This is a genomic window from Bradyrhizobium sp. USDA 3262 (assembly GCF_054060035.1).
In genome coordinates this window covers 296,119-407,927 of sequence record NZ_JBSSCT010000001.1, presented here as the reverse complement: position 1 = coordinate 407,927, position 111,809 = coordinate 296,119, and the positions used below count along the sequence as shown (strand labels likewise).

At 64.9% G+C, this 111,809-nt stretch carries 100 protein-coding genes, 1 tRNA gene, 1 pseudogene and 1 riboswitch (2 of these 103 only partly in view); of the genes and pseudogenes, 51 read left to right on the top strand and 51 right to left on the bottom strand.

The genetic code is table 11. From position 1 onward, the window contains the following. On the top strand, positions 1-904 hold the 3' portion of the coding sequence (locus tag ACVWYP_RS01920; protein ID WP_304497538.1) for a saccharopine dehydrogenase family protein. 266 nt of this gene lie to the left of the window's left edge; the window shows 904 of its 1,170 coding nt (coding positions 267-1,170); the start codon falls outside the window, past its left edge; it ends in the stop codon at positions 902-904. 150 nt (positions 905-1,054) lie between these two features. Here ACVWYP_RS01920 and ACVWYP_RS01915 read toward each other — a convergent pair whose 3' ends face one another. Beyond that, complete coding sequence (locus ACVWYP_RS01915) at positions 1,055-1,780, bottom strand: phosphorylase family protein (RefSeq protein ID WP_304497537.1); 726 nt, start codon at positions 1,778-1,780, stop codon at positions 1,055-1,057. Positions 1,781-1,994: 214 nt separating this feature from the next. On the opposite strand from ACVWYP_RS01915, the gene ACVWYP_RS01910 reads away from it, so the two are divergent. Further along, the gene (locus ACVWYP_RS01910) at positions 1,995-3,224 is read left to right on the top strand and encodes a GNAT family N-acetyltransferase (protein WP_439711229.1); all 1,230 of its coding nucleotides are present in this window, start codon (positions 1,995-1,997) and stop codon (positions 3,222-3,224) included. On the opposite strand, the gene ACVWYP_RS01905 is transcribed toward ACVWYP_RS01910, so the two are convergent. From ACVWYP_RS01905 to ACVWYP_RS01855, 11 genes are all read right to left on the bottom strand, one after another. Next, on the bottom strand, positions 3,221-4,504 hold the full coding sequence (locus ACVWYP_RS01905) for a glycerate kinase type-2 family protein (protein WP_304497535.1): 1,284 nt from the start codon (positions 4,502-4,504) through the stop codon (positions 3,221-3,223). The genes ACVWYP_RS01910 and ACVWYP_RS01905 overlap by 4 nt on opposite strands. Positions 4,505-4,713: 209 nt before the next feature. After that, positions 4,714-5,946: an ABC transporter substrate-binding protein gene (locus ACVWYP_RS01900; protein WP_304497534.1), complete on the bottom strand. Its 1,233-nt coding sequence runs from the start codon at positions 5,944-5,946 to the stop codon at positions 4,714-4,716. A gap of 266 nt (positions 5,947-6,212) precedes the next feature. Continuing rightward, on the bottom strand, positions 6,213-7,439 hold the full coding sequence (locus ACVWYP_RS01895) for an ABC transporter substrate-binding protein (protein ID WP_304497533.1): 1,227 nt from the start codon (positions 7,437-7,439) through the stop codon (positions 6,213-6,215). Between the two features lie 161 nt (positions 7,440-7,600). Beyond that, on the bottom strand, positions 7,601-8,827 hold the full coding sequence (locus ACVWYP_RS01890) for an ABC transporter substrate-binding protein (protein WP_304497532.1): 1,227 nt from the start codon (positions 8,825-8,827) through the stop codon (positions 7,601-7,603). A 280-nt stretch (positions 8,828-9,107) separates the two neighbouring features. After that, positions 9,108-10,334, bottom strand: coding sequence for an ABC transporter substrate-binding protein (locus tag ACVWYP_RS01885; protein ID WP_304497531.1), 1,227 nt, complete (start codon positions 10,332-10,334; stop codon positions 9,108-9,110). Between the two features lie 118 nt (positions 10,335-10,452). After that, positions 10,453-11,682, bottom strand: coding sequence for an ABC transporter substrate-binding protein (locus ACVWYP_RS01880; RefSeq protein ID WP_028339073.1), 1,230 nt, complete (start codon positions 11,680-11,682; stop codon positions 10,453-10,455). 29 nt (positions 11,683-11,711) lie between these two features. After that, entirely contained in the window at positions 11,712-12,734 is a 1,023-nt protein-coding gene (locus ACVWYP_RS01875) for a branched-chain amino acid ABC transporter permease (RefSeq protein WP_028339072.1), read from the bottom strand. Between the two features lie 2 nt (positions 12,735-12,736). Continuing rightward, positions 12,737-13,615 (bottom strand): branched-chain amino acid ABC transporter permease, encoded by an 879-nt coding sequence (locus ACVWYP_RS01870; protein WP_028339071.1) that lies wholly within the window; start codon positions 13,613-13,615, stop codon positions 12,737-12,739. Between the two features lie 13 nt (positions 13,616-13,628). Then, the gene (locus ACVWYP_RS01865; protein ID WP_028339070.1) at positions 13,629-14,342 is read right to left on the bottom strand and encodes an ABC transporter ATP-binding protein; all 714 of its coding nucleotides are present in this window, start codon (positions 14,340-14,342) and stop codon (positions 13,629-13,631) included. Then, positions 14,339-15,136, bottom strand: a complete 798-nt coding sequence (locus ACVWYP_RS01860; protein WP_016847575.1) for an ABC transporter ATP-binding protein — start codon at positions 15,134-15,136, stop codon at positions 14,339-14,341. Before ACVWYP_RS01860 ends, ACVWYP_RS01865 begins: the two co-directional genes overlap by 4 nt. 69 nt (positions 15,137-15,205) lie before the next feature. Continuing rightward, on the bottom strand, positions 15,206-16,072 hold the full coding sequence (locus tag ACVWYP_RS01855) for an IclR family transcriptional regulator (protein WP_018269093.1): 867 nt from the start codon (positions 16,070-16,072) through the stop codon (positions 15,206-15,208). Positions 16,073-16,252: 180 nt separating this feature from the next. On the opposite strand from ACVWYP_RS01855, the gene ACVWYP_RS01850 reads away from it, so the two are divergent. From ACVWYP_RS01850 to ACVWYP_RS01825, 6 genes are all read left to right on the top strand, one after another. After that, entirely contained in the window at positions 16,253-18,349 is a 2,097-nt protein-coding gene (locus ACVWYP_RS01850) for a 3-hydroxyacyl-CoA dehydrogenase NAD-binding domain-containing protein (RefSeq protein ID WP_304497530.1), read from the top strand. A 142-nt stretch (positions 18,350-18,491) separates the two neighbouring features. Then, the gene (gene pimA / locus ACVWYP_RS01845; protein WP_304497529.1) at positions 18,492-20,210 is read left to right on the top strand and encodes a dicarboxylate--CoA ligase PimA; all 1,719 of its coding nucleotides are present in this window, start codon (positions 18,492-18,494) and stop codon (positions 20,208-20,210) included. Next, positions 20,207-21,394: an acetyl-CoA C-acyltransferase gene (locus ACVWYP_RS01840; protein ID WP_304497528.1), complete on the top strand. Its 1,188-nt coding sequence runs from the start codon at positions 20,207-20,209 to the stop codon at positions 21,392-21,394. Before pimA ends, ACVWYP_RS01840 begins: the two co-directional genes overlap by 4 nt. A 167-nt stretch (positions 21,395-21,561) precedes the next feature. Next, complete coding sequence (gene pimC / locus ACVWYP_RS01835) at positions 21,562-22,752, top strand: pimeloyl-CoA dehydrogenase large subunit (protein WP_057016017.1); 1,191 nt, start codon at positions 21,562-21,564, stop codon at positions 22,750-22,752. A gap of 160 nt (positions 22,753-22,912) precedes the next feature. Beyond that, positions 22,913-24,058 (top strand): pimeloyl-CoA dehydrogenase small subunit, encoded by a 1,146-nt coding sequence (pimD, locus tag ACVWYP_RS01830; protein WP_304497527.1) that lies wholly within the window; start codon positions 22,913-22,915, stop codon positions 24,056-24,058. Between the two features lie 128 nt (positions 24,059-24,186). Beyond that, complete coding sequence (locus tag ACVWYP_RS01825) at positions 24,187-24,960, top strand: SDR family NAD(P)-dependent oxidoreductase (protein ID WP_304497526.1); 774 nt, start codon at positions 24,187-24,189, stop codon at positions 24,958-24,960. Between the two features lie 446 nt (positions 24,961-25,406). Here the strand turns inward: ACVWYP_RS01825 and ACVWYP_RS01820 are convergent, their stop codons facing one another. Next, entirely contained in the window at positions 25,407-26,600 is a 1,194-nt protein-coding gene (locus ACVWYP_RS01820) for an O-succinylhomoserine sulfhydrylase (RefSeq protein ID WP_304497525.1), read from the bottom strand. 77 nt (positions 26,601-26,677) lie between these two features. Then, positions 26,678-26,757: riboswitch (SAM riboswitch) on the bottom strand. A 133-nt stretch (positions 26,758-26,890) separates the two neighbouring features. Here ACVWYP_RS01820 and ACVWYP_RS01815 point away from each other — a divergent pair. The 3 genes from ACVWYP_RS01815 to ACVWYP_RS01805 all read left to right on the top strand — a co-directional run bounded on the left by ACVWYP_RS01815 (position 26,891) and on the right by ACVWYP_RS01805 (position 30,906). Continuing rightward, complete coding sequence (locus tag ACVWYP_RS01815; RefSeq protein WP_304497524.1) at positions 26,891-27,997, top strand: 2'-deoxycytidine 5'-triphosphate deaminase; 1,107 nt, start codon at positions 26,891-26,893, stop codon at positions 27,995-27,997. 287 nt (positions 27,998-28,284) lie between these two features. Continuing rightward, positions 28,285-29,334, top strand: coding sequence for a hypothetical protein (locus ACVWYP_RS01810; RefSeq protein WP_304497523.1), 1,050 nt, complete (start codon positions 28,285-28,287; stop codon positions 29,332-29,334). Between the two features lie 129 nt (positions 29,335-29,463). Next, positions 29,464-30,906 carry an MATE family efflux transporter gene (locus ACVWYP_RS01805; RefSeq protein ID WP_028339059.1) on the top strand — a complete coding sequence of 481 codons (1,443 nt, stop codon included), beginning with the start codon at positions 29,464-29,466 and terminating at the stop codon, positions 30,904-30,906. Positions 30,907-31,097: 191 nt separating this feature from the next. On the opposite strand, the gene ACVWYP_RS01800 is transcribed toward ACVWYP_RS01805, so the two are convergent. From ACVWYP_RS01800 to ACVWYP_RS01785, 4 genes are all read right to left on the bottom strand, one after another. Then, positions 31,098-31,508 carry an SRPBCC family protein gene (locus ACVWYP_RS01800; RefSeq protein ID WP_304497522.1) on the bottom strand — a complete coding sequence of 137 codons (411 nt, stop codon included), beginning with the start codon at positions 31,506-31,508 and terminating at the stop codon, positions 31,098-31,100. Positions 31,509-31,641: 133 nt separating this feature from the next. Next, complete coding sequence (locus tag ACVWYP_RS01795) at positions 31,642-32,001, bottom strand: VOC family protein (RefSeq protein ID WP_016843721.1); 360 nt, start codon at positions 31,999-32,001, stop codon at positions 31,642-31,644. A 58-nt stretch (positions 32,002-32,059) separates the two neighbouring features. After that, a complete protein-coding gene (locus tag ACVWYP_RS01790; protein WP_304497521.1) occupies positions 32,060-32,899 on the bottom strand; it encodes a helix-turn-helix domain-containing protein in 840 nt (279 codons plus the stop codon). A 9-nt stretch (positions 32,900-32,908) separates the two neighbouring features. Next, complete coding sequence (locus ACVWYP_RS01785) at positions 32,909-33,487, bottom strand: methylated-DNA--[protein]-cysteine S-methyltransferase (RefSeq protein WP_304497520.1); 579 nt, start codon at positions 33,485-33,487, stop codon at positions 32,909-32,911. A 158-nt stretch (positions 33,488-33,645) separates the two neighbouring features. On the opposite strand from ACVWYP_RS01785, the gene ACVWYP_RS01780 reads away from it, so the two are divergent. From ACVWYP_RS01780 to ACVWYP_RS01765, 4 genes are all read left to right on the top strand, one after another. Continuing rightward, on the top strand, positions 33,646-35,193 hold the full coding sequence (locus tag ACVWYP_RS01780; RefSeq protein WP_304497519.1) for a glycosyltransferase family protein: 1,548 nt from the start codon (positions 33,646-33,648) through the stop codon (positions 35,191-35,193). Between the two features lie 109 nt (positions 35,194-35,302). Then, positions 35,303-35,376: transfer RNA gene (locus ACVWYP_RS01775), tRNA-Gly, on the top strand. A gap of 115 nt (positions 35,377-35,491) precedes the next feature. After that, entirely contained in the window at positions 35,492-35,698 is a 207-nt protein-coding gene (locus tag ACVWYP_RS01770; RefSeq protein WP_304500415.1) for a DUF3551 domain-containing protein, read from the top strand. 41 nt (positions 35,699-35,739) lie between these two features. Further along, on the top strand, positions 35,740-35,913 hold the full coding sequence (locus ACVWYP_RS01765; protein ID WP_304497518.1) for a hypothetical protein: 174 nt from the start codon (positions 35,740-35,742) through the stop codon (positions 35,911-35,913). Positions 35,914-36,266: 353 nt separating this feature from the next. Here the strand turns inward: ACVWYP_RS01765 and ACVWYP_RS01760 are convergent, their stop codons facing one another. Next, on the bottom strand, positions 36,267-37,286 hold the full coding sequence (locus ACVWYP_RS01760; protein WP_304497517.1) for an LLM class flavin-dependent oxidoreductase: 1,020 nt from the start codon (positions 37,284-37,286) through the stop codon (positions 36,267-36,269). Positions 37,287-37,533: 247 nt separating this feature from the next. Between ACVWYP_RS01760 and ACVWYP_RS01755 the strand changes: the two genes are divergently transcribed. Then, positions 37,534-38,700: an NADH:flavin oxidoreductase/NADH oxidase gene (locus tag ACVWYP_RS01755; RefSeq protein ID WP_304497516.1), complete on the top strand. Its 1,167-nt coding sequence runs from the start codon at positions 37,534-37,536 to the stop codon at positions 38,698-38,700. Between the two features lie 36 nt (positions 38,701-38,736). Then, positions 38,737-39,666 (top strand): dihydrodipicolinate synthase family protein, encoded by a 930-nt coding sequence (locus ACVWYP_RS01750; RefSeq protein WP_304497515.1) that lies wholly within the window; start codon positions 38,737-38,739, stop codon positions 39,664-39,666. A 220-nt stretch (positions 39,667-39,886) separates the two neighbouring features. Here ACVWYP_RS01750 and ACVWYP_RS01745 read toward each other — a convergent pair whose 3' ends face one another. The 7 genes from ACVWYP_RS01745 to ACVWYP_RS01715 all read right to left on the bottom strand — a co-directional run bounded on the left by ACVWYP_RS01745 (position 39,887) and on the right by ACVWYP_RS01715 (position 45,446). Continuing rightward, complete coding sequence (locus ACVWYP_RS01745; protein ID WP_304497514.1) at positions 39,887-41,056, bottom strand: cytochrome P450; 1,170 nt, start codon at positions 41,054-41,056, stop codon at positions 39,887-39,889. Between the two features lie 329 nt (positions 41,057-41,385). Further along, positions 41,386-42,183: a helix-turn-helix transcriptional regulator gene (locus ACVWYP_RS01740; RefSeq protein WP_304497513.1), complete on the bottom strand. Its 798-nt coding sequence runs from the start codon at positions 42,181-42,183 to the stop codon at positions 41,386-41,388. A 163-nt stretch (positions 42,184-42,346) separates the two neighbouring features. Then, positions 42,347-42,709: a nuclear transport factor 2 family protein gene (locus ACVWYP_RS01735; RefSeq protein ID WP_028339048.1), complete on the bottom strand. Its 363-nt coding sequence runs from the start codon at positions 42,707-42,709 to the stop codon at positions 42,347-42,349. 94 nt (positions 42,710-42,803) lie between these two features. After that, positions 42,804-43,124 carry a cupredoxin domain-containing protein gene (locus tag ACVWYP_RS01730; RefSeq protein ID WP_304497512.1) on the bottom strand — a complete coding sequence of 107 codons (321 nt, stop codon included), beginning with the start codon at positions 43,122-43,124 and terminating at the stop codon, positions 42,804-42,806. Between the two features lie 11 nt (positions 43,125-43,135). After that, positions 43,136-43,657, bottom strand: a complete 522-nt coding sequence (locus ACVWYP_RS01725; RefSeq protein WP_304497511.1) for a DUF4142 domain-containing protein — start codon at positions 43,655-43,657, stop codon at positions 43,136-43,138. A gap of 96 nt (positions 43,658-43,753) precedes the next feature. After that, positions 43,754-44,443, bottom strand: a complete 690-nt coding sequence (locus ACVWYP_RS01720; RefSeq protein WP_028339045.1) for an RNA polymerase sigma factor — start codon at positions 44,441-44,443, stop codon at positions 43,754-43,756. A gap of 94 nt (positions 44,444-44,537) precedes the next feature. Then, positions 44,538-45,446, bottom strand: a complete 909-nt coding sequence (locus tag ACVWYP_RS01715) for a LysR family transcriptional regulator (protein WP_304497510.1) — start codon at positions 45,444-45,446, stop codon at positions 44,538-44,540. 106 nt (positions 45,447-45,552) lie between these two features. Here ACVWYP_RS01715 and ACVWYP_RS01710 point away from each other — a divergent pair, with 106 nt between their 5' ends. Together ACVWYP_RS01710 and ACVWYP_RS01705 are read left to right on the top strand one after the other, a co-directional pair. Beyond that, the gene (locus tag ACVWYP_RS01710) at positions 45,553-46,617 is read left to right on the top strand and encodes an aromatic ring-hydroxylating dioxygenase subunit alpha (protein ID WP_304497509.1); all 1,065 of its coding nucleotides are present in this window, start codon (positions 45,553-45,555) and stop codon (positions 46,615-46,617) included. A gap of 451 nt (positions 46,618-47,068) precedes the next feature. Then, complete coding sequence (locus ACVWYP_RS01705) at positions 47,069-48,064, top strand: alpha/beta fold hydrolase (RefSeq protein ID WP_304500414.1); 996 nt, start codon at positions 47,069-47,071, stop codon at positions 48,062-48,064. 88 nt (positions 48,065-48,152) lie between these two features. On the opposite strand, the gene ACVWYP_RS01700 is transcribed toward ACVWYP_RS01705, so the two are convergent. After that, on the bottom strand, positions 48,153-48,503 hold the full coding sequence (locus ACVWYP_RS01700; RefSeq protein WP_028339041.1) for a RidA family protein: 351 nt from the start codon (positions 48,501-48,503) through the stop codon (positions 48,153-48,155). A 447-nt stretch (positions 48,504-48,950) separates the two neighbouring features. On the opposite strand from ACVWYP_RS01700, the gene ACVWYP_RS01695 reads away from it, so the two are divergent. The 4 genes from ACVWYP_RS01695 (at position 48,951) to ACVWYP_RS01680 (ending at position 53,192) form a co-directional block, all read left to right on the top strand. Beyond that, positions 48,951-49,829, top strand: a complete 879-nt coding sequence (locus ACVWYP_RS01695; RefSeq protein WP_304497508.1) for a DUF427 domain-containing protein — start codon at positions 48,951-48,953, stop codon at positions 49,827-49,829. Between the two features lie 36 nt (positions 49,830-49,865). Then, positions 49,866-51,629 (top strand): MOSC and FAD-binding oxidoreductase domain-containing protein, encoded by a 1,764-nt coding sequence (locus tag ACVWYP_RS01690; RefSeq protein WP_304497507.1) that lies wholly within the window; start codon positions 49,866-49,868, stop codon positions 51,627-51,629. A 117-nt stretch (positions 51,630-51,746) separates the two neighbouring features. Beyond that, positions 51,747-52,202, top strand: coding sequence for a VOC family protein (locus tag ACVWYP_RS01685; protein WP_304497506.1), 456 nt, complete (start codon positions 51,747-51,749; stop codon positions 52,200-52,202). Between the two features lie 135 nt (positions 52,203-52,337). Continuing rightward, a complete protein-coding gene (locus tag ACVWYP_RS01680) occupies positions 52,338-53,192 on the top strand; it encodes an alpha/beta fold hydrolase (protein WP_304497505.1) in 855 nt (284 codons plus the stop codon). 188 nt (positions 53,193-53,380) lie between these two features. On the opposite strand, the gene ACVWYP_RS01675 is transcribed toward ACVWYP_RS01680, so the two are convergent. Together ACVWYP_RS01675 and ACVWYP_RS01670 are read right to left on the bottom strand one after the other, a co-directional pair. Beyond that, positions 53,381-53,950 carry a TMEM175 family protein gene (locus ACVWYP_RS01675; RefSeq protein WP_304497504.1) on the bottom strand — a complete coding sequence of 190 codons (570 nt, stop codon included), beginning with the start codon at positions 53,948-53,950 and terminating at the stop codon, positions 53,381-53,383. Positions 53,951-54,482: 532 nt separating this feature from the next. Continuing rightward, positions 54,483-55,934, bottom strand: a complete 1,452-nt coding sequence (locus ACVWYP_RS01670; RefSeq protein WP_304497503.1) for a CDGSH iron-sulfur domain-containing protein — start codon at positions 55,932-55,934, stop codon at positions 54,483-54,485. Positions 55,935-56,039: 105 nt separating this feature from the next. Between ACVWYP_RS01670 and ACVWYP_RS01665 the strand changes: the two genes are divergently transcribed. Together ACVWYP_RS01665 and ACVWYP_RS01660 are read left to right on the top strand one after the other, a co-directional pair. Further along, positions 56,040-56,387, top strand: a complete 348-nt coding sequence (locus tag ACVWYP_RS01665; RefSeq protein WP_194458128.1) for a winged helix-turn-helix transcriptional regulator — start codon at positions 56,040-56,042, stop codon at positions 56,385-56,387. A 241-nt stretch (positions 56,388-56,628) separates the two neighbouring features. After that, entirely contained in the window at positions 56,629-56,988 is a 360-nt protein-coding gene (locus tag ACVWYP_RS01660) for a hypothetical protein (RefSeq protein WP_038384505.1), read from the top strand. 79 nt (positions 56,989-57,067) lie between these two features. On the opposite strand, the pseudogene ACVWYP_RS01655 reads toward ACVWYP_RS01660, so the two are convergent. Continuing rightward, a pseudogene (locus ACVWYP_RS01655) lies at positions 57,068-58,727 on the bottom strand (FAD-binding dehydrogenase). A 279-nt stretch (positions 58,728-59,006) separates the two neighbouring features. Between ACVWYP_RS01655 and ACVWYP_RS01650 the strand changes: the two are divergent. The 4 genes from ACVWYP_RS01650 to ACVWYP_RS01635 all read left to right on the top strand — a co-directional run bounded on the left by ACVWYP_RS01650 (position 59,007) and on the right by ACVWYP_RS01635 (position 63,366). Then, positions 59,007-59,474 (top strand): hypothetical protein, encoded by a 468-nt coding sequence (locus tag ACVWYP_RS01650; RefSeq protein WP_028339032.1) that lies wholly within the window; start codon positions 59,007-59,009, stop codon positions 59,472-59,474. A gap of 362 nt (positions 59,475-59,836) precedes the next feature. Beyond that, a complete protein-coding gene (locus ACVWYP_RS01645) occupies positions 59,837-60,427 on the top strand; it encodes an SCO family protein (RefSeq protein WP_304497501.1) in 591 nt (196 codons plus the stop codon). A 91-nt stretch (positions 60,428-60,518) separates the two neighbouring features. Continuing rightward, a complete protein-coding gene (locus ACVWYP_RS01640; protein WP_304497500.1) occupies positions 60,519-61,544 on the top strand; it encodes a transporter substrate-binding domain-containing protein in 1,026 nt (341 codons plus the stop codon). A 181-nt stretch (positions 61,545-61,725) separates the two neighbouring features. After that, positions 61,726-63,366, top strand: coding sequence for a lysine--tRNA ligase (locus tag ACVWYP_RS01635; protein WP_304497499.1), 1,641 nt, complete (start codon positions 61,726-61,728; stop codon positions 63,364-63,366). Positions 63,367-63,378: 12 nt separating this feature from the next. Here ACVWYP_RS01635 and ACVWYP_RS01630 read toward each other — a convergent pair whose 3' ends face one another. Continuing rightward, positions 63,379-64,311: a 2-dehydropantoate 2-reductase gene (locus ACVWYP_RS01630; RefSeq protein WP_304497498.1), complete on the bottom strand. Its 933-nt coding sequence runs from the start codon at positions 64,309-64,311 to the stop codon at positions 63,379-63,381. Positions 64,312-64,565: 254 nt separating this feature from the next. On the opposite strand from ACVWYP_RS01630, the gene ACVWYP_RS01625 reads away from it, so the two are divergent. After that, entirely contained in the window at positions 64,566-65,351 is a 786-nt protein-coding gene (locus tag ACVWYP_RS01625) for a class II aldolase/adducin family protein (RefSeq protein ID WP_225642150.1), read from the top strand. Positions 65,352-65,520: 169 nt separating this feature from the next. On the opposite strand, the gene ACVWYP_RS01620 is transcribed toward ACVWYP_RS01625, so the two are convergent. Beyond that, on the bottom strand, positions 65,521-66,174 hold the full coding sequence (locus ACVWYP_RS01620; RefSeq protein WP_304497497.1) for a S24 family peptidase: 654 nt from the start codon (positions 66,172-66,174) through the stop codon (positions 65,521-65,523). A 200-nt stretch (positions 66,175-66,374) separates the two neighbouring features. Here ACVWYP_RS01620 and ACVWYP_RS01615 point away from each other — a divergent pair, with 200 nt between their 5' ends. Continuing rightward, positions 66,375-66,719 carry a DUF952 domain-containing protein gene (locus ACVWYP_RS01615; RefSeq protein ID WP_304497496.1) on the top strand — a complete coding sequence of 115 codons (345 nt, stop codon included), beginning with the start codon at positions 66,375-66,377 and terminating at the stop codon, positions 66,717-66,719. Further along, complete coding sequence (locus ACVWYP_RS01610) at positions 66,716-67,813, top strand: quinone-dependent dihydroorotate dehydrogenase (protein WP_304497495.1); 1,098 nt, start codon at positions 66,716-66,718, stop codon at positions 67,811-67,813. The genes ACVWYP_RS01615 and ACVWYP_RS01610 overlap by 4 nt, the downstream gene beginning before the upstream one ends. A gap of 171 nt (positions 67,814-67,984) precedes the next feature. Here ACVWYP_RS01610 and ACVWYP_RS01605 read toward each other — a convergent pair whose 3' ends face one another. The 5 genes from ACVWYP_RS01605 to ACVWYP_RS01585 all read right to left on the bottom strand — a co-directional run bounded on the left by ACVWYP_RS01605 (position 67,985) and on the right by ACVWYP_RS01585 (position 73,590). Further along, positions 67,985-69,304 (bottom strand): MATE family efflux transporter, encoded by a 1,320-nt coding sequence (locus tag ACVWYP_RS01605; RefSeq protein WP_304497494.1) that lies wholly within the window; start codon positions 69,302-69,304, stop codon positions 67,985-67,987. Between the two features lie 114 nt (positions 69,305-69,418). Further along, positions 69,419-70,153: an MBL fold metallo-hydrolase gene (locus ACVWYP_RS01600; protein WP_304497493.1), complete on the bottom strand. Its 735-nt coding sequence runs from the start codon at positions 70,151-70,153 to the stop codon at positions 69,419-69,421. Between the two features lie 22 nt (positions 70,154-70,175). Beyond that, entirely contained in the window at positions 70,176-70,481 is a 306-nt protein-coding gene (locus ACVWYP_RS01595) for a DUF6460 domain-containing protein (RefSeq protein ID WP_038384491.1), read from the bottom strand. A gap of 194 nt (positions 70,482-70,675) precedes the next feature. Further along, positions 70,676-72,532, bottom strand: a complete 1,857-nt coding sequence (locus tag ACVWYP_RS01590) for a cisplatin damage response ATP-dependent DNA ligase (RefSeq protein ID WP_304497492.1) — start codon at positions 72,530-72,532, stop codon at positions 70,676-70,678. After that, the gene (locus ACVWYP_RS01585) at positions 72,529-73,590 is read right to left on the bottom strand and encodes a ligase-associated DNA damage response exonuclease (protein WP_304497491.1); all 1,062 of its coding nucleotides are present in this window, start codon (positions 73,588-73,590) and stop codon (positions 72,529-72,531) included. Before ACVWYP_RS01585 ends, ACVWYP_RS01590 begins: the two co-directional genes overlap by 4 nt. Positions 73,591-73,720: 130 nt before the next feature. Between ACVWYP_RS01585 and ACVWYP_RS01580 the strand changes: the two genes are divergently transcribed. The 4 genes from ACVWYP_RS01580 (at position 73,721) to pdeM (ending at position 79,952) form a co-directional block, all read left to right on the top strand. Beyond that, complete coding sequence (locus ACVWYP_RS01580; protein ID WP_304497490.1) at positions 73,721-74,647, top strand: class I SAM-dependent DNA methyltransferase; 927 nt, start codon at positions 73,721-73,723, stop codon at positions 74,645-74,647. A 278-nt stretch (positions 74,648-74,925) separates the two neighbouring features. After that, positions 74,926-76,152, top strand: coding sequence for an ABC transporter substrate-binding protein (locus ACVWYP_RS01575; RefSeq protein WP_028339017.1), 1,227 nt, complete (start codon positions 74,926-74,928; stop codon positions 76,150-76,152). 303 nt (positions 76,153-76,455) lie between these two features. Continuing rightward, positions 76,456-79,218 carry a ligase-associated DNA damage response DEXH box helicase gene (locus ACVWYP_RS01570; protein WP_439711228.1) on the top strand — a complete coding sequence of 921 codons (2,763 nt, stop codon included), beginning with the start codon at positions 76,456-76,458 and terminating at the stop codon, positions 79,216-79,218. 62 nt (positions 79,219-79,280) lie between these two features. Then, positions 79,281-79,952, top strand: coding sequence for a ligase-associated DNA damage response endonuclease PdeM (pdeM, locus tag ACVWYP_RS01565; protein ID WP_304497489.1), 672 nt, complete (start codon positions 79,281-79,283; stop codon positions 79,950-79,952). Positions 79,953-80,512: 560 nt separating this feature from the next. Here the strand turns inward: pdeM and ACVWYP_RS01560 are convergent. Further along, a complete protein-coding gene (locus tag ACVWYP_RS01560; RefSeq protein WP_304497488.1) occupies positions 80,513-81,376 on the bottom strand; it encodes a LysR family transcriptional regulator in 864 nt (287 codons plus the stop codon). A gap of 98 nt (positions 81,377-81,474) precedes the next feature. Here ACVWYP_RS01560 and ACVWYP_RS01555 point away from each other — a divergent pair, with 98 nt between their 5' ends. The 3 genes from ACVWYP_RS01555 to ACVWYP_RS01545 are packed head-to-tail and all read left to right on the top strand — an operon-like array spanning position 81,475 to position 84,552. Then, positions 81,475-82,401, top strand: a complete 927-nt coding sequence (locus ACVWYP_RS01555) for a DMT family transporter (RefSeq protein WP_304497487.1) — start codon at positions 81,475-81,477, stop codon at positions 82,399-82,401. Beyond that, a complete protein-coding gene (locus ACVWYP_RS01550; protein ID WP_304497486.1) occupies positions 82,398-83,162 on the top strand; it encodes an MBL fold metallo-hydrolase in 765 nt (254 codons plus the stop codon). The genes ACVWYP_RS01555 and ACVWYP_RS01550 overlap by 4 nt, the downstream gene beginning before the upstream one ends. A gap of 58 nt (positions 83,163-83,220) precedes the next feature. After that, positions 83,221-84,552, top strand: coding sequence for an NRAMP family divalent metal transporter (locus ACVWYP_RS01545; protein ID WP_304497485.1), 1,332 nt, complete (start codon positions 83,221-83,223; stop codon positions 84,550-84,552). Between the two features lie 14 nt (positions 84,553-84,566). On the opposite strand, the gene ACVWYP_RS01540 is transcribed toward ACVWYP_RS01545, so the two are convergent. Next, positions 84,567-85,058 carry an Lrp/AsnC family transcriptional regulator gene (locus ACVWYP_RS01540; RefSeq protein ID WP_304497484.1) on the bottom strand — a complete coding sequence of 164 codons (492 nt, stop codon included), beginning with the start codon at positions 85,056-85,058 and terminating at the stop codon, positions 84,567-84,569. Between the two features lie 145 nt (positions 85,059-85,203). Here ACVWYP_RS01540 and ACVWYP_RS01535 point away from each other — a divergent pair, with 145 nt between their 5' ends. Further along, entirely contained in the window at positions 85,204-86,514 is a 1,311-nt protein-coding gene (locus ACVWYP_RS01535; RefSeq protein WP_304497483.1) for an aspartate aminotransferase family protein, read from the top strand. Position 86,515: 1 nt separating this feature from the next. Here the strand turns inward: ACVWYP_RS01535 and ACVWYP_RS01530 are convergent, their stop codons facing one another. The 5 genes from ACVWYP_RS01530 to ACVWYP_RS01510 all read right to left on the bottom strand — a co-directional run bounded on the left by ACVWYP_RS01530 (position 86,516) and on the right by ACVWYP_RS01510 (position 93,940). Beyond that, the gene (locus ACVWYP_RS01530; protein WP_304497482.1) at positions 86,516-87,298 is read right to left on the bottom strand and encodes a TIGR02186 family protein; all 783 of its coding nucleotides are present in this window, start codon (positions 87,296-87,298) and stop codon (positions 86,516-86,518) included. Beyond that, the gene (locus ACVWYP_RS01525) at positions 87,295-88,224 is read right to left on the bottom strand and encodes a sulfite exporter TauE/SafE family protein (protein WP_028339007.1); all 930 of its coding nucleotides are present in this window, start codon (positions 88,222-88,224) and stop codon (positions 87,295-87,297) included. The genes ACVWYP_RS01530 and ACVWYP_RS01525 overlap by 4 nt, the downstream gene beginning before the upstream one ends. 265 nt (positions 88,225-88,489) lie before the next feature. Then, a complete protein-coding gene (locus ACVWYP_RS01520; RefSeq protein ID WP_304497481.1) occupies positions 88,490-89,332 on the bottom strand; it encodes a COG3904 family protein in 843 nt (280 codons plus the stop codon). Between the two features lie 115 nt (positions 89,333-89,447). Further along, the gene (locus tag ACVWYP_RS01515; RefSeq protein WP_304497480.1) at positions 89,448-92,984 is read right to left on the bottom strand and encodes a hypothetical protein; all 3,537 of its coding nucleotides are present in this window, start codon (positions 92,982-92,984) and stop codon (positions 89,448-89,450) included. 368 nt (positions 92,985-93,352) lie between these two features. After that, the gene (locus ACVWYP_RS01510; protein ID WP_026191938.1) at positions 93,353-93,940 is read right to left on the bottom strand and encodes a PadR family transcriptional regulator; all 588 of its coding nucleotides are present in this window, start codon (positions 93,938-93,940) and stop codon (positions 93,353-93,355) included. A 164-nt stretch (positions 93,941-94,104) separates the two neighbouring features. On the opposite strand from ACVWYP_RS01510, the gene ACVWYP_RS01505 reads away from it, so the two are divergent. The 4 genes from ACVWYP_RS01505 to ACVWYP_RS01490 all read left to right on the top strand — a co-directional run bounded on the left by ACVWYP_RS01505 (position 94,105) and on the right by ACVWYP_RS01490 (position 100,114). Then, a complete protein-coding gene (locus ACVWYP_RS01505) occupies positions 94,105-94,521 on the top strand; it encodes a nuclear transport factor 2 family protein (RefSeq protein ID WP_229191371.1) in 417 nt (138 codons plus the stop codon). Between the two features lie 108 nt (positions 94,522-94,629). Beyond that, positions 94,630-96,417, top strand: a complete 1,788-nt coding sequence (locus ACVWYP_RS01500; protein ID WP_304497479.1) for an acyl-CoA dehydrogenase C-terminal domain-containing protein — start codon at positions 94,630-94,632, stop codon at positions 96,415-96,417. A gap of 137 nt (positions 96,418-96,554) precedes the next feature. Next, positions 96,555-97,763 carry an acetyl-CoA C-acetyltransferase gene (locus tag ACVWYP_RS01495; protein ID WP_304497478.1) on the top strand — a complete coding sequence of 403 codons (1,209 nt, stop codon included), beginning with the start codon at positions 96,555-96,557 and terminating at the stop codon, positions 97,761-97,763. A gap of 137 nt (positions 97,764-97,900) precedes the next feature. After that, a complete protein-coding gene (locus ACVWYP_RS01490; RefSeq protein WP_304497477.1) occupies positions 97,901-100,114 on the top strand; it encodes a 3-hydroxyacyl-CoA dehydrogenase NAD-binding domain-containing protein in 2,214 nt (737 codons plus the stop codon). A gap of 306 nt (positions 100,115-100,420) precedes the next feature. Here the strand turns inward: ACVWYP_RS01490 and ACVWYP_RS01485 are convergent, their stop codons facing one another. Together ACVWYP_RS01485 and gstA are read right to left on the bottom strand one after the other, a co-directional pair. Then, entirely contained in the window at positions 100,421-100,729 is a 309-nt protein-coding gene (locus ACVWYP_RS01485) for a hypothetical protein (protein WP_304497476.1), read from the bottom strand. Between the two features lie 234 nt (positions 100,730-100,963). Beyond that, entirely contained in the window at positions 100,964-101,581 is a 618-nt protein-coding gene (gene gstA / locus ACVWYP_RS01480; RefSeq protein ID WP_253604765.1) for a glutathione transferase GstA, read from the bottom strand. Positions 101,582-101,711: 130 nt separating this feature from the next. Here gstA and ACVWYP_RS01475 point away from each other — a divergent pair, with 130 nt between their 5' ends. The 3 genes from ACVWYP_RS01475 to ACVWYP_RS01465 all read left to right on the top strand — a co-directional run bounded on the left by ACVWYP_RS01475 (position 101,712) and on the right by ACVWYP_RS01465 (position 104,398). Further along, positions 101,712-102,236, top strand: a complete 525-nt coding sequence (locus ACVWYP_RS01475; protein ID WP_304497475.1) for a MarR family winged helix-turn-helix transcriptional regulator — start codon at positions 101,712-101,714, stop codon at positions 102,234-102,236. Between the two features lie 93 nt (positions 102,237-102,329). After that, the gene (locus tag ACVWYP_RS01470) at positions 102,330-103,700 is read left to right on the top strand and encodes a glutamate--cysteine ligase (protein ID WP_028338997.1); all 1,371 of its coding nucleotides are present in this window, start codon (positions 102,330-102,332) and stop codon (positions 103,698-103,700) included. 143 nt (positions 103,701-103,843) lie between these two features. After that, on the top strand, positions 103,844-104,398 hold the full coding sequence (locus ACVWYP_RS01465) for a PAN domain-containing protein (protein WP_411780090.1): 555 nt from the start codon (positions 103,844-103,846) through the stop codon (positions 104,396-104,398). Positions 104,399-104,450: 52 nt separating this feature from the next. Here ACVWYP_RS01465 and ACVWYP_RS01460 read toward each other — a convergent pair whose 3' ends face one another. The 5 genes from ACVWYP_RS01460 to ACVWYP_RS01440 form a co-directional block, all read right to left on the bottom strand. Further along, entirely contained in the window at positions 104,451-105,017 is a 567-nt protein-coding gene (locus tag ACVWYP_RS01460; RefSeq protein ID WP_304497474.1) for a nucleotidyltransferase family protein, read from the bottom strand. After that, complete coding sequence (locus tag ACVWYP_RS01455; protein WP_304497473.1) at positions 105,014-105,361, bottom strand: MmcQ/YjbR family DNA-binding protein; 348 nt, start codon at positions 105,359-105,361, stop codon at positions 105,014-105,016. The genes ACVWYP_RS01460 and ACVWYP_RS01455 overlap by 4 nt, the downstream gene beginning before the upstream one ends. A 109-nt stretch (positions 105,362-105,470) precedes the next feature. Continuing rightward, on the bottom strand, positions 105,471-106,241 hold the full coding sequence (lepB, locus tag ACVWYP_RS01450; RefSeq protein WP_304497472.1) for a signal peptidase I: 771 nt from the start codon (positions 106,239-106,241) through the stop codon (positions 105,471-105,473). Next, on the bottom strand, positions 106,241-107,665 hold the full coding sequence (gene tldD, locus ACVWYP_RS01445; protein WP_016847098.1) for a metalloprotease TldD: 1,425 nt from the start codon (positions 107,663-107,665) through the stop codon (positions 106,241-106,243). Before tldD ends, lepB begins: the two co-directional genes overlap by 1 nt. Positions 107,666-107,936: 271 nt before the next feature. Further along, positions 107,937-108,386 carry a winged helix-turn-helix transcriptional regulator gene (locus ACVWYP_RS01440; RefSeq protein ID WP_304497471.1) on the bottom strand — a complete coding sequence of 150 codons (450 nt, stop codon included), beginning with the start codon at positions 108,384-108,386 and terminating at the stop codon, positions 107,937-107,939. Between the two features lie 134 nt (positions 108,387-108,520). Between ACVWYP_RS01440 and ACVWYP_RS01435 the strand changes: the two genes are divergently transcribed. The 3 genes from ACVWYP_RS01435 to ACVWYP_RS01425 are packed head-to-tail and all read left to right on the top strand — an operon-like array spanning position 108,521 to position 110,080. Continuing rightward, positions 108,521-108,913, top strand: coding sequence for a DoxX family protein (locus ACVWYP_RS01435; protein WP_304497470.1), 393 nt, complete (start codon positions 108,521-108,523; stop codon positions 108,911-108,913). Between the two features lie 10 nt (positions 108,914-108,923). After that, on the top strand, positions 108,924-109,442 hold the full coding sequence (locus ACVWYP_RS01430; RefSeq protein ID WP_304497469.1) for a DsrE family protein: 519 nt from the start codon (positions 108,924-108,926) through the stop codon (positions 109,440-109,442). Positions 109,443-109,477: 35 nt separating this feature from the next. Next, on the top strand, positions 109,478-110,080 hold the full coding sequence (locus ACVWYP_RS01425) for a TlpA family protein disulfide reductase (protein ID WP_304497468.1): 603 nt from the start codon (positions 109,478-109,480) through the stop codon (positions 110,078-110,080). A gap of 132 nt (positions 110,081-110,212) precedes the next feature. Here ACVWYP_RS01425 and ACVWYP_RS01420 read toward each other — a convergent pair whose 3' ends face one another. Continuing rightward, positions 110,213-110,761 (bottom strand): invasion associated locus B family protein, encoded by a 549-nt coding sequence (locus tag ACVWYP_RS01420; RefSeq protein WP_304497467.1) that lies wholly within the window; start codon positions 110,759-110,761, stop codon positions 110,213-110,215. A gap of 584 nt (positions 110,762-111,345) precedes the next feature. Here ACVWYP_RS01420 and coxB point away from each other — a divergent pair. Next, a protein-coding gene (gene coxB / locus ACVWYP_RS01415) for a cytochrome c oxidase subunit II (protein ID WP_028338988.1) crosses the window boundary here: on the top strand, positions 111,346-111,809 show its 5' portion. It continues 376 nt past the right edge of the window; only the first 464 of its 840 coding nucleotides appear in the window; its start codon is at positions 111,346-111,348; its stop codon lies off the right edge, out of view.

The window sequence follows — 111,809 nt, the reverse complement described above, 5'->3', positions numbered from 1 at the left end:
TCAGCTTCACGGTCCCGAGCTGGTGGCGGCATGCGCGGCCACCGGCACGGCCTATGTTGATCTTTGCGGCGAACCGGGCTGGATGCGGGGTATGATCGACGCCCATCACGAAGAGGCAAAACGGACCGGCGCGCGCATCGTCTTCTCCTGTGGCTTCGATTCCATCCCGTTCGATCTCGGTGTGCTCACGTTGCAGGAGAAGGCGCGCGAGAAATTCGGACGCCCGGCGCGGCGGGTGAAGGCCCGTCTACGCAAGGTGAGGGGTGGCATGTCTGGCGGCACCGCGGCGAGCGCTCAGGCGACGCTGGCCGCCGCGGCGCGCGACCCGGCCCTGATCCGGCTGCTGACCGATCCCTTCGCGTTGACGCCGGGCTTCACTGGGCCATCTCAGCCGTCGGGCCTCGTCCCCGAATATGACACAAGCATGCACGCGTGGCTCGTGCCGTTCCCGATGGCGCCGATCAACACCAAGAACGTGCACCGCACGAACTTCCTGTTGGGCCATCCCTACGGCAGGGACTTCGTTTATGACGAGATGATGGTGGCGCCGGGACTTGGGGACATCGCGAGCGTGACGACGGAGACGTTCGCCACGGTGGTGTCCTTGTTCGGGACCGGCGGTCTCAAACGCGGCGCAGGCCCGACCCGGGAAGCGCGCGAGAGGGGCTTCTACGACATCTTCTTTCTGGGCGAGGTGCCGGATGGTGGACGGGTCGAAGCCGTTGTCACCGGCGACCGCGATCCGGGCTATGGCTCGACCAGCAAGATGATCACCGAAAGCGCTCTCTGCGTCGTGCGCGACGTGCAGGGCGAGGGCGGCATCTGGACGCCGGGCGCGCTGATGGGGCCGGCCTTGCGCAAGCGTCTAAGGGAGCGCGCCGGCCTCACCTTCAGTGCGCGTTGAGGTCACGCAGTCGGCAGGTATAGCAGCCCGTTCGGCTAAAAAAGCGACTAGAGCATTTTCGGTTCTGATTGAATCAGAACCGAAGCTCTAGATTCTTGTTTTGACGCGTTTTCTTCACGCGAACCGGTGCCCACTTCGCTCGAAAGCGCTCTAGAGGGCGATCATACGATCTTCCGCTACGATACTTGAGCTTGGCTCCGACTCATCTGCTTGCAAGGAAGGCAGCCCTAATCCAGGGCCAAGCAATTGACGGCAGCGAAGCAGCGCCGCAAATCCGGACAGTGCGTCGAGACTGGTCCGAAGCAGCATCGGAAACTCGCTCGGCTGTTTCATTGTGGCACGGACCAGCGCGGCGAGATCGATCGTCCCGTTTGCACGCACTGCGGACAGGGCGGCGGCAGGAAGCTGCCGACCGGCCGGATCCATGATCACGCGGACGGCAGCCATAGGGAGGCCGCGCGCTGTAGCGACGCTCGCCGCCACATGGGATTCGTTATCGACCGCCAGCGCGCCTGTACTCATATGCAGCGAGCGCTTCGCTTCTGGATGCATGGCGACGGTGGTCACACCAGCAATAGGGCCATAAATCGAACCGGGGATGAGTCGAAGCAAGGCTTGCGACCAGTCCCGATCAGTGAAGAGCTGAATCGTTTCCGAAACGATCGTCGATGCGACGACGCATGCGCCTGCCGGGAGGTCGGGCGAAAGGCCGCCCGCGACGCCAAAGCTGATGAGACCGCAGCAATCCTCAGCAATTGCCGACGCGAGAGACTCCGCGAGCGTGCTGCCATCGCCACTGCAGATCGCCTGCGTATGCAGGTCTGCAGCGATCCGCGCCTCAAATGCAAGTCCCGTGACTCCAATCACCGCTGCCATGAGTCCGCTCCCCCGATGCCGCGCTGGACGGCTTGTGTCCGCGCATGCGGGTCGTATCAGGAGTGTTCTGCTCCAACGCCAAATCGCAAATGACTAACGAGTTAGTTTCTGACGGATATGTTAGCTGCTTTGTTTTGGTACCGTGATAAATGCTGCCCTAGGGCCCGGGATCCGTGGTGAGCGTGAGATCGTGCCGGAAGCTGCAACAGCGCACTTGACGAGCCAAATCGGCGACCTCACGAGACGCGAGCCGATGCAATGTCCGCCGCATCTCCAAGTCATTGTGCGGAACGATTTGGAGCATTGTCCGCGCTGGCAGTTCGCCTTCGCGAGCGAGCGCAAGGATCATCGATACTATGAGTTGGTCGAGGATACCCTTCATCCCGAGTTCGATTACCGGTATTTCCTCGTCAAGGATGCGGTTGACCAGATTTGTGCTGTACAGCCATTCTTCCTGATGGACCTGGATTTGCTGGCCGGTGCGAGCCCGCGGTTTGGCGTAATCATCGACGCCATTCGCCGGGTGTGGCCAGGTTTGATGCGCGCCCGTGCGCTCATGGTGGGGTGCGTCGCCGGGGAAGGTCATCTTGACGGGGACGAGGCTTGCCATCGAGGCTTCGCGGAACTGCTGGCCTCTACGATTGCAATACATGCTCGCAGGCTCGGGGCGCGGCTGATCGTGCTCAAGGAGTTTCCGGCGCGATACCGACCAACCCTCGACTGCCTGATCGCTCACGGCTTCACCCGCATCCCCAGCCTGCCCATGACCAGGCTTTGCATCGATTACGCCAATTTCGATGACTATATGAATCATGCGCTCAACAGCGCAACCCGTAAGAAACTTCGCAAGAAGTTTGAGGCGACAGCGCGGGCCTCTCCATCCGTCGAGATGAGCGTCGTCAACGACGCGACGCCGGTGATCGCGCAGATCTATCCATTGTATTTCCAAGTCTATCAGCGTTCGAAACTGCACTTCGAGAAGCTGACGGAACAATACTTCTGCGACTTGGGGCGGCGGATGGGGGACAAGGTCCGCTTCTTCCTCTGGCGTCAGAACGAGCGGATCGTCGCGTTTGCCGCATGCATGGTACACGGTGACGCGATTTATGCGGAGTACATAGGTCTCGACTACGATGTCGCCTTAGACCTGCACCTCTATCATTATGTGTTTCGCGACATGGTGAGCTGGGCAATCGCCAACGGGTACAAATGGTTTCGCAGCAGCGGGCTGAACTATGATCCAAAGCTGCACCTGAGGCACTTGCTTGACCCGATCGACTTATACGTTCGGCACACCTCCGCGCCGATCAACTCAGTGTTGAAGCGCATTTTGCCGGTGCTCGAGCCGACGCGATATGACGAGACGCTTGCGAAGTTTCGTAACTATCAGGAGCTTTGGGCGCAGCCCGAGACTGGCCTTGGGTCCGTCGAGGATACGGCCTAATCCACCAAAATCACCCGCACGTCATTGACGTTGGTCAGCGTCGGCCCGGTCAGCAGCAGATCCCCGGTCTGGGCGAAGAACCCGGTCGCATCGTTATTCTCGAGATAGGCCTTCGGATCGAGGCCGATCGATTTCATCTTCGCGAATGTCGCCTGGTCGATCACGGCGCCGGCCGGGTCGGTCGCGCTGCCGGCGCCGCCGTCGGCGCCGTCGGTATCGGCGGCCAGCGCCGAGACGTCGGGCGTATCCTTCAGCAGGGCCGCCAGTGCCAGCGCGTATTCCTGGTTGGGGCCGCCGCGGCCATTGCCGCGCACCGTCACCGTGAGCTCGCCGCCGGAGATGATCGCAACCCGCTTGCCTTCGCTGCGCGCCTTCAGCGCAAGCCGCGCATGCTCGGCCGCGACCTCGCGGGCCTCGCCTTCGAGATCGGCGCCGAGCGCGACGGTCTCGTAGCCGGCGTGCTGCGCGACCTTCACCGCGGCGTCGATCGAGGCCTTCGGCTTTGCCAGCAGTTCGAATGTCGCCCGCGCGAAGGCGGCATCGCCGGGCTTGCAGCTTTCGTTCGCGGGGTCGTCGAGCGCGCGGCGGACCGCGTCGTCGATCGAGAGATTGTATCTGGCGACCAGCGCGCGGGCGTCCGCCAGCGTGGTCGGATCCGGTACCGTCGGCCCCGAGGCGATCGCGGAGGGATCGTCATGCGGCACGTCTGAAATCGCCAGCGTGACGATCTCGGCGGCGTGCTGGCCGGCGCGCGCCAGCCGTCCGCCCTTGATGCGCGAGAGATGCTTGCGCACGGTATTCATTTCGCCGATCGGCGCGCCGGAGCGCAGCAGCGCGCGGTTGACCTGCTGCTTCTGCGCGAAGGTCACGCCCTCGACCGGCGCGATCCAGTTCGCCGAACCGCCGCCGGTCAAAAGCACCAGCAGGAGATCGTCCGGGGTCGCTGTCGCGGCGAGCTGCAGCGTGTCGTCCGCCGCCTTGAGCCCGGCCTCGTCGGGCACGGGATGGCCGGCCTCGACGACCTTGATACGGCGGGTCGGCACGCCATGGCCGTGCCGGGTAGTGGCGATGCCGACCAGCCGCGACGGATCGAGCTCGAGCGCGTCAAGATAATGCCGCTCCGCGGCCGCGGCCATCGCCGCGGCGCCCTTGCCTGCGCAGAGACAGATCACCCGTCCCTTCGGCACCGGCCGCAGCCGCGACGCCAGCACGACATCGGGATGCGCAGCCGCCACCGCGGCATCGAAGATCGAACGCAGGAAAGGACGACGGTCGGTCATGGTTGTGCCTTTGTGCGGGTCGGGACGTAGGTACTGTTCCCTCTCCCGCTTGCGGGGGGGAGGGTCAGGGTGGGGGTGCTGCCACGAGTCGTATTGCGGAAAAAGCCCCCACCCGGATCGCATCTTTGATGCGATCCGACCTCCCCCGCAAGCGGGAGAGATAAGGGAAGATTGCGGCCGTTTCGATCGAAGCAATATCCATTCCGGCTCTAATTGCCGCCGACTTCGCCGCTGATGACGTCGCCGAACAATTGCCAGCGCTCGCCCTTGAACTGCATGAGCTGCAGTTGCTCGATCGGCTGGAAGTCGGCAGGCCCGGTCGACAGCGTCACGCCGGGCAGCAGGCCGCCCTGCGCGAATTGCTTCAGGTTCGCCGCCTGCTTCATCACATTGGCACGGGTGAGGTCGTCGCCGCAGCGGCGCAGCACCTCGACCATCGTGGTCGCCATGTTGTAGCCGGTCATCGCCGAGGCATCGACGCGGTTGGTGTCGGGCATGTATTTGGCGAGCAGGTCGTCGAACGCCTTCATGCCGGCGTCATCCTTCCATTGCGGATCGCTGGCGTCCTTGGCGTAGGCGGCCGAGATCACGCCCTGCGCATTGTCGAGGCCGGCCGGACGCATCACGGTCGCGGTGGAAGCCGAGACGTTGGAGACGATGGTCACCGGCTTCCAGTTCATCTCGCCGAGCTTCTTGATCGCCTGGGCGCCGAATTTCGGCGTGGTGAAGAAGACGATGACGTCGGGATTGGAGGATTTCAGCCGCACCACATGGGAATCGATCGTCGGCTCGGCGACTTCATAGCTCTCCTTGGCGACGACGCGCGCGGGGTCGCTGGCGAAGCCGTCTTCCAGGCCCTTGAGGTAGTCCTTGCCCATGTCGTCGTTCTGGTAGAGCACCGCGACCTTGGCGGCGGGCTTCTCCTTGAGCAGATATTTCGCGTAGATCCGCGACTCGCTCTGGTAGCTGGGCAGCCAGCCCATGGTCCACGGGAAGGCCTTCGGATCGTTCCACTTGGTCGCGCCGGTGGCGACGAACAGCTGCGGCACTTTCTTGGCGTTGAGATATTTCTGGATCGCGGTGTTCGAGGCGGTGCCGAGCGTGCCGAACAGGAACAGCACCTCGTCGCTCTCGACCAGCTTGCGGGCCTGCTCGACGGCCTTCGGCGGCGAGTAGGCGTCGTCATAGGAAACGAAAGTGATCTTGCGCCCGTTGATGCCGCCGTCGTCGTTGACCTTCTTGAACACCGCGGCCATCGCCTTGCCGACCACGCCATAGGCCGACGCCGGGCCGCTATAGGGCACGATGTTGCCGATCTTGATCTCGGTGTCGCTCGCACCGGTATCGTATCTCTTCTGCGCCCATGCGGCATTGCCGGTCGCGGCGGCGACGGCGAGGCCGAGCAGGGCGGTTGCGACACGGTGTCGGATCGGCATCGGCATTTCCCGAAATCTCCTTGTTGTTGCCGCCGCGCAAGGGCGCCGGTTTCTTGTCGGGGTTCTTGCCGGTTTACCTAGCGTATTGCCGGGCAAAGTGTAAGCAGGCATTGCCCGGGCCGGCCTGCGAGCAGGGCCATGGCTTTAAATCCTGGTTTCTGACGCGTTTTCTTCGCACGAACCGCTACCCGCTTCGCCCGAAAACGCGCCAGCAAAAAGCCCCCTGCGACGGTGTCGCAGGGGGCCATTCCCGGTCGAGGGGCGGCGGGGAATCAGCCGCCGACGTCGGCGCTGATGACGTCGCCGAACAGTTCCCATTTCTCGCCCTTGAACTTCATCAGCTGCAGCTGGCTGATCGGTGCGAAATCGTTTGCCGCGGTGTTGATCTTGACGCCGGGCAGCAGCACCTCGGTGCGGAAGTCCTTCAGGCTTGCCGCCTGCTTCATGATGTTCTCGCGGGTGAGGTTGTCGCCGCACTGCTTCAGCACCTGGACCAGCGTCTGCGCCACGCCGAAGCCGACCACGGTGCCGCCGTCGAGCTTGTCGCCTTCGGGGAAGTCCTTGGCCATGAAGGCATAGAACTCCTTCATGCCGGGGTCATTGTCCCATTGCTTGTCGGAAGCGTCCTTCAGGTAGGCGGCGGAGATGATGTCCTGCGCGTTCTCGAAGCCGGCCGGCTTGATCACGCTGCCGACCGAGGCCGACACGTTGTTGAGGAAGTGGGTCGGCTTCCAGCCGATCTCGGCGACCTTCTTGATCGCCTGGGCCGCGAATTTCGGCGTCGCGATGTCGATGAAGACGTCGGCGTTGCTCGCCTTCAGCTTGACGATGTTGCTGTCGATGGTCGGCTGGGACGTCTCGAAGCTTTCTTCGGCGACGATCATGCTGGCGGCCTTCTGGCCGAGCCCGTCCTTCAGACCCTTCAGATAGTCCTTGCCGTAATCGTCATTCTGGTAAAGCACGGCAATCTTGGCGTTCGGCATGTTCTTCAGGATGTACTTGGCGTAGATCTGGGTCTCGCTCTGGTAGTTGGGCTGCCAGCCCATGGTCCAGGGAAAGTCCTTCGGGTCGTTCCACTTGGTGGCGCCGGTGGCGACGAACAGCTGCGGCACCTTCTTGGAGTTCATGTATTTCTGGATCGCCGAGTTCGATGGCGTGCCGAGCGAGTTGAAGATCAGCAGCACCTCGTCGCTCTCGACCAGCTTGCGGGCCTGTTCCACGGCCTTCGGCGGCGAGTAGGCGTCATCGTAGGAGATGAAGTTGATCTTGCGGCCATTGATGCCGCCGGCGTCGTTGACCTTCTTGAAATAGGCGGCCTCGGTGCGGCCGATCACGCCATAGGCGGATGCCGGGCCGCTGTAGGGCATGATGTTGCCGATCTTGATCTCGGTATCGCTGGCGCCGGTGTCGTACTTCTTCTGGGCAAGCGCAGCGCTGCCGGATGTCGCGACGAGCGCGAGCGCGGCCCCGAGGACCGCAAGTTTCTTGGTAGCGGACATCTATGTCTCTCTCCCTGTTTGTCAGACGCATGTGTCTCGGCCCCCTTGCCTGGAGAGCTCTTTATTTGGCTGCAGTGATTATCATTTTAGGCGGTTCGCCTCAATGAGAAGCCCCTGCGGCAAACGCCGCAGGGGCGGTATCTTTGGTCGACCTTCCCGGCCTAGCCGCCGACGTCGGCGCTCAACACCTCGCCAAAGCGCTCCCAGGTCTCGCCCTTGAAGCGGATCAATTGCAGTTGCGAGAGCGGCGCGAAATCGGTCGCCGAGGTGTTGACCTTGACGCCGGGCAGCAGGCCGCCGGGCTCGTAATCGCGAATGCTGGCCGCCTGCTTCATGATGTTCTCGCGGGTCAGATTGTCGCCGCAGGCCTTGAGCACGTGGACCAGGCCCTGCGAGACGATATAGGCGTACATCACAGAGGCATCGGCCCGGTTCGCTTCCGGATAGTACTTATCGAGGAATTCGTTCCAGGCGATCATCGCCTTGTCGGTCTTCCACTGCGCGTCGGTCGGATCCTTGAAATATTGCGACGAGATGATGTCCTGGGCGTTCTCGAAGCCTGCCGGCTTGATCACGCTGCCGATCGATCCGGAGACGTTGTTGAGGAAATGCAGCGGCTTCCAGTTGAGCTCGGCGTTCTTCTTGATCGCCTGCGCCGCGAATTTCGGCGTCGTGATGTTGAAGAACACGTCGGCGCCGGAGGCCTTCAGCCTCACGATGTGGGAATCGATGGTTGGCTCCGTTACCTCGTAGCTGTCCTCGGCGACGATCATTGACGCTGCCTTGGCGCCGAGCCCGTCCTTGAATCCCTTCAGATAGTCCTTGCCGTAGTCGTCGTTCTGGTAGAGCACCGCGATTTTGGCGTCCGGCTTGTTCTTCAGGATGTACTTTGCATAGATGATGGACTCGCTCTGGTAGTTGGGCTGCCAGCCCATCGTCCAGGGGAATTCCTTCGGGTCGTTCCACTTGGTGGCGCCGGTGGCGACGAACAGTTGCGGCACCTTCTTCTGGTTCATGTATTTCTGGATCGCCGAGTTCGGCGGTGTGCCGAGCGAATTGAAGATCAGCAGCACCTCGTCGCTCTCGACGAGCTTGCGCGCCTGCTCGACGGTCTTCGGCGGCGTGTACGCGTCGTCGTAGCTGATGAAGTTGATCTTGCGGCCGTTGATGCCGCCCTCGGCGTTGATCTTGCGGAAATAGGCCTCCTCGGTCTTGCCGATCACGCCATAGGCGGAGGCCGCCCCGCTGTAAGGCATGATGTTGCCGATCTTGATCTCGGTATCGCTGGCGCCGGTGTCGTATTTCTTCTGGGCAAGCGCAGCGCTGCCGGATGCTGCGAGGAGCGCAAGCGCAGCAGCAAATGCCGCCAATTGTCGTATTCCAGACATGCCGTTTCTCTCCCTGATTGCAGATGATGTGTCGCGGCCCCCTGTTTCGAGGGCTCATTATTGGTCTTAAAGACTATCATCTTACCTGGGGTGTCTCAATGAAAAGCCCCTGCGGCATTGCCGCAGGGGCTGCGTCTTTAGTCGATCGCCCTCAAGGCGGGCCGCTGCTCAAAAATCCGCCAACGCGTTGGCTTGTGCGCCGCGCCAACCGCAGAGATTGCTGTCGAGTAAAACGGCTACATTGAGTTGAGCGCGCGTATCGAACAGACCGGCGTGACGATCAGTTGCTCAGATTGCTCGAAATGATGTCCCCGAACAGCTCCCACTTCTCGCCCTTGAACCGCATCAGGCGCAGTTGCTTGATCGGCGCGAAATCGGTGGCTGACGTGTTGATGCTGATGCCCGGCAGCAGCGTATCGGGGACATAATCCTTCAGGCTTGCGGCCTGCTTCATGACATTGGCGCGGGTGAGGTCGTCACCGCACATCTCCAGCACCTTCACCATGGTCTGCGCGGCGGCGTAGCCGAAGGCGGTGGCGCCGTCGAGCTTGTTGGCGTCCGGATAATTCTTCTTGAGGAAGGCGAGGAATTTCTCCATGCCGGGATCCTTGGCCCACTGCGGATCGGCGCCGTCCTTGAGATAGGACGCCGACAGGATACCCTGCGAATTCTCGAAGCCCGCCGGCTGCATCACGCCGCCGACGGAGGCCGAGACATTGGCGACGATCTGCAACGGCGTCCACGCGATCTCGGCGGCCTTCTTGATCGCCTGTGCCGCGAATTTCGGCGTCGCGATGCTGACGAAGGTGTCGGCACCGGCGGCCTTCAGCTTGACGATGTGACTGTCGATCGTGGGCTCCGACGTCTCGTACGCCTCCTCGGCGACGATCATCGATGCCTTGTCGCCGAAGGCGTCCTTCAGGCCCTTGAGGTAGTCCTTGCCGAAATCGTCGTTCTGGTAGAGCACGGCGACCTTGGCGTCGGGCTTGTGCTTCATGATGTATTTCGCGTAGACGCGCGCCTCGTCCTGGTAGGACGGCTGCCAGCCCATGGTCCACGGATAGTCTTTCGGGTCGTTCCACTTCGAGGCGCCGGAAGCGATGAACAGCTGCGGCACTTGCTTCTCGTTCATGTATTTCCGGATCGCCGCGTTGCTTGCGGTGCCGACCGAGCCGAACAGCAGCAGCACTTCGTCGTTCTCGACCAGCTTGCGTGCCTGCTCCACCGTCTTGGGCGGCGAGTAGCCATCGTCGTAGGAGATGAATTTGATCTTGCGGCCGTGGATTCCGCCGGCATCGTTGATCATCCTGAAATAGGCCGCCTCGGTCTTGCCGATCACCCCATAGGCCGACGCGGGACCGCTGTAGGGCATGGTGTTGCCGATCTTGATCTCGGTGTCGCTGGCCCCGGTGTCGTATTTCTTCTGAGCCTGCGCGACATTGCAGCTCGTCAGGACCAGAGCGAATGCGGACAACAGCGCCGTCAGGGACGGACGTGCGGCAGTCATGGTTTCCCCACCTCGGGTTCTTTGTTTGGAGTATTCAATACCATCGGCGCGGGGCGTCAACAAAAAGCCCCCGCGACGGATATCGCGGAGGCTGTTGTTTTATTCCCGCAGTGCAACGTCACTCGGAGGGGACGTCGCCGGAAATGATCTCGCCGAACAGTTCCCACTTCTGGCCCTTGAAGCGCTGCATCTGCAGCTGGGCGATCGGGGCGAAGTCGGTGGCCGAGGTATTGATCTTGACGCCGGGCAGCAGGGTGTCGGGCGTAAAGTCCTTCAGGCTCGCCGCCTGCTTCATGACGTTGGCGCGGGTAAGATCGTCGCCGCACATTTCGAGCACCTTGGCGAGCGTCTGTGCGGCGCCATAGCCGTACACATAGCCGCCGTCGGTCTTGTCGGCGCCCGGCATGTACTTGTCGAGAAACTCGGCCCACTTCTTCATGCCGGGGTCGTTGTTCCACTGTGTGTCGGCACCGTCCTTGGCGTAGGCGGCCGACAACACGCCCTGCGCGTTGTCGAAGCCGGCCGGCTGCATCACGCTGCCGACCGAGGCCGACACGTTGGTGATGATCTGCAGCGGCTTCCAGCCGAGTTCGGCGGTCTTCTTGATGGTCTGCGCGCCGAACTTCGGCGTGGTGTAGATCAGCAGGACGTCGGGATTGGCGGCCTTGATCTTGACGATGTGGCCGTCGATCGACGGCTCCGAAATCTCATAGCTCTCCTCCATGATGATGCTGGAGGCCGCCTTGGCGCCAAAGCCGTCCTTGGTGCCCTTGAGGTAGTCTTTGCCGAAATCGTCGTTCTGATAGAGGATCGCGATCTTGGCGTCGGGCTTCTCCTTCATCAGCCACTTGGCGTAGATCTGCGCTTCGCTCTGGTAGCTCGGCTGCCACCCCATGGTCCACGGGAAGTTCTTCGGGTCGTTCCACTTGGTGGCGCCGGTCGCGACGAACAGCTGCGGGATCTTCTTGGAATTCAGGTATTTCTGGATCGCGGTGTTGGACGGGGTGCCGAGCGGGTTGAAGACGAGCAACACCTCGTCGCTCTCGACCAGCTTGCGCACCTGCTCGACCGCCTTCGGCGGCGAATAGGCGTCGTCATAGCTGACGAAATTGACCTTGCGGCCGTTGATGCCGCCGCGATCGTTGATCATCTTGAAGTAGGCTTCTTCGGTCTTGCCGATCACGCCGTAGGCGGAGGCTGGTCCCGAATAGGGGATGATGTTGCCGACCTTGATCTCGGTATCGCTTGCGCCGGTGTCGTATTTCTTTTGGGCGAATGCGGTCGTGGACGTCGCGGCAACAGCGACGATCGCCGCGGAAATCGCGGCGATCCGAACGGTAGAAAGCATAATATCTCCTGGTTTGCTTCTATAGGCTGTCAGTTTTTCTTGAACTTTGCGGCCAGTTGCTGGGCAACGATCGCAACCTGCCTGGCGCCGTGCGGCACGAGGAAGATGACGAGGAACAGCAGCACGCCGAACACCGCGCCCGAAAGGCCCTTCGAAATACCCTCGGCGATGTTGGGCACGAAGATGATGAAGGCGGAGCCCACGATCGAGCCGGGCAGCCAGCCGACGCCACCGACCACCATGCCGAGGAATAGCGAGATCGCAAGCTGGATGGTGTAGCCGTCGGGTGCCACGAACTGCACCGCGATGGCGCCGAGACCGCCGGCAACGCCGGTGATGCCGGCCGAGACGCCGAACGCCAGCGTCTTGTACAGCGCGACGTCGACGCCCATCGCGGAGGCCGCGATCTCGTTGTCGCGGATCGCCATGAAGGCGCGGCCCGAGCGCGAGCGCAGCAGGTTCACCGAAGCGATATAGATCGCGATCGTGACCACCAGCGTGAAGTAATACAGCCACATGTCCTGCCCCATCGGCAGGCCGAACGGCGCATCCGGCTTGGTGACCACGAGACCCTGCACGCCGCCGGTCCAGTGCTCGAAATAGCCCAGCTTCAGAAGCTGCGGCATCGCGGTTGCTAGCGCAAAGGTGGCGAGCGCCAGATAGACGCCGGAAAGCCGCAGCGCCGGCTGGCCGAACAGGAAGCCGAAGCCGAAGCAGATGATGCCGGCGATCGGCAGCGTGAGAGCATAGTTCATGCCCGCATGCTCCATCAGGATCGCCGAGGTATAGGCGCCGACGGCGTAGAACGCGCTCTGACCGAGCGAGAACTGGCCGGAGCCACCGGTCAGGATGTTGAGCGCCAGCACCGCGATGCCGTAGATCAGAAGCATCGTCATCTGGAAGATGATGAAGTTCTTGACGAACAGCGGGATCAGGATCAACGCGGCGAGCACGACGAGCGAGGTGCCGTAGCCCAGCGTCATGGCGCGCTTGGGAACGGCCTCGACGGCCTGGCCTTCGGTGACGACTTCGACTTCTTCAGCGGCGCTCATGATCAAACTCGCTTCACGATGGCGCGGCCAAAGAGGCCTGCCGGTTTGACGACCAGGACGACGATGATCAGCGCAAGCGCGATCGGAAGTTTCAGCTCATTGCCAACGCCGGGGATGTAGGTGCCGACGAGGTTCTCGAAGACGCCGACCAGGAAGCCGCCCATGACGGCGCCGAACGGGCTCGACAGGCCGCCGAGCACGGCTGCGGCAAATCCATAGATCAGCACGCCGAGCATCATGTTCGGCTCGAGGAACACCACAGGTGCGATCATCATGCCGGCGATCGAGCCGATCGAGGCGGCCATGCCCCAGCCCAGCGCGATCATCCAGGAGGTGTTGATGCCGACCAGCCGGGCCGATTCCGGCAGCGATGCGGCGGCGCGCATCGCTAGACCCACCCGGGTGAAGCGGAAGAAGAAGAACAGCAGGAGCAGCATCAACAGGGTGATGCCGATCATGCCGGCCTGGTGGGTCGAGATCAGCTGGCTGCCGAGGAACGGCGAGGAGCCGAACGGCGTCGGATACTGCTTGATGGTGAAGTCCCAGATCAGGCCGGCGACCGAGTTGATGATCGCGTAGAGCGCGATGAAGCCGGCGACGTTGGTCAGGATCGGCGCCTTGGCCAGCGGCTTGAACAGCAGCCGCTCGATGACGATGCCGGCGGCGAACGAAAAGGCGACAGTGAGCACGAAGGCGCCCCAATACGGCACGCCCCATTGCATCAGCTGCCAGGACACGAAGGTCGAGAACATCGCCATTTCGCCCTGGGCGAAATTCAGATGGTCGATGGCCTGGTAGATCATCACGACCGCGAGCGCCATGCAGGCATAGATCGCGCCCGTGGCGATGCCGGCCAGGACCTGGTTGGCAAAAAGCTCCATTGTGCCAGCTCCCTCAGTAGCCGAGATAGGATTTGCGGACGTCTTCGTTGTTCGCGATGTCCTTGGCATTGCCCGACATCACGATCCGTCCGGTTTCGATCACATAGGCCTGGTCGGCGAGTTCGAGCGCCAGCTGCGCATTCTGCTCGACCACCAGGATGGTCACCTTTTCCTCGCGATTGATCTTGCCGAGGATGCGGAACAGGTCGCGCACGATCAGCGGCGCGAGGCCGAATGACGGCTCGTCGAGCAGCATCAGGCGCGGCCGCAGCATCAGCGCACGCGCCACCGCGAGCATCTGCTGCTCGCCGCCGGACAGCGTGCCGGCCTGCTGGGTGTAGCGCTGCTTCAGCACCGGGAAATGCTCGTACATCCGCTCGATGTCGGAGCCGATCGCCTTCTTGTCCGGACGGCTGATGGCGCCGAGCTGCAGGTTTTCCTCCACCGTCATGTTGGTGAAGGTGCCGCGGCCCTGCGGCACATGGGCGATGCCGAGGCGGACTACGTTTTCGGTCGAGCGCGTGCCGATCGGCTTGCCCTCGAACTCGATCGCACCGGTCGACCGCACCATGTTGCAGATCGCCCGCAGCGTGGTGGTCTTGCCGGCGCCGTTGGCGCCGAGCAGGGTGGTCAGCGAGCCCTCGTTGAGCGAAAAGGAGAGGCCGTGCAGGGCCTGAACCTGGCCGTAATAGGCGCGCAGGTCCTTGACGTTGAGCATCGTGGTCATTGGTCCTTGCTCCCCAGATAGGCCTTGATGACATCAGGGTCGGCCTGGACCTGGGCCGGCGTGCCTTCGGCAAGCTTGCGGCCGAAATTGAGCGCGACGACGTGGTCGGCGATCGACATCACGAGACCCATGTGATGCTCGACCAGCAGCACGGTGATCTTGCGGTCGTCGCGGATTTTGCGGATCAGGTCGCCGAGCACATAGACTTCCTCGTGATTGAGGCCGCCGGCCGGCTCGTCGAGCAGCAGGATCTTCGGGTCAGCGGCCAGGGCGCGCGCCAGTTCGACGCGCTTCTGGGTGCCGAACGGAAGTCCCGAGACCACGGTGTGGGCGACGTCCTCGAGATCGAGATAGCCGAGGATGTCGTGCACCTTCTTGTTCATGTCGGTCTCGCCGCGGCGGACCCAGGCGAGGCGTAGCGAGTCGCTGACGATGTCGCTCGAGGTGCGCGCATGCGCGCCGACGCGCACATTGTCGATCACGGACAGGTTGGGAAACAGCGCGACGTTCTGGAAGGTGCGGCCGATGCCGATCTCGGCGATCCGGTGCGGCGGGCGCGACAGGATGCTCTTGCCTTCCATCAGGATATCGCCGGACGACGGCTGATAGAGCCGCGACAGGCAATTGAACAGCGTCGTCTTGCCGGCGCCATTCGGACCGATCAGCCCGAGGATCTGTCCGTGGCGCATGTCGAACGACACGCCGTTCAGTGCGATGATGCCGCCGAACACGACGCTGACGTCGCGAACCGCGAGCAGGGGATCATTCCCCTGCGCGAGTTGTGCCTGCGTCATCTCGTCTCGCCCGCCGTCTTCGAGCGGTGCGAGCGGCCCTGCGATGCGTTTCGCTGGACGTGATGGAGGCTATCTGATCCCCTCGGCCAAACGTGCAACTTTCCCTCCTACTCTGGTCTTTTTGCGTTCTTCTTTTTTGGATTGCGGCGCCATTCCACCGAGCGCCTGCTCGATGTTCCTTACCATCGCCACAAGACGAGGTCCAATGTCGTTGAGCAATCTGTCTTCCGTGAAGCGGAATGCCGGCGCGCCGCAATTGAAGGCGTAAGGACCGGTTCCGTCGTTCAATCTCAATGCAACGCCGACCGCGGCGACGTCGTTCTGCCAGTCGCCTGCGGACATCGTGAAGCCGTGCTTCGCGACCGTCTCGCCGGAGCGCTCGATGCCGTCGCGCATCTTGGCCCAGCGGCTGCCGTAGTGATCGCGCAGCTCGCGCAGTAAAGCCGCACGCTCGTCGGGCGGCAATGCCCAAATATAGGCACGTCCCATCGCCGTGGTTGCGATCGGCACCCGCGAGCCGACGTCGAGTTGTACGCCGAGCGCCAGGCCGTTCCGGCTCTGGCCGAAATAGATCATGCTGTGGCGGTCGCGGCCGCCGACCGCGACTGCGCCGCCGGTCGCGCGCATCACTTCTTCTCGATAGGGCTCGGACAAATGCCGAACGCCGAGATTGGCGAGCGCGGCGTAGCCGAGTGCCATCGCCGACGGCGCGAGCTGGTACTTCTCGAACTTCGGTACAGGTGTAAGGTATCCCAGCTTGGTGAGCGTGTAGGTCAGCCGGGAAATGGTTGGCTTCGGTAACTTGGTGCGGGCGGCAATCTCCTGATTGCCGAGCAGCCCGTCATTGGGTTGGAATGCGCGCAGGACGTCCAGTCCGCGGGAAAGCGCGACGACGAAATTGCGATCGGTCGCGGCTTTCTTGCTAGCGCGCTTCATCCCTATCCTTGCCCTGCCCTTGTCATGCTCGTTGACAAGGCACGTGCTTCAAAATAACCCTCCATGTCAAGATGTGGAATTAAATTTCGCAGTGCGAAATTGGTCTAATCGTAGCGGCTCGACGCAAGTCGTGCAGCTACTCAACACAAGTCCAAGAACAAACATCCAGGGAGAGTCCCGGTGAGTGAAGTCGTCAAGCTCGAACGTCATGACAATATTGCCGTCGTCACGGTTAACAGTCCGCCCGTGAATGCGCTGAGCGCCGCGGTGCGCGGCGGCATTTTCGAGTGCATCAAGAGCGCGATCGATGACGCGCAGGTTCAGGGCATCGTGCTGACCTGCGCCGGCCGCACCTTCATCGCCGGCGCCGACATCACCGAATTCGGCAAGCCGCCGAAGCCGCCCGGGCTCGCCGAAGTGCTGAGCCTGATGGAGAGTTCGCCGAAGCCGATCGTGGCCGCGATCCACGGCACCGCGCTCGGCGGCGGCCTTGAGGTCGCGCTGGCCTGCCATTACCGTGTCGCCACCAAGGACGCCAAGCTCGGTCTGCCCGAAGTGAAGCTCGGCCTGCTGCCCGGCGCGGGCGGAACCCAGCGCCTGCCGCGCGCGGTCGGTCCCGAGCTCGCGGTCAAGATGATCGTCGGCGGCGATCCGATCGGCGCGGACGCGGCGCTGAAGGCCGGCCTGATCGAGGAGATCGTCGAGGGACCGGCCTCGGGCGGTGAGGCATTTGCGCGCAAGGTGGTCGCCGAGAAGCGTCCGCTGCGCAAGCTGCGCGATGACGACTCTAAGCTCGCCGCGGCCAAGGCCGATCGTTCGATCTTCACCAATGCGGTCGCTGCGCTGACCAAGAAGTCGCGCGGCCTCGAGGCACCGTTCGCCGCGGCGGATGCCGTCGGCGCCGCGATCGACCTGCCGTTCGACGAGGGCCTGAAGAAGGAGCGCGAGGGCTTCCTCAAGCTGATGAACGGCGACCAGTCCAAGGCACAGCGCTACGCGTTCTTCGCCGAGCGCGAAGCCGCCAAGATCTCCGGTGTCCCCGAGGGCACCAAGGGCCGCAACGTGGCGCGCGTCGCCATCCTCGGCGCCGGCACCATGGGCGGCGGCATCGCGATGTCGTTCGCCAATGCCGGCATCCCGGTCACCCTGATCGAGACCGGCGAGGAGCAGCTCAAGCGCGGCATGGGCATCATGCAGAAGAACTACGAGGCGACCGCCGCGCGCGGTGGCATCCCGGCGGACGCGCCCGCCAAGCGCATGGCGCTGATCAACGGTGTCGTCGGCATCGAGAACGTCGGCGACGCCGATCTCGTGATCGAGGCGGTGTTCGAGACCATGGCGGTCAAAAAGGAAGTGTTCGGCAAGCTCGACCAGTATGCCAAGCCGGGCGCGGTGCTGGCCTCCAACACCTCCTATCTCAACATCGACGAGATCGCGCAGTCGACCAAGCGTCCGCAGGACGTGCTCGGCATGCACTTCTTCTCGCCGGCCAACGTCATGAAGCTGTGCGAGATCGTGCGCGCCGACAAGACCGCGCCGGACGCGCTGGTCACCGCCGTCTCGATCGCCCGCAAGATCGCCAAGGTGCCGGCCGTGGTCGGCGTCTGCGACGGCTTCGTCGGCAACCGCATGCTGGCGCAGCGCGGCAAGCAGTCCGAGAAGCTGCTGTTCGAAGGCGCCCTGCCGCAGCAGGTCGACGCCGTGGTGACGAAGTTCGGCATGCCGATGGGCCCGTTCGCGATGGGCGATCTCGCCGGTCTCGATATCGGCTGGCGCTCGCGCAAGGACCGCGGCATCAAGTCGGAGATCGCCGACGCGCTCTGCGAGGCCGGCCGCTTCGGCCAGAAGACCGGCAAGGGCTACTACAAGTACGAGCAGGGCTCGCGCGCGGCGCTGCCCGATCCGGAGGTCGAGAAGCTGATCGACGAGACGCTGGCGCGCCTCGGCCGCAAGAAGCGCGTCGTCAGCGACGACGAGATCCTCGAGCGCATGATGTACCCGATGATCAACGAAGGCGCGAAGATCCTCGCCGAGGGCATCGCGGCGCGGCCGTCGGATATCGACGTGGTCTGGCTCTATGGCTATGGCTGGCCGATCTATCGCGGCGGTCCGATGTTCTGGGCCGACACCGTCGGCCTCAAGCACATCGCCGATCGCCTGGCCTTCTACGCCAAGGAGACCAACGATCCCTCGCTCGAGCCGGCGCCGCTGCTCAAGAAGCTCGCCGACGAGGGCAAGACCTTCGCCTCGCTCGCCGCGCCGTCGAAGGCGGCGTGATTGGCCGACCGTAACCACGTGTCATTCCGGGATGCGCCGTAAGGCGCAGACCCGGAATCTCGAGATTCCCCGATGCGCAATTGCGCATCTTAGGTTCACGCTGCGCGTGCCCCGGAATGACAGTTTCCAGAGTCTGGTTTTCATGACCTATCCCGGCGAACAATATTATCCCAAGGGCGTGCAGTGGAGCGACGAGATCACGCGCGGCACGCTGCCGGACCTGCTCTCGAGCGCCGCCGCCGAGTTCGGCGCGCGTCCGGTGCTCGAATTCCGCGACCGGCCGATCAGCTACGCCGAGCTGGAGGCCCTGGTCGAGACCGCCGCCGCGGCCTTCATGCGGGCCGGCTACGGCAAGGGCACGTCGGTCGCGCTGTTCCTCGGCAATTCGCCTGACCATCCGATCAATTTCTTCGGCGCGCTGAAGGCCGGCGCCCGCGTCGTGCATCTGTCGCCGCTCGACGGCGAGATCGCGCTGTCGCACAAGCTGTCCGATTCCGGCGCGCGGGTGCTGGTCACCAGCAATCTGTCGGCGCTGTTGCCGACCGCGCTGAAATTCCTCGCCAAGGGTCTGCTCGACCGTCTGATCGTCTGCGAGGACGACAATTGGGGCAAGGTCGGCACGCCGCAAACCGCGCTGCCCGACAATCCTGCTGTCATCACGCATCGCCAGTTTATCGACGGCGCGACCAGGCCGTCGCAATGGCCGGCGGTCGACGTCGAGGACGTCGCGCTGCTGCAATATACCGGCGGCACCACGGGCCTGCCCAAGGGCGCCATGCTCAGCCATGGCAATCTCACCGCGGCGGTGTCGATCTACGATGTCTGGGGCAAGCCCGGGCGGCTCGAACGCAATGCGATCGAACGCGTGATCTGCGTGCTGCCGCTGTTTCACATCTACGCGCTGACCGTCGTGCTGCTGTCGGCGATCCGGCGCGGCCATCTGATCTCGCTGCACCAGCGCTTCGATGTCGAGGCTGTCATGCGCGACATCGAGGTCAAGCGCGCGACGGTGTTTCCCGGCGTGCCGACGATGTGGATCGCGATCGCTTCGCTGCCCGATCTCGACAAGCGCGATCTCTCTTCGCTGGTTGTCGCCGGCTCCGGCGGCGCGCCGCTGCCGGTGGAGGTCGCGAAGATCTTCGAGCGCCGCGTCGGGATGAAGCTGAAGAGCGGCTGGGGCATGACCGAGACCTGCTCGCCCGGCACCGGCCATCCCAAGGAGGGGCCGGAGAAACCGGGCTCGATCGGCTTGATGCTGCCCGGCATCGAGATGGACGTGGTGTCGCTGGAGGATTCCACCAGGGTGATGCCGGTTGGCGAGGTCGGCGAGATCCGCATCCGCGGCCCGAACGTCACCAAGGGCTACTGGAACAGGCTGGCGGAGACCGCGGAGGCTTTCGTCGGCGACCGCTTCCTCACCGGCGACATCGGCTACATGGATGCCGACGGCTATTTCTATCTGGTCGACCGCAAGAAGGACATGATCATCTCCGGCGGCTTTAACGTCTATCCGCAGATGATCGAGCAGGCGATCTACACCCATCCCGCCGTGCAGGAGGTGATCGTGATCGGCATTCCCGACGATTACCGCGGCGAGGCGGCAAAGGCCTTCATCAAGCTGCGCGACGGGCCGCCGGCGTTCTCGATCGACGAGCTGCGCGCGTTCCTCACCGGCAAGGTCGGCAAGCATGAACTGCCGACAGCGCTCGAGTTCGTCGACGAGCTGCCGCGCACCCCGGTCGGAAAGCTGTCGCGTCACGAATTGCGGCAGCAGCAGCCCGGGCCTTCTCAAACCAAGACTGCTCAAACCGAGACATCTCAATCCAAACCACAGCAGACTGCATCAGGATCCCGCTCATGACCGACGCCGTTATCGTCTCCACCGCCCGCACGCCGATCGGCAAGGCCTATCGCGGCGCGCTCAACGTCACCGAAGGCGCGACCTTGCTCGGGCACGCGATCGGCGAGGCTGTGGCGCGCGCCAAGGTCGATCCGAAGGAGATCGAGGACGTGGTGATGGGCGCGGCGATGCAGCAGGGCGCGACCGGCGGCAACATCGCGCGCAAGGCGCTGCTCCGCGCCGGGCTGCCGGTGAGCGTTGCCGGCACCACGATCGACCGCCAGTGCGCCTCCGGCCTGCAGGCGATTGCGCTTGCTGCGCGCTCGGTGATCTTCGACGGCGTCGAGATCGCGGTCGGCGGCGGCGGTGAGTCGATCTCGCTGGTGCAGAACGACAAGATGAACTCCTTCCACGCCCAGGATCCGGCGCTGCTCAAGATCAAGGGCGAGGTCTACATGCCCATGATCGACACCGCCGAGATCGTCGCCAAGCGCTACAACATCTCGCGCGAGAGGCAGGACGAGTATGGGCTCGAAAGTCAGCGCCGCACCGCGGCCGCGCAGCAGGGCGGCAAGTTCAAGGAAGAGCTCGCGCCGATCACCACCATGATGGCGGTCACCGACAAGGCGACCGGTGCCGTCACGATGAAGGAGGTGACGCTGTCGCAGGATGAAGGTCCGCGGCCGGAGACGACGGCCGAGGGGCTTGCCAGCCTCAAGCCGGTGCGCGGCGAGGGCTTCACCATCACCGCCGGCAATGCCAGCCAGCTCTCGGACGGCGCCAGCGCCTCCGTGATCATGAGCGACAAGGAAGCCGCCAGGCGCGGGCTGAAGCCGCTCGGCATCTTCCGCGGCTTCGTCTCCGCCGGCTGCGAGCCGGACGAGATGGGCATCGGCCCGGTGTTCGCGGTGCCGCGGCTGCTGAAGCGCCACGGCCTCAAGGTCGACGACATCGATCTCTGGGAGCTCAACGAGGCGTTCGCGGTGCAGGTGTTGTACTGCCGCGACAAGCTCGGCATCGATCCGGAGAAGATCAACGTCAATGGCGGCGCGATCTCGGTCGGCCATCCCTACGGCATGTCGGGTGCGCGGCTCACCGGCCACGCGCTGATCGAGGGTCGCCGCCGCAAGGCCAAATACGCCGTCGTCACCATGTGCGTCGGTGGCGGCATGGGCGCGGCCGGCCTGTTCGAGGTGTTGCAGTAATTCACCGTCGTCCTGGCGAAAGCCAGGACCCATACCCCGCGGCCGGGGTAAGGGGCACGGACGGCAGTCGCCTTCGCAGGACAACGAAGGCCGGTGGTAATGGGTCCTGGCTTTCGCCAGGACGACAACGAAACAAGACGTTAGGTTTCGCTCAAAAGGAGGATCCGATGGATCTCGCTTTCACCAAGGAAGAGATAGCGTTTCGCGAGGAGGTGCGGGAGTTCTTCAAGAACAACGTGCCGCCGGAGACCCGGCGCAAGCTGCAGGAAGGCCGCCATCTGTCGAAGGACGAGATGGTCACCTGGTGGCGCATCCTCAACAAGAAGGGCTGGGGCGTCACCCACTGGCCGAAGGAATATGGCGGCACCGGCTGGAGCACCGTGCAGCACTACATCTTCAACGAGGAGCTGCAGTCCTATCCCGCGCCGCAGCCGCTCGCCTTCGGCGTCAGCATGGTCGGTCCGGTGATCTACACCTTCGGCAACGAGAAGCAGAAGAAGGAATATCTGCCGCGCATCGCCAATGTCGACGACTGGTGGTGCCAGGGCTTCTCGGAGCCGGGCTCCGGGTCCGACCTTGCGTCGCTGAAGACCAAGGCCGAGCGCCGTGGCGACAAGTGGATCATCAACGGCCAGAAGACCTGGACCACGCTCGCCCAGCACGCCGACATGATCTTCTGCCTCTGCCGCACCGATCCGGCCGCGAAGAAGCAGATGGGAATCTCCTTCATCGTGTTCAGCATGAAGTCGAAGGGCGTCACCGTGCGCCCGATCCAGACCATCGACGGCGGCCACGAGGTCAACGAAGTGTTCTTCGACGACGTCGAGGTGCCCTACGAGAATCTGATCGGCGAAGAGAACAAGGGCTGGGATTACGCCAAATTCCTGCTCGGCAATGAGCGTACCGGCATCGCCCGGGTCGGCGTGTCGAAGGAGCGGCTGCGCCGCATCCGTGCGCTGGCCTCCAAGGTCGAGGCCGGCGGCCGTCCGGTGATCGAGGATCCGGCGTTCCGCGAGAAGCTCACGGCCTGCGAGATCGAGCTCAAGGCGCTCGAGCTGACCCAGCTCCGCGTCGTCGCCGACGAGGGCAAGCACGGCAAGGGCAAGCCCAATCCGGCCTCCTCGGTGCTCAAGATCAAGGGCTCGGAGATCCAGCAGACCACGACCGAGCTCTTGATGGAGATCATCGGCCCGTTCGCCGCGCCCTATGACGAGCACGGCGATGCCGGCTCCAACGAGAGCATGGATTGGACCGCGCAGATCGCGCCGAGCTACTTCAACAACCGCAAGGTTTCGATCTACGGCGGCTCCAACGAGATCCAGCGCAACATCATCAGCAAGGCCGTGCTGGGACTGTAGGCCACAAGTTCGGTGTCGTCCCCCGCGCAGGCGGGGGACCCAGTACGCCGAGGCGGTCGTGATTCCCAAGGAGGGCCGCGGCGTACTGGATCCCCGCATACGCGGGGATGACGGGTGGAGATCAGGGCAGGCGCCCGCGTGATTTTGGAGAGATGGTAAAATGGATTTTGATCTGTCCGAGGAGCAGCGGCTTCTCAAGGAGAGCGTCGACGGGTTGCTGGCGGATGCCTACGACTTCGATGCGCGCAAGAAGTACATGAAGGAGGAGGGCGGCTGGAGCAAGGCGCTCTGGGGCAAGCTCGCCGAGCAGGGCCTGCTTGGTCTGCCCTTCGCGGAGACCGACGGCGGCTTCGGTGCCGGCGCGGTCGAGACCATGATCGTGATGGAAGCGCTCGGCAAGGCACTGGTGGTCGAGCCTTATCTGGCCACCATCGTGGTCGCCGGCGGTTTCCTGCGCCATGGCGGCTCGGCCGAGCAGAAGGCCAAGTACATTCCCGGCATCATCGACGGCAGCAGGACCTTCGGCTTTGCCCAGCTCGAGAAGAACTCGCGCTACGATCTCTTCGACGTCGTGACCACGGCCAAGAAGAAGGGCGCCGGCTGGGTGATCGACGGCGAGAAGTTCGTCGTGCTCAACGGCGAGAACGCCGACACATTGATCGTGACCGCGCGCACCAAGGGCGGCCAGCGCGACAAGACCGGCATCGGCGTGTTCCTGGTTCCGGCGGATGCCAAGGGCGTCACCAGGAAGGGTTATCCGACCCAGGACGGCCTGCACGCGGCCGACATCAGCTTCACCAATGTCGAGGTCGGCGCTGACGCTGCGATCGGCGATCCCGAGAACGGCCTGCCGCTGATCGAGCGGGTCGCCGACGAAGCCCGCATTGCGCTGTGCGCGGAAGCGGTCGGCGCGATGGACGAGTCGCTGAAGGAGACCGTCGAGTACATCAAGACCCGCAAGCAGTTCGGCGTTGCGATCGGCTCGTTCCAGAGCCTGCAGCACCGTGCCGCCGACATGTTCGTGGCGCTGGAGCAGGCCCGCAGCATGTCGATGTTCGCCACCATGGCGTCGGACTTCGACGACGCCAGGGAGCGTGCGTCCGCAGTCGCGGCCGCCAAGGTGCAGGTCGGCAAATCCTTGAAGTTCGTCGGCCAGCAGTCGATCCAGCTTCATGGCGGTATCGGCATGACCATGGAGGCCAAGATCGGCCACTACTTCAAGCGGCTGACCATGATCGAGAACACGCTCGGCGACACCGACTACCACCTCCGTCGCGTCAGCGAGGGCGGCGGGCTGCTGGCGTAACCACACAGGCGTCATTCCGGGGCTCGCGAAGAGAGAACCCGGAATCTCGCGCCGCAACCTCTGGATTCCGGCGCTGCGCCTTGCGGCGCATCCCGGAATGACGCGTCAACAACAGGGAAACAACAACAATGAAAAACACCCCGTTCGATCTCACCGGCCAGGTCGCGGTCATCACCGGCTCGAGCCGCGGCATCGGCCGCTCCTCGGCCGAGCTCCTGGCCAAACTCGGCGCCAAGGTCGTGATCTCCTCGCGCAAGGCGGACGCCTGCGAAGAAGTCGCCGACGGCATCAAGAAGGCGGGCGGCGATGCGCTCGTCATCCCCTGCAACATCTCACGCCGCAACGAGGTCGAGGCGCTGGTCTCGGGCACCATCAAGCACTACGGCAAGATCGACATCCTGGTCTGCAACGCCGCGGTGAATCCGTATTACGGCCCGCTGCTCGACATCACGGACGAGGCGTTCGACAAGATCATGGGCGCCAACGTCAAGAGCAACATCTGGCTGTGCTCGCAGACCATTCCGCAGATGGCCGGGCGCGGCAAAGGCTCGGTCGTGATCATCTCCTCGATCGGCGGCCTGCGCGGCTCGACGGTGATCGGCGCCTACGGCATCTCCAAGGCGGCCGACTTCGCGCTGTGCCGCAGCCTCGCCGGCGAGTGGGGGCCGAAGGGCGTGCGCGTCAATTGCGTGGCGCCCGGCCTGGTGAAGACCGACTTCGCCCGCGCGCTGTGGGAGGATCCGGACAATCTGAAGCGCCGCACCGCATCGACGCCGCTCCGCCGCATCGGCGAGCCCGACGAGATCGCCGGCGCGGTAGCCTATCTCGCCTCCGACGCCTCGACCTTCATGACCGGCCAGACCATCGTAGTCGACGGCGGCGTCACGACGGCGGCGACGTAAGCGGCTGTTCCTTCGCCTCCCCGCAAGCGCAGGGCTATCGCATATCGTGGCGATGCCCTCGTGGCCATCCTTCGAGACGCCCGCCTTCGGCGGGCTCCTCAGGATGAGGTCTTGTTTTGCGGCACAATAGTAGACCCTCATGGTGAGGAGCGCCGCTTGCGGCGCGTCTCGAACCACGAGGCCGAGCACTTGCGCCGCAAGCGCAGGGCTATCGCATTTCGTGGCGGTGCCCTCGTGGCCATCCTTCGAGACGCCCGCCTTCGGCGGGCTCCTCAGGATGAGGTCTTGTTTTGCGGCACAATAGTAGACCCTCATGGTGAGGAGCGCCGCTTGCGGCGCGTCTCGAACCACGAGGCCCAGCACTTGCGCGGTCGCCAAGGGGCATATGCGATAGCCCTGCCGCAAGCGGGAGAGGGCGCCGAACTCTCCAGACTTCTCTGTTCGCCCTAAACCTGCGCCAGCGCCCGCTCGAAATCCTCGATCAGGTCGTCGGGATGCTCGAGCCCGGCCGAGAAGCGAATAAAACCTTCGCTGATACCGAGCTCGGCGCGGGCCTCCGGCGCCAGGCGCTGATGCGTCGTGGTCGCGGGATGCGTGACCAGGCTCTTGGCATCGCCGAGATTGTTGGAGATGCGCGAGATCTTCAGCGCGTTGAGGCAGCGGAAGGCGCCGGCCTTGCCGTCCTTCACCTCGAAGCCGACCAGCGTCGAGCCGGCGCCCATCTGCTTCTTCACCGTCTCGGCCTGCGGATGGTCGGGGCGGCCCGGATAGACCAGCCGCGTGATCTTCGGATGCCTGGCCAGCGCCTCGGCGATCTTCGCCGCGTTCTCGGTCTGGGCGCGGACGCGGACGCCGAGCGTCTCCAGCCCCTTCAGCAGCACCCAGGCGTTGAACGGCGACAGCGACGGCCCGGTCTGGCGCATGAAATTGTGGATGTGCTCGGCGATGAAGGCCTCCGACGACAGGATGACGCCGCCGAGGCAGCGGCCCTGGCCGTCGATATGCTTGGTCGCGGAATAGACCACGACGTCGGCGCCGAGCGACAGCGGGCTCTGCCAGATCGGCGTCGCGAACACATTGTCGACGATCAGCCGGGCGCCGCCGCTATGCGCGATCTCTGCGATCGCGCCGATATCGAGCACGTCGAGCGTCGGATTGGTCGGGCTCTCCAGGAAGAAGGTCTTGGTGTTCGGCCGCAATGCGCGCTGCCACTGGTCGAGATCGAGGCCGTCGACCAGCGTCGTCTCGATGCCGTAGCGCGGCAACAGGTCCTGCACCACGTAGAGGCAGGAGCCGAACAGGGCCTTCGAGGCCACCACATGATCGCCGGCCTTCAGCGGCGCGAGGATCGCGGTGGTCACCGCGGCCATGCCGGTCGCGGTCGAGCGCGCGGCTTCCGCGCCCTCGAGCTCGATCATGCGGCGCTCGAACATCGCGATGGTCGGGTTGGAATAGCGCGAATAGATGAAGCCGGGGTCCTGGCCCTTGAAGCGCGCCTCGCATTGCTCGGCGGTGTCGTAGACGTAGCCCTGGGTGAGAAACAGCCCTTCCGACGTCTCCCCGAATTGCGAGCGCAGCGTGCCGCCGTGGACGAGGCGGGTTTCGGGACGAAAGCGGGCGGTACCTTCAGATTCAGACATGTGACCTCCGAAGTGGCCATTTCCCTCGGAAACTGGCCACAAAAAAAACCGGCCTGGAGCAACCTCCACAAGCCGGGATCACACTGTCCCCGGCCTGTTTAGCGACTTATTTAACGTGGCTGCAAGCCGGCCGGCTCAAATCACCACGGGATAAGTGCAGCTGATATTCCCTCGCGCCCTTTCCGTCAAGACGGTCATCGGATAACCCGTAAAAGCCCATATTTTGGGGCTTGATGGCCGCCTGGAGTATGATTTTGGGCCATCTCGAGGGATCGCCGAGGGACCGCATCGTGTCGTTCACGCTGGAAGATGAATCCAACGGAATCCTGCCCGACCGCATGATCGCGGAGATGGCGGAGGCCGGCCTCATTCTGCCCGCCTACGACTTTGTCGAGAGCCAGATCCAGCCGGCCAGCCTCGATCTGCGCCTTGGCGACATCGCCTACCGCGTCCGCGCCAGCTTCCTGCCGGGACCCGATGCCACCGTCGCCGAGCGGATCGACCAGCTGAAGCTGCACGAGATCGATCTGTCCGACGGCGCGGTGCTGGAGACCAACTGCGTCTACATCGTGCCGCTGCTGGAGAGCCTGGCGCTGCCGCCGGAGATCGTGGCAGCGGCCAACCCGAAGAGTTCGACCGGACGGCTCGACGTCTTCACCCGCGTGATCGCCGACGGCACCCGCCGCTTTGACATGATCGGCGCCGGCTATCACGGCCCGCTCTACGCCGAGATCAGCCCGAAGACGTTTCCCGTGCTGCTGCGCGAGGGCTCGCGGCTCAGCCAGGTCCGCTTCCGGATCGGCGAGGCGACGTTGACCGCCGACGAGCTCGATGCGCTGCATGCCGCCGAGCGGCTGGTCGATATCGACGATGCCGATCTCTCCGATGGCGTTGCGCTTTCCGTCGATCTCTCCGGCGAGAGCTCGGGCGGCTTTGTCGGCTATCGCGCCAAGCGCCACACCGGCGTGGTCGATGTCGATCGTCGCGGCGGCTATGCGGTCGACGATTTCTGGGAGCCGATCAAGGCGCGGCCCGACGGCAGCCTCATCCTCGATCCCGGCGAGTTCTACATCCTTGCTTCGAAAGAGGCGGTGCAGGTGCCGCCGGACTACGCTGCGGAGATGGTGCCGTTCGATCCGCTGGTCGGCGAATTCCGCGTCCACTATGCCGGCTTCTTCGATCCCGGTTTCGGCTATGCCGGCGCCGGCGGCAAGGGCGCGCGCGCCGTGCTGGAGGTGCGCTCGCGCGAGGTGCCGTTCATTCTCGAGCATGGCCAGATCGTCGGCCGCCTCGTCTATGAACGGATGCTCGAGCGTCCCGACGCGCTGTACGGCCAGCGCATCGGCTCGAACTATCAGGCGCAGGGCCTGAAGCTGTCGAAACATTTTCGCGTGTAGCGGAATTCCTCCGCTGTCATTCCCCGCGAAAGCGGGGAATCCAGTACGCCGCGGCTTCTCGATCGGTCACACCGGCTCTGGAATACTGGATCGCCCGATCAAGTCGGGCGATGACACCGAGTGTGTAATTCCGTTTCGCGCGCGCTTAATTCCGTAGCCCGGATGGAGCGAAGCGAAATCCGGGATTCGCGCCGCTGCAACGCGCCGCCCCGGATTGCGCTTCGCTGCATCCGGGCTACGATTGCGCATGCGAGCTCGACCTCGCCAACAAGAGCCAGGGAGCGAACATGACCGCAGGCGAAAGCGCACAAGAAACGCAGTGGCGCAAATGGCGCAGCGTCGCCGATCTCTATCACGCCTTCTTCACCGGGCTGATCCTCACCGTGGTCACGCGGCGCGGCACGGCTGATGCAGCGGAATTCGTCTTCCGCGTGTTTCGCCGCCAGCAGCAGGAACGCTTCCTGCCCGGCCTGAAGAAGCTCGGCCTCGACGGCCTGCCACCGGCGGTCGCGGCCGCGCAATATCATTACCTCTCCAACTGGATCGGCGGCGTGCATGTCGAATACATGTATGAGACGGATCGCAAGGCCTGGATCCGCTATCCGCCGCCGCGCTGGATCTGGAAGGGCACGGCGATCTGCGGCGTGCCCGGCGAGGTCTCGCGCGCGATGCTGCGCGGCTGGCACGCCAACAACGGCGTCGCGCTCGGGGATTTGCGGCTCGGCTTCGTCTGCACCAAGCAGAGCGTCGACGGCCAGGACGGGCTCGAGGGCTATTACTGCGAATACGATCATCCGCTCGAGCTCGATCAGCGCCTCGTGTTCGCGCGCCATCTCGAGGCGCCGCTGTTCGATTCCAGAACCGCGCCGGCGCTGCCGGTCGACAGCTGGCCGAAGCCGCGGCTGGAAAAGGCCTATCGCAACTACGCGATGGAATATGTGAAGACGGCCGCGCCGGTCATCGTGCAGGTGTTCGGCCCCGAGGATGCGAGCTATCTGCTGCATCTCACCGGCAGACTGATCGGCATGCAGTATTATGACGAGGTCGCGCAGGCGCTCGGCGGGAGCCGTGGCCGTGCCACGGAATTTGCCGCATTCCTGCGCACTCTCTTCGAGTCGCAGGACGATGTCGCTGACATCACCGAATCCGAGGGCCAGTTCGAAATCCGCCAGCACGGCTGGAAGCTGATGGCCGACGTCGCCGACTATCATCCGGCCTGCGCCAGCGTGCTGACGGGCCTGTTCGAAGGGCTGGCCGCCGGCTGCGGGCGGCATATTCCGGTGCATCTGAAGCCGAATGGTGCCGCCGGCGCACCGTTCGTGTGGTCGATCGGCTAGCGCCAAGGTTCATCCGGGTTCACCTGCAATCGCGCAGGCCCCCCTTGCGTCCCGCGCACGTGGATTCCGCCATTGCCATGGTAGGGAAACACCATGGCGCGGCTCCCCAGATCGCGCGTGGGAGTGGAAATGTCCGATCTCGGCCTCGCCGAAATACCTGTCGACGAACAAGAGCGGCCGCTGCCGCCGCCGGTGACCAAGCCGGCGCGCAATGCGCTGCTCGACGGGCCGATCCTGCGCACGCTGTTGTGGCTCGCCTGGCCGAACGTGATCGCGCTCTCCGCCGGCACCTGCGTCGTCATCGCGGAGACTTCGTATATCGGCCGGCTCGGCGTCGAGTCGCTTGCGGCGATGGCGCTGGTGTTTCCCTGCGTGATCCTGACCATGACGATGTCCGGCGGCGCGATGGGCGGCGGCGTCGCATCCGCGATCGCGCGTGCGCTCGGTGCCGGCGAGATCGAGCGCGCCTCGACGCTGGCGATGCATGCGCTGCTGATCGGCCTGACCTTTGGTTTGACGTTCATGCTGGGCATGCTGATCTTCGGTCCGCGCCTGCTCGAATTGCTCGGCGGCCGCGGCAATGTGCTGGCGCAGGCGATCGCCTATTCGCAGGTGTTCTTCGGCGGCGCGATCCTGCCCTGGCTGATGAATACCATGGCCGGCATCCTGCGCGGCACCGGCAACATGAAGCTGCCGTCGACCATGATCCTGTCGTCGGCGGTGTGGCAGATCATTCTGGGCGGCACGCTCGGGCTCGGGCTCGGCCCGGTGCCGCAATTCGGCATGCGTGGCGTCGCCGCGGGTTCGCTGATCGCCTATTCGATCAGCATCAGCGTGATGGGCTGGTATTTGTTCTCGGGCCGTGCCCGCGTGAAGCCGAAGCTCAAGGGGCTGCGCGTGCAATGGGCGATGTTCATCGACATCCTCAAGGTCGGCGCAGTGTCCTGCTTCTCGCCGCTGCAATCGGTTCTGACGATCTCGATCTTCACCCACATGCTGGCGCAATTTGGCACCGCGGTGCTCGCCGGCTACGGCATCGGCGCGCGGCTCGAATTCATGCTGACCTCGGTTGCGTTTGCGGTTGGCATCGCCTCGGTGCCGATGATCGGCATGGCGGTCGGCGCCGAGCGCGTCGCGCGGGCCCGGCGCATCGCCTGGACCGCTGGCACGGTGTCGTTCCTTGCGGTCGGCGTGGTCGGCAGCTTCATCGCCGTCTTCCCCGACCTCTGGGTCAATCTGTTCACCAATGATCCGCATGTGCGGGCGACCAGCCACCAATATCTTTCGACCGCCGCGCCGATGTACGCGTTCATCGGCCTGGCGATGTCGATGTATTTCTCCTCGCAGGGCGCCGCGAAGGTGCTGGGTCCGGTGCTGGCGCAGACCGCGCGGCTGATCTTCATCGGCGCCGGCGGCTGGTGGCTGTCGACGCATGACGCAAGCGCGCAGAACTTCTTCGCACTCGCCGCCGCCTCGATGGGGGTGCTCGGCGTGCTGTCCTGTCTCAGCGTGATCCTGACGCGCTGGGGCAAATCGGCGCCGGTCGCCGAGGCGCAGCCGGCGCTGTCGTAGCTCTCTGCTCCACAATCCCCTGACTCTCACACCGTCATCCTGAGGAGCGGCCCCTTGGCCGCGTCTCGAAGGATGCACGGCCCCGATGCCTCAACATGCTCGTGGACAAAGCCGGGCCGTCGACCCTTCGAGACGGCCGCTATGCGGCCTCCTCAGGGTGACGGTGAAAAATTTTCCGGCCGCCAGCCTCGCTACGCTGCGTTTTTCGCCGATTTGGCCATCGCGGCTTGCATCGCCGCCGCGCCGAGGTCCATCTGCGCGTCCATGTAGGACGCGACCTCGTGCGGCAGCACGTCGGCGATCCACACCACGCGGCAGCGTGCGTCACCCTCGGCGAACACCTGCACCGATGCGGAATGCTGCTTCAACCGTTCGCTGGTGATCGCATAGACCAGCCGCTTTCGGTTGTCGTCGCAATCGACCAGTGTCTCGCGCGCCACGGTGCCGTTGGCGAAAGTGACGGTGCGGACGTCGCCGTCCAGTTGCGTGTCGGTCACGAAGCCCGGCACCAGCCGCGTATGCAGCGCGCCGAAATCGCACAGCGCGTCCCAGACATGATCAGCGGGCGCGTCGATCGGGATATCCTTGTGAATGGAAGCCATCGTTCAATCCTCCTTGGTTTCAGATGTGTCGTCATTGCGAGGAGCAAAGCGACGAAGCAATCCACGCCGCAGCAGGCGGAACCATGGATTGCTTCGCTCCGCTCGCAATGACGGCGGAGTCTGTGACGTGTACTTAGGTGGACACCGCCTCGACATTGTTGCCGTCGGGGTCGAGCAGGAACGCCGCGTAATAGGTCGGGCTGTAGTCCTTGCGATGGCCCGCCGCGCCGTTGTCCTTGCCGCCGGCTTTCAGGCCTTCGGTATGGAATGTCTTGATCGCGTCGTGGCTCGGCGCGCGGAACGCAACGTGGGCGCCGCCTTGGGCCTTGCCCTTGTGCAAATGCAGCCAGAGCGCGGGCTCGCCCTTCGGGCCGAAACCGGCGCCGCTGTCGTCGCGCGAGCAGAGCACGAAGCCGAGTGGCGCCAGCACTGCGGTGTAGAAGCGCACGCTGGCGTCGAGGTCGGCAACGCGCAATCCGATATGATCGTACATGAGGGAATCTCCAGTCGTTGGGCGCGCATCGAAAGACGCGCGGACTGGAGCAGCCTAGCTATTGCAGCGCGAGACGTTCTTGGAAAATCTTGCGGTCGCCGCGCGAGGCCTGGCGGAACTTCAGCGGCGGGGCCCCGGCGGCGCGGTGGAAGCTGCGCACGAAATTGGACAGGTCGCCGAAGCCGACGTCATAGGCGATGTCGGTGATCGGGCTGTCGTCGTCGGCGAGCCGCCGTGCGGCATGGCGCAGCCGCGAGCGCACAAGATATTGATGCGGGGTGACGCCGAGCACCGCGGAAAACAGCCGCAGGAAATGGAAGGTGCTCAACCCGGCCTGTTCCGCGGCATCGTCGAGGTCGATCTGATGCTTTGAATTGGCGTCGATCCACAGCGCGGCCTCGACGGCGCGGCGGCGATCGCGCAAGCCTGCGGTGAGGGGCTTCGTCTCGCGGCCGGACACCAGCTCGACAAGGCGGCTGGTGAGGAGGTGGCCGATCTCGTCGAGACCGACGTCGCTGTTGCCATCTGCCGCCGTTTGCGCGAGCTCGCCGATCACCATCAGTTCCGGCAGCGGCGGCACCGACCCGACCTGCCAGACCGCCGCCCGGTCGCCGATGGTCTCGACCAGCTCCGGGTCCAGGAAGAACGACAGGCATTCGTCGCCGACCACATGGTCGTGCGTGCAGGTGTATTCATCGCCGGGATGGCCGACCAGGATCGAGCCTGCCACCAGCTCGTGGAAGCGGCCGCGGCAATGGCAGCCGAAGCTGCCGCTGCGCACATAGGACACCGAGTGGGAGGCGAACTGCTCGGCGAACGGCTTGTCGCCGGGTTCCGCCGTGCAGCGGAACTCGTTCACCGTGATGCGATCGCGCTGCAGCAGCGTGGTTCGGACCATACCCGGGATTTAAGCTTGCGGCCGGAGTCGTGCAACGGGCAGCAGCACATCAAAAAGGGTCTTGCTGGTGGTCGGCTGGGCGCCCTCGATCGAGAGCAGCCGCCGCTTCGAGATGCTGCCGCCGTTCGGCGAGATCCGGTCGGCATAATTGCCCACCTCGAGCACGCGGTGGCAGGGCACCATGACCATGAAGGGATTGCGGCCGAGCGCCTGTGCCACCGAATAGACCGCACCGGACGCGCGCAAGGCGCTCGCCACCTCGTCATAGGTCCGGGTTTCGCCGCGGGGAATGGTGCGGACAAACTGGTAGACGCGCGCGTTGAAGGCCGGGATGCCGCTCATGTCGAGTGCAACGCCGGCAAGGTCCCCAATGCCGCCGCGCAAGGTCGCGGCGATGCCCTCGATCGCGACAGCGACCTCCTCGGGAGGCCGCATCTCGCGCGCGTCAGGATAAAGCTTGAAGAGCCGCTTGCGGGTCTCGATCTCGCGCAGCTCGGGAAGCTGCACGCCGGCCACGCCGAGCTCACCCCACGCGATACCGCATCGGCCGATCGCCGTGTCGAAAATGGTGTACCCACGCCCCGCCATGACGCCACCAGCCCCCATGCGCGCGATCTTAACATCGTCGCCGGCGTGCGCATCTTGAATCTTGACGTTTAGCTAACCATGTCGCGACCCGTTCTGTGTGACCCCGCCAATTACCAGTCACGCATCTTAAAGGCTTTGCCCGCTATCTGGTCGCCAGCATGCTGCTCCACGGCACGATCGGCGGAACGATGACCAGCACCGGCGCGGATATCGCGCGCGGCGGCACCGCCGTGGCCGGGACATCGGCCGGGCGTCGTCATCCGCTGTTCGCATTGCTGTTGCTGGCGTTGGTCCTGCGCCTTGCGGCCGCGCTCTGGCCCAACGTGATGTATCCGGACGAGATCTTTCAATATCTCGAGCCGGCGTGGCGGATGCTCGGCCATGACGGCATTTTGACGTGGGAGTGGCGCGAAGGCATTCGCGGCTGGTTCCTGCCGACATTGCTGGCCGGGCCGGTCGCGGTGGGCGGCTTGATTGCGCCGGGCGGCGAGGGCGCTTTCCTGGTGCCGCGCCTGGTCGCCGCAACAGCGTCGCTGTCGATCGTGGTCAGCGCCTGGTACTTCGGTGCACGGATCTCGCGAACCCATGCCATCGTCGCGGCGTTCGCGGCTGCGGTCTGGTTCGAGTTGATCCTGCTCGCGCCGCACACATTGGGCGAGCCGCTGGCGACGGCGCTGATCGTGCCGGCGGCGCTGCTGGTGACCGGTCGTCCGTCGCAGCGGCATCTCGCGATCGGCGGCGCGTTGCTCGCTTTCGCCTTTGTCTGCCGCTTTCAGTACGCGCCGGCCATCGCCGTGCTTGCGCTCGGCGCCTGCTGGATGCGTTGGCGAAACCTGATTCCCTTGATCGCGGGCGGTCTCGCCGCGCTGGTGCTCACCGCCGCGATCGAGCTTGCGCATGGCGCCGTGCCGTTCGCCTGGCTGATCGGCAACATCAAGGAAAACCTGGTGCACGATCGCGCGACCGAGTTCGGCGTGACGCCGGCTTCGGCCTATCTCGTCAACTTCCTGATCGTGTGGTCGGCGGCGATCGTATTGCCGCTCGCTGCGATCTGGCGCGGCGCGCGCCATGCGCCGCTGCTGCTGGCCGTGGCGTTGGTCAACCTCGTCTTCCACAGCCTGATCGCGCACAAGGAATACCGCTTCGTCTTCCTGTCGGTGGTGCTGTTCATCATTGTCGCGGCGCTGGGATCGGCCGATTGGGTGCAATGGCTGCGCGCAAAACCCGGTTGGCGCCGCTGGGCGTTGCCGATCGTCATTGGCGGCTGGGCCTTGCTCTCGGTGACACTCGCCGGCGCCAGCGAGGGGATGCGCGACTACTGGACGCGCGGTGTCGGCGCGGCGCGGCTCGCCGCCGAACTGCGCAGCGATTCGCAGATGTGCGGCCTCGCACTTTACAATGTCCGTTTCCAGCTGTTGCCGGGGCGGGAACGATTGGTTGGGACGACGCCGCTTTATGCGCTCGAGCCCGCCGATCCGCTCGCCGAGCTGATCCTGCCGCCGCTGTTGCAGGCGACCAAGCCGGCCTTCAACCGCATCCTCGCGCGGCCCGCGGCCGCCGGTGATCTGCCGGCAGATTATTCAATGCAAAGCTGTGCCCGCGTCGGCATCGCCGATGCCTGCATCTATGCACGAAGCGGCAGCTGCAATGCGGCTGCCGCCGCGACTTTTGTCATCAATGACGTGCTCGTGAGGATGGGCCATTAGCGGGCGCGGTGCGGCGATCGGCTCCAATGCGCGCTTGATCCGCTGCCTCCGCCCGGGCTATGGTCCGGCCGGTCGCACCGGTGAGGTGCGACCTCAAGCAATTGAGATCGCGGGCGTAGTTCAATGGTAGAACGGCAGCTTCCCAAGCTGCATACGAGGGTTCGATTCCCTTCGCCCGCTCCAGCCTTTAGGCAAATGTCGCGGGACAGTTCGTCGGCAAGGCAATGTATTTGACGACAGCAGGAGACGTGACGTGAGGTTGCTTGGAGCGCTGCTGCTTGCGCTGGGCGTGCTTTGGATGACGAGGCCGGCATCCGCGCAAATGTATGATCCGCGCTATCCCGTCTGCATGCATGTTTACGGTGAGTTGGTCGGCGAACGCATGGACTGCATCTTCACGTCGCTGGATCAGTGCCAGGCCAGCGCTGTGGGCATGCCGGCGACCTGTCTGGTGAACCCCTATTATGCGCCAAGGTCGGCGCGTCCTCATCGGCCTGAACGATGACCTTTCCGCTCGTATTGGCGAGCGTCATTTGAGATCAGTGCATGGCATGGTGGTACTACGCGCTCTTCGCGATCGTTCTGCTCGGATGTTGTGCATTGGTGGTTCGCGCCCGCCGCGGCAGCAATGAAAGAGAAGACGAGGAGCTGAACCGGCGGATTGACGAGCGCGTCGATCGGCTCGATCTCCCCCGGCGCAATCGCGACAGGGATTCCTGACCCAGGCGATCCGCAGACGGCCTTCGCTATTATCCCGGGATATTACGGCGATCTGTTCACGCAACGTGCGCGCCTAACGAACCGTACTCGACCTGTTCTTCTCACAACGCGCAGTTATGTTTCCGTAGTTCTCCGCGTTTGAGAACGAAGTTCCACCGGAACGATGTCGCGGGTTCCGGCATTGGTCGAACAGAGCCGACCGACCTCCGGCGAGAACGGTCGGTTCAAGCCCGCGCCGGGCCGTTCCCTCTCAACAGCCCCCCTAGAAAACGGTCGGCGCGGGTCCTGATCCCGGTCTGCCCGATGTGACGAGCGTGCGCGCCGGTCGAGTATCGCTGACGTTCGCGATGGATTTAGCGCCAGCCCAAAGCGGGCGCGATCTGGGTCAGGATCGTCTCGATCACATGCGTGTTGTAGGCGACGCCGAGCTGATTGGGGACGGTCAGAAGCAAGGTATCGGCCTCCTCGATCGCCTCATCGGTCTTGAGCTGCTCGATCAGCCTGTCCGGCTCGGCGGCGTAGCCGCGGCCGAAGATCGCGCGCGTCCTCTCGTCGATGAAGCCGACCTGGTCTTCCTCCTGCCCGTTGCCGAAATAGGCGCGGTCGCGATCGTCGACCAGCGCGAAGATGCTGCGGCTCACCGAGACCCGCGGCTCGCGCGTGTGCCCGGCTTCCTTCCAGGCGGCGCGATAGGCCCGGATCTGGGCGGCCTGCTGGATGTGGAAAGCCTCTCCGGTCTCGTCGTTCTTCAGTGTCGAGCTCTGCAGGTTCATCCCGTGCTTCGCCGCCCACACCGCGGTGGCGTTCGAGCCGGCGCCCCACCAGATGCGCTCGCGAAGGCCTTCCGAGAGCGGTTCGAGCCGCAGCGGGCCGGGAGGATTGGGAAACATCGGCCGTGGATTGGGCTGCGCAAATCCCTGGCCGCGCAGCATGTCGAGGAAGATCTCGGCATGACGCCGGCCCATGTCGGCGTCGCTTTCGCCCTCGCCCGGCTGATAGCCGAAATAGCGCCAGCCATCGATCACCTGCTCGGGCGAGCCGCGGCTGATGCCGAGTTGCAGGCGTCCCCTCGCGATCAGGTCGGCCGCGCCGGCGTCCTCGATCATGTAGAGCGGATTTTCGTAGCGCATGTCGATCACGGCGGTGCCGATTTCGATCCGGCTGGTCCTGGCGCCGACGGCCGCCAGCAGCGGGAACGGCGAGGCCAGCTGGCGCGCGAAGTGATGGACGCGAAAATATGCGCCGTCCGCGCCGAGCTCTTCGGCCGCGACCGCGAGGTCGATGGATTGCAGCAGCACATCCGCGGCCGAGCGGGCCTGCGACTGCGGGGAGGGCGTCCAGTGCCCGAACGAAAGGAATCCGATTTTCTTCATGCCGGCAATGTAGGGATGTCCGCGACCAATTGCGATCCGCGATGTGACCCGGGGAAGACCCAAAGTGTTTACCAGCCGGGAGATTTTTCTGCGGCAGATGTTGCGGGTTTTGCAGATCGTGCCGTTGCGCAAGTGCTGCATGCGCGCAGGTCTGGCCGCCTGCGCCGCGGCATGACTTGCGATCCCGGGGCGCGCCGCCTAGCTTTCCGCCACGATTTCTCCCGCCAACACCTTCCCGCAGGTCCCGATGTCGCAGCCGCTTCTGTTTCAGCCGATCACGCTTCGCGGCGTGACCTCCCGAAACCGCATCCTGATCTCGCCGATGTGCCAGTATTCGGCAACCGACGGCTTGGCCAATGACTGGCATCTCGTGCATCTCGGCAAGTTCGCCCAGGGCGGCGCCGGGCTCGTGATGGTCGAGGCCGCAGCGGTGACCGCGGAGGGCCGCATCACCCATGGCGATGTCGGCATCTGGAGCGACGAGCAGATCGCGCCGCTCGAGCGTATCGCCGCCTTCCTCAAGGACAATGGCGCAGTGCCCTCGATCCAGCTCGCGCATGCCGGCCGCAAGGCCAGCATGCAGCGTCCCTGGTACGGCAATGCCGCTCTCGACGAGGCCGACCGCGCCCGCGGCGATCTGCCGTGGCGGACGGTGGCGCCGAGCGCGATCCCGATGGAAGAAGGCTGGTTGATGCCGCACGCGCTCGACGTCGCCGAACTCGCCGCGCTGCGCGAGCAATGGCGGCGCGCCACCTTGCGCGCGGTGGAGGCCGGCTTCGAATTTGTCGAGGTGCATTGCGCGCATGGCTATCTGCTGCACGAATTCCTCTCGCCATTGTCGAACCGCCGCACCGATGCCTATGGCGGCGATCGCGCCGGGCGGATGCGTTATCCGCTCGAGATCATCGAGACCGTGCGCGCGGCCTGGCCGGCGGAGCGGCCGCTGTCGGTGCGGATTTCCTCTGTCGACGGTATCGACGGCGGCCTGACGCTCGAAGACCAGGTCGCGTTCGCCCGCGAAGCCAGGGCGCGCGGTGTCGATTTGATCGATTGCTCGTCGGGCGGCCTGCTCGGCTCGGCGACCGCGGCGCGGATTCCGCGCGGCTACGGCTTTCAGGTGCCCTATGCCGATGAGATCCGCCGCGCCGCCGACATTGCGACCATCGCGGTCGGCCTCATCCTGCATCCGCAGCAGGCCGAAGACGTCCTGGCCAAAGGCCATGCCGACCTGGTCGCGATCGGCCGCGAGGCGCTGTTCGATCCGAACTGGCCGCTGCATGCCGAGCTTGCGCTCGGCGGTGGAGGCGGCGAGGTGTTCGCGTCCTGGCCGAAGCAGTATGGTTGGTGGCTGGAGCGGCGCGAGCCCGGCCTGCGCAGGCTCGATGGCCCGCCGCTGCCGTTCCGCCAGAGCTGACAAGAAAATCCGACAGGAACCTGGGAGGTCGTTATCATGACGTCAGTCGCAAAGCGCCCCTATCGCGGCGTCTTCCCCGTGGCGCCGACCATCTTCGACGCCAGCGGCAATCTCGACCTCGAGGGGCAGCGGCGCTGCGTCGACTTCATGATCGACGCCGGCTCCCACGGCATCTGCATCCTCGCCAATTTCTCCGAGCAGTTCGTGCTGACCGACGCCGAGCGCGAGACCGTGATGCATGCGGTGCTCGAGCACGTCGCGGGCCGCATTCCCGTCATCGTCACCACGACGCATTTCTCCTCGGCGGTCTGCGCTGAGCGCAGCCGTCAGGCGGAGGCCGCCGGGGCCGCGATGGTGATGGTGATGCCGCCCTATCACGGCGCGACCTTCCGCGTCGGCGAGCCGGGCATCTATGAGTTTTATCGGATCGTGTCGGATGCCATCAACATCCCGATCATGATCCAGGACGCGCCGGTCGCGGGCACGCCGCTTTCGGTGGACTTCCTGGCACGGATGGCGAAGGAGCTCGCCAATATCAGGTACTTCAAGATCGAGGTGCCGATGGCGGCGAACAAGCTTCGCGGCCTGATCGAGAAGGGCGGCGCCGAGATCGAGGGGCCGTGGGACGGCGAGGAGGCGATCACGCTGATGGCCGATCTCGATGCCGGCGCCACCGGTGCGATGACCGGCGGCGGCTATCCCGACGGCATCCGCCAGATCATGGATCCGTTCCTTGCCGGCCGGCGCGACGAGGCGGTGCGGGCCTATGCGCGCTGGCTGCCGCTAATCAATTACGAGAACCGCCAATGCGGGCTGCAGGCCTGCAAGGTGCTGATGCGCGAAGGCGGCGTCATCAAGTCCGATGCGGTGCGCCACCCGCTGCAACCGCTGCATCCCGCGACCCGTGCGGGCCTGATCGAGATCGCGCGGTCGCTCGATCCGGTCGTGCTGCGCTGGGGACGCTAGAGCTCCTAGACCATGGTGAAATTAGGTTGGATCGACTTGGCCTCGGGTTCGGTGCACCTCTCCCTTGGGAGAGGTCGATTTGCGCAGCAAATCGGGTGAGGGGTCACGGTCTATCGAGAGAGCAAGAGCCCTCACCCGGCGCTACGCGCCGACCTCTCCCCAGCGGGGAGAGGTGAAACCGAGATCGCAGCAAGCCGATTTAACCGAAACTCATCCCGCTCTACGCGTCCCACGTCACCGGCAAATCCAGCAGGCCGCGGAACGCCCAGCCGCCGATCCGCGCCGGCTTGTGCTCGATCAGGCGCAAATTCTTCAGCCGGTTGAAGATCGCGGGCAGCGCGACGTCGGCGACCATGGCGCGCGAGGCCCAGGCGCCGGCGCAGAAATGCGGGCCGGCGCCGAACGCGATGCTCTTGCCGGCGTCGCGGCGCACGTCGAACGCGTCGGGCTTGTCGAAGTGTTTCTCGTCGCGGTTCGCCGAGCCGAACATCAGGAACACGCGCTCATTGGTCTCGAATGCGACGTCCCTGATCGTCCAGGGCTTTGCGATCCGCCGCGGCGACATCCCGATCGGCGAGATCCAGCGCGCATATTCCTCGAACACCTGCAGCCACGGGATCGTGCCGCTCGTCGCCAGCGCAAGCTGGTCGGGATGGGTCAGCAGCGCCCATACCGTGCCGGCGATCGCATCGCGCGGCTCGTTCTGGCCGCCCGAGATCGCAAGCTTGATGTTGGCGCGCACGCTCTCCATCGGCATGTCGGTCTGCAGCATCACGCCGAGCAGGCTGAGGTCGGGCGTCTTGCGCAGCCCAGGGACCATGTCGTCGATCGCGGCATCGATCCCGGAGGTCGCCGCATTGCAGCGCGCCTCGATCGCGGGATCGCCGACATAATTGGCGATGCCGTCGATCATGCCCTGCGACCACGCGTTCATGTCCTGGAAGCGCATATTGGTGAGGCCGGTGATCGACTTCAGGCACTCGGCCGAGAACGGCAGCGCGAAGGCCTGCACGAAATCGACCACGCCGTCCGGCTTCAGTTCGTCGAGGATGCGCGTCGCGTGCGCTGCGAACTGCGCGGTCCAGTGCGATCTGACGGTTTTTGGCGAGATCGCCGGAAAGATCGCCTTGCGCTCGTTCATGTGCGCATCGCCGTCCTTGCGCATCATGTTGTGGCCCATCAGTTTGTTCATCAACCCTTCCGGTTGATGCGACGAGAACACGTCGATCTGCTTCTCCGAGATGAAGATGTCGTCGCGGCTGCACAGCAGAGTGCTGCCGAGCTGCGGCACGAAGGCGATCGGCGCCTCCTTGCGCATGCGCGCCAGCGCCGGGTAGGGGTCCTGCCAGAAGGCGGGGACGTCGATGTCGAAATGGGGCGCGGTGCTCACGACGTGATCTCTGTTTGGCCTCAGGTTTTCGAGCCGAGCATAGGCCGGGCGGCGCGGCCCGTCTGTCCCCACCGCTGGGGACAGCGGGGGCGGGGTAGGGCAATCGCATATGACGCTTCGGCGGCTACGGAGGTAATTTGGCCTCGTGGTTCGAGACGCGCCGCAAGCGGCGCTCCTCACCATGAGGGTCTATTGTTGTGCCGCAAAACAAGACCCGTCATCCTGAGGAGCGCGCCGAAGGCGAGCGTCTCGAAGGATGGCCGCGAGGACGCTGCCCGACAGATCCTTTTATAGGAGATCGCTCTGGGGGGCCGCCGTTCAAGGTCCCGTCAGTTCAGGCTGCACGCGGACGCCATCAGGCGCAGCGCGATCGCGAACAGCTCGTTCTGCGAGGAGATGCCGAGCTTGTCATAAGCACGCTTGCGATAGGTGAGGGCGGAATGCAGCCCGATGCCGAGCTCGGCGGCGATCGCTTCCGAGCTGAGACCGGAGAGGATGCGCAGGCAGACTTCCTTCTCACGCCCGGTCAGCCTGGCGAGCGGCTCAGCCGTTGCAAACAGGATCTTCAACCGCTCGATCGGATCAACATCCGCTGCCGGGTCGCGCTGGAAATGCCGCGCCACGGCCGCCGTCAACGCCGGCGCGACCGCGGCCAGGCGCGCGATCTCCTCGCGGCTGAAGCGGCCTTGCGCGGTGATCTGGTAGAAGTTGACATAGAAGCAGGTGTCGCCGGTCCAGATCGCGGAGGCGAACTTGTCGACAATGTCGGAGTCGTCGAAGAAGATCTTGCGGTAGCCGTCGCTGTACATGCGGCGGGCGAAGGTCGGCAGCACGATCGGTGCGGCCTGCGCCCGTCCCTCGAACACCGCATCGCGGTTCGGGTCGGCCTGATGGAAATGTTCGGAATAGGCGATCCCGAGGTCGCGCCCGGTCGGGATGTTGCCGACATCGAGCAGGCACGCGGCGGTCCGCGGGCCGGTGAACGAGAACACCATGCAATGACCGACACCGGCGACGCGGCGGAGCGCGCCGATCAGGGCCTCTGGAAAGCTGTCGCGGCCGATCGCCAGCAGCGCCGGCGTGATGTCGCTGACGACAGAAGTCTTGAAGGCGTAATCTGCCTTCATGGCGTCCTCCCTGTGTTTCGGGAAGACTAGAGCCTTTTCCGTTCCGATGGAATCGGAACGGGGCTCTGGATTCTTTGTTTTGACGCGTTTTCTTGACGCGAACCGGTATCCACTTCGCTCGAAAACGCTCCGGCAGCGACATCGCCGGCGTGGAAGCGGCGCCTCAGGCGCCCGGCACCTGGTCGAGGAAGCCGGTGATGCTCCTGATCCGGCCGTCCTTCAGCATGGCGAAGTCGGTGCCCTTGATCGGGCTGTCGACGCCGTCAGGGCCAAGGCCCCAGGAGAATCGGACATGGTCGCCGAAGCCGTTCGGCTCTCCGATCAGCTTGAAGCGGAAGTCCGGAAACTTCTGCTGCACGCCGGCGATCAGCGCGTCGACGCCCTCATGGCCGTCGCCGCTCATCAGCGGATCGATATAGCGTGCATCGGCGGTCCAGTTCTCGCTCAGCATCTCGCGACGCCGGCTTGGCGTCCGCTCGTTCCAGAGATCGATATAGCGGCGGGCGATGGTGGCATGGTCGGTCATGGTGCTCTCCTTCGATAGTGCCGGACTGTGCGGCGGTCCGGACTATCGAAGGTTCGCGTGCGCCGATCGATTACCTCGCAGGTCATCGCGCAGGCTATGGTGCGATCGTCAGCACCGCCTTCATGTTGGGATGGTAGCGGCAGTAATAGTCGACCGTGCCGGCCTTGGTCAGAACCGACTTGACCGTCTTCTTCGGCGCGATCGTCACGTCGAAGTCGCCGTTCTTCGCGGTGGCGGTGTGGGCGAACACGTCCTTGTTGACCCATTCGATGGTGTCGCCAACCTTGGCCGACTCCTCGGCCGGCGAGATCACCAGATTTTCCATCACGATCTGGATGGTGGCCGCATGCGCCGGGACGGCCATCGCGCCGAGCGCGAGCAAGGCCAGCGTTGCGAGACAGCGTCCTGACAACATCACGCGCCTCCTTACTTCAAGCTGGCCGCGACGTGTTCGGCATGCTGCTGGTGGCCCTGGAAGATCTTCAGGCCGGTCTGCAGCAGGCTCTTCAGCTCGGGATTGCTGGCCGAGGGAATCAGCTGCGTCTCCAGCGCGGTGTTGACGGCCTTGTGGTAGGCGACCTCGTTGTCGATATAGGCCTTGTCATAGGCGGCGCCCTTCAGCTTGCCGAGCTCGGCGAGCTTGTCGGCCGCCTGCTTCGACAGCGTCTTGCTGGTGTCGTTGTCCTCCGGCGTCACTTTCAGCTTCTTGACGAGGTCGAGCGCCTGCTTGTTCACCGCCTCGTGGTCGCGCGCCATGTCCTTGGCGAACGCCTTGACCTCCTTGTTGGAGGCCTTCTCTTCCGCCTGCTTGGCGGCATTGATGTCGATCACACCTGCCGTATAGGCGATGTGTGCGATCTGCGGATCGGTCGGCTTTGCGCCCTGCGCCAGCGCAGCGCAGTTGAGAAGGCTGAGCGCGGCGACCGCGATACTCAATCGAACGAACATGGTTTGAAACTCCTGTTGAGCCGGGCGTAGCGCGCGGCGCGTCGTTGCTTGCACAGGAGTTGGATGGCGCGGACGAGCAGAGGTTCCCGAAAAATTTCAGGCCGTGGCGCGGAGCCGTTTCAGAACCGCCTCGGTCAATCGCTCGCAGCGTTTGCCCGCGAAGGGAAAGGCCTCCATGACGACGGGACCGATCTTCCGCTCGACATTGTCGCGTAGCATGGTGCGGGCGCGGTGCAGGCGGGTCTTCACGGTTTCCGGCTTGAGGCCGAGGATCTCAGCGGTCTCCTCGACATTCATGCCCTCGATCACGCGGGTGATGAAGACGAGGCGGAACGCCTCCGGCAGCTCATCGATCGCGTGCTCGACGACGTGCTGGATCTCACGCTGGGCCATGGATTTTTCCGGATCGTCTGTTGACGACAGGGGGAACTGGATGATCTGGGCTTCAGGAGCGCCTTTCGGCAGATCGGACCATTCGACGCTGCTGTGCCTGCGGCGCAGGCGGCCGAGCGCCTCGTTCATTGCGATCCGCGACAGCCATGTCGAAAGGCTGGAGTCGCCGCGGAACTGGTCGAGATGGGTAAAGGCGCGCACATAGGCGTCCTGAACCACGTCCTCGGCCTCGTGGTCGTTGCGCAGGATGCCGCGCGCCAGCCGGAACAGCCGGCGATTATTCGCCTGCATGATGGCGCGGATTGCGGCTTCGTCGCGGGCAAGCGCGCGTTGCACGAGCTCGGCATCGCCCGAGCTGGTCGGCGGCAGGGACGTTACATGGGCCTGGCGCATGGCGGGGTCGCCCTCACTGTTGGCGGAATAATACCATTGGATGCCAAATGGCCGTACAGGTTCCCGGGAAAATGGTGATCGGCCAAAAAGACCCCTACGGCCTGATATAGGCCTCCGGATCGCCGCGCGCATGCGCCTCCATCGCGTCGAGGAAGCAGCGCACCTTCGCCGGGACAAATTGCCGCGCCGGCAACAGCGCGTGCACGTTGAGCGGCTCGCAGCCATGATCGGGCAGCAATCGCCGCAACTGGCCGGCCGCGACCGCGGCGCGGGTGTAGCTGGCGGTGACCCGCAGCACGCCATGGCCGGCGAGCGCTGCCTGCAGGCGGACATGGGCATTCGAACTGGTCAGGCGCGCGCGATCGACCGCAAGATGCTCGACCGCGCCGCCGGGAGCGGTGATCGCCCATGGCGGATCGCTGGGGCCGGTCAACAGCGGCAGCTTTCTCAGATCATCCAGGGTGCGTGGCTCGCCGAGCTTGTCGAGCAGCGCGGGTGCTGCGAACAGGCCGCGCTCGAGCGTGAAGACGCGGCGGATCACGATGCCGGCCGACGGCAGCGGCGCCTCCAGCATCGCAAACACGATGTCGTAGTTCTCGGCGATCGGGTTGACGATGTCATGCTCGACATCGATCCGGATCGCGAGCTCGGGGTAGCGGCCCATCACCGCGCAGGCGACCGGCCCCGCATGATGCGCGCCGAATTCATAAGGCGCCTTGATGCGCAGCGTGCCCGCGACCGCGCTCGACATCGCCAGCGCCTCGCTGTGGGTGTCGTGCAGCGCGGCGAACAGCGGGCGTACCTTGCGATAGATGGTCTCGCCGGAATCGGTCAGCCGCAGGTGGCGGGTGGTGCGCTCGATCAGCCGCAGTCCGAGATTGGCCTCGAGACGCTGCACCGCAGCACTGAGGCTCGATTTGGGATGGCCAAGCACGCGCGCGGCGGCCGTGAAGCCGCCATGCTCGACAACCTCGCAAAACAGCTCCCAGTCGCGCCACTCCATGGCCGATTGTCCATCCACCGGTACAGTGTGTCCAGCCAAATCGGATTATCCCGATGACCGCAATCACCTAACCTCGTCGCAACCAAATCTTGATCGGGAGGGTGAGATGGCTGACGACGGAATTTTCCTGCGCAACACCTGGTATGTGGCGGCGTGGAATCACGAACTGATCGACGGCAAGATGGTCGCGCGCACCATCCTCGAGCGGCCGATCGTGCTCTATCGCGGGTCGAGCGGGAAAGTCGTCGCGCTCGACGACCGCTGCTGCCATCGCGCCGCGCCGCTTTCGATGGGGCGCATCGAGGGTGACGACATCAGGTGCATGTACCACGGCATGAAGTTCGCGGCTGACGGCAAATGCATCCAGATTCCCGGCCAGGACACGATCCCCGCCAAGCTCGGCGTGCGCAGCTATCCCGTGGTCGAGCGCTACAATTTGATCTTCATCTGGACCGGCGATCCGGAGAAGGCCGATCCGAAACTGATCCTCGACTATCCGCCGCTCGAGGATCCCAAATGGCGCGGCCTGCCGGGCTACATGCACTACAAAGCCAACTGGCTCCTGATCGTCGACAATCTCAGCGACTTCGCGCATCTTGCATTCGTGCACACCAACACGCTCGGCGGTTCCGAGGAGTACGCCTACAAGACCAAGCCGGTCGCGATCGAGAAGCTGGACGACGGCTTCCGTGTCGAGCGCTGGCACATGGCCGCCGAGCCGCCGCCCTACCACAAGAAGGTGATCCCGAACAAAACCGACAAGATCGATCGTCGCAATATCGGCCGCATGATCGTGCCCGGCATCTTCACGCTCGACACGACGTTTGCGCCGGCGGGGCAGGGTGTCGAGAAGGGCGTCCAGGTTCCGGGCACGCGGTCCTATCGCAACGCGCAGTTCATGACGCCGGAGACGCGCTCGACCACGCACTTCTTCTGGAATTACCTGCACGATTTCGACATCGACAACCCGAACATCGCGCTGTCGCTGCGGCACAGCCTCGAGGAAGGGTTCAACGAGGACAAGGATATCATCGAGGCGCAGCAGCGCGTGTTCGACGCCGATCCGGACTATCAGCTGCTCGCGATCGGCGCCGATGCCCCGCTGACCTATTTCCGCTGGCTGTTCGCCCGCAAGCTCGAGGCGGAGAAGGGCACGGCGCGCGCCGCCTAGAGCATGATCCGGAAAAGCGTGAAGCGGTTTTCCCAAAAGATCATGCTCAAACAAGGAGCTAAAGCGCGATGATGATTCAACCCAATCTCATCGCGCTTTAGTCCGCTGAAACGACGACTTTTGCTGCTTGGCAGCAAGCCGCGCCGGGGTCGCGAGATCGTGACATCCCGGCGTGGCTGCCGCTCCAGCCCGTTTGGCGTAAACTGTTCCGACCTGAATTTGTCGGCTCTTGATCAGCGTGAAGGTGACCCGCGTTGGCCAGACCATCCCGGTAGCGATCAATCGGTGAATGAGCTTGCCCGAAAAGACGGATCCATCGGATCGAAGTGCGAGCACCAGCTGGGCGCAGGACGCCTGGCTATGGCCGTTTGAAGCCGCGCGATTGGCGCTGGACATCTACTCGCAGTGGTACCCCAATCGTGCGCCCGAGCCGACAGATTCGCCGGGCGAAGTGGCGGCGCTGCCCTGGACGACAGCTCATTCGGTGGCGCTTCAGCTGCCGTCGATGTGCGTGCTGGATTTCTCAAGAGCGGCCGAAGGCCTGCCGTTGCTGGTCTGCGCGCCCTATGCGCTGCATCGCGCGCAGATTGCGGATCTTGCCCCCGGCCACAGCCTGATGGAGGCGTTGCAGAAGGCTGGCGTTGCGCGTCTCTATCTCACGGATTGGCGCTCGGCGGCATCGGAGATGCGATATTTCTCGATCGACACCTTTCTGTCCGATCTCAACGTGGCCGTCGACACGATCGGGCCGCCGGTCGACCTTGCAGGTCTCTGTCAGGGCGGCTGGCTGTCCTTGCTCTATGCGGCGCGCTTTCCCGGCAAGGTGCGGCGGCTTGTGCTTGCCGGCAGCCCGGTCGACGTTTCGGTGCCGTCAGAGCTTTCCAGGATGGTCGCCTCGCTGCCGCAGCAAGGCTTCGAGGCGCTGGTGCGTCAGGGGGATGGGATTGTCAGTGGCAAGCAGATGCTGAAGGTCTGGAGTATCCCGTTCAGTATGCTTGATGTGGAAGCGGCGCTGCAGCGACGGCTCGACCGCAAGTCGGAGGATGCACGGGCGCTGCTCGACCGTTTCACGCACTGGGACAGCGATCCCCTCGATCTGCCGGGTACCTACTACCTTGAAGTGACCGACTGGATCTTTCGCCAGAACCGGATTGCGGCCGGACACTTCGTCGCGCTTGGCCGCAAAATCGATCTTGCTGCGGTGAAGCTGCCGGTCTTCCTGCTCGCTGCGGAGAACGACATCGTCGTTCCGCCCGATCAGGCGTTTGCGACGATGCGGCTGCTGGGCACGCGGCCCGCGTGGCTGCAACGAGAGACCGAGCCGTGCAGTCACCTCGGCCTGTTCATGGGCCGCGGGGCTTTGGCCGGTTCGTGGCGTCGGATTGCCCGCTGGCTTCAGTCTGATCTCGGCGAGACCGCGAGCGAGCGATCGCGGATCAGCGCGTGAGGTGTGATGTGAAATGCCCCGAACTGCGATTTTGCAATCCGGGGCATCCGACATCTATCGCGACTTGCGGCGCGCTTACTTGTCGCGCTTACTTGGCCGCGACGACCATGATCTCGACATTGTACTGCGGCGCCGCCAGCTTGGCCTCGACGGTGGCGCGGGCCGGGGTGTTACCCTCCGAGACCCAGCCGTCCCACACCGCGTTCATCTCCGGGAACGTCTTCATGTCGGTGATGTAGATCGTCGCGCTGAGCAGCTTCGACTTGTCGGTGCCGGCCTTGGCGAGGTGGCCGTCGATGATCGACAGGATGTCCTTGGTCTGGTCGGTGACGCTGCCGCCCGCGGCCTTGCCGGCGACGACGCCGGCGAGATAGACGGTGTTGCCGTGCACGACGGCCTGGCTCATGCGCGGGCCGGTTTCGAAACGCTGAATGCTCATTTGGGTCTCCACTGAATGGCGGGCATGTCTATAGCGTTTTCAAGCGAAGTGGCTACCGGTTCGCGTGAAGAAAACGCGTCAAAACAAGAGATCGACAGTTTTGGTTCTGATTTGATCAGAACCAGACCTCTAGCGCGTCAGGGCGACCGCCGCCACTGCGCATTTTGCAGCGCGCACCTCATGGAAATCGCGGTCCAAAGCGTGATGAGATTAGGTCCAGCTGGAACGGCGCCGAAGGTTTACCTCGCCCCGCCGGGGAGAGGTAAACCGAAATCGCGGCAAGCAGATTTAACCAAAACACATCCTGCTTTAGGGCGTGGACTCCATTAGCGCGCAACCAAATTCGGATTGATGCGAATTTGACGAACGCCTGTCGAGGAACCTTGCTGCCGGATCTGCGTTCGGAGATTGCTGGCGGGCTCGAACATCAAACCCATGGGGGAGACCATGGGACTGTCCTGGCAACAAGGTCCACTCTCAACGGGAGCAATCGGCCGGTTCCTCGTGCCCGAACCGCTGCCCAAGAGATTGTTCTACGCCGAGCGGTTGCGCCGGCGTATGCGCGTTCGCTTCGGGGGGACCTGGATCGCCGATAGCGAGAACGTCCTCCTGTTCTTCGAACCGGGCCGCTATCCGGTCGCCTATTTTCCGGAGACCGACATTTCCCCGCGCGTCCTTGAACGCACCGAGCATACCACCCAACACGCCGATCTCGGGCTCACGTCTTGGTACAGCGTCCGGGCCGACGAGCAGCACGTCGCACCGCGAGGGGCATGGCAGCACACCAGCCTTCCTCCCCATGCGAGCGAACTGCAGGCACACGTTGCGTTCGCTTGGCGGGCTATGGACGCTTTCTACGAAGAAGACGAGCGAATCGTGGGCCATGCCGCTGACCCCTACCACCGCATCGATATCCGCCGCGCTTCCCGTAACCTCGTGGTCCGCCATGGTGACCGGATCATCGCCGATACCAAGCGGCCGCTCGTCCTCTACGAGTCCGGCTTCGCGCCGCGCTGGTACGTTCCACGCGCCGACATCGATGAGTCCGCCCTCACTCCCGTGAAACTCCAGACCTTCTGCCCATACAAGGGGCTCTGCAGCTACTACTCCATCGATGAGGCACGTCTGGCGGCATGGTGGTATCCTGACGCCTATCCCGAGGTTCGCCGCATCTCCAACCTAGTGTCGTTCGAACCGGATATCGTCTCGGTCCATCTCGATGGCACCCAGCTCCATCTCGAGCCGGGCCAGGCGGTGGTTGCGCATGGCCCAGATCGCAACATCGACGTTTCCGAGGTGGTCCATGAGCCAGATGGCGGCGGCTAGGAAGCACCTTCGGTCGCTATCAAAGTGGAGCGGGACATGGCGCGACTGCTGTCGGTGAACGTCGGACTGCCGCGTGATATCGAATGGAAGGGCCGCACTGTACATACCGGGATCTGGAAAAATCCCGTGCGTGGCCGTTGTCGGGTCGGCCGGTTGAATCTGGATGGAGACGGTCAAGGCGACCTGAGCGGCCACGGGGGTGAGCAGCGAGCCGTCTTCGTCTACCAGATCGAATCGTATCGCTACTGGCAGGAACAGCTGAAGAGGAACGACCTCGTCCATGGACAGTTCGGCGAGAACTTCACGATTGAGGGATTACCCGACGATGCCGTTGGCATCGGCGACCGTTATCAGATCGGCGGCGCAGTGTTCGAGGTCACTCAGCCCCGCGTGACCTGCTATCGGGTCGGCATCCGGATGAACGAGCCGCGGATGCCGGCATTGCTGACATTCAGCGGCCGTCCGGGGTTCTACTTCCGCGTCCTGCAGGAAGGCGAAGTATGCGCCGGCGACGAAATCATGAAGGTGGGAGAAGCGAATGAGCGAATGACGGTCGCAGAGATCAACGCGCTTCTCTATTCGCCCAATCATCCACGCGATCGATTGGAGCGCGCCTTGCGGATCGAGACGCTTTCACGCGGATGGCGCGTGTCGTTTGAGGCGTTACTGCAGAATCAGACGACTGGCGCGGGAAGCGGCAACGCAGGGCTCGCGCCGGCAGCGGCTGCGCATCCGGTTGCACCAGGATTTCAGCCGCTCGCGGTGGCAGCGATAGATCAGGAGTCCGCGGACGTCCTCTCCCTGTCGATGCGGCATCCGGACGGTCAGCCGCTGCGACAGGCTCTGCCTGGTCAGTACGTGGTCTTGCGTCTTCGACGGATCGGCGGCGGCCCGCCACTCTTTCGCAGCTACTCGCTCTCGGGTCCCCTCTCGACGGAGCGCTACCGGATCAGCGTGAAGGTCGAGCCGGATGGGGCGGCCGGAACCTACCTGCGGGAGCATGTCCGCATCGGCGATGTTCTCGACGTCAGCTCGCCGCGGGGAAGCTTCATTCTGCAGTCGGGAGTGCGGCCCGTAGTGTTGCTCAGCGCCGGAATCGGGGCGACGCCTGTGCTGGCGATGCTGTACGCGCTGGCGGCGGGCGGCTCGACACGGCAGGTCTTGTGGCTGCACACGGCTCGCGACCGGCAGCACCATCCATTCGCCGCCGAAGTCCGCCGACTCATGCCCGCACTCACCCGCGGCCGCAGCTATGTCTGTTACAGCCGGCCAGGCTCGCGCGACAAAATGGGCGAGGATTTCGACGCTACCGGTCACCTGTCGCGATCGGTCTTCGACAAGGTCGGCATCCCGCGAGAGGCGGATGTCTACCTCTGCGGGCCGACTCGCTTCATGGCAGACATGAAAGAGGCGCTCGCAGCCTTGGACGTGGCGCCGGAGCGGATGCATGTCGAAATCTTCAACGGCAGCGAGTCGATGACTCCTGGTGTCGTCGGCCCAGCGACGCGAACTCCACATCTGCCCAGGGACGACGCCAACACCGGTCCGCTGGTATCGTTCGCCCGAAGTGGCATCGCCGTACACTGGAAGGCGTCAGCCTACCAGAGCATTTTGGAGCTGGCCGAGGCGTGCGACGTCCCGGTCCGTTGGTCGTGCCGGACCGGTGTCTGTCACAACTGTGAGAGTGGTTTGGTTTCGGGCGAGGTCGCCTATGGACCCCAGCCACTCGAGAAGCCCGCCGACGGCAACCTTCTCGTTTGCTGCTCACAACCGATTCGTGACGTCGTGATCGACTTATGAATCCTGGCCGGATTTCGGTTTCCGACCGAGGGACCGCCACGGTTACTTGGAAGAGGAACCCGCCGCAAGTGGAAGATCAGGGCGGCGAACATCAGACCAAAGAGGAGTCGCGGCGCGATGAACACAACCAGCAAAGCAGTCGTGAAGCTCTCAATTGAGGTGATCACGTTGCCGGTGAGCGATGTCGAGCGAGCGCTGCGGTTCTATGTCGACCAGGTCGGCTTCACGCTTGATGTCGACTATTCGCCGAATGACGCGTTCCGCGTCGTGCAGCTCACTCCGCCGGGCTCGAGCTGCTCGATACAGATCCGTCGCGGAGTCACCGACGCGCCCGTCGGATCAGTACGCAATGTCTATCTCGTCGTGACCGACCTTGAAACTATGCGGAGCGGCCTGCTCGAACGTGGGGTCAATGTCAGTGAGGCCCGGCACAAAACACCCATCGATGCCTGGGACGGAGGTTTCGCAACCGGGCTCGACCCCACGCGCAGGGATTACGCCAGCTTCGCCGATTTCTTGGACCCGGATGGCAACAGCTGGGTGCTACAGGAACGAGGTTACCGCAATCTGTGACGTGTTGTGGACGCTTCGCGACGTTGGCCATGCGCGGCGTCGTAGAAGCATCCAGGAGGAGGTCGGGACGGATACCTTTTCTAGGTTCTTCATTCTCGGCCCCTGTCGATGACCTCTAGAGGGAAAGGAGTTCCCATGCGCGCAGTCAGCTACAGGAAAGTAGATGTCGATGGCATAGGAGTATTCTACCGCGAAGCTGGGCCGAAGGACGCGCCGACGATCCTGCTGTTGCACGGCTTTCCCACTGCCGGCCACATGTTTCGCGATCTCATCCCGCTCCTTGCGGATCAGTTTCGCCTCGTCGCTCCCGACCTGCCCGGGTTTGGCCAGTCCGACATGCCGCCGCGGAGCGCCTTCGTTTACACATTCGAGAATATCGCGAACGTAATCGATCGCTTCGCCGAGGCGATTGGTCTCCATCGCTTCGCGATTTACGTCTTCGACTATGGTGCCCCCGTCGGCTTTCGCCTCGCCGTTCGGCATCCGGATCGCATCACCGCAATCATCTCACAGAATGGCAACGCGTATGAGGAAGGGTTGAGCGAGGGCTGGAGTCCCGTTCGGAACTATTGGCAAGAGCCGTCTCCGTCCAACCGAGAAGTGCTCCGCAGCTTCCTGGCACCAGAGACGACGCGCTGGCAGTATACGCACGGTGCGCCAGACGTGACCGCGATTTCTCCGGACGGCTATTCGCTCGACAACTTCTATTTGGCCCGCACAGGCGCCGACGAAATTCAGTTGGATCTCTTGGGCGACTACAAGAGCAACGTCGCGCTGTATCCGACTTTCCAAAACTATTTCCGGGCTCACCAGCCACGTTTCCTGGCCGTCTGGGGAAAGAACGATCCCTTTTTCCTGCCACGCGGTGCCGAGGCGTTCAGGCGCGATATTCCCGGCGCCATGATCCATTTCTTCGAAACGGGCCACTTTGCGCTTGAGACCCATGTGAGGGAGATCGCGACAAAGATCCGCGAATTCTTAGCACTTTGAATCTGCAACGACATTGTTCCGGGTTTCCATCGGAACATGTTGGACGATGCGAAGGCGCTGCAGCGTCGTCTACCAAATGACGCCCTCAGGTCGTTATGCGTGGCGCCGATAAGACACTATAGCCCGAATCAAAGTCGCGGCAGAACGACCTGGAATAGCTGCTTCTGCTCGGTGTGCTGCTTCTGAGCCTAAGTCGGTTCTGGCCTCAGATAGACGATGAGACAGCAGATGCAGATTCCAAGGCCGACAAGTGGGTACCTCAGCGCCGCGACTGCTGCCACACCGAAGAGGCACAACGTCGTCAGCGACCGCACCCGCATGATCCTGCGCACCTTTGGTGGGATGTCCCCGTGTGGCGTCCGATCGATGAGCTCCCAGATCAGCGCGATATAGGTCGCGTTGACCAGAAAGAAGACCGCCGCGTAGAAAGCCACCGGCTGTGGCGCGAGCTCGCTCACCGCCATCCAGGCCGTGGAGAGCGGAAGCAGCGACATCGAAAACAGATGCGCAAAATTAAACCACAAGAGGCTCGGCGTAGCCTCACTGGCGTAGCGCATCAGGTGGTGGTGATTGACCCAGACGATCGCGATGAAGACGTAACTCACCGCATAGCTCAGCCAGGTCGGCCAGAGAGCCAGCAACGCTTCGAAAGTGGGCCTCTCGGGCGGTCTCAATTCCAACACCAGCACCGTGATGAGCACGGCGAACACACCGTCGGAGAACGTGCTCAGTCGCTCCGGTGTCGCTCTTTGCAGCACGGTCCGCCCTCCTATCGCGCGAAGCTAGGTGAGGTTTGCAGAGCAAGCTGTTTGCGTCAATTGGCCAGCGGCCGCGCACAGGGCCACAGGTCGCCCACCGAATCCAGCACGTCAGCGGCCGGTCTAGGTGGTCCGTGATTTTACAACAGTCTGCGGCAAAGAGGCCAGGAACAACACGGCGCAGACACAAAGCAAGACGATATCCTTGAATAGAAACTCGCCAGTCAGATTCCAGGCCATTGGGTCGGTCGACAGGCTCCATTTGACGACCCCCGGCGTCGTGAAGAATCGAACTCGAGGCCGTGCGACATGGCGATCCGCAGGAAAACCAGTCGAGCGACTTTCGCTGGGCCTAACAAGAACGCAGCTACGAATGATTTTCGGCTATTGACAGTGATCGTGCAAACACCAGCCAGGCTGGGTTGACCGCTTCTGGCCCATCGCGTCATTTTTCGATGCGGAATTTGATCGCTACCGGGGCATAGTGGACTCTTGCGAGCCGTCAGCCCGGCCGAATTATGGGTGCACGGACCTAGGTTACTGTCTTCAGCGCGTTCGCCCAGCGCGCGAACAGCGCCACTCGCTCGGCCGGCCAGGCGCCGTCGCAGGGCATGGTCCCGGCCTCGAGCCGTGCCAGGATTTGCTGACCGTGTCTGGCGACATCCTCCTCCTTCCAGAGATCGAAGGCGAACAGCATCGAACTGCGATCCATCGGTCGGAACAGCGGCCGGATGTGCTGTTCGAACTGCACGGCCTCGTCGGGACCAGGGAGTGCCACGCTGATCTCGTTCGCGGCCTGCGCATCGCTCGCGGTTGCGGACGGCCGTGCGGCCGGCGTTGCGTTGCAGACCCACCACCATCGCGGCACCGGCATGTTCCGCGGCGGTGTTGCGCCGACACCGGAATTCTCGACCGCGATCCGCGAGCCCCATTCGATATAGGCGACGAAGGCGGCGCGGAATTCCGGATCGGTCGGCAAGCCGGCATCGTCGGCGCTCTGCACCATGTAGGTCGCCCACAGCGCGCGCTGCTCCGGCCGGATCTCCTTGCCGATGTGCTGCGATACCATCCGCCGATAGCCGCCATAGCGTTCGGTGTAGAAGCGCGGGCCGCCGAACACCTCGCTGAGCCACGCCGCCACCCGCTCGGGATGGTCCGGCGACATCTCGGCGAACAGCGGCCCGAGCAGCGGATCTTCCGGCACGTAACGGCTGTAGAAGATGCGCGTCATGTCGAGCAGCGCCGGATAGCCGCCGGCCCATTCGAACAGCGTCGGCTCGCGCATCGGATCGGGAACGGGATCGCGAAACGCAACGCTCCAATGCATGCCGCTGCAAAACGGCTTGTTCAGCGATGCGCCGCAGCGGCACAGGCTGACGTGCTCTTGCGACGCGCCCGCGTTCTGTGTGATCGGCGCGCCATCCTCATCGACCAGTTCGACATCGCCGGTGACGCGATAGGGCCCGTCTTTCGACACTTCGATCTGCGGCGGCCTGCTGACGTCGGACAGGTTGGCGCTCCGCTCGGGGCCAATGCCGATGCCAAGAGCTCCCGATGGGCACCTGCGCACCGCGTTGATGAGATCGTCCAAGCGCGCGCCGCTCGGCGCAATGAACGGCTCTTCGTCGAGACGAAACACGGAGGCGAGCCGGTCGGTGCAGAAGCCGGAATGCGCGCAGGTGCCGCGATTGTCGAACACGAACGCCTGCTGCCCGGCATAGACCTCGAGCCTGTCCGCTACGCGCCGCGGATCCCTGGCGTCGGTGAAACCGCGCGCGACGTGGCTGTCGTCGCAGAATGGCCTGGTCTGCGACTGTCCGCAGCGGCAGAGCCGCATTGGGGCCTCCGTTGCGATCGGCACGCCGAGATGATCGACGATCGGAATGTCAGGGTCGGGTTCGTAGGGCCCGTTGCGTCTGACGATGATGCGCTTGCGCGGCTGTTGCTTGTCGCTTGGACACTGGGCGGAATTGTCGTCTGTCATGCCTTGCAATGATCCCTGAACTCGCCCAACCCGTGCCAAGCGTGCTTAGATGGATCGATGGCGGCTCTCAACGAACCAGATGGAAAGTGCCGCGGGAGAGTTGCAATGATCCGCAAGACCAAGCGCAAATATGGTTGCCCGGTCGAGTTCTCGATCGACCAGCTCAGCGGCAAATGGAAGACGGTGATCCTGAGCCGGCTCAAGGTCCGGCCGATGCGCTACGGCGAATTGCGCCACGACATCCCGCAGCTCAGCGACAAGGTGTTGACCGAACGCCTGCGCGATCTCTGCAATTCAGGCTTCGTCAGGCAGGAGCGTGGCGGCGGCTCCTCGCGCTATTGCCTGACCAAGCGCGGCGAGATGCTGAAGCCGATGCTGCAGGCACTCTACGATTGGGGCGAGGCCAACGCCGATACGTTCGGCGTCCGCTTCCTCGGCGCGGAGGCGGACTAGAGCAAGATGCGCAATTTCGGAATATTAGAAGAATGCGTCTGAGTTGCCCGACGTGTCAAGTTGCTTGGTCGAACGCCGGCCACCGCCGGCACCTTTGCATGGGGTTGTTTTCGATATTTTGCCGGCGCCCCCGGCGACGGTCGCATAAGCACCAGTCCAGAGAGCGGATTTCCGGCGGAACCTTAATCAAGGAAAGCCCGTTGTCGCGGGACGTTGGGGGTAATCAACACAAGGAATAGTCATGCGCATCCGCATCTCTACGGCGTCCGTCATCGTTGCGGCGCTCTCGCTCGGAACACCTGCTTGGGCGCAGGTGCAGGGAACGCAACCGAAGGCGATGCCGCAGGCTCAATCTGATCAGCCCACCGCCATCCGGAGCATCCAGGTCGTGGACATCAAGGAACTCAAGCCCGACGCCCGGTCAAAGGTCGAGGCAGTCGTCGCAAAGGCAAGCGAAGACGACCTGCGGAACCTTCGCGGTTCCATCGACGCGTCTGAAGAAGCAGTGTCCGCGCTGAAGGCGAAGGGCCTCAGCTCGGCACAAGTTGTCGCGGTCAATCTCACCAACGGCATCCTGACGCTTTTCACCAAGACGGCCTGAACAAATTCGGACTCAGCAAATCGAGGCCCGCCGGTTCTGGCCGGCGGGCCTCGACGACCGCATCAGGGAAAGGCGCGCCCTAGTTCACCGCCTTCGCTGCCGCGCGCCCTGCGTTGCGGCCCGAGAACAGGCAGCCGCCGAGGAACGTGCCTTCCAGCGAGCGATAGCCGTGCACGCCGCCGCCGCCGAAGCCGGCGGCTTCGCCGGCCGCGTAGAGGCCGCGGATGATCTGGTGATCGTTGCCGAATACACGCGAATCGAGATCGGTCTCGAACCCGCCGAGCGTCTTGCGGGTGAGGATGTTGAGCTTCACCGCGATCAGCGGGCCGTGCTCGGGATCGAGGATGCGGTGCGGCTTCGCGGTGCGGATCAGCCTGTCGCCGATATAGCGCCGCGCATTGTGCAGGTTCATCACCTGCGCATCCTTGACATAGGGGTTGGTGATCTCGCGGTCGCGCGCCTCGATCTGCGCCTTGATGGCGTCGAGCTGCAACAGATCGTTGCCCGCGAGCTTGTTCATGGCACTGATGAGATCGGCGAGATTGTCGCGCACGATGAAGTCGGCGCCGTGCTGCTTGAACGCCTCCACCGGCGCCGGCGCGCCCTTGTTGGTGGCGCGCTTGATCGTCATGCGCCAGCTCTTGCCGGTGAGGTCGGGGTTCTGCTCGGAGCCGGACAGCGCGAACTCCTTCTTGATGATGCTCTGGGTCAGGATGAACCACGAGTAATCGTAGCCGGTGCCCATGATGTAGTGCAGTTGCCCGAGCGTGTCGGAGCCCGGGAACAGCGGCGCCGGCAGCCGTTTGCCTGACGCGTCGAACCACAGCGACGACGGTCCCGGCAGGATCCGGATGCCGTGACGCGGCCAGATCGGGTTCCAGTTCCGGATGCCCTCGACATAGTGCCACATGCGGTCGCGGTTGATCAGCCGCCCGCCCCGCAGCCTCGGTGATGCCGATCATGCGGCCGTCGACATGTTCGGGCACGCCGGAGATCATGAATTTGGGCGGCTCGCCGAGCCGCTTCGGCCAATTCTGCCGCACCAGATCATGATTGCCCCCGATGCCGCCGGACGCGACGATCACGGCCTGCGCGCGGAAGGAGAAATCGCCGACGACGTTGCGCGAGGAACTCTTGCCGCGCTCGACCGAGGTCGGTTCCAGGATCACGCCGCTGACGCCGTCGACCGCACCGTTGGTGACGCTGAGCGCATCGACGCGGTGACGGAACTTGAATATCAGCCGTCCGCTCTTCGCGGCCTCGCGCGCGCGGCGCTCGAACGGCTCGACGATGCCGGGTCCGGTGCCCCAGGTGACGTGGAAGCGCGGCACCGAATTGCCATGGCCCATCGCGTCGTAACCGCCGCGCTCGGCCCAGCCGACCACCGGGAAGATGCGATGGCCCATGGCGCGCAGCCAGTCGCGTTTCTCGCCCGCCGCGAATGCGACATAGGCTTCAGCCCATTTGCGCGGCCAGTAATCCTCCTCGCGATCGAAACCGGCGGTGCCCATCCAGTCCTGCAGCGCGAGGTCGACCGAATCCTTGATGCCGAGCCGACGCTGCTCCGGCGAATCGACCAGGAACAGGCCGCCAAACGACCAGAAGGCCTGGCCGCCGATGCTCTGTTCCCCTTCCTGGTCGAGCACGATGACGCGCTTGCCTGCTTCGGCAATCTCGGTTGCGGCGACGAGACCGGCAAGCCCCGCGCCAACCACGATCACATCTGCATCCTCAGCCATGTTTGAGTCCCCCGCTCCCATCGGGATTCAAGACCGCCTCATTGCGTGCGGTCAACGCCAAATGGACCTTGCCTGTGGCGGCGGAGCACCAAGCACGCGCGCCACGCTGTTCCAGTTTGGGACCTTTCCCCAGTCCCACTGCAGCGTGCGCGCAACACCCAATTTGAATTTGTTTTGACCGGCTTCGCTCGTCTGGACAAAAATACGCGCGCGCAACACGCTCACGATTGTCTTGCATCACAGACCAAACAGATTCGGTTTCGACTGGGGCTGGCCAAAATGAAGTTGATGACGGGGTTGCTCGCTGCGGTTCTCCTGCTGGCGGGAATGGGGACGTCTCAAGCTGTAGTCAGGATCGCCGACGATCGCGGCGGCAAGATCGGCGTCTATGTCGACAGGTATCAGGACCTGCGGACTTCGGGCGAGACGGTCATCATCGACGGGCTGTGCGCCTCGGCCTGCACCATCGTGCTCGGCAAGGTTCCTCACGACCGGATTTGTGTGACCTCGCACGCCAGCCTCGGCTTCCACGCAGCCTGGGACTACGGCGACAACGGCCGCCCGGTCCCCAATCCCGAAGCCACCCATATGCTGTACCTGATGTATCCGCCGGCGGTACGCAGATGGATTTCGGAGCGTGGTGGCCTGACCCGGCGCATGATCTTCCTGCGCGGCAAGCAACTGCAGGCGCTGTACAAGCCGTGCTACCTCAACGCCCAGGCCTCGGCGCCGAAGCCCGCGCACTAGGCTCCGGCTGCTTCTCTGTTTGCCCCTCGTCGGCCATTGGCCTGGTCATACGCCGGGGGATGGACCAGCAGGCATCGGAATCGCTCGCCATCATTTGACGGCCTGCGACCGCCATTGCGCTTGCTGCCTGCCGGAACCGGGCTTATCTCAGCCTCATGGTTCAGCCGATCTCCACCCGATCCGAGCTCGTAACGGCTCCGCAGGGCCGGGTAGCGTCTGCGATCCTGTGGGGTGCGGCCGCTATCGGCGGATTGGCCCTGCTTGCCGCCGCCGCGCTCTGGTTCCACTACGGGACCGCGGTGTTTTTCGAAATGATCACGGCCGGCATCTCTGCCTGCTTCTGACAAGGACGCTCTCGCATCATGCCCCGGACCACGCGCCCATTGGTGATCTTCGCTGCCTTCGCGGGCAGTCTGGCGGTCGGCTTGTTCCTCATGCTGTGGGCGATCGGCGGCTTGCGCACCGTTGCCGCGCCGGCCGCGATCGGCGGGTCGTTCCAGCTCACCGACCAGTCCGGCCAGACCGTCACCGACAAGAATCTCCAGGGCAAGCCGACCCTGATTTTCTTCGGCTTCACCCATTGCCCGGACATCTGCCCGACCTCGCTGTTCGAGATCTCGGAGGTCCTGAAGGCGATGGGCAAGGACGCCGATCGCGTGAATGCCTATTTCGTCTCGGTCGATCCGGAACGCGACACCGCCACCGCGATGAAGGATTACCTGTCGAGCTTCGATCCGCACCTCAAGGGCCTGACCGGCGATCCCGCCGCGATCGCCAAGGTGCTGTCGAGCTATCGTGTCTACGCCAAGAAAGTGCCGCTGAAGGATGGCGACTACACGATGGACCACACCGCGCTGATCTATCTGATGGACCGCGACGGTCATTTCGTCGCGCCGTTCAATCTGAAACGGACGCCGGAAGAGGCGGCGACCGATCTCAAACGGTATCTCTGATCGCCCTTTCCGGTTCAGAATTAACCCAATCGGCGCTCGCTTCAGGCGCTGATTCGGCTATAAGCCGTTCAATTTCCTGAAATTGCCGGTTATGCCAGACCTGTCCGCCCAGCTCTTTGCCGTCCGCTCGCGCCAGCTTCGCCCGGCCGCGGGGATGCTGGCGGCCATCCTGCTGGCTATGGCAGGGCCCGCGATTGGGCAGACGCCGCCGGTACAGGCGCCGGCGGCCAAGACCGCCCCTGCACCGGCTCCGCCCACGAGACCGGCCCCTGCACAAACGGCGCCTGCAACGCCCCCGGCAGCGACTGTTCCGTCGGCTCCGGCCATGCCGCCCAAGGCCACCGAGGCCGCGCCGCAGGCGGTGCCGGGTTTCTGGGACCCGCGGCGCCGGCCGGACCGCCCGGACCTGTCGCGCCTCACCGTGATCCGCTTCCTGACCGAGACCGACTATCCGCCGTTCAATTTCACCGGTCCCGACGGCAATCCGGCCGGTTTCAACGTCGACCTCGCGCGCTCGCTCTGCGACGAGATCAAGGTCACCTGCACCATCCAGATGCGCCGCTTCGAGACCCTGATCGATGCCCTGGCGACCAACCGCGGCGATGCCATCATCGCGTCGATGGCGGTGACGCCGCAGCTGCGCGCCAAGGTCGATTTCACCGATCCCTATTACCGCGCGCCGGCACGCTTCGTGTCGCGCCGTGACAACGCGATGCCGGAAATCCGCCCGGAATATCTCGAGGGCAAGAAAGTCGGCGTCATCGCCGGTACCTCGCACGAGGCCTACCTCAAGGCGATGTTCACCGACGCCGAGATCCATTCCTATCCGGATAACGACGCGCTGCGCGCGGCGCTGCGCCGCGGCGAGGTCGACTTCATCTTTGGCGATGCGATCTCGCTCGCGTTCTGGATCAACGGCACCGATTCCGCCGAATGCTGCGCGTTTGCCGGCGGTCCCTTTGTCGAGAGCCGCTATTTCGGCGAGGGCGTCGGCATCGCCGTCCGCAAGGGTAACGATCTGCTCCGGCAGTCGCTGAACTGGGCGCTGTTCCGGATCTGGGAAAAAGGCCGCTTCACCGACCTGTGGCTGCGCTATTTCTCGGTCAGCCCGTTCTGAGTTCGTCATTCCGGGATGGTCCGTAGGACCAGACCGCAGGGGTGCAATTGCACCCCGGGGAATCTCGAGATTCCGGGTTCGATGGTGCGCATCGCCCCGGAATGACGACAAACTTCCCGTCGTTTTGCATTTTGCCGCGAAAGCGTTAGTTTTCGCGGCCTTTTTGGAGAGAACCTGAGGAATGTCCGTGATTGATCCTTCTGCCAGCCCGAGCGACCTGCGGGCGCTCGCCGAACAATCCAACGCCTGGCCGTTCGAGCAGGCGAAAGCGATTGTGGCGCGGCTGAAGAAAAATCCCAAGGACGAGGTGCTGTTCGAGACCGGCTATGGCCCGTCGGGCCTGCCGCATATCGGCACTTTCGGCGAGGTGGCGCGCACCACGATGGTGCGCCACGCCTTCCGCGTGCTCAGCGAGGACAAGATCAAGACCCGCCTGCTCGCCTTCTCCGACGACATGGACGGCCTGCGCAAGGTGCCGGACAACGTGCCGAACAAGGAGCTGCTGGAGCAGTATCTCGGCAAGCCGCTGACCAAGGTGCCCGATCCGTTTGGCACCCATCCGAGCTTCGGCCAGCACAACAATGCGCGGTTGCGCGCCTTCCTCGACCAGTTCGGCTTCGACTACGAATTCGCGAGCTCGACCGAGTACTACACCTCCGGCCGCTTCGATGCCGCGCTGCTGCGCATGCTGGAGCGGATCGAGAAGGTGATGGCGATCATGCTGCCGTCGCTGCGCGAGGAGCGCGCGGCAAGCTACTCGCCGTTCCTGCCGATCTGTCCGCGCACGGGCCTCGTGCTCTACGTGCCGGTGACGGCGCACGACGCCAAGGCCGGCACGATCTCCTACGAAGATCCCGATACCAAGGAGAGCGTCACGGTTCCTGTCACCGGCGGCCGCTGCAAGCTGCAATGGAAGCCGGACTGGGCGATGCGCTGGTACGCCCTCGGCGTCGACTATGAAATGGCCGGCAAGGACCTGATCGACTCGGTGAAGCTCTCGGGCAAGATCTGCTCGGCGCTCGGCGGCACGCCGCCGGAAGGTTTCAACTACGAACTGTTCCTCGACGAGAAGGGCCAGAAGATCTCGAAGTCGAAGGGCAACGGCCTGACCATCGACGAGTGGCTGCGCTACGCCTCGCCGGAGTCGCTATCGCTGTTCATGTATCGCGAGCCCAAGGCGGCGAAGCGGCTCTATTTCGACGTCATTCCGCGCAATGTCGACGACTACCAGCAATTCCTCGACGGCTTCACGCGGCAGGAAGCGCGGCAGCAGCTGCAAAATCCGGTCTGGCACATCCATTCCGGCAAGCCGCCGCAGGCCGATATGCCGGTCACCTTCCAGCTGCTGCTGACGCTGGTGTCGTCGTCGAACGCGGAGAATGCCGAGACGTTGTGGGGCTTCATCGGCCGCTACCGGCCGGGCGTGACGCCGCAGACCCATCCGAAGCTAGACGCGATGGTCGGCTACGCCATCAACTACTATCGCGACTTCGTGGCGCCGACCAAGCAGTTCCGCGAGCCGACCGACGGAGAGCGCGCCGCGCTGCAGGATCTGCGCGATGCGCTCGCCAACATGCCGGCGAACGCGAGCGCGGAAGACATCCAGAACGTGGTCTATGAGATCGGCCGTCGCGAGCCGTTCCTCGACATGGTCAAGAAGGGCAAGGACGGCCGTCCCGGCGTCTCGCTCGACTGGTTCAACATGCTCTACCAGGTGCTGCTCGGGCAGGAGAAGGGCCCGCGCTTCGGCTCCTTCGTCGCGGTCTACGGCGTGCAGAACGCGGTCAACATGATCGACGGTGCGCTGGCGCGGTCATCGTAGGGATCGCGCCGCTCATCGCGGCTCGGCCTGCGCCGCGTCGCGCAGGCCGTCGCTGGTAGCGCGCAACAGAGTCAGCAGCAGGCCGTTGAGCGGCGTCGGCACGCCGTGCCGTTCGCCGGCCGCGACGATCGCGCCGGTGAGAGCGTCGGCTTCGAACGGGCGTCCCGCGACACGATCGAAATACATCGAGGTGCCGGCGTCGGGCGGATAGGTCAACAACGTCGCCAGCATCAGCTCGGCCTCGTCGGGCGCGAGCTGCGCGCCGTCGGCGCGGCCGACATTCGCGGCCTCCACGAGGATGGCGCGGCACAGCGCCTTGACGTCCGCGCGGCGGAACACCGCCTGCCGCTGCAAGGTGAGCGCGGTGATCGGATTGGCGACCGCATTGAGCAGAAGCTTGCGCCACGCCAGCGTGGTGAAGTCGGCGGAGCGCCGCACGCGCATCGCCGTGCCATCCAGCAGCGTTTCGAACGCGCGACCGTTCGCGTCATCGGCAACCGCGAATTCGTGCTCGCCGGCACGACGGAAGCGGACGCGATCCGGCGCCAGCCGCTCGCCGTTGTAATAGACGATGGTCGGAACGACCGTGGCGGCGCCGACCAATGACGCCAGCCGCTCCGCGTGGCCGATGCCGTTCTGCAGCACCGCGACACGCGTCCGCGGCCCGCACAGCCTCTGCAGCCAGGGCGCGCTCGATTCCGTGTCCTGCGCCTTGGTTGACAACAACACCCAGTCGACCGGCGTAGCCTCTGCCGGATCGGTGAGGGCGCGCAGCGGCACCTCCACCGTGCCTTCCGCCCGCTCGACCGTGAGGCGATCGAGCGGCCGCCGGACACAGGCGATCACGTCATGGTTGTCGACCGCCCGCAGCAGGCCGGTGATGATGCCGCCGATGCTGCCGAGGCCGACGATGGCGATGGTTTTGCGGTCGGATGGTCCTGTCATGGTTCTGGGCTTTGCGGAGTGTGTTGCGTTGGGTTGGAATGTCAGGCCGCTCGTGTGGCTTTCCGCCGCAGCCAACGAAGCCGCCGATCCGCGGTCTTCGCAGCGCATCATCACACAATGACGCCAAGCCCGCAAAATTCGGATAGCAGGCCATCGGCAATTTCACCGGAGCCCGGCGCCGGATTGCGCTACAGTCGCATCCATAAAATCAGCACGGCCTCCGCCGAGAGGCCGGCACAGATGGGAGCATGCGCATGCAGTTCAGGGTTTCGCCGACATCGTTGCAGGACAGTTCGAGCGCCGAGGAATGGCAGGCGCGGGTCGATCTCGCGGCGGCGCATCGGCTCGCCTATATCCACGGCTTTTCGGAAGGTATTTTCAACCATCTCACCTTGGTGGTGCCCGGCCGCACCGACCGCTACTACCAGATCCCGTTCGGCATGCACTGGTCGGAGGTGACAGCATCGTCCTTCATGGAGGTCGGCATCGACGATGCCGAGGTGAAGCGCGGCGAGGGTGAGGTCGAGCGCTCCTGCTATTGCATCCATGCGCCGATCCACAAGGCGCTGCCGCAGGCCAAGGCGGTGTTCCACACCCACATGCCCTATGCGAGCGCGCTGACGCGGCTCGAGGATCCGCGCATCAAGGAGATCGGGCAGACCGAGGTCGGTCTGTCGGAAGCGATCGCCTATGACGATCTCTACACCGGCCCCGCGCTCGATCCCGAGGAAGGCGCACGGCTCGCCAGGGTGATCGGCAACAAGACCATCCTGTTCATGGCCAATCATGGCATCTCGACCGTCGGCGAGACGGTCGCCGATGCCTATGACCGGCTCTATTACATCGAGCGCGCCGCGCAGGTGCAGATCTACGCGATGTGGACGCAGCAGCCGCTCAAGCAATTGCCGCAGCATGTGGTGGAGAAGACCAAGCGTGATTTCCGCGACGACCATCTCTACAACGGCCCGTCCCCGGCGCAGCGGCATTTCGATGCGCTGAAGCGGATGCTGGATCGCAAGGAGCCGGACTACGCGACGTAATTCGCGTCAAACTCCACTGTCGTCCCGGCGAAAGCAGGGACCCATAACCACAGGCTCGAGTTGTGGAAGCGCGCTGCGGCCCAAGCGTGGAGCAGCAACAATCATCGGTGGTTATGGGTCCCGGCTTTCGCCGGGACGACACCGGTTTTGTGGCTACTAATTCAGCCAGCTACTGGCTCGCCCACACCACGCGTGCGATCCACGCGACTTCCTCGGCATCGAGCATGCGGTCGGGGTGCTCCGGATTGAGCGATCCGAGTTCCAGCATCTTGGCGGTGCGGCGTCTCAATTCCTTCACCATCACCTCGCCGCCGGTCGTGCGCACCACCACGCGGTCGCCGCGGCGGATCGCGGTCGCGGGTGACACCACGATGATGTCACCTTCGCGATAGGCGGGCTTCATCGAGTCGCCCTCGATCTCCAGCGCATAGGCGTGTTCGTCTGATGTCGCCGGTAGCGCGACTTCGTCCCAGCCCTTGCCGGCGGGAAAGCCGCTGTCGTCGAAATAGCCGCCGGCCCCGGCCTGCGCGAAGCCGATCAGCGGCACCGACTGTCCGCCGCGCGCGCCATCGCCGAGCAACTGCACGAAGGTCTCCATGCTGGCATTGCTCGTCGCCAGCGCCTTGGAGAGCGATTCGGTCGAGGGCCAGCGCTCGCGCCCGTCGCCGGTCACGCGCTTCGACTTGTTGAAGGTGGTGGGGTCGAGTCCGGACTGCTTGGCAAGGCCGGACGGCGACAGCCCGGCGCGTTCGGCGAGCCGGTCGAGCGCGGCCCAGACCTGCGCGTGGGTCAGCGGTCGGGTGGCTTTGGGCTGTTTGGCCATCGAGGGTATCCCGGATGGTAGGAATTATTGCCTGAAACTTGGCGTTTTCGCAAATCTGCCGGCCGATGTGTCCTGGCACCGCTTGAGTTGCGCCGCCGCCGCCGATACGGTCCCTCGCTCGCCAGATGGCGTCTGGGGCATTTCCCCTCAAATCCGGATAAAACCCCAAGAGACTCAAGGACAAAAGGGAAGGCCGGCCCGTGCCGATGATCTACAAAATCACCCCCGCTTCGGCCTGGCGCGAGGCCGAGCGGCAGGGCGTGTACCAGGGCAGTGCCGACGACAAACGCGACGGCTTCATCCATTTTTCCACCGCCTCCCAGGTGGCCGAGACCGCGCGCAAGCACTACCACGGGCAAACCGGCCTGTTCCTGGTCGCGGTCGATGCCGATGCGCTGGGCGATGCCCTGCGCTGGGAGCGGTCGCGCAATGGCGAGCTGTTCCCGCATCTCTATGGCGAACTCGACCTCGGCGCGGTCACCGAGATCCTCGACTTGCGCGCGCGCTCCGACGGTGGCCACGACGTTCCGGAGCTCAAGCCGTGATCCGTGCCTTCGACGCCTTTTCGCTGCCGCTGCTGCGCTGGTTCGATCCCGAGGATGCCCATCGCATGGCGATCCAGGGCCTGAAGCTGCTGCCGCCGATCCGGCAGCGGCCGGATGACCCCAAGCTCGCGGTGCGCGCCTTCGGACTCAACTTTCCAAACCCGATCGGCATGGCGGCCGGTTTCGACAAGAGCGCCGAGGTGCCCGACGCGCTGCTGCGGCTCGGCTTCGGCTTTGTCGAGATCGGCTCGGTCACGCCGAAGCCGCAAGGCGGCAATCCGCGGCCGCGGCTGTTTCGCCTGGAGCGCGACGAGGCCGTCATCAACCGCATGGGCTTCAACAATGACGGCGCGGAGGCCGTGCTGCGGCGGCTCGCCGCGCGCGCCAGCGCCGGCGGCATTGTCGGGGTCAATGTCGGAGCCAACAAGGATTCGCCCGACCGCGCCGCCGATTATGTGAAGCTGATCGAGACGTTTGCGCCGGTCGCGAGCTATTTCACCGTCAACGTCTCCTCGCCGAACACGCCCGGCCTGCGCAATTTGCAGCAATCGGCCGCGCTCGACGATCTGCTGGCGCGGGTCATCGACACCCGCGAGCGCGTGCGCAAGAACGCCGGCGACTCGCCGGTCCTGCTCAAGATCGCGCCCGACCTCAGCCTTGCCGAACTCGACGACGTCGTGCACATCGCCCGCTCGCGGCGTGTCGACGGCATGATCGTCGCCAACACCACGCTGGCGCGGCCCTCGACCTTGCGCGAGGAGAATCGCGCCAAGGAGCAGGGCGGCCTGTCGGGCCGTCCGCTGTTCCGGCTGTCGACGCGCATGGTGGCCGAGACCTATGTCCGCGTCGAAGGCGCGTTTCCGCTGATCGGCGTCGGCGGCATCGATAGCGGTGGCGCCGCGCTGACCAAGATCCGCGCCGGGGCCAGCCTGATCCAGCTCTATTCCTCGCTGGTCTACAAGGGCATCGGTCTCGTCGACGACATCAAGCGCGATCTGTCCTCGACCCTGCTGCGCACCGGCCGCGACTCGCTGTCGGAAATCGTCGGCGCCGATGCGGCGACGATTACAGCCGAGGACTGGCCGGTGAGGTAGCTTCCAAGTTACCTCGCCCCGCTTGCGGGGAGAGGTCGGATCGCATCGCAGATGCGATCCGGGTGAGGGGGAGCTTCCGCGTAATCAGCTCCCACCTCCTCTATGGAGGCAGCCCCTCACCCCAACCCTCTCCCCGCAAGAGCGGGGCGAGGGAGCAGAGCGTCGCTTCGTTCATTTGAACGTCTTCCTGAGCAGCGCCGGATAGCGCAGGCCCTGCAGGCCGCCGCGTGCGACGTAGAAGCCGAGCAGCGCGATCCATAGGCCGGTGTTGCCGAACGAGCTGAGCGCCCACCAGGTGGCGAGGAAGATCGCGAGCGAGGCCAGCATCAGATTGCGCATCTCGCGCGCCCAGGTGGCGCCGACATAGATGCCGTCGAAGCCGAATGCGAATACGCCGGGCAGGGGTGCCAGGATCACGAACGGCAGGAACGCGCGTGCATAGCGGCGCACGTCGTCGCTGGTCGTCATCAGATTGATCAGCGCCGGTCCGAACAGTGCGAACAGCACCGATACGACCAGCGCAAAGCCGATGCCCCACAGCAGCACCAGCCGGGTCGAATCGGAAAAGCCACGCGCGTCGCGCGCGCCGAACGCGCGGCCGCACAGCTGCTGGGCGGCATTGGCGAGACCGTCGAGGAAGAAGGCGCTGACTAGCAGGAAATTGTTCAGCACCGAATTCGCCGCCAGCGTCACGTCGCCTTCGCGCGCGCCCTTGGCGGTGAAGAACAGGAACACGACGATCAGCGCCGCGGTGCGGACCATGATGTCGCGATTGACCGCCAGCATGCGCATCAGCTTGGCGCGGTCGAACAGCGTCGCCGCGGGCACCGCGAAGCCGCCTTGCGAGATCCGCCACGCCACGACGATGCCGACGGCGAAACCGGCGGTCTCGGCGAGCACGGCGGCGATCGCGGCACCGGCAATGCCGGCGCCGTAGACCTGCACCAGCAGCACGGTCGCGGCCATGTTGATCAAATTGATCACGATCTGCAGCGCCAGCGCCAGATTGGCGCGGGCCTGGCCGACCAGCCAGCCGAGGATGACGTAATTGGCGAGCGCCAGCGGCGCTGACCAGATCCGGATCATGAAATAGGCTTTGGCCGCGCGCGTGACGCCTTCGCTGCCGCCCATCAGCTGGAATGTGATTGCGGCGAGCGGCACCTGCAGCGCGATCAGCGCCGCGCCGATCAGGCCGGCGACGATGAAGCCGCGCACCAGGATCGCGGCATATTCCTTGATCTCGCCGGCGCCCTGCGCCTGCGCGGTGAAGGCCAGCGTGCTCATGCGCAGGAAGGCGAACAGCCAGAACAGGCAGTCGAAGATCACCGAGGCCATCGCCACCCCGCCGAGCAGCGCGGCGTCGTCGAGTCGACCGATCGCGGTGGTCGAGACAATGCCGATCAGCGGCGTGGTCAGGTTGGCGACCATCGCGGGGCCGGCGATGGCGAACACCTGGCGCGTCGTGATCTTCGGGTGGATGGGTGCGTGCATGGCTACAATTGCAGGGAATATGCGTTTCTATCGCGACATCCGTCGCGCGGCCATGCCGGAATTGTTCTCAGAGCAATGCGATGGCGGAGGGGCAGCGGGCAAGGCATTGCATGCTCAGAGCACCACGACCATGCCGTCGCTCGCCGCCGTGTAGGGCAGGTCGTCGATGCGGCCGAGCATGTCGTCGCTCATATGGGTCAGCACCACGCGCTTGGCGTTGATGGCGGGCAAACGCGCTTCCAATGTCTTCAGGCTGAGATGGTTCTTGACCATTTTGTCGTACATGTAGGCTTCGGCGATGAAGAGGTCGGCGTCCTGCGCCGCCGGGATCAGCGCGTCGGTCCATTCGGTGTCGGCGCTGTAGCTGATGATGCGGCCTTCCGCCCCGACGCGATAGGCGAGGAACGGCCCGCCGGACTCGCCATGCACGACAGGGTAGGGCGTCACGATCACCTCGCCGAAGCTGCGCGTTTCGCGCGGCGCGAGCGTGACGACGGACAGATCGAAGCGTTGCCTGGTTTTGGAGGAATGCTCGAACATCACCTCCATCACCGCTGGCAGCTTCGTTTCGATGCCTTGCGGCCCGGCGATCACCAGCGGCCGGGTGCGGCGGGAGAACTGCGCGTCGAGCAGGAAGAACGGCAGGCCGGCAAAATGATCGCCGTGGAAATGCGTGATCAGGATCAGGTCGATTGCGTCACGGTCGATCTCGAGCCGCTTCATCGCCGGCAGCGACGAGGCGCCGCAATCGATCAGGAAATTGCTGCGCGCGCCGCTGACGTGGAAACAGGTGTTGAAGCGGCCGCCGGAGCCGAATGCATCGCCGCAGCCGACAAATCGCAATTGCATCGGCTGTGCACTCTCCCTGGGATCAGCGGCCGCGCGGCGCGCCGAACAGCCGCGACAGCAGCCAGATCGGGATCACGATCACGGCGCCGAGCAGGAAGTAGCGCCACGCCCAGTTGATCGCGTCGAAGCCGAAATCCCAGAGGCTCTGGAACAGCCGGCGGATGCTGTAGAGGATGTTCCACGGGTCGAGGCCGATCGCGGCAAGCACGACGCCGACCAGGATCGAGAGCAGGATCAGCCGGAATGCCACCGACAGCGGCGATCCGCCGAGAAAGCGGTACAGGCCGTCACTCCGGCCGGCCGGCAAGTCCCGGATGTCGTTTGGCATTGCTGTCTCCAATAGCGTTTTCGCGCGAAGTGGGCACCGGTTCGCGTGAAGAGAACGCGTCAAATCAAAACCTAGACCTCGATTCTGATCCCATCAGAACCGAGGTCTAACGGAATCGCCCGCATTATAGGTCACGGCGGAGCACATGGGAAACCCGTGGGCCGTGATCAATGGCTGCCATGCGCGCTTGGGATTTAACTTCCTGTCATGGAGATTAACATCCGTTCAAGCGTCTCCAGCCGGTCGGCTTCGCGCGGCGGCTTGTCCCAGCGCAGGCGGCTGATCCGGGGGAAGCGCATCGCGACGCCGGACTTGTGACGCGGCGAGCGCTGCAAGCCCTCGAAGGCGACCTCCAGCACCAGCCCCTGATCCGGCTCGTGCACGACATGGCGTACCGGGCCGAACTTCTCGGTGGTGTTGCGGCGGACGAAGCGGTCGATCTGCAACAGCTCCTCGTCGGTGAAGCCGAAATAGGCCTTGCCGACCGGCACCAGCTCGTCGCCGGCTTCGCCATGGGTCCAGACCCCAAACGTGTAGTCGGAGTAATAGGACGAGCGCTTGCCGTGGCCGCGCTGGGCATACATCAGCACGGCGTCGATGATGTGCGGATCGCGCTTCCACTTCCACCACGGTCCTTTCGGCCGTCCGGGCAGATAGGGCGCGTCGCGCCGCTTCAGCATCACGCCTTCGACCGCGTCGGCATCGTCGCCGGCACCGGCGCTCTTGGGATCGGCACGCGCCGCGGCCAGCTGGTCCCAGCTCGCGAACGGGACGGTCGGCGACAGATCGATGCGCGGATCGTTCAGCTTGGCGACGAAGGCTTCGAGATGCGCGCGGCGTTCGGTGAAGGGCAGCTCGCGCAGATCGTTCTCGTCGTCGCCAAGCAGGTCGTAGGCGCGCAGGTGGATCGGAAATTCCTTGATCAGCTTCGCCGAAACGACTTTGCGGTTCAGCCGCTGCTGCAGCACGTTGAAGGTCTGCACGCGGCCGTCGCGCAGCACCAGCAACTCGCCGTCGATCGCGCCGGGCAGACGCAGCGACGGCACGAGATCCGGAAAGCTGCCGGTGATATCCTCGCCGGTGCGCGAATAGAGCCGCGCCTGGACGTGGCCGCGCGCATCGCGGCCGGACACCGCCTGCACCCGGATGCCGTCCCATTTCCATTCCGCGCTGAAGTCGGCGGCGTCGAGATTGGCGAAATCGCTATCCTCGATCGCATGCGCCAGCATCACCGGGCGGAACGGCGCAGGGTCGCGGTTGACCGGTTTGTCGCCGCGGCCCTCGAGCCAGGCGAACAGGTCGAGATAGGGCGGCGACAGGCCCGGCCACATCAGCTCGATCTCGTGCGCGTCTTTGTCGCCGAGCGCCGCCGCCGCGGTCTTCGCCAGCCGCGCCGAGATCCCGATCCGCATCGCGCCGGTGACGAGCTTCAACAGCGCCCAGCGCCCGGTCTCGTCGAGCTCGTCCAGCCAGCGCGCCAGCTGTGCCGGCAGCTCGGCCTTGCCGAGCGTGCGCAACGTGGTGACGACGTCGGCCAGCGTCGGAGGAGGCGGGTTGTTATGGGTGCGGAGAATCTCACTGCTATCGCGCCCGCGGTACCCCTCTCCCCAACCCTCCCCCGCAAGGGGGGAGGGAGCCTGCCCACCGATGCGTCCCTCACTGACGTCAATTCCTTCAACATCGCCGTGAGGTGAGCAGGACGGTTGGGCTCCCTCCCCCCTTGCGGGGGAGGGGTGGGGAGAGGGGTGGCCCAGCAAAGACTCGGCGCAATTTGCTCCAGCCTTCGGCCACATCAGCGCGACCGTCTCCGAAAGATCGCCGACGTAATCATAGGAGTAGCCGAACAGCACCGGGTCGGCGCGTTCGGTGATCAGGTCGCGGATCAGGCCCGGCTTGGCGTGCTTGAACGACAGCGCGCCGGTCAGCGCCGCCAGCGCGTAGCCGCGGTCGGGGTCCTCGGTCTCGCGGAAATAGGCGACCAGCAGCTTGATCTTGTTGTTGCGGCCGGGCTCGTAGGCGAGGCGGTCGAGCAGCTCGGCAAAGCGGTTCATGGCTTCTTGGTCTCGCCGACGGGCTGGGCCTCGCCGGTCAGTGCGGCCGTCTCGCCTTCGTCCTCGTCGCCATAGCCGACCAGATCGAGCGGCCGCGCGGCAAGGCCCTTGGTCTTGCACCAATGCACCAGCGCGTCTTCCTGGCCGTGGGTGACCCAGATCTCGCTTGCACCAGTGGCGGCGATCGTCGCCGTCAGGCCATCCCAATCGGCATGATCTGATATCACCAGCGGCAGCTCGACGCCGCCTTGCCGGGCCCGCGCGCGCACGCGCATCCAGCCCGAGGCGAATGCGGTGACTGGATCGGGAAAGCGGCGCGTCCAGACATCGGATGTCGCGCTTGGCGGCGCCAGCGTAATGGTGCCGGCAAGCTCGGCTTTCTTCATGCCGCGCGCGGGCCGGAGCTCGCCGAGCGGAATGCCGCGCTCCTGATAGTAATAGGTGATCTTCTCCATCGCGCCATGCAAATAGATGGGTGCGTCGTAGCCGGCCTCGCGCAGCAGCGCGATCACGCGCTGCGCCTTGCCGAGCGAGTAGGCGCCGACCAGATGCGCGCGCTCCGGAAACAATTTGACCGACGCCAGCAGCTTGTTCACTTCGCCGGCGGCATCGCCATGGCGGAACACCGGCAATCCAAACGTCGCCTCAGATATGAAGACATCGCAGGGCACGAGCTCGAACGGCGCGCAGGTCGGGTCGCGCGCATCCTTGTAGTCGCCGGAGGCGACGATGCGGGTGTCCTTGCAGGTGACCGATATCTGGGCGGAGCCCAGCACATGGCCGGCGGGATGAAACGTCACCGTGACGTCGCCGAGCCTGATCTCCTCGCCATACGCGATCGCCTGCACAGCGCCGGCGAAGTTCTCGCCATAGCGCAGCCGCATCATGTCGAGCGTTTCCTGGGTCGCGAGCACAGCGCCATGGCCCGCCCGCGCATGGTCGGAATGGCCATGGGTGATCAGCGCCCGCTCGACCGGCCTGACAGGATCGATGTGGAAGCCGCCGGGCTTGCAGCAAAGCCCGGCCGGGACGGGCATCAGGATGTCTTGCGGGCGCATCGTCCCTATATAGGCGCTCGATCCGCGATGTTTAGCCGGATCCGCGGGCTTGACCCGTGCATCCATCTCCGGAAAAAGTCCGTGCTTTGATGGATGGCCGGACCCGGCCGAGATTGGTTCCTTAAAGCGAATGGCCCGCCGCCTGTTTCTGTCCTCCGGCGACCTCGTCGCCGACCGCCGCTACGAGTTCGCGCGCGACCTGCAATTGAAGGGCGATCTGCCGGCTGCCGCCGAGCTGCTCGAACAGGCGATCGAGCTTGTGCCGAAATTCCCGTCGGCCTGGTACACCTTGGGCAAGATCCGCCTGGAGCTCGGCCAGCGCGAGGCCGCGATCGCAGCGTTCCGCGGCGCGCGCGACGCCGATCCCGAAGACCGTCATGGCGCCGGCCTGCACCTGATGCAGCTCGGCGTCGAGGCCGTCAGCGCGATGCCGCCGGGCTATGTGCAGACGCTGTTCGATCAATATGCGCCGCGCTTCGAGGCCGCGCTGGTCGGCGATCTCGGCTATCGCGGCCCGGCGCTGCTGTTCAAGGCGGTGCTGTCGGTGCGTGCGGGCGCAAAGCAGCCGGCCTTCTTCAAGCGCGCGATCGATCTCGGCTGCGGCACCGGGTTGGCGGCCGGCGCATTCGCCCGGCATGTCGATCGCTTCATCGGCATCGACCTGTCGCCGCGCATGATCGACAAGGCGCGCGCCACCGGCCTCTATGCCGAGCTCGAGGTCGACGACATGTTGAAGGCCGTTTCGGCCAAGCGCGAGGCCAGCGCCGAATTGATCCTGGCCGCGGATGCAATGGTCTATGTCGCCGATCTCGCGCCGGTGCTCGCCGAGGCCAGCCGTGTGCTGGTGGCGGGCGGCGTGCTCGCCTTCACGGCCGAGACCCATGACGGCGAAGGCGTCATCATCGGCGAGGGACTGCGCTACGCCCACAGCGCAGCTTATGTGCGCGCCTCCGTCGCTGCCGCGGGGCTGACGCTGGCCCTGCTCGACGATCTCTCGGCGCGCAATGAAGACAATATCCCGGCACCCGGACTCGTCGCCGTGGCCGTGAAGCCGTGACGCTTTTCACCCTCGCCCCTTGTGGGAGAGGGTCGCTTCGCGCCGCGAAGCGGGGTGAGGGGTCTGCCTCCGCGGATAGAGACCCCTCATCCGGCTCGCATCTTCGATGCGAGCCACCTTCTCCCACAAGGGGAGAAGGGAAGAGGCAGCCCCGCACTCAACTTGAGTCTACACGCTACGCATTTGCCGTGACGCGGCATTGCGCCGCAAAGCTGTGACTTCGCGCTTGCCCGGCGCAAGGCGGAATGCGAGAGCTTTTCGCCTCAGGGAGAGAAATAATGAAAAAGCATACACGGCGCGAGTTCGGCGCCACTGCATTGTCCGTGATCGCCGCGTCCGTGCTGCCTGCGCCCTTCGTTCGGGCCGCAGACAAGAAGTACGATCCGGGTGCGAGCGATACCGAGATCAAGCTCGGCCAGACCGTGCCGCATTCCGGCCCCGGCTCGCTTTATGGTGTGCTGGGGCGCGTCGGCGAAGCCTATTTCCAGATGCTCAATGACAAGGGCGGCATCAACGGCCGCAAGGTGAAATTCCTCACCATGGACGATGCCTACAGCGCGCCGAAATGCGTCGAGGCGACGCGCCGTCTGGTTGAGCAGGAGGAGGTGCTGGCGCTCTATGGTTCGCTAGGCACCGCGCCGCAGACCTCCGTGCACAAATACCTCAATTCCAAGGGCGTTCCCCAACTGCTGTTGAACACCGGCGCCTCGAAGTGGAACGATCCGAAGAATTTCAAATGGACCATGGCGGGCCTGCCGCTCTATCCGACCGAGGCGCGCATCCTCGCCAAGCACGTCGTCAGCGTGAAGCCGAACGCCAAGGTCGGCATCCTCTACCAGAACGATGATTTCGGCCGCGACTTCCTGGGGCCGTTCAAGAAGGTGCTGGCCGATGCCGGCGGCAAGGCACAGGTGATCATGGAGCAGACCTATGATCTCACCGATCCGACGGTCGATTCGCAGCTCATCAATCTCTCGAAGTCGGGCGCCGACGTCTTCTACAACATCACCACCGGCAAGGCGACGTCGCAGTCGATCCGCAAGGTCACCGAGCTCGGCTGGAAGCCGCTGCAATTGCTGTCGGCGGGCTCGACCGGTCGCTCGATCCTGAGCGCCGCGGGCCTCGATAACGCCAAGGACATCGTCGCGATTCGCTACAACAAGGAAGTCGGCGTGCCGCGCTACGAGAAGGATCCGGACGTGGTCGCGTTCGAGGAGCTGCGCAAGAAGTACCTGCCGAACATCGACCCCGACAACACCATCGCTTTCGCCGGCTACGGGCAGGCGGCGACGATGGGCGAAATCCTGCGCCGCTGCGGCGACGACCTGACCCGCGCCAACGTGCTGAAGCACGCCACCACGCTCGCCGGTTTCCATTCGCCCTATTTCCTTGATGGCATCAATTACAGCTATACGCCCGACGATTACACGCCGATGAAGACGCTCTATGTCTCGATCTTCAACGGCAAGGATTGGGACCTCTCCGGCGAGCCGATGACGGAGTAGGGGCGGGGCGCGCTGTTGCTTAACCTCGCCCCGCTTGCGGGGAGAGGCATAGGCCGCCTACGGCGGCCGTCCTCAAGAACGCCGAAGCAGAGCTTCGGCTATGTCGCATCGTGAGATGCGATCCGGGTGAGGGGGTACAGGTCTCACGGCACTCGCCGCTCGCGGAAGCAGCCCCTCACCCCAACCCTCTCCCCGTGAAGAACGGGGAGAGGGAATCGAAGCGTCCTGTCGTGGGCCCCTTGCCACCTGCCGCCATTTCCGACCGCCCTCGACGAAACCGCCTGAACCACCTACCTCTTGGGCGTGTCGACGCTCGATCTCTTCTCCGTTCCGCCGTCGGAAACGGCCGATCTCCTGCCGCGCCGGTTTCGCGACTGGTTTGCCTCACGCGGCTGGTCGCCGCGCGAGCATCAGCTCGCGCTGCTGGCGAAAGCGCGCGAGCAACGCTCGGCGCTGCTGATCGCGCCCACGGGAGCGGGCAAGACGCTGGCGGGGTTCTTGCCGACGCTAGTGGAGTTATCGGGTGAAACACATGGCCGCCAGGATTCTCACCTCCCCCTGAAAGGGGGAGGTCGGCGCGCTCAGGCGCGCGCTAGCGCGGCCGAGCGCGACGGGTGGGGGGCAGCCGCGGGTACTGAGCAAGCGGCTGACCCCCACCCCAACCCTCCCCCTTTCAGGGGGAGGGAGCTTGACGAGCTCGCAAGCGGAGAGGCAGCAGCGTCGGTGAGATCGCGTCCGAATCTCATCTCCACCGGTCGCTCCGTTCGCCGCAGCAGCGGGCTGCACACGCTCTACATCTCGCCGCTGAAAGCGCTCGCGGTCGATATCGCGCGCAATCTGGAGGCGCCGGTCGCCGAGATGGGGCTGCCGATCAGGATCGAGACCCGCACCGGCGACACGCCGGTGTCGCGGCGGCAGCGGCAGCGGCGCTATCCGCCGGATATTCTGCTCACCACGCCGGAGCAGCTGGCGCTGCTGCTCGCGTCCGACGACGCGCCCTATCTGTTTTCCTCGCTGAAGCGCATCGTGCTCGACGAGCTGCATGCGCTCGTCACCTCCAAGCGCGGTGATCTGCTGTCGCTCGGACTTGCGCGGCTCTGGACCATCGCGCCGCAGATACGTGCCATTGGCCTCTCGGCGACGGTCGCCGAGCCGGAGCAGCTCGCGCGTTTCCTGGTGCCGCAGCCGGGTGGCGAGAATGCGTCCGCCGACGTCGTCACCGCCGGCGGCGCCGCGCCGCCGGTGGTCGAGATGCTCGACACCAGGGAGCGGCTGCCGTGGTCCGGCCACAGCGCGCGCCATGCGCTGCCCGAGGTCTACGAGCTGATCAAGCGCAACAAGACCACGCTGGTGTTCGTTAACACCCGCAGCCAGGCCGAGATGCTGTTCCAGGATCTCTGGCGCATGAATGACGACGGGCTGGCGATCGCGCTGCATCACGGCTCGCTCGACGTCGCGCAGCGCCGCAAGGTCGAGGACGCGATGGCCGCGGGAAAACTGCGCGGTGTGGTCTGCACCTCCTCGCTCGATCTCGGTGTCGACTGGGGCGATGTCGATCTCGTCATCAATATCGGCGCGCCAAAAGGTTCGTCGCGGCTGATGCAGCGGATCGGCCGCGCCAACCACCGCTTCGACGAGGCCTCGCGCGCCGTGCTGGTGCCGGCCAACCGCTTCGAGGTGCTGGAATGCCGTGTCGCGATCGACGCGATCGCCGAGAATGCGCAGGACACGCCGCCGCTGCGCTCGGGCGCGCTCGACGTGCTGGCCCAGCACGTGCTCGGCTGCGCCTGCGGCAAGCCGTTTCTGTCCGATGAACTCTACGATGAAGTCAGGACCGCAGCGCCCTATGCATCGCTCGCACGCACCGATTTCGACGATGTCGTCGATTTCGTCGCCACCGGCGGCTACGCGCTGAAGACCTATGAGCGTTTCGCGCGCATCAAGCAGGACAAGCAGGGCCGCTGGCGCGTCACCAATCCGAAGGTGCGGCAGAGCTATCGCCTCAACGTCGGCACCATCGTCGAGGAGACCATGCTGAAGGTGCGGCTGGTGCGCTCGCGCGCCGGCGGTAGCGGATCGACCGGCGCGATCGCCCGCGGCGGCCGGATGCTCGGCGAGATCGAGGAGGTCTTCATCGAGGGCCTCGTGCCCGGCGACACTTTTGTCTTTGGCGGTGAGGTGGTGCGCTACGAGGCCTTGGTTGAAGACCAGGTCTATGTCTCCCGCGCCAATGATAAAGATGCAAAAGTGCCGTCCTATATGGGCGGCAAGTTTCCGCTCTCGACCTATCTCGCCGAACGGGTCCGCAAATTGCTCGACAACAGCCGGGCCTGGAACGCGCTGCCGGACCAGGTGCACGACTGGCTGTCGCTGCAGCGGAAATTCTCACGGGTGCCTGCGGTGCGCGAGCTGCTGGTCGAAACCTTTCCGCGCGGCGGCAGCCATTATCTGGTCTGCTATCCCTTCGAGGGCCGGCTCGCGCATCAGACGCTCGGCATGCTGCTGACGCGCCGGCTGGAGCGCGCCCGCGCCCGTCCGCTCGGCTTCGTCGCCAACGAGTATGCGCTTGCGGTCTGGGGCGTCGGCGATCTCTCCTTCATGATCCGGCACGGCAAGCTCGATCTCAACGCGCTGTTCGATCCCGACATGCTCGGCGACGATCTCGAAGCATGGCTCGCGGAATCCGCGCTGATGAAGCGGACCTTCCGCAACTGCGCCATCATCTCCGGGCTGATCGCGCGCCGCTTCACCGACGAGGAGAAGTCGCGCCGCCAGGTGCTGTTCTCGACAGACCTGATCTACGACGTGCTGCGCAAGCACCAGGCCGATCATGTGCTGCTGCGCGCCGCGCGCGGCGATGCCGCCACGGGATTGCTCGATCTTCGCCGCCTCAGCGACATGCTTTCGCGCATCCACGGCCGAATCACCCACCAGGATCTCGACCACGTTTCTCCGCTTGCCGTCCCCGCGCTGCTGGAAATTGGCCGCGAGTCAGTTTATGGCGAAGCATCCGACGAGCTCCTGGCCGAGGCGGCCGAGAACCTCGTGCGGGAGGCGACGACGTAATACTGGACTGTGGGGAACAGGACGTGACGGCAAGCGCGCTAGCTTTGCGAGACGGTGACGACATGCGCGTTTCGAGGGTCACGGTGGCGGATGTCGGATTCGTGGCCGATTTCTCCGGCGCGCTGTTCTGGGAAGCGCAGAGCCTCTTGGTGGTGTCCGACCTGCATCTGGAAAAAGGCTCGAGCTTCGCCAGCCGCGGCGTGCTGCTGCCGCCCTACGACACGGTCGCGACGCTCAGCCGGCTCGCTGCGGTGATTGCGCGGCACGATCCACGGCAGGTGATCGCGCTCGGCGACAGCTTTCACGATCGCGATGCGCATGCGCGGCTGTCGGATCCGGATCGCGAGGCGCTCGCGGCGCTGCAGTTGCGGCGCAACTGGATCTGGATCTCGGGCAACCACGATCCGGCGCTGCCGTCCGATCTTGGCGGCGTGGTCGCGACCGAAGTCGCGATCGGTCCGATCGCGTTCCGCCATGAGCCGACGGGTGCGAGCGGCGAGATCGCCGGCCACCTGCATCCCAAGGCGCGGGTGCCGACCCGCGGCCGCTCGATCGAGCGCCGCTGCTTCGCCTGTGACGGCGAGCGCGCGGTGATGCCCGCGTTCGGTGCCTACACCGGCGGCTTGAGCATCCGCGACGCCGCGTTCACACGGATTTTCGGATCGCCTGGCTTCATGGCCCATGTGCTCGGCGACAAGCGCGTCCACGCGTTCGTCGCGTCACGGTGTTATTAGCGATCGGCGCATTGTTATCACCGTCATCCCCGCGCAAAGGCTTCGCCTTTGTCGCTGGAGGTGCGAGCGGGGCGAGCCTCGAAGGATGTACGGCCCGGCTGGTGGCCGTGCATCCTTCGAGGCGCGCAAGGGCGCGCACCTCAGGATGACGGGATCAAGAGCGTTGGCGCAACCTCGCGCTGCCTTCGCCTGCCGTGCCACACAGTCAGTGTCGTCCCGGGCAAGCGAAGCGCGACCCGGGACCCATAACCACCGATCGCCGTTGCTGCGCGACGATGGGGCCACAGCTTGCTTAGGCAACACAATCCTGTGGTTATGGGTCCCTGCTTTCGCAGGGACGACAATGGAGAAGCGGCGTGATCTCGCCCTACGCCGCCTTCGCCTGCCGCGCCACACACTCGGTGTCGTCCCGGGCAAGCGAAGCGCGACCCGGGATCCATAACCACCACTGTTCGAGATTGCGCAAAGCTGTGGCCCCAGCGCGGCATCACACTGCATGCGGTGGTTATGGGTCCCTGCTTTCGCAGGGACGACGGCGGAGTAGCGGCGCAGCCTTTGCTTCACGCCGCCTTCGCCTGCACGCTCTCGCAATACTCCGCGAGCCTGTCCGCCAGCCGCAGTGTCGCCGGGCTGGCTTCGGGGGCGGCGACGAGGGCGACCTCGGTGCGGTCGATCGGCGCAAAGCCGTCCCTTGCGGTCAGCACGCGATGCTCGGGCTGGATCGACATTTCCGACAAAATGCTGAGCCCGAGGCCCGCGGCGACGGCGGCCTGGATGCCGGCGAGGCTGGAGGAGGTGTAGGCCATGTGCCAGTTGCGGCCGGCGCTCTCCAGCGCATGGATGGCGCGGGCGCGGTAGAGACAGCCCGAGGCGAAACCGATCAGCGGAACCGAGCCGGCCGTCGTATCGCGCGGGTGGCTCTTGCTGGTGACCCAGTGCACGCGTTCAGGCCACACCGCGATGCCGCCCTTCTCATTGGCGGCGCGCTTGATCAGCGCGAGATCGAGATCGCCGCGTTCGAGATCGCGGTACAGGAACAAGCTCTGGCCGGAGCGCACGTCGAGCCGCAAGTTGGGATGGCTGCGCGCGAAAGTCGCGAGCAGCTTTGTCAGCCGATAGGCGGCAAAATCCTCGGTGATGCCGATCCGGATCGCGCCTTCGCTGCCGGGCCGCGAGAGCACGTCGCGAGCCTCTTCGGCGAGTGACAATAGCCGCCGCGCGTAGGTCAGCAGCCGCTCGCCGGCTTCCGTCGGGGTGACGTCCTTGCCGCTGCGGATCAGCAGCGGCTGGCCGACATCCTCCTCCAGGCGCTTGATCTGCTGGCTCACCGTCGACTGCGTGCGGTGGACACGCTCTCCGGCGCGGGTGAAGCCGCCGGCATCGATCACCGAGACGAAACTGCGTAACAGCTCCAGGTCGAGCATCGCAGCCTCCATTTATAAATCCACTGCACGCCAGTCTATCATTTAATTTCCAAATATCAAGGCGCTGGCCTAGATCATGGCCGAAGGAGAATTCGCCCATGTCCGCCGCAACCTCGATGGCCGCCCCGCGCGCCCGCTTCAACACCCTGCCGCTGCTGATTGCCCTGTTCTGCCTGCTGTGGAGCTACGCCTTCGTCGCCGGCAAGATCGGCGTCACCGATTGCCCGCCGCTGATCCTGCTCGCCGCGCGGTTTTCGCTCGCCGGGGTTCTGATCCTCGCCATCTCCTGGCTGCGCCGCGACCAATGGGATCTCACATGGCGCGATGCGGCGGTGTTTGCCGTGCTCGGCGTCGCCAACAACGCGCTCTATCTCGGCCTCGGCTATACCGGCCTGAAGACCGTCTCGGCCGGCCTCGGCGCGCTGATCGTCTCGGCCAATCCGGTCTTCACCGCCATGCTGGCGGCGCTGTTCCTCGGCGAGAGCATGACCTTGCGCAAGGTGATCGGTCTCGTGCTCGGCATCGTCGGCGTCGCCTTCATCGTCTGGCATCGCATGTCGGTCGGATCGGACAGCCCGCACGGCATCCTGTTCACGCTGGCCTCGCTCGCCTCGATCGTGGCCGGCACGGTGCTGTTCAAGCTGCTGGCACCGAAGGGCAGCCTGTGGATCGGCAACGGCATCCAGAACATCGCCGGCGGCCTTGCGGTGATGCCGTTCGCCTTCACCCTCTCCAGCTTTGGCGACATCGTGCCCAGCATGCGTCTCGCCGGCGCCTTCACTTTCCTCGTGCTCGGCGGCTCGATCCTTGCCTATCTGCTCTGGTTTCACCTCCTGAAAGTGTGTGGCGCGACCGCCGCAAGCGCCTATCACTTCCTGATGCCGCCGCTCGGCATGCTGTTCGCCTATCTCGTGCTCGGCGAGCATGTCGAATTTCGCGACCTGCTCGGGATCGTTCCGGTCGCGCTCGGCATTTACCTGGTGACCCGCCCGGCGGCCGCCGCGGCCAACAGGAGTATGACGTGAGCATCACCATCACGCTGATCGGAGGTCCTACCGCCCTGATCGAGATCGGCGGGTTCCGCCTGCTCACCGATCCGACCTTCGATGCGCCCGGCGAGTATCAACTGCCGCATGTGAAACTGGAGAAATTGACGGGTCCCGCGCTCGGCGCGCGGGACGTCGGCGCGATCGATGCGGTGCTGCTGAGCCATGACCAGCATTCCGACAATCTCGACCATTCCGGCCGGGATTTCCTTAAAAGCGCGAAGCGCGTGCTGACGACGGAGGCCGGCGCCAGGCGGCTCGGCGGCAACGCCGAGGGCTTTGCGCCCTGGGCCTCGACCGAGTTGCAGAAGGGCGGCCGGACGCTCACCATCACCGCGACGCCGGCGCGGCATGGACCGGCCGGGATCGAGCCGTTGTCCGGCGACGTCATCGGCTTCGTATTGCAGCCGGCAAAACCGGGCCGTCCGGTCTATGTCAGCGGCGACACCACCTGGTTCGACGGCGTCGCCGAGGTCGCGCGGCGCTTCGACTGCGGCGTGGTGCTGCCGTTCGCCGGCGCGGCGCAAACCCGCGGCCCCTTCCATCTCACCATGGACACCAATGACGCGATCGAAACCGCGCGCGCCTTTGCGGACGCGGTGATCGTGCCGGTTCATACCGACGGCTGGGCGCATTTCCGGCAGAGCGCGAGCGACCTGCGCGCGAGCTTCGATACGCTCGGCTTCGGCCGCCGTCTGCGCATCCTCGAACCCGGCGTCGCCACGGTCATCGAGCCGTAGGTTTCGTCCCAGGAACCTTGCCGGTATTCGGCTCGTTGTCAGACGGCTGGAACCGGACATGACGCGGCAAGGGACAATCTCACCACACGACAAACATGACGATGCGCCGGTGGCGAAGCCCCGGCGCCAGCCGTTCAGTTTCAACCGCGTCCTGAAGACGCTCGGCCCCGGCCTGATCACCGGCGCATCCGACGACGACCCTTCGGGGATCGGCACCTACAGCCAGGCCGGCGCGCAACTCGGCTACGGCATTGGCTGGACGATGCTGCTGACGTTTCCGCTGATGAGCGCGATCCAGGAGATCTCGGCGCGGGTCGGCCGTGTCACCGGGCATGGCATCGCGGGCAATGTATGCCGGCATTATCCGGGCTGGCTCCTCGCCGTCGTGGTGACGCTGCTGTCCATTGCCAACACCATCAACATCGCGGCCGACCTCTCGGCCATGGCCGATGCCACAAAGCTCCTGATCGGCGGTCCGGCCATTCTCTATGTAGTGCTGTTCGGCGTCACCTCGGTGGCCGCGCAGATCTTCATGAACTACCGGCGCTACGTCACGATCCTGAAATGGCTGACGCTCAGCCTGTTCGCCTATGTCGCGGCGCTCGCCTTTGCCAAGGTGTCGTGGATGCAGGCCCTGGCCGGCGTGCTGATGCCGCGCATCAGCTGGAGCGCCGACTATTTCACGACCATCGTTGCGATCTTCGGCACCACGATCTCGCCCTATCTGTTCTTCTGGCAGGCCTCGCAGGAGGCGGAGGAGCAGCGGGTCGACGCTACCAAGCATCCGCTGATCGAACGGCATTACGGTGCCCGGCACGAATTCTCGCGCATCCGCGCCGATACCATCACCGGCATGGCGTTTTCGAACCTGATCGCGTTGTCGATCATCGTCACCGCCGCCGCATCGCTGCATGCCACCGGCAAGACCGACATCCAGACCTCGGCGCAGGCCGCCGAGGCGCTGCGCCCGATCGCCGGGCCGTTTGCCGAGGTGATCTTCGCGCTCGGCATCGTCGGCACCGGCTTATTGGCGATCCCGGTGCTCGCGGGTGCGACCGCCTATGCGGTCGGCGAGGGCCGGCGATGGCGGGTTGGGCTGACGCGCAGGCCGAAGGAGGCGATCGCGTTCTATTCGGTGTTGGCGCTGTCGGGCGGCATCGGCATCGCGCTCAACTTCACGCCGATCGATCCGATCGCGGCGCTGTACTGGAGCGCGGTCGTCAACGGCGTGCTCGCGGTGCCCGTGATGGTGCTGCTGATGTTCATGGCCCGCCGCCGGGACGTCATGGACCGCTTTGTGGTCGGCGGCTGGCTGTACTGGCTCGGCTGGCTCTCGACCTGCGCGATGGCGCTCAGCGTGATCGCGATGGGGATCGGCCTCCTGGCGTAGCTTGTTCGAACTCCTCAACCCTCGCCGAACAGCGAGCTATCGATCTTGGTCGTCGATTTGACCTTTCGCAGGATGATCGTCGTGCGGTAGCTCGCGATGTCGGTGTCCGGATGCATGAGGCGGTCGAGGATGAAGGATTGATAGCGCGCGAGGTCCGAGGACACGATCCGTAGCGAGTAATCCCAATCGCCGGCAATCATGCAACATTCGACGACCTCCGGAAGGTCGATCACCTTCCTCTCGAAGCGCGCGAAGGATTCCCTGTTCTGTTGCTTGAGACGGACCTCGACGATCACGTCGAACCCGAGTCCAACCCGCGTTGGGTCCACCAGCGCCACATAGGAATTGATGACGCCGGCCTCTTCGAGGGTGCGGACGCGTCGCATGCAGGGGGCGGACGAGAGGCCGATCCGTTCGGCCAGCTCGAGATTCGTGACGCGCCCCTCGACCTGCAACACGTCGAGGATTTTTCGGTCGATCTCGTCAATCACGATCGCGGTTCCCATTTCTTTCGCATTTTCCAGCTTTTGCGCAATTGATTGCAGAAGAGGGGCTGAAATGCATCTCAAATCGCAATGTCATTGCTCTCGCGCGCGCATAAGATGCGGTGCGAGGTTCTTGATCGCTGCGACCGAGCAGCAAGGAGCGGGCATGGCCGGAAATGACGACAAATCCTTTTGGGATCGCGCGCGGCGGCACCTCATTCGCTATGGCGGGACGTTCGCTCCCGTCATCATCGAGCGCGCCTCCGGATCCTTCGTCTATGACGCCGACGGCCGTGCCATCCTGGATTTCACGTCCGGGCAGATGAGCGCCGTGCTCGGTCACGGTCACCCGGAGATCGTCCAGACCATCGGCGAGCATGCCGAACGGCTCGACCATCTCTTCAGTGGCATGCTGACGCGCCCGGTCGTCTCGCTGGCCGAAAAGCTCGCGAGCCTGCTGCCGCCGGGGCTTGATCGCGTCATGCTGCTCAGCACCGGCGGCGAGTCGAACGAGGCGGCAATCAAGATGGCCAAGCTCGCCACCGGCGGCTTCGAGACCGTCGCGTTCGCGCAGTCCTGGCACGGAATGACATCTGGTGCGGCCGCAACGACCTATTCGGCCGGCCGCAAGGGCTATGGTCCCGCGCCGGTCGGCTCGCTCGCGATCCCGACGCCGAACCCCTATCGCCCGCGCTTCGGCAGCGCGGCCGATTGGCGGGCCGAGCTGGCCTACGCCTTCGATCTGATCGATCGCCAATCGACCGGCTCGCTCGCCTGCATGATCGCCGAGCCGATCCTCAGCTCCGGCGGGCTGATCGACCTGCCTGAAGGCTACCTTGCCGAGCTGAAGGAGCTGTGCCGGGCACGCGGCATGCTGCTGATCGTCGACGAAGCACAGACCGGCCTCGGCAGAACCGGCGCCATGTTCACTTTCGAGCGCGACGGGGCCGTGCCTGACATCCTGACCTTGTCGAAGACGCTCGGTGCCGGCCTGCCTCTGGCCGCGGTCATCACCTCCGCCGAGATCGAAGAGCGGTGTCATGAACGTGGTTTCCTGTTCTACACGACGCATGTGTCGGACCCGATGCCGGCCGCGGTCGGGCTGAAGGTCATCGAGATCATCCTTCGCGACAGATTGGTCGAACGCGCCAGGGTAGCGGGCGCGCGGCTGAGGGATGGGCTCCTCGCACTTCAGAACCGGTTCGAATGCATCGGTGACGTGCGCGGCAGGGGGCTGATGCAGGGCATCGAGATCGTGCGCGACCGTTACAGCAAGGAGCCTGATGAAGCGCTCGGAACGCGTGTCTCCCAGCGCTGCATGCAGCTTGGACTGAGCACCAACATCGTTCAGTTGCCCGGCATGGGCAGCGTGTTCCGCATCGCCCCGCCGCTGACGATCAGCGACGACGAGATCGATCTTGGCCTCGCGATCCTCGGCGAAGCGTTCGAAAGCGCGTTGCAAAGCAGGGCTGGCTAAATCAATCCTTGCGAAACACGATCGAGGCCATCCAGCCGGTCATCAGCGCCATGAACGCGGTGATCAGGCCGTAGACAAAGCCGTTCTGCCGCGCGGTGGTGGCGACGAATTGCTCGAAGCCGACCTTGACGATCTCGAATGCGGTCTCGGCCTTGGTCACCAGCGCGCCGTCCGAAAACAGCTTGATCTCGACATTATAGGTGCCGATCGGCACCTCCGCGGGCAGCGGAATGCCGGTGCGGAACAGGGTCGGGGTCAGGAAGGTCACCGCCGAGGTCGCCTCACGGTACAGCCCGTGCTCGGAGCGCAGCCGCACGAAGGCGCTGCGGAACGGGTCGTTCGGCACCACGTCGGCATAGTCGGGCCCGACCCGCTGCATCAGCAGCACGTTGTTGAGCCCGAGCTGCTGCCGCCGCTGCACCTCGGGCGAAGCGATCTGGTCGAACGGGCGATTGGAAAACAGCGCGAGATAACCCGGCACCTGCAGGAACTGGCGCGAGTCGGTGTTGATCCAGATGCCGAATTTGCGCTCCTTGCGCCGCGTGACCATGTCGGCGCGCGGGCCGGAGACCGTGACGACGAGGTCGTAGTTCGTGCGGTTTGACGGCGCCTTGTCGTCCTTCTCGACCGAGCCGAACAGCACGAGCTCGCCGCCGGAATAGTTCGGCGTCACCGTGACGCGGTGGTTGGAGACCGACACGATCAGCCGCTCGGCATGAGCGGGCGCGGCCGCCAGGCCGGCGGCGGCGAGGCCGATGATCGCGAGCGCCGTACGCAGCCTCATGGCGGGGCTCCGCCGGTTTCGCGGATGCTGAACAGGTCCTGCGGCCGGATCACCAGCTCGACCGCAAAGCGGATGCCGACCGCGAGCACGAGCAGGCCGAGCAGCAGGCGCAGATGCTCGCCGCGGATCTTCTGGCCGGCGCGGGCGCCGAACTGCGCGCCGGTGACGCCGCCGACCATCAGGATCAGTGCCAGCACGGCGTCGACCAGATGGTTGGTCACGGCGTGCAGCATGGTCGCGAACACCATGGTGACGAGGGTTAGCACCATCGAGGTGCCGATCACGGTCGAGGTCGGCACCCGCAGCACATAGATCATCAGCGGCACCAGGATGAAGCCGCCGCCGATCCCCATCACCGCGCCGATGAAGCCGATCGCGAGCCCGACCACGACGATCGGGATGACGGAGAGGTAGATCTTGGAGCGCTTGAAGCGCAGCTTCAGCGGCAGGCCATGGATCCAGCCATGGCTGCCGGGCTTGCGCAGGGTGACGGGGCGGCCGCCGCGGGCGCGCAGCATCGCGCGCAGGCCTTCCCAGAACATCAGCCCGCCGACCGTCGTCAGCAGGATGACGTAGGACAGCGCGATCATCAGGTCGAGCTGGCCGAGCGAGCGCAGGAAGGTGAAGGTCCACACCCCGAGCGTGGTGCCGAGCGTGCCTCCGACCAGCAGCACCGCCGCCAGCAGCGGGTCGATCGCGCGTCTGCGCCAATAGGAAATGGCACCGGAGAACGAGGAGGCCGCGATGTGGCTGGCGACGGAGGCGACCGCGACCGCGGGCGCGATGCCGACGAAGATCAGCAGCGGCGTCATCAGGAAGCCGCCGCCGATGCCGAACATGCCGGAGACGAATCCAACCGCCGCGCCCATCGCCAGGATGAGGAAGACATTGACCGGAATGTCGGCGATCGGGAGGTAGAGCTGCACGCGCGTCGCTTCTTGTCGGTTCGCCGCGAGATCGGCGCAAGGCCGCATCACGGCGTGATGTCGTTCTGGTCGGGCATTCTCCGGCTGAACGAATCCGGTCGGCGCGCAAGAAGCAGGCGAACGCGGGTCGATTGCCGCATTCCTGCATAACTGAAATCGGCGGGGGGAGGGACTAAAGAATCCGCTCCCGGGGGCATTTTTCGCCGCACTTGGCCGCCGTCTGCGGACGTGGTTGATAATTCAGATTAATGACGCCCGTGTCGCCTCACGGCCGATCGACAGGCTTGGTGATCAGGTTCAGCGCGAGCGCTTCCTTCGGGTTCAGCCAGCGGATATCGGAGGTTTGCGACATCGCCTCGACGATCCCGGAAGAGACGCCCATCTTGGTCATGTAGCCCAGCACCATGCCCTGGATGCGTTGTGCCTCGGCGAGGGGATCGCTGACGGGCGTGCTCGTCGTGAAGCGATGCACGCCGAGCCGCGAGCCCGCGATGCCATAGCGGGTCTGGCCGCCGGCATAGACCAGAACGCAAGCGCTGGCGCAGGACGCGGGGCGGAGCTTGCCCGAGGCGCCGGCGGTGGCGACCGCGGTGACCAGTCCGCGCGTGCGGATGACCTCGCCCATGATGGCGGCCTGGTTCAGCGCACCACCCGGCGACGACAGCAGCACGACGTCGCCTGGTGCGAGACGCGCCTCGCTGAGCCGGTCGCGGAACCAGCTCGCGCTGGCCGAGCCGATCTTGCCGCTGATCGCAAGCGCCCGCCGGCCGCGGCCCGATCCGTCGATGTCGACGTCGGGAATCACGGCCGACGTCATGCTGGCCGCGATGTAGGTCTCGCGCCAGAAATCCCAGGCGCCCGGCGTCGACAGGTCCCGGTAAGCCTGGATGGCGACGCTCGACAACAGCAGCACCAAGATGATGATGGACCAGAGCGAGAACCGGAACGCGCGGGGCGGCGACGCCGCGTTCCCTTGCGGTGTCGGCGGAGGCGGGGCCGAGGGGCGCCGGGCAAATGGAGACGGCGCCTGCCGCGGCGGCGCAACGCGGGGACCGGTCGGCGACGAACGGTGGCCCGTTCCATCATCCTGGCGATCGTCGACGGACAAGCCTGACCCTCCGGAACGCGTGCGCCGATGGCGCGGAACTGCGCGCCTGTCTACACGGCGGAGGGCCGGAGGTATAGGACGGCGGCGCCGTCAAGGCGCCGCAGCCGTCTCGAACTTAGTGAGCCGGAGCGGCGAGTGCCGCGGTCCGCTTCGAGGGTTGCTTGACCGGCTTCGCCGCTGCGGGCTGCGCGGAAGGGCCGTCCCAGCCGCCGGCTGGCGCCGGCACGTTGACCGCATCGCTCGGCTGCGGCTCGGCGGTGAAGGTCTGGATCGCCAGCTTCGCGGCGGCCAGCGACTGCGGGTCGAGCCGCTTGGCGATATCGTCGCGCTTGTGGCCGGCGTCGGCGTCGCCCTGCGCGGCCGCGAGGCTGAACCACTTGAAGGACTCGGCGAGGTTCTGTTCGACACCGATGCCGCGGGCATAGAGGATGCCGAGATTGACCTGGCTGTCGGCAACGCCGCGATCGGCCGCCTTGCGGAACCACTGCGCGGCGCTCTTGTAGTCGGCGCCCTTGCCGCCGCCATCGGCGTCGAGCACCGCGAGATTGTGCATCGCCTTGGCGTTGCCGCGCTCGGCGGCCTGCACGTAGTAGCGTCGCGCCACATCGAAGTCGCGCTTCACGCTGAGGCCCTTCTCGTAGAAGGTGCCGAGCCGGAACATCGCGGGCACCACGCCGGCCTGCGCCGCGCGGGCATACCATTTGGCGGCTTCGTCGACATTGGCGGTCACGCCCTTGCCCTCGGCAAAGCGGACGCCGACTTCATAGGCCGCGGCCGCATCGCCCTTGATCGCGGCGGTGCGCAGCGCCGGACCGCCGATTGCATCGGGCAGCTTCTCGCCCGCCGGGATCTGGACCATGGCGAGCTTGCCGCCGAGCGGCGGTGCGGTCGGAATCGTGCCGGTGACGTCATTGGCGGCGGCTGTTGGCGTCGCAGCCGGCTCAGGCGCGGCGGCGGGTGCGGGCGCGGTTGCCGGTGGGATCGTCACCTGCGCGCTGTCGAGCGTGTTCGGCGCCGGAGTGTTGTTGGACTGGCGGCCGAGCGGGGTCGGCGAGGTCATCGATGGCCCCGGCACTGACGACCCGGGTACGCCGGACGGTGCAGCCGGTGCGGGGGCTGCGGAATTCTCGGCAGGCGGCTGCATGGGCGGCGTGGCCGGCTCGCTGTGCTCGATCGCCGGCATCTGCGGCGCGGAGCTGGTGTCGAGCAGGTTCATCGCCATCTTGGCGGTCGAGAGCAGGATCACGACCACGCTCGCGCCGACCAGCAGCGAACGGATCTTGGAGGTGATGGTCGAAGGCTGCGCCTCCGGCGCGCCAGTCGCTGTCGCGCCGGCCGCGGCCGGGCCGGACTTGGCGGCAGCCGCCTTCGCGGCCTTGTCGGCCTTCTCCTTGGCCTTGGCTGCAGCCTTGCTCGCGGCGCGCGCCGCCTTCTCGTTGACGGGTTGCGCGGCAGCGGCCTGCGCGGCGCGGCGCGCGGCGGCGATGAAGCTCGATGTCGAGACCGGCTCCTTCTTGCCGGCGGGAAGGTCGCTGATCGCGCGCTCGGAATCCGCGATCCGCTCCGACGGCGAAGCGACGCGGCCGGAGGGGCGTGTGCCCGGTTCGAGCGGATGATCCGGCGGCAGTTCCGGTGCGATCGCGGCGCGTGCGGACGCCGCATGCGGCTCGAGGATCTCGCTGATCGCGCGCGGCGGCAGCGGCGGCGGTGGCGCGCTCTCGACCGGCTGCGCGGCATGGAATTCGCGCGGCGCGGACATGAAGTGCTCCTGCGCCAGCGCAGGATTGGGCAATTCGGGCCTGTACGATTCAGGCTTGTACGCTTCAGCTTTGGGCTGCGCGATCGGCTGCGACATCGCCGCGCGCGGCATCTCCATCCGCGGAGCTTCCATCCGCGACTCGACCGGCGCGGGAGCGGGCGGCGGCGCGGTGCGCACCGTACGCAGATCGTTCTCGATCATCGCGAGACGATCGACGACATGGCCGAGCGTGTTGTGAACGGTCTCCAGCGAATCCTGGGTGCGGCGGTCGGTCTCCGACTGGCTGAAGCGGATGTCGGACAGCTCGCGCTTCACCATGTCGACGATGCCGCTGTCCATCATCGGCGCCGGCGAGGAGCTGACGTTGCGGGCGGCGTCGGCGAGCGAGGCGATGTGGGCGTGCTGCGCCTCGAGGTGCCGCATGATGTCATGCAGCCCTTCCTCGACCCGGCCGAGATTGCCGGAGCGCTGGTCGGCGGACTCCAGGCGCTCGAGCAGATAGGAGACGCGCTGCTCGAGATGGGTGAATGCCGACGAACTGTCGTTGCCGACCTGCAGGCGGTCGATCCGCTCCGACAACGAGCGCAGGGCGCCTTCGATGGCATCGGTGTTTTCATAGCCGGCCGGCCGCTCGCGGGTCTCCAGCGTCGAGGCCAATGCGGCAATGCGCTGCTCGATCCCGGCGAAGGCATCGCCATAGGTCTCGGCGCGCGACATCTGCGACAGCTGGTCGACCTTCGCGGCCAACGCATGCACGTCCCCGGAGAGCTGGAGCAGCGCGTCGTTGGAGGCGACATTGGAGACGATGGCGCGCAGCGCCGCGATCGCGCTCTCGAGCTGATGTACCGTCGACGGATCGTCGTTGGCGCGCAGGATCATGTCGAGCTTGGCGCCGAGATTGCGGATCGCCTCGTCGTAGCCGGTGAGCTGCTCGGCGGGCGTCAGCGTGCGCAGCGCCTCGCGGATTTCCGACAGCGCGCGTTCGATGCCGGCGATCGCCTGGCCCTGGCCGTTGCGGCCCTCCTGGCGGATCTCGTCGATCCGGTGATGCAGCGAACGGATCTCGTTCTCGATCGACTCGATCGCCCGGCGCGGCATCGCCTCGGTGATCGCCTGGCGGATTTCCGCAAGCTCGCCGCGGAAGGCCGCGATCGACTGCTCAATATGGTCGGGCCGCTGCAGCGCCTCGATCTGGCTCGTGATCTTGAGCAGATGACGCTCGAGCGAGGAGAAGTCGGGCCCGGCCGGCCCAGCCGGCGGCGGCGCATAGGCGGCCATCGGCGGCGCGCCGCGCGGCGGCATTTGCCGTTGTGCTGATACATCGAGCTCGTTCTGGCGCGCGGCGATCTCCGCGATCGCGGAATCGAACGAGGCCGGGCTCAGCGGCGGCGAGGGGCGATAGACCTGGGCCGCGGCGCGCTCGACCGCCTCCGCCTGGCGCAGCCTCTCCTCCAGTTGCCGGTCATGCATCTGCGACTCACGTTGCATCTGCGATTCACGCGTCGGCTGCGGCTCGCGCGCCGGCTGCGGCCGCGAAATTTGCGACAGCCGGGCATCGAGGCGCGAAATCGCGTCGTTCAGCTGTCGCGCGACGGCGGGCTGGCCGCGCGGCACTTCGGCGCGCACCGCTTCGGCGCGCGTCACCGGCTTTGCAATTTGTTCGATCTGGCGGGTGATGGCGTCGAGCCGCTGGTGGATATCGGCGACCTCGCGGCTTTCCCGGCTCGGCATCGGCTGCCGCTGCTCCATGCGCCAATCCGGCGGGCTCGGTTCGCCGACGGTGGAGTTGAGCCAGTCGTTGAGCGACATGCCGGCGCGGCGCGCAGCCGCCTCGGCCCTTTCGCGGACGGAGGGATCGATGCCGTCAACACTCCACGATACGCGCGAATTCATGATTCCGTCCGGTCCCGACTCCGGCGCTACACCCTGCGCCCGCAGCCTCCCCGCGCATTCCCGTTAAGAGACAATCGAATTCTGCGCTGGGCGTCTGCCTCAGCTGCTGACTTTTTCCCGTCACGGTAAATAACGGGTTAAGGAATGCGGCCGACGGGCTCTAAAGTTAGGGAATCCGGGAACCTGTTGCGCCGGATCAGGACAGCGACTTGTGTCGCCGCTAAACTTCTCCTTCCCCCTGAAAGGGGGAAGGTCGCGATGGGGGTCAGCCGCACACACTGCTGCGTGTGGAGAGAGATGATCCCCACCCGCTTTGCTCTTCGAGCAAAGCGACCTCCCCTTTTCAAGGGGAGGTTGGAGATTTGTTTCTAGCCGTTGCTCTCGCGCTTGCCGTCGTCGAGCGGCAGTACATTGCCGCGGCCGGACATCGCCGACAGCGCGTCGAGCGCCTCCTCGCACCATTCCACCACCATGCGCTCATGGCGCATCCCGAGGCGCAGGCTGAGCATCTTGCCGACGTCGGCCGGCGGCGCGGTGCCGTCGGGAAAGCGCTTGTTGAGCAGGCGCTCGTAGCGCTCATAGCGGTCGCGGTGATGCTCCAGCCGCGCCATCAGGTCGGTGCGCAGCGGCTCGATGTCGACGCAGTCGAGCGCGTAGAGCCGGACCAAGAGGTCATCCTTGATCGAGGGCGGAACGCTCGGCCGCGCCGCCCAATGCTTCAGCGCCGCGCGGCCCTCGGCCGTCAGCGTGTAGACCAGCTTGTTGGGCTTGCCCGACTGCACCACCTCGCGGCCCTGGACGTGGCCCTTGTCGCGCAGCCGCGAGAGCTCGCGGTAGATCTGCTGGTGGTCGGCCTTCCAGAAGAAGCCGATCGAGGCGTCGAACGTCTTGGCGAGCTCATAGCCCGTCATCGGACGTTCCGTGAGGCAGGCGAGGATTGCGTCACCGAGTGCCAACGCCCACCTCCATCTCAGTTCCCAAAAAGGCCATTCTGAAGTTCGCTTGACTTTATGCGTTACTGTGCATATGCGTCAATATGCATATGGTGATCGGCGTGCCGCCCTGTCGCGCGCGCCGGTGGTTCAGGCTTTTCTTAAACCCCGCCGCAGGAGACGTCCGAATGAGCAAGCCGGGCCTCGACAAGTGGTACGCCTACATGAAGTCCCACGACACCGCCGCTCTGTGGGATCTGCTGCATCCCGACGCGGTGTTCGAAAGCCCGGTCGTGCACACGCCGCAGCGCGGCCGCGACATCACCTTCAAATATCTTACCAGCGCCGCCAAGGTGCTCGGCGGCCCGACCTTCAAGTATCTCGGCGAGTGGCGCAATGACACCGGCGCGGTGCTCGAATTCGAGAACGAAATCGACGGCATCAAGCTCAACGGCGTCGACATCATCACGTTCGATGGTGACGGCCGGATCACGCATTTCAAGGTGATGGTGCGTCCGCTCAAGGCGATCAACCTGCTGCATCGGATGATGGGCGAGGAGTTGATGAAGCAAAGCGGCGCAACGTCGCAATCACAGTCGCGATAGCATCTGCCGCGGACCTCCGGAACCGGATAAGGTCCGCTCCAACAAACCAAGGGACACGCTGCGCAGCGTCCGTCGCACATGCGGCCACGTGCCAGCCGGGAGACCAGCATGCCAACCTACAAAGCCCCCGTCGAAGACGTCAGCTTCCTGCTCAACGACGTTTTCCAGATCGACCGCTACGGCAATCTTCCCGGCTTCACCGATGCGTCGGCCGATGTGCGCGAGGCGATCCTCGGCGAGGCCGCCAAGCTCAGCGAAGAGGTACTGCAGCCGCTCAATCGCACAGGCGATCTCGAAGGCTGCAAGCGCAGTGACGACGGCAGCGTCACCACGCCGAAGGGCTTCAAGGACGCCTTCAAGCAGGTCGCCGAAGGCGGCTGGCTCGGCCTGTCGGCGCCGACGGAATTCGGCGGCCAGGGCCTGCCGGTGACGCTGTCGCAGGCGGTCAACGAATTCCAGATCTCCGCCAACATGGCGTTCTCGATGTATGGCGGGCTGACCATGGGCGCGACCGCGGCGCTGCTGGTGCACGGCACGCCCGAGCAGAAGCAGACCTATGTGCCGAAGATGGTCGCCGGCCAGTGGACCGGCACCATGAACCTGACCGAGCCGCAGTGCGGCACCGATCTCGGCCTGCTCCGCACCAAGGCGGTGCGCCAGGCCGACGGCAGCTTCAAGATCACGGGCACCAAGATCTTCATCTCCGCCGGCGAGCACGACCTCACTGAGAACATCATCCATCTCGTGCTGGCGCGCATCGAAGGCGCGCCGGCCGGCATCAAGGGCGTCTCGCTGTTCGTGGTGCCGAAGGTGCTGGTCAATGCCGACGGTTCGCTCGGGCAGCGCAACGGCGTCAGCTGCGGCTCGATCGAGCACAAGATGGGCATCCACGGCAATTCCACCTGTGTGATGAACTACGACAACGCCACCGGCTGGCTGATCGGCGAAGAGAACAAGGGCATGCAGGGCATGTTCGTGATGATGAACGAGGCCCGCCTCGGCGTCGCCGTGCAGGGCCTCGCGCAGTCCGAGGTCGCCTATCAGAACGCGGTCGCCTATGCCCGCGAGCGCCTGCAGGGCCGCTCGCTGACCGGCATGAAGGAACCCGAGAAGCCGGCCGATCCGATCATCGTGCACCCCGACGTGCGCCGCACGCTGCTCACCATCCGCGCCTTCAACGAGGCGGCACGCGCCATGGTGGTATGGACCGCGCTGAAGAGCGACGTCGCGCACCGCTCCAACGACGCCGGGGATCGCCAGGCCGCCGACGATCACATGGGCCTGATGACGCCGGTGCTGAAGGGCGTGTTGACCGACACCGGGTTCGCCAACACAGTCTCGGCGCAACAGATGTTCGGCGGCCACGGCTACATCGCCGAGCACGGCATGGAGCAGTTCGTGCGCGATGCGCGCATCGCGATGATCTATGAGGGCGCCAACGGCATCCAGGCACTCGACCTGGTCGGCCGCAAGCTGCCGCGCGACGGCGGCCGCGCCGCGATGGCGTTTTTCGGCGAGGTCGGCGCTTTCGCCAAGGAGCATGGTGCCGACGAGGCGATGAAGCCGTTTATCACCCCGCTCTCCACCGCGCTCGGCCATCTGCAGCAAGCCACCGGCTGGCTGATGCAGAACGCGCTGACCAAGCCCGACAATGCCGGCGCCGCCGCGACCGACTACATGAAATTGTTCGGCCTCGTCGCGCTCGGCTACATGTGGGCGAAGATGGCCAAGGTGGCGCAGGACAAGGCCGCCGCCGGTACCACGCCTTACCTCAACACCAAGCTCGTGACCGGCCGCTTCTTCATGGAGAAGCTGCTGCCGGAGACCGCCGTGCATCTGGCCCGGATCCAGAGCGGCAGCGCCACCACGATGGAACTGGCCGCGGAAGCGTTCTGAAGCGTTTTCCAGCGAAGTGGAGACCGGTTCGCGTGAAGAAAACGCGTCAAACAAGAAGGCCTTGAAAATTGCCGCCGCACCGCTGCGGCGGCGGGTTCTTCCGTATATATTATGATCCTCATATCAAGGAGGGCGTCATGCCTGAGGCATACATCTACGATCACGTTCGTACCCCGCGCGGCCGCGGCAAGGCCGACGGCGCGCTGCACGAGGTCACCGCGCTGGCGCTCGCCACGGTGCCGCTGAAGTCGCTCAAGGAGCGCAACAACCTTCCCGAGGACTCCGTCGACGACGTCATCCTCGGCGTGGTCGATCCGGTCGGCGAGGCCGGCTCCGACATCGCCCGTTTCGCGGCGCTGAACGCCGGCCTCGGCGAGAAGGTGCCGGGCGTGCAGATCAGCCGCTTCTGCGCCTCCGGCCTCGATGCCGTGAACTTCGCCGCGGCCCAGATCATGAGCGGTCAGCATGAACTCGTGATCGGTGGCGGCGCGGAATCGATGAGCCGCGTCGGCATCGGCGCTTCCGGCGGCGCCTGGCCGATGGATCCCTCGATGGCGGTGCCGGCCTATTTCATGCCGCAGGGCATCTCGGCCGATCTGATCGCGACCAAATACGGTTTCTCGCGCGACGACGTCGACGCCTACGCGGTGCAGAGCCAGCAGCGCGCAGCCAAGGCCTGGGACGAGGGCCGCTTCAGCAAGTCGGTGGTGCCGGTCAAGGACGTCAACGGCCTGACCATTCTCGCCAAGGACGAGCACATGCGCCCGACCACGACGATGCAGTCGCTGGCGCAGCTGCAGCCGTCATTCGCGGCGATGGCGGCGATGGCCGGCTTCGACGCGGTGGCGATCCAGTCGCACCCCGAGGTCGAGAAGGTCAATTACGTGCATCACGCCGGCAATTCCTCCGGCATCGTCGACGGCGCCGGCGCCGTGCTGCTCGGCAGCAAGGAGGCGGGCGCCAAGTATGGCCTGAAGCCGCGGGCGAAAATCCGCGCCTTCGCCAATATCGGCTCGGAGCCCGCGATGATGCTGACCGGACCGGTCGACGTCACCGAAAAGCTGTTCGAGCGCTCCGGCATGAAGAAGTCGGACATCGACCTGTTCGAGCTCAACGAGGCCTTCGCCTCGGTGGTGCTGCGCTATATCCAGGCGTTCGACATCGACAACGCCAAGATCAACGTCAATGGCGGCGCGATCGCGCTCGGCCATCCGTTAGGGGCGACCGGCGCGATGATCCTCGGCACCGTGCTCGACGAGCTCGAGCGCACCAACAAGGAAACCGCCCTGGTGACGCTGTGCATCGGCGGCGGCATGGGCACCGCCACCATCATCGAGCGGGTGTAACCGAGCAGGCAGCGTCATCCTGAGGTGCGAGGGCGAAGCCCGAGCCTCGAAGGATGGATAAATTCATCGGGTCATCCTTCGAGGGCCTCGCAAGAGCGAGGCCACCTCAGGATGACGGAGAGATTGGGAACCGCAACATGGCTTACAAGAATTTCAAGTTCGACGTCGACGCCGACGGCATTGCGCTCGTCACCTGGGACATCCCTAATCGTTCGATGAACGTGTTCGACGAGGTCTCGACCCAGGAGATCGGCGAGATCATCAAGCAGACGACCGGCGATGCCGCGATCAAGGGCGTCGTGATCACCTCGGCCAAGGAGGCGTTCTGCGCCGGCGCCGACCTCTCGATGCTCGAGGGCATGAACCGCTCTTACGCGCAGCTCTTCAAGGAGAAGGGCGAGGAAGCCGCGAACCAGATGCTGTTCGAGCAGAGCCGCCAGATGTCGCAGTCGTTCCGCGCGATCGAGACCTCGGGCAAGCCGTGGGTCGCCGCGATCAACGGGCTTGCGCTCGGCGGTGGCTTCGAGATCACGCTGGCCTGCCACTACCGCGTCGCGGCCGAGAACCCGAAGACCCGGCTCGGCCTGCCCGAGATCAAGGTCGGCCTGTTCCCCGGCGCCGGCGGCACCCAGCGCGTGCCGCGGCTTGTGCAGCCGGCGGACGCGATGCAATTGCTGCTCAAGGGTGAGGCGGTCAATCTCACCCGCGCCAAGGCACTCAACCTGATTCACGCGGTGGTGCCGGCAGCCGATTTGATCAAGGCCGCGAAGGACTGGATCAAGGGCGGCGGCAAGGCCGTCGCGCCGTGGGACGAGAAGGGCTTCAAGCTGCCCGGCGGCCCCGTCTTCTCCAAGATGGGCATGCAGATGTTCCCGGCCGGCAACGCGATCTATCGCCGCGAGACCTACGACAATTATCCGGCCGCGCGCGCCATCATGAGCTGCGTCTATGAAGGCCTGCAGCTGCCGATCGACGCCGCGCTGCGGGTCGAGTCGCGCTACTTCACCAAGGTGCTGCGCTCGAAGGAAGCCGCGGCGATGATCCGATCGCTGTTCCTGTCGATGCAGGAGCTGAACAAGGGGGCGCGCCGTCCGGCCAATGTGCCGCCGACCAAGGTGAAGAAGCTCGCCGTGATCGGCGCCGGCTTCATGGGCGCCAGCGTCGGCTATGTGTCGGCGCAGGCCGGCATCGACGTCGTGCTGGTCGATCGCGACCAGGAGAGCGCCGACAAGGGCAAGGGCCACGCCAAGACCGTGGTCGACGGCCTGATCGCCAAGGGGCGGATGAAGCAGGACGCGGCCGACGCCATCCTGGCGCGGATTTCGGCAACGGCCGACTACAACGTGATCTCGGACTGCGACCTCGTCATCGAAGCCGTGTTCGAGGACCGCAAGGTCAAGGCTGACACCTATGCCAAGGCGCAGCCGCTGCTCAAGCCGGGCGCCATCTTCGCCTCCAACACCTCGACCTTGCCGATCAATTCGCTGGCCGAGGAGTTCAAGGACCAGGGCAAGTTCATCGGCATCCACTTCTTCTCGCCGGTCGAGAAGATGATGCTGGTCGAGATCATCCTCGGCAAGAACACCGGCGACGTCGCGCTGGCGACCGCACTCGACTATGTGCGCGCGATCGGCAAGACGCCCATCGTGGTGAACGACTCCCGTGGCTTCTTCGCCAACCGTTGCGTGATGCGCTACATCTCCGAGGGCAACGAGATGCTGCTCGAAGGCGTGCCGCCGGCGATGATCGAGAACACCGCCAAGATGGCCGGCATGCCGGTCGGGCCGCTGTCGCTGCAGGACGAGGTCGCGCTCGATCTCGGCCTGAAGATCACCAAGGCGACCGAGGCCGATCTCGGCCCCAACGCGATCGACCAGGCGCAGAAGAAGCTGATGGTCGAGATGGTCGAGAAGCAGGGCCGCTTCGGCCGCAAGAACGGCAAGGGCTTCTACGACTATCCCGAGAAGGGCAAGGGCCAGAAGAGCCTGTGGCCGGGGCTCGCCAATCTGCAGCCGAAGCAGCTCGATCCCGACACGCTCAGCGTCGAGGAATTGAAGCAGCGCTTCCTGGTGGTGCAGGCGGTGGAGGCCGCGCGGACCGTCGAGGATCACGTCATCACCGACGTGCGCGAGGCCGATGTCGGCTCGATCCTCGGCTTCGGCTTCGCGCCGTTCACCGGCGGTGCGCTGTCCTACATCGACTTCATGGGCACCAGGAACTTCGTCGCGCTCTGCCACAGCTTCGAGAAGAAGTACGGCTCGCGCTTCACGCCGCCGAAGCTGCTCGAGGAGATGGCCGCCAAGGGCGAAACCTTCTACGGCCGCTTCCCGCCGAAGAAACAGGCGGCGTAAACTTCTGAGGCGAACTCGCGCAGGATCAAGCCGGATCATCGATCCGACTTGATCCTGTTGTGCGACGGTCATGCCCGTCAAAGTCCCGCCACGCTCGTTCCCCACTGGCACCACGCTGCTGGCATCACTCTTGCTCGTCGATCGCCGGGGCGACGATCAGCGTGAGGGTGTCGTGCGATGAGTTCTGCGCTCAGGGAAAATGCCGCGGAGGTCGTGGCGAAGGATCCGTTGCCTTCGTTGCCGCCGTCGCGGCGGGGGAAGCCGCTGCGTTTGCGGGGCAAGGGCCCGTCATGGACCGGCCTCGCGCTACTCGTTCTGGCCGCGGATATTGTGCTCGCCACGGCGGTCTGGCAGGCCGTCAATTTCTTCAGCCATTGAGCCGTCGGTCCCCGGCGAGAGCAAGGCGCCGGCGAGATAGGCGAACTGGTTGAAGGCGAGGCAGGCGACGACGATCGGAGCGCCGGTGGCAAAGGAAAAGCCGTCGGATTGGAGCACGATCGCCGCGAGCACCGCGACCAGCGGCGACTCCAGCATCAATGTCCAAACCCGAAAGTACAAACTGGTTGCCAGCCCAACCAGGGTGCTGGTCAATAAAAGGGTAAAGGCGATCGTCACATTTTTAGACCAGTTGGAGCGGAGGGCGCCGCAGGTCATAGTCGGTCAGTTGGATCGCTCGAACAAGGACGGCCACGCCCTCAGCCGGAACTACACTGACTTAGCATTAATCGCTATAATGCAGGTTAAATTGAGACTTTCCGCCTCCGGTGTCGAGCAAGGGGATCGGCGAATCCACAACAAAAAAGAGCCGGATCGATCGACCCGGCTCTATCGCGGTCGTGGTGAGCGAGCTCAGGCCGCCTTGAGCAGGCCTTCCTTCTTCAGCGCCTCCTGCACCTTCGGGCGCGCCGCAACCCGGGCCTTGTAGGCGGTCACGTTCGGCAGGCCGGAGAGATCGAAGCCGAGCCGGTCCTGCGCCCACATGATCATGGTGAAGAGGTAGCCGTCGGCGACCGTGAACTGGTTGCCCATCAGATAGTCGCGTCCGGCGAGCTGGCTCTCGACATATTTGAACTTGCCCATGGCGCGGTCCTTGAAGAAGGCCTTGGCGTCGTCGGCGAGCACGGGCGAGAACATTGGGCCGAGATTCTTGTGCAGCTCGGTCGTGGTGTAGTTCAGCCATTCGAGCAGCTTGTAGCGCTCGTTGGAGTCCCTCGCCGGCGCCAGCTTCTTGTCGGCGGCCTTGTCGGCGATCATCTGGATGATGATCGGGCCCTCGGTGACCATCTCGCCGGTATCCAGCGCCAGCGCCGGCACCTGGCCCTTGGGGTTCACCTGGAGGAAATCGTCGCCGTTTTCGAGCTTCTTGGCGCGCAGATCGACCTTGACCAGGTCGTAGGGGAGCCCGGCCTCGAGCAGAGCGATATGGGGGGAGAGGGAGCAGGCACCGGGGGTGTAATAAAGCTTCATAGGGGTATTCCTTCCCTTGTTCTTGGCGTCCGGAGAGGGATTGCCTACATGCGCCTGCATGAAATAGTCAAGATTGATGCAGATGCATTCAGTGCGGTACACTCGGTTCCGGGACCTTTTGGGCTAGACCATGAAACGCAAGCTATCGAGCCAGGCGACGGCCGCCTGGATCCGCCTGATGCGGGTGCCGAGCCGGGTGCTGGACTGCGTCGAGCAGGATTTGAAGAAGGCCGGTTTTCCGCCGCTCGCCTGGTATGACGCCTTGCTCGAGCTGTCGCGCGCGCCGTCGGGCGAACTGCGTCCGGTCGAGCTCGAGCGCCAGATGCTGATCCCGCAATATTCGACCTCGCGGCTGATCGACAAGCTGGTCGACGAGGGGCTCGCCGCCCGGCGCGAATGCAAGATCGACAAGCGCGGCCAGTTCGTCGAGATCACCGAGGCCGGGCGCGAGCTGCAGAAGAAGATGTGGAACGCCTATTCCGCCGCGATCGACAAGCATGTCGGCTCCAAATTGTCCGACGCCGACGCGACCAGGCTGTGCGGTCTGCTCGACCGGCTCGGCTGCGCCTGCGGCGACGCCAAAGGCGACGTCAAGAACGAGACCAAGGCTGATAGCAAGGCTGCGCCTGCGCGAGACGGCGTGCCTGCCCGATGATATTGCTGATTCCATCATCCGCAGCCGTTGTGGCTCGCGGATGTCCCTGCCACCGCGCGCCTTCGATCGAAGCGCCCTTGAGTTGGATTATCTATGGCGCGTGACCAGATCGACATGACGCCGCTGCAGTCGCGCGACGAACTCGTGGCGTGGCTTGAAGCCGGCGTGAAGCCTGAGTCCGAATTCCGGATCGGCACCGAGCACGAGAAGACTCCGTTCACGCTCGAGGGCCATCAGCCCGTGCCCTATGAAGGCGCCAAGGGCATCGGCGCGCTGCTCGAGGGCATGAAGCTCTTGCTCGGCTGGGAGCCGATCATGGAGCGCGGCAACATCATCGGCCTTTATGACGTCACCGGCGGCGGCGCGATTTCGCTCGAGCCGGGCGGGCAGTTCGAATTGTCGGGCGCGCCGGTCGAAACCGTGCATCAGACGCAGTCGGAATTGATGGCGCATCTGGCGCAGGTGCGGGAGATCGCAACCCCGCTCGGCATCGGCTTCCTCGGCCTCGGCATGACGCCGTCCTGGTCGCGCGCGCAGATCCCCGTGATGCCCAAGGGGCGTTACAAGATCATGCGAAACTACATGCCGAAGGTCGGCAAATACGGCCTCGACATGATGTTCCGGACCTGCACGGTGCAGACCAATCTCGACTTCTCCTCCGAAGCCGACATGGTGAAGAAGCTGCGGGTGTCGCTGGCGTTGCAGCCGATCGCGACCGCATTGTTCGCCAACTCGCCGTTCACCGAAGGCAAGCCCAACGGCTTCCTGTCGTTCCGTTCCGAGATCTGGCGTGACACCGACAATGCACGCAGCGGCATGGTGCCGTTCGCGTTCGAGGACGGCATGGGATTCGAGCGCTATGTCGATTACGCGCTCGACGTTCCGATGTATTTCGTCAAGCGCGACGAGGAGTATATCGACGTCTCCGGCTCCTCGTTCCGGGATTTCTTCGCCGGCAAGAATGCCGCCCTCCCAGGTGAGCGTCCGACCTTGTCGGACTGGGCCAATCACCTCTCGACGATCTTCCCCGAAGTGCGGCTGAAGCGTTATCTCGAAATGCGCGGCGCCGACGGCGTGCCGTGGGGCCGGCTGCCGGCGCTGCCAGCGTTCTGGGTCGGACTGCTCTACGACAATGACAGCCTCGATGCCGCCTGGGACATCGTCCGCCACTGGACCGCGCCGGAGCGGCAGGCACTGCGCGACGACGTGCCGCGTTTCGGCTTCAAGTCGCGGATCAAGGACCGCTATCTGTTCGAGATCGCCAAGGAGTGCCTGATCCTGTCGCATGCCGGATTGCGACGGCGCGGCCGGATCGATCATCTCGGACGCGACGAGAGCCGCTTCCTCGAGCCGCTCGAGCGCATCATCGAGGCCGGCCGCTCGCCGGCGGAGGAGATGCTGGAGAAGTTCAACGGTCCGTGGAAGGGCTCGGTGGAACCGGCCTATCAGGAGTATGCGTTTTAATCCCCGCTTGGCCCCAATCCGGGCGTGAGGCGCGCGCGGACGGCGGTGGTGTCGCACCCGCCGTTCATCCGCCGTACAGGTTCATGGCGTTCAAATGACGACCCGCTAAACGCGCGGGGCTGCGCGAATTTGAAAGCAATCTCATGGGGATAGGCCGCCACTTTAGGGCGTGTGTGGTGATGTTTGCGGTCCTTGCGGCCGCTGTCGTCGCGCGCCCGGCATTGGCGCAGACCAATTTCGACCGTCCCGGCGGCGACTATCTCAACGCGCCGGTGACGACGGGCGATCCGGCCGATTGCGCGCTGACCTGCGAGCGCGACCGCCGCTGCCGCGCCTGGAGCTTCAACTACCCGACCGACGCCAACAATGGGGCGGTGTGCTGGCTGAAGAACACCGTGCCGCCGCGGGTGCAGGACGTCTGCTGCGTCTCCGGGGTGCGCGGCGCAGGCGTGGTCGAACCGCGCAACGGCGCCATCGAAACCTCGATCGACCGCCTCGGCGGCGACTACAAGAATTTCGAACTGAAGAGCAGCGACGGCGACGAGGCCTGCCAGGCCGCCTGCACCGCCGACAACAAGTGCCGCGCCTGGACCTACGCCCGGCCCGGCTATGCCGGCCGCGACGCGCATTGCTTCCTGAAGAAGGAGATCAAGCCGCCGCGGCGGAAGGCGGGGTTCACGTCGGGCGTGGTGCGGTGAGTCCGGTCCCGGATTACGCTTCGCTCCATCCGGGCTACGAAGCTATGACAGGCTACTCCGCCGCCAGCACCGTGAGCTCCGGCCACAGCGCCTGCCACCGCTCAGCCTTCCTCGCATAGTTCGCGGCCGAAAAATTCGCGGTCCGGTTCGGCCGCACGATCATGCCGGCGACATCATCGAAGCCGTTCGGCGCATAGACGTCGTAGCCGCGCGTGGTGCGGCGGATGCCGATCTGCGTGTTTTCGGTGAGGAAGCGATCGATGCCGTCGCTCGAACGCGACAGCGCCGGGTAGGGCAGGCCGTGCTTGTCGGGATACCAGAGATGGACGCGGGCCTGGTTGCGCACCTCGATCGCGACACCGAGATGCGCAAGCCGTGCCTTGAGCTCGCGGATCACCGCGTCCTCGGCCTCCCATGAGGTATCCGGATCGAAATAGAAGATGTCGTGGTCGCTGATGCCATGATCGAGCGGCCGGCGGGTCAGCACGTTCCACACGGTCTGCACCAGGCAGCCGGCGACCAGCCATGCATCGGGCAAGCCGAGGCGGTACAGCTCGTCGGTGACGGCTTGATTGGCCGGGTTGCGCAGCGCGGCTGTGAGGAATTCGTCCTGCGTCACGACGAGGCGGTCGCGTCGTAGTCCCTGACCGCCTTCTTCGACGCCAGCGTGCGCCAGTGCCGGCGCAGCAAGGGCTCGACGGTGGCGCGTTTGGCCTTCGACAGGCGGATCAGGACTATCGGGTAGTCGCGGTAGTGATTGGTGAAATAGAACACTTTGGGCTGATGCTCGACCAGGATGTCACGCTCATCGGGCGGTACGCCCGGCATCACCAGGCTGTCGCCGTCCTCCTTCAGCCGCACCAGCATCTTGTTGCGCACCTTCAGCGCCGGCGTGCCGTAGGAAGAGCCGTCCTCGACCTCCGGCCACGCCAGCGCGATGCGCCTGATGTTGTCGAAGGTCATGGCTGACCTCTCGTGGGGAATGTAGCCCGGATGAGCGAAGCGATATCCGGGACGGCCTCGACACATGCCCCGGATGTCGCTGCGCTCATCCGGGCTACGCGCTACGCGTCTACTGCACCGAGGTGAAGAAGCGCGCGAGGCGGAAGCCGGAGAGCCAGGTCCAGACCGGCTGGCTGCGGATGCCGAGGTCCCAGGAGCCGACCACGGCGTCGGCGCGGCCAATCAGATTGTCGATCGGCAACAGGCCGACGCCGCCGTCGCGCACCGGCACGCGGCTATCGGCGGAATTGTCCCGGTTGTCGCCGAGCACGAACAGTTTGCCCGGCGGCACCGTCACCTCTTGGGTGTTGTCGAGCCGGCCGTTGTCGCGGATCTTGAAGATCGCGTGGTTGACGCCGTTCGGCAGCGCCTCGATATAGCGATACGCCTCCTCGCCGCCGCCGCGATCGTCTTCGGCGAAGCCGGTGCCGTCGGGCTTCAGCGTCGCCGGATGATCGTTGATGAAGAGCTGACCCTGCCGCATCTGGATGCGGTCGCCGGGCAGCCCGACCACGCGCTTGACCCAGGCCTGCGAGCGGTCGCCCGGCCAGCGGAACACGACGACGTCGCCGCGCTTCGGCGTCTCGCCGAACACGCGGCCGGTTTCCGGCAGCGTGATCTGGATCGGCAGCGAGGCCGCGCCGTAGCCATAGGGATATTTCGAGGCGACCAGCGCGTCGCCGATCAGCAGCGTCGGCTCCATCGATCCCGACGGCACGTAGAACGGCTCGGCGATCGCGCCCTTGGCGAGGAAAACGACGGCCACGATCGCGGCCAGTTGCACGGCCTGCCCGCGCCAGCTGGTCGGCTTGGCCGTCACGACTTCGTTTCCGCTGCTCACTAGCCCGTTCCTCCGACCGTAATCCGTTCCATCCTGAGCGTCGGCTGGCCGACGCCGACCGGCACGCCCTGGCCGTTCTTGCCGCAGGTGCCGATTCCCGTATCCAGCGCAAGATCGTTGCCGATCATGGTGATCCTGTGGAGATCGGTCGGTCCGTTGCCGATCAGCATGGCGCCCTTCACCGGCGCACCGAGCTTGCCGTTCTCGATCTTGTAGGCCTCGGTGCACTGGAACACGTATTTGCCCGAGGTGATGTCGACCTGGCCGCCGCCGAAATTGGCGGCGTACATGCCGTTCTTCACCGAAGCGATGATCTCGGCCGGGTCGCGGTCGCCCGACAGCATGTAGGTGTTGGTCATGCGCGGCATCGGCACATGGGCATAGCTCTGCCGCCGTCCGTTGCCGGTCGGCTTCATGCCCATCAGCCGGGCGTTCTGACGGTCCTGCATGTAGCCGACCAGAATGCCGTCCTCGATCAAGACGGTGCGGTTGGTTGGCGTGCCCTCGTCGTCGATCGAGAGCGAGCCGCGGCGCGAGGCCATGGTGCCGTCATCCACCACGGTGACGCCCTTGGCGGCGACCTGCTGGCCCATCAGGCCGGCAAAGGCGGAGGTCTGCTTGCGGTTGAAGTCGCCCTCGAGCCCATGGCCGACGGCCTCATGCAGCATCACGCCGGGCCAGCCGGCTCCGAGCACCACGTCCATCTCGCCGGCGGGCGCCGGCACCGATTCGAGGTTGACCAGCGCCTCGCGCAGCGCGCCGTCGGCGGCGTCGCGCCAGGCCTTGGTCTCGATGAAGCGGGCATAGCCCTCGCGGCCGCCATAGCCCTTGCTGCCGCTCTCCTGCCGGTCGCCCTGGCCGGCGACGACGGAGATGTTGACGCGCACCAGCGGGCGGATGTCGCGATAGCTCTCGCCGTCGGGCCGCAGGATCTCGACCACCTGCCAGGTCGCGGTGAGGCTGGCGGAGACCTGCCGCACCCGCGGGTCCTTGTCCCTGACATAGGCGTCGATCTCGCCGAGCAGCTTGACCTTGGCCTCGAATGCCGGCCCGTCCAGCGGGTTCTCGTCGCCATAAAGCTTGATGTTGGTGTGGGCCGGCGCCGCGGCGAAAGTGCCGGCATAGCCGCCGCGCACGGCCGCGACGGCATCCGCGGCTCGGATCAGCGCCGGGATCGAGACGTCGGAGGAATGCGCATAGCCGACCGCGTCGTCCTTGACCGCGCGCAAGCCAAAGCCCTGCGAGGTGTCATAGGTCGCCTGCTTCAGCCTTCCATTGTCGAACACCAGCGCCTCGGTCTGCCCAAATTCCAGGAACAGCTCGCCGTCATCGGCGCCTTCAAGTCCGCGCGCTACCTCGCGGCGAACGGCATCGCGGTCCAGATTGGCGCGGTCGAGCAGGGAGGTCGTGGCAGGATTGGTCATGGTCACTCCGACGCAATGCGATTGCTTGGCGATTCCTCGTCATCCTTGCCTGAAGCGCAACTGATTGCCAGTGGGGAACCCGCAGCAGGGATTTCGGGGGATTGAAGCAGAGACGAGCGGAAAACTCATCTTACAACCCGGAAACCTGTACCGGTCCCGGTTCAGGCCCGGACGGCGATCACCAAAGATAGTGGTTGGGGTGGCAAACCGGGAGTGCCTGCGACTATGCGGTCGATCACAGTGCCCCGTCGGTCTCCTCACCTTGTCGTCATCACCTTGAGCGCCGATCCGCCTTCCGCGGCTGGCTTTCGCCGACATCGCCCGATTGCGGCTTCGGCTGCGCGGTGCCCTGCGCCGAGGTCGGAAAGCCATGCTCCTGCGCCCAGCGGTACAGTTCGTCGAACACCGGCTTGAGCGCCTTGGCCGACGGCGTCATCTCGTACTCAACCCGTGGCGGCACCTCGGGATAGACCGTGCGCTTGACGAGGCCATTGGCCTCGAGATCGCGCAGCTGCGTGGTCAGCATGTGCTGGGTCACGCCGGGGATCGACTGGCGCAGCTCGCCGAACCGCCGCTTGCGCTCGACCAGTTGCCACAGGATGTCGCCCTTCCATTTCCCGGCCAGCACCGACAGCGCGCGATGAAATTGCGCCGACAGGTCGCCGTTGCACGGCTCGGACGCCGCCGGAGGCTCGGCAGGCTCAATAGTCAGTTTTTTCATACTACCTCACAAAAAGCATCCTACTTGTTCTTTTCATCTTACTCCCGAATTTAGACCACCGAAAGCCGCGGGCCAGCCGCCGATCGATCGGGTGGCCGCGCGGCCCGGCCTTACGAACAACTCGGGAGTCATCAATGTCAGTTGCAGTTGCCGCGGCGCCGTCGCGCTGGAAATCCGTCAGCCTCTGGGTCGTCAGGGGACTGCTCGCTTTGGCCTTTGCCGCCGCGGGCGCCGCCAAGCTTTACGGCGTGCCGATGCTGGTCGAGGAATTCGAGCATATCGGGCTCGGTCAGTGGTTCCGCTATTTCACCGGATCGCTGGAGCTGCTCGGCGCGATCCTCATCCTGCTGCCCCCGGTCGCAGCGTTCGGCGGCGTGCTGCTCAGCTGCATCATGGTCGGTGCCACCGTCAGCCATCTGTTCGTGATCGGCGGCTCGCCGGTGCCCGCCCTGGTGCTGCTGACATTGAGCGCGATCGTCGCCTACGCCAAGCGCAGCCAGTTCGTCCTGCTCGCGAGCGCGCCGTGAGGTAAGCGCGATGCGCGTCTCTCGCCGCAAGCTGGCGGTCGTGACCGGGCTGGTGCTGGCCTTCGCGGTGCCGTTCGCCGCGACGATGCTGCTCACCGGTTCGGTCGCGGCGGTCTCGAAGCCGGAGCCCAAGAAACTTGAGTCCAGGAAGCCCGAGCCGCGCGTGCACCACCTGGTGCTGCCGATCAACAGCGACGACCCGACCACGATGCGGGCGCTGATCTCGACTGCGCTCAACCTCCCGAAATATTATCGGGAGCGCAACGAGCCGTTCGAGATCGAGGTCGTCGCCTACAATGCCGGCGTCCACATGCTGCGGGCCGATACCTCGCCGGTGAAGGACCTGTTCCGGGTGGTGAGGGGGCTCGCGCCGGACATCCGCTTCGTGGTCTGCGAAGCCACCAAGCTCGGCATGGAGCGCGCCGAGGGACATCCGCTGGTCCTGCTCGATCATGTCGACCTGGTGCCGAACGGGCCCGGGCGCATCATCGAATTGCAGGAAGCCGGCTGGTCCTACATCCGATCCTGAGCGATGCAGCGATCAAGCCAAGCGGAGAATTTGTCATGACGTCAGCTCACGTACCGACGCGCCGCGCCGTCGTCGCCGGTATGATCGGCGCCGGCGCCTCGCTCGTAATGCCCGCCGGAGCTGTGCGCGCAGCGTCGGGGCCGCCGCAATTCGGCACCATCCGGCACCAGTTCACGCAGGTCGAAGGCGCCCGCCCGGTGCCGCAGGTTGCGATCCCCGTGCTCGCCGGCGGCGCGCTCGATCTCACCGCGTTCAAAGGCAGGATGGTGCTGGTGAACTTCTGGGCCACCTGGTGCGCGGCGTGCCGGACCGAGCTACCGATGCTGGACCGCCTTGCCGCGAGCGGCCGCAGCGATCTCGTCGTCGTCGCTGTCAGCACCGATCGCAACCGCGCGCCGGTCGCGCCCTACGTCAAGCAGCTCAAGCTCCGCCACCTCGCGATCGGCTTCGATCCGGGCGGTCTCGTCTCGCGTGTCGACGCCGCCGAGGCCGATACGCCGTTCGCGCTCTACGGCATGCCGATCACATTCTTGATCGGCGTCACCGGACAGGTCGAAGGCTACATGACGGGAGAGGCGGACTGGCTGTCCGCCGAGGCGAGCGGGTTGTTCGATTATTATGCGGCGGGTGGGCGGTAAGCTGATCTGCTTGGCGTAGCCCGGATGAAGCGCAGCGAAATCCGGGAAGGCACTCTCTGCTGACGCCGGTCCCGGATTGCGCTGCGCTTCATCCGGGCTACGGCCTCTGCATTTGCGACGCCGGCCTAACCCCTAGGGCAATTTGTCATACCCCTCCGCCAGGCCGTTCAGGCTGAGCGGAAAGCCGATCCCTTCTTCCGGGGTCTCGAAGATGATGAAGGTCGCGGTCTTGGCGTTCTTGAGCTGGCCGAGCAGCTTGTCGTCCATCACGACCTCGGCGACGCAGCCATTGGGCAGACATCTGACAAAACCGGCGCGGCCGACGTCCTGATTGTCGAGCTTGAGGCCGAGGCCGGAGGGCAGCAGCACGCCGAGCGGCGCGACCACGCGCATCAGGCGGCTCTTCTGGTCGGCGGTCTTCAGCACGATCACGGTCAGGCCGGCGTTGGAGCGGTCTTCCGCTACCACGCTCTGGATCAGCGCGCATTGCTCGGCCTGGGCGCCGGGCGGCGTGTCGCAGCGGATCTGCCAGTCGCCGTGAACCGAGCGCACCGCGCCTTGCGCGTTTGCCGGCTGGGTCAGGCCAAGAGAGAGGCCAACAGAAAGGCCAAGCCAGAGGGCCAGAATCGCGAGGCCGCCGAGCCGGCTGGCCATCGTCAAACGAATGTTCGAAGCGCCCATCCGGGTCGATCCTTATAGATGTTCGGTCGGTCCGGCCGTCCAGCCGCCGGTAGCACGCGCGCCATGATGCGCTTCCCGAAAGCGAATCATGATCTCATCTTCTTGTTTGAGCATGATCTTTCGGAAAACCGGTCTCCACTTTTCCGGATCATGCTCAGGCGTCGACTGATACCGCAATGACGGCGCCTTGAAGGCGATCTTGAAGCCATTCTCGCGCCGGATTGGGGCAGCCCGCAGCGAATCAGGTTCCTGTGCGCTGCCCTGTCTGTGGGTACATCCGGTAATCCCCCTGTCAACTGCATGCGGCGTCGTTTCGGCGACTTTCGCTTGATTTTGCGGGAAAAATCGCAGGCGGCAGCTTCATCGCAGGCGCATGGCTTTCGGCCCCACTACTGCATTGCGAGCGCCGGAGAATTATGGTTTGAGAGGCTGGATTTCGACGCGTTCTAGCGATCTGGCTCCCGTACCCACCTTGACTCAGAGACGGGTATGTCCGGAAGGCCGTTTGTCAGGGCGGATCGTGCTGCATTTTCGGCCACATGCCGGAGGTGCTTTGGGGAATAATGCAAGGGAGCGCGAGCGGCATGAAGATGTCGATTGGCCGGTTGGGCAGGCAATTGCTGGGGTTGGCGGTAGCGGGTGTGGCGTCGATCGCCGCGGGATCGGCCTTCGCCGAAATGGGGCAGCCGGCTCCGTGGGAGCACACGCTGCAGGAAGCCGCGACCCCGGTGATGGAAAACATCATCTGGTTTCACAACTTCCTGCTGGTGCTTATTACCGTCATCACCCTGTTCGTGCTGGCGCTGCTCATCATCGTGGTGGTGAAGTTCAACGCCCGGGCCAACCCGGTCCCCTCCAGGACCACCCACAACACGCTGATCGAAGTGGCCTGGACGCTGATCCCGGTCCTGATCCTGGTCGGCATCGCGGTGCCGTCGTTCCGCCTGCTGTTCCTGGAGCTCGACGTGCCGAAGCCGGACCTCACGGTGAAGGTCACCGGCAAGCAGTGGTACTGGTCCTACGCCTACCCGGATAACGGCAAGTTCGA

What these genes read in the sequence shown, in the direction of transcription:
- ACVWYP_RS01915 (WP_304497537.1), bottom strand. Translation starts at nt 1,780, where the DNA reads ATGGCAGCGGTGATTGGAGTCACGGGACTTGCATTTGAGGCGCGGATC.
- ACVWYP_RS01905 (WP_304497535.1), bottom strand. Translation starts at nt 4,504, where the DNA reads ATGACCGACCGTCGTCCTTTCCTGCGTTCGATCTTCGATGCCGCGGTG.
- ACVWYP_RS01900 (WP_304497534.1), bottom strand. Translation starts at nt 5,946, where the DNA reads ATGCCGATGCCGATCCGACACCGTGTCGCAACCGCCCTGCTCGGCCTC.
- ACVWYP_RS01895 (WP_304497533.1), bottom strand. Translation starts at nt 7,439, where the DNA reads ATGTCCGCTACCAAGAAACTTGCGGTCCTCGGGGCCGCGCTCGCGCTC.
- ACVWYP_RS01890 (WP_304497532.1), bottom strand. Translation starts at nt 8,827, where the DNA reads ATGTCTGGAATACGACAATTGGCGGCATTTGCTGCTGCGCTTGCGCTC.
- ACVWYP_RS01885 (WP_304497531.1), bottom strand. Translation starts at nt 10,334, where the DNA reads ATGACTGCCGCACGTCCGTCCCTGACGGCGCTGTTGTCCGCATTCGCT.
- ACVWYP_RS01880 (WP_028339073.1), bottom strand. Translation starts at nt 11,682, where the DNA reads ATGCTTTCTACCGTTCGGATCGCCGCGATTTCCGCGGCGATCGTCGCT.
- ACVWYP_RS01875 (WP_028339072.1), bottom strand. Translation starts at nt 12,734, where the DNA reads ATGAGCGCCGCTGAAGAAGTCGAAGTCGTCACCGAAGGCCAGGCCGTC.
- ACVWYP_RS01870 (WP_028339071.1), bottom strand. Translation starts at nt 13,615, where the DNA reads ATGGAGCTTTTTGCCAACCAGGTCCTGGCCGGCATCGCCACGGGCGCG.
- ACVWYP_RS01865 (WP_028339070.1), bottom strand. Translation starts at nt 14,342, where the DNA reads ATGACCACGATGCTCAACGTCAAGGACCTGCGCGCCTATTACGGCCAG.
- ACVWYP_RS01860 (WP_016847575.1), bottom strand. Translation starts at nt 15,136, where the DNA reads ATGACGCAGGCACAACTCGCGCAGGGGAATGATCCCCTGCTCGCGGTT.
- ACVWYP_RS01855 (WP_018269093.1), bottom strand. Translation starts at nt 16,072, where the DNA reads ATGAAGCGCGCTAGCAAGAAAGCCGCGACCGATCGCAATTTCGTCGTC.
- pimA (WP_304497529.1), top strand. Translation starts at nt 18,492, where the DNA reads ATGACCTATCCCGGCGAACAATATTATCCCAAGGGCGTGCAGTGGAGC.
- ACVWYP_RS01840 (WP_304497528.1), top strand. Translation starts at nt 20,207, where the DNA reads ATGACCGACGCCGTTATCGTCTCCACCGCCCGCACGCCGATCGGCAAG.
- pimC (WP_057016017.1), top strand. Translation starts at nt 21,562, where the DNA reads ATGGATCTCGCTTTCACCAAGGAAGAGATAGCGTTTCGCGAGGAGGTG.
- pimD (WP_304497527.1), top strand. Translation starts at nt 22,913, where the DNA reads ATGGATTTTGATCTGTCCGAGGAGCAGCGGCTTCTCAAGGAGAGCGTC.
- ACVWYP_RS01825 (WP_304497526.1), top strand. Translation starts at nt 24,187, where the DNA reads ATGAAAAACACCCCGTTCGATCTCACCGGCCAGGTCGCGGTCATCACC.
- ACVWYP_RS01820 (WP_304497525.1), bottom strand. Translation starts at nt 26,600, where the DNA reads ATGTCTGAATCTGAAGGTACCGCCCGCTTTCGTCCCGAAACCCGCCTC.
- ACVWYP_RS01810 (WP_304497523.1), top strand. Translation starts at nt 28,285, where the DNA reads ATGACCGCAGGCGAAAGCGCACAAGAAACGCAGTGGCGCAAATGGCGC.
- ACVWYP_RS01805 (WP_028339059.1), top strand. Translation starts at nt 29,464, where the DNA reads ATGTCCGATCTCGGCCTCGCCGAAATACCTGTCGACGAACAAGAGCGG.
- ACVWYP_RS01800 (WP_304497522.1), bottom strand. Translation starts at nt 31,508, where the DNA reads ATGGCTTCCATTCACAAGGATATCCCGATCGACGCGCCCGCTGATCAT.
- ACVWYP_RS01795 (WP_016843721.1), bottom strand. Translation starts at nt 32,001, where the DNA reads ATGTACGATCATATCGGATTGCGCGTTGCCGACCTCGACGCCAGCGTG.
- ACVWYP_RS01790 (WP_304497521.1), bottom strand. Translation starts at nt 32,899, where the DNA reads ATGGTCCGAACCACGCTGCTGCAGCGCGATCGCATCACGGTGAACGAG.
- ACVWYP_RS01785 (WP_304497520.1), bottom strand. Translation starts at nt 33,487, where the DNA reads ATGGCGGGGCGTGGGTACACCATTTTCGACACGGCGATCGGCCGATGC.
- ACVWYP_RS01780 (WP_304497519.1), top strand. Translation starts at nt 33,646, where the DNA reads ATGCTGCTCCACGGCACGATCGGCGGAACGATGACCAGCACCGGCGCG.
- ACVWYP_RS01770 (WP_304500415.1), top strand. Translation starts at nt 35,492, where the DNA reads ATGACGAGGCCGGCATCCGCGCAAATGTATGATCCGCGCTATCCCGTC.
- ACVWYP_RS01765 (WP_304497518.1), top strand. Translation starts at nt 35,740, where the DNA reads ATGGCATGGTGGTACTACGCGCTCTTCGCGATCGTTCTGCTCGGATGT.
- ACVWYP_RS01760 (WP_304497517.1), bottom strand. Translation starts at nt 37,286, where the DNA reads ATGAAGAAAATCGGATTCCTTTCGTTCGGGCACTGGACGCCCTCCCCG.
- ACVWYP_RS01755 (WP_304497516.1), top strand. Translation starts at nt 37,534, where the DNA reads ATGTCGCAGCCGCTTCTGTTTCAGCCGATCACGCTTCGCGGCGTGACC.
- ACVWYP_RS01750 (WP_304497515.1), top strand. Translation starts at nt 38,737, where the DNA reads ATGACGTCAGTCGCAAAGCGCCCCTATCGCGGCGTCTTCCCCGTGGCG.
- ACVWYP_RS01740 (WP_304497513.1), bottom strand. Translation starts at nt 42,183, where the DNA reads ATGAAGGCAGATTACGCCTTCAAGACTTCTGTCGTCAGCGACATCACG.
- ACVWYP_RS01735 (WP_028339048.1), bottom strand. Translation starts at nt 42,709, where the DNA reads ATGACCGACCATGCCACCATCGCCCGCCGCTATATCGATCTCTGGAAC.
- ACVWYP_RS01730 (WP_304497512.1), bottom strand. Translation starts at nt 43,124, where the DNA reads ATGTTGTCAGGACGCTGTCTCGCAACGCTGGCCTTGCTCGCGCTCGGC.
- ACVWYP_RS01725 (WP_304497511.1), bottom strand. Translation starts at nt 43,657, where the DNA reads ATGTTCGTTCGATTGAGTATCGCGGTCGCCGCGCTCAGCCTTCTCAAC.
- ACVWYP_RS01720 (WP_028339045.1), bottom strand. Translation starts at nt 44,443, where the DNA reads ATGCGCCAGGCCCATGTAACGTCCCTGCCGCCGACCAGCTCGGGCGAT.
- ACVWYP_RS01715 (WP_304497510.1), bottom strand. Translation starts at nt 45,446, where the DNA reads ATGGAGTGGCGCGACTGGGAGCTGTTTTGCGAGGTTGTCGAGCATGGC.
- ACVWYP_RS01710 (WP_304497509.1), top strand. Translation starts at nt 45,553, where the DNA reads ATGGCTGACGACGGAATTTTCCTGCGCAACACCTGGTATGTGGCGGCG.
- ACVWYP_RS01700 (WP_028339041.1), bottom strand. Translation starts at nt 48,503, where the DNA reads ATGAGCATTCAGCGTTTCGAAACCGGCCCGCGCATGAGCCAGGCCGTC.
- ACVWYP_RS01695 (WP_304497508.1), top strand. Translation starts at nt 48,951, where the DNA reads ATGGGACTGTCCTGGCAACAAGGTCCACTCTCAACGGGAGCAATCGGC.
- ACVWYP_RS01690 (WP_304497507.1), top strand. Translation starts at nt 49,866, where the DNA reads ATGGCGCGACTGCTGTCGGTGAACGTCGGACTGCCGCGTGATATCGAA.
- ACVWYP_RS01685 (WP_304497506.1), top strand. Translation starts at nt 51,747, where the DNA reads ATGAACACAACCAGCAAAGCAGTCGTGAAGCTCTCAATTGAGGTGATC.
- ACVWYP_RS01680 (WP_304497505.1), top strand. Translation starts at nt 52,338, where the DNA reads ATGCGCGCAGTCAGCTACAGGAAAGTAGATGTCGATGGCATAGGAGTA.
- ACVWYP_RS01670 (WP_304497503.1), bottom strand. Translation starts at nt 55,934, where the DNA reads ATGACAGACGACAATTCCGCCCAGTGTCCAAGCGACAAGCAACAGCCG.
- ACVWYP_RS01665 (WP_194458128.1), top strand. Translation starts at nt 56,040, where the DNA reads ATGATCCGCAAGACCAAGCGCAAATATGGTTGCCCGGTCGAGTTCTCG.
- ACVWYP_RS01660 (WP_038384505.1), top strand. Translation starts at nt 56,629, where the DNA reads ATGCGCATCCGCATCTCTACGGCGTCCGTCATCGTTGCGGCGCTCTCG.
- ACVWYP_RS01650 (WP_028339032.1), top strand. Translation starts at nt 59,007, where the DNA reads ATGAAGTTGATGACGGGGTTGCTCGCTGCGGTTCTCCTGCTGGCGGGA.
- ACVWYP_RS01645 (WP_304497501.1), top strand. Translation starts at nt 59,837, where the DNA reads ATGCCCCGGACCACGCGCCCATTGGTGATCTTCGCTGCCTTCGCGGGC.
- ACVWYP_RS01640 (WP_304497500.1), top strand. Translation starts at nt 60,519, where the DNA reads ATGCCAGACCTGTCCGCCCAGCTCTTTGCCGTCCGCTCGCGCCAGCTT.
- ACVWYP_RS01635 (WP_304497499.1), top strand. Translation starts at nt 61,726, where the DNA reads ATGTCCGTGATTGATCCTTCTGCCAGCCCGAGCGACCTGCGGGCGCTC.
- ACVWYP_RS01630 (WP_304497498.1), bottom strand. Translation starts at nt 64,311, where the DNA reads ATGACAGGACCATCCGACCGCAAAACCATCGCCATCGTCGGCCTCGGC.
- ACVWYP_RS01625 (WP_225642150.1), top strand. Translation starts at nt 64,566, where the DNA reads ATGCAGTTCAGGGTTTCGCCGACATCGTTGCAGGACAGTTCGAGCGCC.
- ACVWYP_RS01620 (WP_304497497.1), bottom strand. Translation starts at nt 66,174, where the DNA reads ATGGCCAAACAGCCCAAAGCCACCCGACCGCTGACCCACGCGCAGGTC.
- ACVWYP_RS01605 (WP_304497494.1), bottom strand. Translation starts at nt 69,304, where the DNA reads ATGCACGCACCCATCCACCCGAAGATCACGACGCGCCAGGTGTTCGCC.
- ACVWYP_RS01600 (WP_304497493.1), bottom strand. Translation starts at nt 70,153, where the DNA reads ATGCAATTGCGATTTGTCGGCTGCGGCGATGCATTCGGCTCCGGCGGC.
- ACVWYP_RS01595 (WP_038384491.1), bottom strand. Translation starts at nt 70,481, where the DNA reads ATGCCAAACGACATCCGGGACTTGCCGGCCGGCCGGAGTGACGGCCTG.
- ACVWYP_RS01590 (WP_304497492.1), bottom strand. Translation starts at nt 72,532, where the DNA reads ATGAACCGCTTTGCCGAGCTGCTCGACCGCCTCGCCTACGAGCCCGGC.
- ACVWYP_RS01585 (WP_304497491.1), bottom strand. Translation starts at nt 73,590, where the DNA reads ATGCGCCCGCAAGACATCCTGATGCCCGTCCCGGCCGGGCTTTGCTGC.
- ACVWYP_RS01580 (WP_304497490.1), top strand. Translation starts at nt 73,721, where the DNA reads ATGGCCCGCCGCCTGTTTCTGTCCTCCGGCGACCTCGTCGCCGACCGC.
- ACVWYP_RS01575 (WP_028339017.1), top strand. Translation starts at nt 74,926, where the DNA reads ATGAAAAAGCATACACGGCGCGAGTTCGGCGCCACTGCATTGTCCGTG.
- pdeM (WP_304497489.1), top strand. Translation starts at nt 79,281, where the DNA reads ATGCGCGTTTCGAGGGTCACGGTGGCGGATGTCGGATTCGTGGCCGAT.
- ACVWYP_RS01560 (WP_304497488.1), bottom strand. Translation starts at nt 81,376, where the DNA reads ATGCTCGACCTGGAGCTGTTACGCAGTTTCGTCTCGGTGATCGATGCC.
- ACVWYP_RS01555 (WP_304497487.1), top strand. Translation starts at nt 81,475, where the DNA reads ATGTCCGCCGCAACCTCGATGGCCGCCCCGCGCGCCCGCTTCAACACC.
- ACVWYP_RS01545 (WP_304497485.1), top strand. Translation starts at nt 83,221, where the DNA reads ATGACGCGGCAAGGGACAATCTCACCACACGACAAACATGACGATGCG.
- ACVWYP_RS01540 (WP_304497484.1), bottom strand. Translation starts at nt 85,058, where the DNA reads ATGGGAACCGCGATCGTGATTGACGAGATCGACCGAAAAATCCTCGAC.
- ACVWYP_RS01535 (WP_304497483.1), top strand. Translation starts at nt 85,204, where the DNA reads ATGGCCGGAAATGACGACAAATCCTTTTGGGATCGCGCGCGGCGGCAC.
- ACVWYP_RS01530 (WP_304497482.1), bottom strand. Translation starts at nt 87,298, where the DNA reads ATGAGGCTGCGTACGGCGCTCGCGATCATCGGCCTCGCCGCCGCCGGC.
- ACVWYP_RS01515 (WP_304497480.1), bottom strand. Translation starts at nt 92,984, where the DNA reads ATGAATTCGCGCGTATCGTGGAGTGTTGACGGCATCGATCCCTCCGTC.
- ACVWYP_RS01505 (WP_229191371.1), top strand. Translation starts at nt 94,105, where the DNA reads ATGAGCAAGCCGGGCCTCGACAAGTGGTACGCCTACATGAAGTCCCAC.
- ACVWYP_RS01500 (WP_304497479.1), top strand. Translation starts at nt 94,630, where the DNA reads ATGCCAACCTACAAAGCCCCCGTCGAAGACGTCAGCTTCCTGCTCAAC.
- ACVWYP_RS01495 (WP_304497478.1), top strand. Translation starts at nt 96,555, where the DNA reads ATGCCTGAGGCATACATCTACGATCACGTTCGTACCCCGCGCGGCCGC.
- ACVWYP_RS01490 (WP_304497477.1), top strand. Translation starts at nt 97,901, where the DNA reads ATGGCTTACAAGAATTTCAAGTTCGACGTCGACGCCGACGGCATTGCG.
- gstA (WP_253604765.1), bottom strand. Translation starts at nt 101,581, where the DNA reads ATGAAGCTTTATTACACCCCCGGTGCCTGCTCCCTCTCCCCCCATATC.
- ACVWYP_RS01475 (WP_304497475.1), top strand. Translation starts at nt 101,712, where the DNA reads ATGAAACGCAAGCTATCGAGCCAGGCGACGGCCGCCTGGATCCGCCTG.
- ACVWYP_RS01470 (WP_028338997.1), top strand. Translation starts at nt 102,330, where the DNA reads ATGGCGCGTGACCAGATCGACATGACGCCGCTGCAGTCGCGCGACGAA.
- ACVWYP_RS01465 (WP_411780090.1), top strand. Translation starts at nt 103,844, where the DNA reads ATGGGGATAGGCCGCCACTTTAGGGCGTGTGTGGTGATGTTTGCGGTC.
- ACVWYP_RS01455 (WP_304497473.1), bottom strand. Translation starts at nt 105,361, where the DNA reads ATGACCTTCGACAACATCAGGCGCATCGCGCTGGCGTGGCCGGAGGTC.
- tldD (WP_016847098.1), bottom strand. Translation starts at nt 107,665, where the DNA reads ATGACCAATCCTGCCACGACCTCCCTGCTCGACCGCGCCAATCTGGAC.
- ACVWYP_RS01440 (WP_304497471.1), bottom strand. Translation starts at nt 108,386, where the DNA reads ATGAAAAAACTGACTATTGAGCCTGCCGAGCCTCCGGCGGCGTCCGAG.
- ACVWYP_RS01435 (WP_304497470.1), top strand. Translation starts at nt 108,521, where the DNA reads ATGTCAGTTGCAGTTGCCGCGGCGCCGTCGCGCTGGAAATCCGTCAGC.
- ACVWYP_RS01430 (WP_304497469.1), top strand. Translation starts at nt 108,924, where the DNA reads ATGCGCGTCTCTCGCCGCAAGCTGGCGGTCGTGACCGGGCTGGTGCTG.
- ACVWYP_RS01425 (WP_304497468.1), top strand. Translation starts at nt 109,478, where the DNA reads ATGACGTCAGCTCACGTACCGACGCGCCGCGCCGTCGTCGCCGGTATG.
- ACVWYP_RS01420 (WP_304497467.1), bottom strand. Translation starts at nt 110,761, where the DNA reads ATGGGCGCTTCGAACATTCGTTTGACGATGGCCAGCCGGCTCGGCGGC.